Source organism: Arthrobacter sp. NPDC090010 (genome assembly GCF_044748305.1).
GTDB lineage: Bacteria > Actinomycetota > Actinomycetes > Actinomycetales > Micrococcaceae > Arthrobacter_E.
Genome location: NZ_JBIVFT010000011.1, coordinates 1 through 95,579 on the forward strand (window position 1 = coordinate 1; position 95,579 = coordinate 95,579).

A 95,579-nucleotide genomic window follows, 5' to 3' on the forward strand; every position below is an offset into this window, starting at 1 on the left:
CGGCAGGACCCGAATAAACCCACCCCCGCCCACAGGGCCCCCCCCCCCCCCCCCCCAAAAAACCCCCCCCCCCCCCCCCCCCCCCCCCCCCACCCCCCCCCCCCACCCCCCCCCCCCCCCCCCCCCCCCCCCCCCCACCCCCCCCCCCCCCCCCCCGCCCCCCCCCCCCCCCGGGGGGCCCCCCCCCCCCCCGCCCCGCCCCCCCCCCCCCCCCCCCCCCAATAGCTGACTCGGCTGGCGTCGCCGCCGTGGATAGCGGACTCAGGAGCTCTGACGAACAAGTTCCCCTCGGGCACGATCCACAGTTCGCCACGCCGGTTTTTCCACATGGGAGCTCCGGCCGTCCTCCGCGGCTCGTTCATGCCGCAACGTCGCGGTATGAACAGAACACCGGCAGCACTGCTCCCAGACGGACAGGGTCCATGGCTGACTTCGGAGCTCGACCTCCTCGGAATCGGCAAGGACGCACGACGGCGGCTGCTCGCGAACAATGACATCGTCCGCCCACGGATAGGCGTCTTCGCGCCGGCTGAGGAACAACGACGACTCACTCTCAGCGAGCGCGCAGACCGCCGTCTGGCGGCTCATCTCCGCCTGACGCAAAACAAGGAAGATCCCGCCTACATCTACAGCCACACCTCGGCAGCCAGACTCAGAGGTCTGTCCTTCTGGCGCGACAGCCCCCTCATCCATGTCTCATGCCGGAGCAAACCGTGCGCGCGGCGCCTGGGTTCGGACATTCGTACGCATTTCATTCCGGTGCCAGGCACGGACTGGGACATCGTCAACGGTGTCCCGGTCACGACGCTCGAACGCACCATTATCGACTGCGCCAGAATCATGCCGGTGGAAGACGCGCTCATCCTAGCGGATCAGGCGCTGGCCCTTGGGGCCGACCGTCGTCGAATGCACCGGATGCTGGAGAGGCTCACCGGTCACCGAGGCGTGGTGAACGCCCGGATGGTCGTCGATTTCGCCGACCAGAGAAGCCAGTCCGTGGCCGAGTCCCGCTCGCGGCTGCTGTTCCACCTGGAGAGCCTCACGGCCCCTGTACCTCAGATGGCAGTCATGACGCCGCTCGGCTGGCGATATCTGGATTTCGCCTGGCCAGACAGCATGCTGGCCGTCGAGTTCGATGGGGAGGTCAAGTACTTCGGCGAAAAGCCGACGGAACGCGCCCTGTACGAAGAGCGCCTCCGGGAACGTCATCTCATGGAGCTGGGGTGGCGATTCGTCCGGCTGAGCTGGGCGGACCTCGATGACCCGGGAGGAGTGCGCAGACGGATCAAAGCGGCGCTCCGAGCCCAGGATTCTGCAGCCGCGCTACGCAACTGACGGTCTCGCAGCGCCAAGACTCGACACCCGTTCCGGGCTCGCCGAGTCAGCTATTGGGGGCGTGAGTCCGCTGCCCGGGGTAGCTGACTCACGCCCCCAATAGCTGACTCGGCAGGCGTCGGCGCCGTGGATAGCGGACTCAGGGCCCGATTACCGGCGCCTCAGCCATCGATCATGCCGCCACGACTCATGCCGCGGCAGCAGGAACCAGGACCCAGAGGACCTCGACTTCCTCATCGGTGGGGTTCAGCCAGGTGTGCGGTTCGCGACCCGGGAAACTGAGGGTGTCCCCTTCGGAGAGCTCGTACCGTTCGTTGGAGAAGGTGAGCACGATCCTGCCTTTGACCACGTGCAGCACGTCGACGTCGCAGTCGACGGCATACAGCTCCGACTCGCCCTTGCCGCGCGGCTCGATGATGCCTTTGAGCACTTGCAGCCTGCGCTCAGAACGGCCCGTCAGCAGCGTCTCCACGATGCCCTCGCCGCCGAGCGAGATTCTCGGAGCCTCATCCTTGCGGGTCAGGGTCACCTCCGTATCGGCGAAGAGGTCACCGATGTCGACCGAAAGCACCTGGCACAGGGTCACAAGGGACGCCACCGACGGCGAGGTGAGGTCGCGTTCCACGCGGGAGAGGAAGCCCTTGGTCAAGCCCGTCACCTCCGCGACCTGCTCGATCGTCATCCGCTGAGCCTTGCGTGCCGCGCGGATCCTGGACCCGATGTTGATCGGCGCATTGCTCGGCTCGATGGGCAGGGCTTTCATGGCGGCCATTCCTTCTCTGACGGGGCTGCGAAGAACAAGGGAGGTGATCCGGCTCACGGGCAGCATCTGCCTAGGAGTTTAGTACCAGTCACCAGGCCCTGCCTGCCCCGCAACTTCGCGTCGTGAGCTCACCCGTTCACGCAGCGTCACACTGCAGCCCGGACGTCCGGGCGCGGGCCGCGCGACGTCGTCGTGATCTAGAGTAAAGGAAGCTTCACGAGAGGTGGCGCCAAGCTCCGACTGGCCACCCGCCAACCCCATGTTCACGGGTGGCTCGGATGCAGAAGCGGCCCCGTTCCACTGGCGGGGCAAGAGCATTGCCGAAAGGCTTCGATGTCCGTCACCGTCATCCCTTCCGTCGAGCCGCAGAGCGGCCGGGTCACGCTTCACCTCCAGGGCGTGCCGCAGCACTACTTCTGTCCTCAGCCGCACCAATTGCTGGACGCCCTGAGCCGCGCGGTGCGCAGACCTCTCTGGAACGACGGCGCGCTCACCGTACGCGTCGCCGCCACCGGACTGCGGGACGGACGAGCACTGCATTTCCTCTTGCAACCGCTCCCGGGTTTGCGGTCGACCGAAACAACAATCCTCGGTGAACCGGCCGAAAATCCGCGGAATTTCGCGCTAAAGTGAGGGCTGCGCAATGGGGCGCCACCATCATCCCGACCCCAGGAGCCCGTGTTCATGAGCACCCCCCAAGCCTCCGCTGCAGATATCAGACGCTGGCAGCAGTACCTGGCCGACGAACGAGCCGAGGCTTCCGTCTACCGGGAGCTCGCCGCTCGCCGTGACGGTGAGGAGAAGGCGATCCTGCTGTCCCTCGCCGAAGCCGAGGGCCGCCACGAGGCACATTGGCTCAGCCTGCTCGGCGACGACGCCGGCAAGCCCCGCCCGGCCTCGCTGAACAGCCGTTTCCTGGGTTTCCTGGCCCGCCATTTCGGCTCCGTGTTCGTCCTGGCGCTCGCCCAGCGGGCCGAGGGCCGTTCCCCGTACTCCACTGATCCGCACGCCACACCCGCCATGGCGGCAGACGAGCAGATCCACGAAGAGGTGGTCCGGGGCCTCGCCACCCGCGGCCGGGCACGCCTCTCCGGAACCTTCCGAGCCGCGGTTTTCGGGGCCAACGACGGCCTCGTCAGCAACCTTTCGCTCGTCATGGGCATGGCGGCCACCGGCGTGAGCAGCCAGGTGGTGCTCTTCAGCGGCGTCGCAGGCCTGCTGGCCGGAGCGCTGTCCATGGGCGCGGGCGAATATGTCTCGGTCCGTTCCCAGCGGGAACTCCTGGACGCCAGCCGCCCGACCCAGGTCACCTTGGCCGTCGCACCACGCCTGGATCTTGAACACAACGAATTGGTGCTCGTATATCTGGCCCGCGGCATGAGCCGGGAAGCCGCCGAGCACCGGGCCGCCGAACGTCTCGGGCAGTTCAGCTGCGACTGCGACCCCAGCCTGTCCCTCTGGCCGGAGCGCCCGGAACAGGACCAGGACGAACACGAGGAGATCGGCACGGCCTGGGGAGCCGCCTCCTCCAGTTTCTGCTTCTTCGCCTCGGGCGCACTGATCCCCATCCTGCCGTTCCTGTTCGGCATGAGCGGTGTCGGGGCCCTGGTCCTCGCCGTAGTCCTGGTGGGCATCGTGCTGCTGGGCACCGGTTCGGTGGTCGGGCTGCTGTCCGGAACCTCACCGATGAGCCGCGCGCTGCGTCAGCTCTTGATCGGCTTGGGGGCCGCCGGGGCCACCTACGTCCTGGGTCTGCTCTTCGGCGCCACCATCGGCTGAGCCGAGGCCACCGGCGATCGTCCCTGGGCACCTCCTGCGTAGAGTTGCCTGCGGGAGGAAATGATCAATGGACACCATCACCCGAGTCATCGCGGAGAACATCACCACGGTACTCGCCGCTGTCTTCGCACTCGCCGGGGCGTTCAGCATCTGGCGGGACCGGCGACGGCTTCGCAATGGCGTGTTCCTGCTGCTGGCTTTCGGCTTCGCATTGCTGAGCCTCGGCCGGAACGATGAGACGGCGTGGATCCTGCTGCTCAGTGTCCTCCTCGCGCTCCTGGCCGTGCCGGTGCTCGGAGTCTTCCTGGTGGTCAACGGCATCATGATGCTGCGGCGGGAAGGACGGAGCCTGGCCAATCTGCTCTCCCTCGCGGTCGGACTGCTGGTGCTCTTCGCTCCCATGCTTCTGGGAGCCTTGGGGCGTGTCACGAGCCGTCCGGACGCTCCCACCTGGCTCAGCATGATCCCATTCCTGATCTTCGTGCTGGTGGCCTATGTGGGCTTCGTCTTCTCCGCGTTCCTGGTCTACTCCTTCGTCTATGCCCGGACACGGAGCCGCCAGGTCCCCGACTACGTGATCATCCTCGGCTCCGGTCTGATCGGCGGAAAGGTCCCGCCGCTCCTGGCAGGACGCCTCGATAAAGCGATTCAGATCTATCAGCGCTCCCCAGCCGACTCGAAGCCGGTTCTCATCCCCAGCGGCGGGCAAGGACCGGACGAGTCCCGCAGCGAGGGCGAGGCCATGGCCGAGTATCTGCGGGATGCAGGCATTCCCAGCACCGAGGTGCTGACCGAACCTCGCGCGCGGACAACCATGGAGAATCTGGAGTTCTCCCGGGCGCTCATGACGGTTCCGGACCCCGCCATCACCGTTGCCACCAGCAGCTATCACGTGTTCCGAGCCGCCATGTACACCCGCCGGGCCGGGATGAAGGCCATCGTCCGCGGGTCCAGGACCGCCGCATACTTCGTCCCCAGCGCGTTCCTGCGCGAGTTCATCGCTGTGTTCCTGCAGTACAAGTGGATCAACCTCGGCGTCTGTCTCGCGATCGTGCTCGGCTTCCTGGCCCTGCTCTGGGAGTCGAACCAGGGTCTCTGAAGCGGGTGCACTCCGCGGCCCGTCCGCCCCGTCTCTTTCTCTGACGGCCCTTGCCGAAACAGGTTCCCTGCTCAATACTTGCCTTATTGCGCTGAGAATGTTTGCGCAAACATTCCTGGAGAACGGAGACAGCATGTTATTGAGCAAGCGTCTGCCCCTGGCCGCGGTCGCCGGGGTCGCAGCCCTGACGGTCGCCGCCGCGGCATTGTCGGCACCGCCGACAGAGGCATCCGCGGCCGATGGCTACACCGTCACCGTCGGTGGCACCGGCAGCTGGACGACCCCCGACGACACTCCGGCGGCCGGTTACATCGACAAGGACGGCAGCTACTACTTCCAGCAGGCCCACTCCCTCTACGGTTCCACTCAGGAACGCAAGTGGTCGTTCTTCACGGGCTCGACCATGGACACCGCTTCGCTCTCGACCACTCTCACCAACTCGGTCAACCCGTCGAATCCGAATGACTCGAACAAGGACACCACCTGGCGGTGCAACAACAGCCCCACGGGCCTCATCGCGAGCAGCGCACCGAGCACAGCCTCGTACTCCCAACGGAATTTCTGTGATCTGGCAGGTGTCTGGGTGGACCCGGACACCGGGTCCTGGTACGGGCTCGTCCACAATGAGTTCACTCCGCAGCCTTATGGTGACGGCGTCCACTTCGATGGCATCGATCTGGCGGTCTCCACCGATCAAGGGATGACCTGGCAGATCAAGAGCCGGATCATCACCTCGCCCTACGGGACCAGTCGAGGCAACACCACCGATTTCCCGCAGCAGAGCTACTACTACGGCGACGGAGACCCGCGCCTGGTGGTCGACGCCGCGTCCGGGTACTTCTACGTCTACTACGGCTCCCGGGTCGTGGACAAGAACGGCGGCTGGGCCGCATTCCAAGCGCACGTTGCGAGGGCACCGCTCTCCGGGAAGATGGCTGCCGGCAGCTGGCAGAAGTGGTACAACGGGCAATGGAACCAGCCCGGCGTCGGCGGGCAGGAAAGCAATATGGTCCCCGTGTCGACGTCGAACACCACCGGCTACACACCGGCCAGTGCCGAATACTCGCCGAACAACACCGGCAGTGTCGCCCAGCAGGTGGCCGCTGGGACCACTCCCCCGACCTCTCCGCTGTTCGTCATGGACGTCTCCTGGAACGCCTACCTCGGGCTCTGGATCGGCGAGCCGCAAGCCGTCGATCAGAGCGGCAATGCGCCCCAGCAGATCTACGCCACCTCCGACCTCACCACCCAGAAATGGACACTCCTCGGCGACACCGGCGCCTATCACACCGCGTCCTGGTACCGCTGGTTCCTGGACCCGGTCAGTAAGACCAGCTCGTCGATCGTCGGCAAGGACGTGCGGATGTACTGCTCGTTCGGCTGCTCCGGCGGCAAGTCCGGAGAATATGTGAACGTCTCCCTCGGAGGCCCGGCAGCCGCTCCGGTGGACACCAGCAAGGCCTACCAGCTCGGGGCCGGCGGCCGCCTCCTCGCGCAGGCCACCACCGGCACGGCTGTCACGTCCACCACCTCCGACAACGGCCGGGCCGCTTGGCGGTTCACGGCGACCGGCGACGGCGCCTACACCATCACCAACACCAGCACCGGCGCTCTGCTCGGTGTGAATTCGACCGCCAACAGCGGCCGGGCCTGGGGTGCGGCACTGACAGCCGGCAGTCCGGGCACTCCGACAGTGGGGCAGCAGTGGTGGGTCCTCCAGAACCGCTCCTCTGCGAACAATTCCACGGACGGCACCTACCGGATCGTCAACCGCTACAGCGGGCTGGTGATCGCACTGTCCTCTGCAACGGGGCGGCTGGCTGAGACCACTCCGGCACGGTCGTGGACCGACGCCAGCGGCAGCACGGTGGGCGGTTCGCGGACCGCTGACGAGCAACGACTCTCCCTGACGGTGGTCGGCTCGGCCGGGACGCTGGACGGCGCCCACTCCATCAGTTCCGGGGGCCGTTCCGTTGACGATCCCAACCACAGCACGACCGCCGGGACGCAGCTCGTCTTGTGGACCAGCAACACAGGAGCAAACCAGAGCTGGCTGTTCACCTCGCAGACGGACGGTTCGTACACCCTGAAGAACGGCGAGTCCGGGCTCTGCGCGGATGTCTCCGGCGGCTCAACGGCCGCCGGAGCCCAGGTCATCCAGTGGACCTGCATGGGAGGGACGAACCAGCGCTGGACGGTGACTCCGCAATCCGGCGGCAGCTACACGATCACGTCAGTGAAGAGCGGCTTGCTGCTCTCCGCCACAACGAACGCGGACGGGACCGGGCTCACCCAGCAGAGCCCGTCGTCGGGCATGGTGCAATCGTGGTCGATCCTGTGACCTTCCGCTCGTCCGGCGGCTGAAGAAGTCGGACGACGGCGGGGCGGACCCTTCTCCGGGTCCGCCCCGCCGTCGTCCAGGCAGGTCCGCGCGGCAGCGGCGGCACCGTCACCGGCCGGGCGGTGGGGCTGTGGATGCCCTGACCACCAGTTCCGGCAAGGCCGGCACGAAAGGCTCGGTCACAGCGCCATCGATCAGGGCGATGACCTGCTGTGCTGCAGCACGCCCCCGGTCCGCGAAAGGCTGCCTCACGGTGGTGAGGGCCGGCGACGCATACTCGGCCAGGGCGATGTCATCGACGCTGACCACGGAGATGTCCTGGGGCACGCGGCGCCCGGCCTCATGCAGGGCACGAATGACTCCGAACGCCATCTCGTCGCTCGAGACGAACACAGCGGTCACCCCCGGATCAGCAGCGAGTGCGCGCCCGGCCCGGTACCCGGACTCAGGGGTCCAATCCCCGTGCACGACCGGCGGCGGATTGATTCCCCGCTCACGCAGGGCTTCCTGCCACGCCGACAAACGCCATCCGGACTCCAGCCAGTCCTCGTCACCCGAGACATGCCAGACCGTCTCATGACCGAGTTGCAGAAGATGTTCCGTCGCCGAGCGGGCGATCTGGGCCTGTTCCTGTTCGGCGGTGGAACCCGGCCGCCCATCCCGCCCGAGCTGGCTCCTGCCTTCGATCTGCACGGTCGGAGTGCGTTTCATCAACGCGATCATCCCGGGATCCTGCACATCGACGGGGGCGACGATGATGACGCCTTCCGCCCCCTGACGTTCCAGACGCTCGAAGGCCGTGATGAAGGCGGAGGCCGAGGAGTGGTTGGACACGGCGGCCGTGGTCACCGTGTACCCATGTGCGGCGGCGACCATCTCGATCCCGACGCCGATGGCGCTGGAAGAATACTGAGTGGTGGACACGACGATCACTCCGAGCAGGCGGGTACGGCCCGTGGCGAGCGCCGCGGCCGCGCCATGCACCCGGTAGCCGAGCAGATCAACAGCCTCCCGTACCCGGCGTTCAGTGTCCGGGTGCACCTTCTGGCTGCCGGTCATCACACGCGAAACCGTCTGTGCCGAGACTTTCGCCAGCTTCGCCACGTCCCCTTGGGTGGGCACACGGTCGGGGCTGGTTCGAGGCATGACGTCATGCTAGTCGATCCAGCCTCGCCGGCTTTCTCCATCGCCGGCGTGACCGGTCCGCACCGCCGTCGTCGTCTTTAACGCTTCAGGAGCCGCACGAGCAGTAGGCTCGTGCGGCTCCCGAACGGCGTTCCTGAACCGTGGTTCCCGGACGACCGGCCTCAGTGGGCGGGGACGTCCGCTTCCTCGTCGGCGTTGGCGCCGGCCAGGCGTGCGTTCCAGGCCGCCATGACCTTGGCATCGGTGGCAGGGCTCAGCAGCGAAAGCACGACGTAGACGACCGCTGAGGAGATCAGACCGTAGTAGATGGGCTCATTGGCGTAGACGCCGTCCAGCGGAACCTTGGCGTTGATCTCCAGGATGATCATGGTGCCCAGGGTGACCACGGTGCCCACGGCCATGGATGCCGCCGCGCCCAGACCGGTGCCTCGCTTCCAGACCAGACCGCCCAGGATCGAGACCAGCAGGCCGCCGACGAGGATGTCGTAGGCGATGGTCAGCGCTGCGACCACGTCCTTGACCAGGATCGCGAGGATGATCGCCACGACGCCGAGGCCGAGGACCCACAGGCGGTTCTCCTTCACGTCCTCCTCGGGGTTGCGGTCGTGCTCGACGGCGACCTTCTTGCCGAACCAGCCGGCGACGAAGGGTACGACGTCGGTCCGGGCCACTGTCGCCGCGGCGATCAGCGCGCCGGAGGCGGTGGACATCATGGCCGCGACGGCAGCAGCAAGGACCAGGCCGCCGATGGCGACCGGAAGGATGTGCGTGGCGACCTCCGCGTATACGACATCCTTGCCGAGATTCGCGACGTCGATGTTCGGCAGCGCCACGTGGGCGGCCATGCCGATCACGGCGCCGGCCAGACCGTAGAGCACGCAGTAGACGCCGGCAGTGGCGCCGCCCCAGCGGGCGACCTTGGGGGTCTTGGCGGTGAACACACGCTGCCAGATGTCCTGGCCGATCAGCAGGCCGAGCGTGTAGACCACGAAGTAGGTGACGATCGTCTGAACACCGATGCCGTCCCACTGGAAGAACGAAGCGTCCACACGCTGCTTGATGCCGTCCCAGCCGCCCGCAGCGTTGAGGGCGAAGGGCAGCATGAGGAAGAAGACACCGATGGTCTTGATGAAGAACTGCACCTGGTCGGCCAGGGTGATGGACCACATGCCGCCGATGGTCGAGTAGATCAGGACGATCGCGCCGCCGATGGCGATGGCGATCCAGCGCTCCCAGCCGAAGAGCACCACGAAGATGGTGGCATAGGCGCTGGTGGAGGTGGCGCAGAGCATGAGGGTGTAGGCCAGCATGACGATGCCGGAGGTCTGCGTGGCACGAGTGCCGTAGCGCAGCGTCAGCATTTGGGAGACCGTGTAGATCTTCAGCTTCTGGATCATGCCCGCGAAGAGCAGGCTGAGGAGCAGAACGCCGACGCCGATCGCGACGACGAGCCACATGCCGGAGATGCCGAACTTGTAGCCCAGGCCGACGCCGCCCACCGTGGAGGCGCCGCCGAGGACCACTGCGGCCATGGTGCCGGTGTAGAGCATCGGGCCGAGGCGGCGGCCTGCGACGAGGAAATCGCTGTTGTCCTTCGTGCGGGACTTGCCCCAGAAACCGAAGGCCAGCATGGCCACGAGATAGAGGATCACGATCCCCGAATTGATGATGTTTCCGTCCATGGTGAACCTTACTCAAAGGGTGGTGCGCTGGGTCACGGATGCGCGTGACGACTGACACAAGGGTAGATTTCGCCTGGAGCATAAGTCAACTAATCAGCAACAACAGGTGCATATTAGAAAACTATGACTACGATGGTGTTGCGTACGTCACCGAAGCCACAAGGGGAGAACAATGCCGGCAGAGCAGAACATCGGCCGCAACGGCGGAGACCTGGTCGTGGAAACGCTCCAGGAGCTGGGCGCCCAGACCGTGTTCGGGATCCCCGGCCAGCATGCCTTGGGACTCTTCGATGCCATGGGACGCGGCAGGCTGCATTTCGTCTCGAGCCGCATCGAGAACAATTCGGCCTTCGCCGCCGACGGCTACTCCCGGGCCACCGGCGCGCCGGGCGTGCTCTTCCTGTCCACCGGCCCGGGCGCCCTCACGTCCCTGGCAGGGCTCCAGGAGGCATATGCGACAGGCGTGCCGATGGTGGTGGTCGCCAGCCAGATCCCGACAGCGGGCCTTGGGGCACGACGCCGCGGAATGCTTCACCAGCTCGATGAGCAGCGACTCGCTGCGGCCCAGGTCAGCAAGAGCCAGCGAACCGTCCAGCACGCTTCGGCGATCCCCTCCGCGCTTCAGGAGGCCTGGACGGAAGCTCTCACGGCGCCCCAGGGTCCGGTCTGGGTGGAGGTCCCGCAGGACATCCTCCTGGAGCCTGTGGCCATCCCGCCCGTCCGGGACGTCGCGGTCCGGATCCCGGCCCTACCCGCTCGATCCGAGCTGATCGATGAGGCCGCCCGCCTGCTCGGCAGCGCGTCCCGGCCGCTGATCATCGCCGGCGGCGGCGCGCGCCGAGGCCGCGCCGAGGCCGCGCTGCTGGAACTCGCCGAAGCACTGGACGCCCCCGTCATCTGCTCCCCCGGCGGCAAAGGCGCCTTCCCCTGGGAACACCCGCTCTCCTTGCAGTCCTGGATTGAAGACGTGCACATGACAGAGCTCGCGGAGGACGCAGACGTCCTGCTGGCCATCGGCACGTCCCTCGGCGAAGTCACCTCCAACTACTACACACTCGCCCCGCGGGGACACGTGATCCAGATCGACGCCGAAGCCCGGGTTCTCGAGTCCAACCACCCCGCGCTCGGCATCCATGCCGACGCGGGCCTGGCGCTCCCGGCCCTGCGGGACGCGGTTGCGGCTTCGCTCGCAGGGCGCGACGCCCTCCGGGACTGGCACGGCCGCACCCCGCAAGAGGTCGTGGCCGCGGCGTTGGCCATCGTAAAGACCCGGCTCGCCTCTCAGGATCTCGGACACGAGCTCGGCTATCTGAGCTCCATCCGCGCCGCCGTCCCGGACGGAATGCAGACCTTCTGGGACATGACCATCGCCGCGTACTGGGGCTGGAGCTGCTGGGACGCACGGCAGGGCGGATTCCACTCTGCGCAGGGCGCCGGAGGCATCGGCTGGGCCTACGGTGCGGCGATCGGTGGTGCCGTGGGCCTCGGCGAGCGGGTGCTCGCCGTCTCCGGCGACGGCTCAGCGATGTACTCCATCTCTGAGCTGGCCACCGCCCGGCAGCACGATGCACCGGTGACCTGGCTCATCACGGACGACGGCGGCTACGGCATTCTGCGCGAGTACATGGAGGGCGCTTTCGGCCAGGCGACGGCCACGGAGCTGACCCGTCCCGATTTCGTCGCGCTGGCCGAATCCTTCGGTGTCCCCGCCCGCCGCGTCGCCGCGGAGGACGTCGAGGAAGCGCTCCGCAACGCTCTGGCCTCGGACGGCCCGAACGTCGTCGTCGTGGACACCCACTTGCGCATGTTCGCACCGACTCATCTGGACCGTCCGACGACGCTCTGAACGCTCCAGCCCTCGCGAGACGGCACTTGATCACAGTGCCAGGAGCCCTGACCATGATCAACTGCCGTCTCGCGAGCGAGCCGGTCGTCTTATCCGGCGGAACCCAGGGTGAAGTCATACTTCAGGAGATACCACGGCCTCCCCAAGGCGCGCCCATCAGGAGTGGCTCCGGTCTGTTCAAGAAATTCCACAACAAGTTCCGGTTTCACTCCAAACACCGTGTCGGAGTCCAAATAGGCCCCTCCTGCTACGAACAGTTGTGTGACCAGGCGGTGAAAACCCGGAGCGCTGATCATGAAGTGCACATGAGGCGCCCGGTACGGATGCCTGTTCGTTGCACGGAGCAGGGCTCCGACTGGGCCATCCGTGGGAATCGGATACTCGCACGGTTTGATGGACCAGAACTTCACCGAACCGTCATGGGCACTCTCGAATCGAGCCCGCAGCACCGGCCCATCGAGGTCGGGAAGCTGCAGGTCATAGAAGCCCTCGTCGTTACTTTGCCACACGTCCACGACTGCACCGGCGATGGGGGCCCCGGAGCGGTCCAGAATTCGCACATCGACCCACAACGGATCGCCCTCCATGGGCCCGGCGATGTCGCTGCCCAGCGGAGTCTGTGGTGGCCCCTCAGTGTAAAAAGGGCCGAGCACCGCCGATGGCGTGCTCTGCGGCGTCCGCGAGTTCGTCAGAGCGTCCACCACACTCGAGATTCCCAACACGTCAGAGAGCAGTACCGTCTCCTGTCTCACATCCGAGCTCATCTGTCCGACCTTGGTCAGAAAATCGATCGCAACCGTCCATTCATCCTCAGAGATGCCCTCCTCGCGGACGAAAGCGTGCAGGTGACGAACCAGGCCCGTCAGCTGCGAGCGCAATCTGGAATCAGCGGCCTGTGCGAAACTCGCAGTCACCTCCTGAGTGAGCCTGTCCAGATCAGGCTCACTCAAAGGATCGGATGGCCGCTTTCCGTTGATTGCCGCTTCAAGCACCTGACGCACTCCTTCGGGGGTCACCGGACGAGGATTGGGGTACTCGGCCCGTATCGCAATCGCGACCGCACGTTCGATGTCTTCCGGCGCAAACCCCAGTCCGGCCAGCGAGTCCGGTGGGCCTGCCAAATGAGCAAGGTCCCAGAGTTTGGCCGGCACGTCCTGGGTCTTCAGTGCTTCGGCCAAAGCACCAATCACATGAGGGATCGACGTCGCGTTGAAGGCCACCACATACGGCAGCACTATCGCGTGAGTCGCAGCGTGCGGAAGACCAAAACTCCCGCCCAACACATGGCACAGTTTGTGGTGCAGACCCATCCCGACGAGTCCAAGACAGCTGCCGGCCAACCAGGCTCCCTCCAAGAGAGAGACCCGCGCGACCACGTCCCGAGGCGCTTCAAGGAGCACCGGGAGCGCCGACCCGATCAGTCCAATAGCTCGCAAGGCGGTATCGAACACTGCCGGAACAGCAGTTGGCGCGTACAAGGCCTCGACAGCGTGTGCCATGGCGTTGAGGGCACTGTTCACTGTCAAAGACAGAGGCATGTCAAGGGTCAGATCGACATCGTAGAGCACGACGTTCGGCAAGATCTCCGGCGCGGAGATGGTGGTTTTGACCCCATCTTCGGTCTCGCCGAGAACTGGCGTCGCTTCCGAGCCCGCATAGCTGGTAGGAATGACGACCGTCGGCAGCCCAGTCTCTCGTCCAAGAGCCTTCGCCAAGCCCGTAGCACTGCCGCCGCCCAGCGAGACGATGCAGTCGACGCCTGATTCGGTGGCAACGTTCAAGGCCTGTGCCGTGACGTGCTTCGGCGTGTGCATCTCGGCCCCCTCGAATCGCGCCACAAGCAACGACCCGAGATGCCGTTCGAGTTGGTCGAGGCCGGCCGATGTCCGGCCCCCACTGACGAGGATCGCCCTCGACACCCCGAGCAGACGCAGTTCCTCAGCGATCCGCGCAATACAGCCCGGTCCGAAGACCACCTTCGAATTCGCTGTCTCCCGGATGAAGCTCCATTCATCCGGGCTCACACCGATCGGGCCGATCACCGGGCTCGTCCAGCGGGGAGACGAAGCAACGCACGGGCGTTATCGCTGCCGATCTTGCGTCGATCACGTTCGCTGATAGATGCGGCATCGAACCAATCGGAGGCATGGTCCACATTCTCGAAGGGCCAGTCTGTCGAGAACAGAATTCGGTCGGCTCCGACTTCCAACATCGCGTCTACTAGCGTCTGCGTCCGGAAATTGCCCGACGTCGTGAGATAGAAGTTCTGTAAGAAGTATTCACCGATGGCCCGCTCCGCGGCGTACCCGGCTTTCTGCCCGATCCACGCGTTGTGATGATCGACCCGCCACATGCTGTATGGCAGTCCTTCACCTAGGTGTCCGAGGATGACTCTGGCAGTCGGGAATCTGTCGAAAATACCCGAACCCATCAGCCGCAAAGCATGAACCGCGGTCTCCTGTCCGAAAGCCCAGGCTGGCCCGAGAAGCCATTCATGTCCCTGATAGATCGCCGCGTCGCGTGTCAAAGGATTGCGAGGATGAAGGTAGAACGGCACTCCGAGGTGCTCCAACTGTGCCCAGAAGACGTCGTAGTCCGCCGTGTCGTAGTAGCTGATGGTGCCGTCGTGACGCTCGGAGAACCCATTGACCAGTGCTCCGACAAAGCCCAGATCGTTGACCGCTCTGGTCAGTTCCTCGGCTGCGAGCTCGGGGTCCTGCATCGGCAAGGCGGCAAACGACCGGAAACGTGTCGGGTTACCCGCCACGTACTCCGCGAAAGTGTTGTTGGCGCTCCGTGCGAGCTCCACAGCCTTCCCAGGATCTGGAACAGCCTGTACTGCCGGCGAGTTCAACGACAGCACCGTGATGTCAATACCGTGCTCGTCCATGAGCGCAAGCCTGCGACCATGCACATCCAGCAGTCTCGACCTCAGCTCCGACCAATGGGTAGGTGGTGCGTATTGGCGGGAATCCTCCAGAGTCGATTCCAGCGCGACATGCTCTTCGAGAGCAACTTTTCCGAACACGGCTGCATCACGCTCCGACTGTTTGTTGTTGTTCGGCAACAAGGCGTGCCGAGCGGTCCGGGTTGTAGAGGAGTCCAAGGTGTCCGGCGAAGATCATGTGCCAGAGAAAGATCGCCAACGGTAAACGCCACCCCTTGCCAAAGGAGAGAAATCCCAGATGAGCTTCCGGAACGTAGATCTGCGGCGTCACGAATCCGATACTGACGAAGGTGAGGACGGCACCGAAAACAAGCGCCTTGCCGAAATTTCCGAACCCCTCGCCTTTGAAGGGCAACACAGGGTGCAGGAGCAAGCCGAAGACGAAGGTGAAGGCGATGCCGTTCAGGTAGTGCATGAACTGCCCCACCGCGTACCTCTCAGCGCTGCCTTCAGCGCTCTCCGGGGCGCCCAACCGACCGTTGTGCTGCGGCCAAGACAGCTCCGGAAGCCCAATGATCGGCATGAAGTACGCGAGCATCGTGGCCATTTGAATCGCCACGAAACCGGTCACCAGCAATGCTCCAACGGGATGCCGGCCAGACCAGAGGAACCACCGGTCTGCCGGCCGCACCACATCGCCGTTTGCTCTCCCAAGGCCTTGCTGAATGCTGTTCTCAGCTGTCATGAAGCTCACTCCCGGTCTCCTGATGATCGTGCTTACGATTCCTCGTCAGTGCTCGTCCGACACCTGGTGCACCAGGTGCTTGATGTGCTGAAATTCCTCCAACGCGCGTTTTCCGTTCAGACGGCCTATGCCGCTGGATTTAAAACCACCTTCTTCGAACTGATCGTTGACCTGCCCCCAGGTGTTGGTCCACACCGTGCCTGCATCGATCCTCCGTGCGACACGCAATGGGCGGTCCACATCCCTCGTCCACACGCTGGCGGCGAGCCCATACTCGGTCGCGTTGGCTTTCGCGATGGCATCGGCCTCGTCCGTGAAAACCTCGAAAGTTCCCACCGGACCGAACACTTCCTGCTGCACGAGAGGAACCGCAACGTCCTCGATTTCGAGCAATGCCGGCCTGTAGTAGGCGCCCTTCGCGAATTCCGGCTCAGTCGGGCGCCCGCCTCGGACAATTGGAACAGCGTACGAGAGCGCGTCTTCGACGAAGGTCTCCACCCTGTCTGCGTTCGCGATATCGATCATCGGGCCCATATCGCTCTCGGGAGAGTCACCTGGTCCGATCCTCACTTTCGACAACGAGGCAGCGAGTCGTTCACGAAGCTCAGCGGCGATCGGCTGGTGTGCGAGGATCCGGCTCCCTGTCATGCAGAACTGTCCGGCAAAGGTGGTGATGGCCTTGGTCAGAACGGGGACAGCCGCGTCCAGATCGGCATCCTCGAACACGATCATCGGAGTCTTTCCGCCAAGCTCAAGTGAGACCGGCAACAGTGCTTCCGAGGCTTCCCGCATGATCGTCCGGCCAACACGGGTGCTTCCGGTGTAGCTGATGACGCCCACTCGAGGGTCCCGCAACAAGACGGGAGCTCCGGTGTTGCCGGATTCCGTGAAGACATTCAGTACACCGGCAGGCAGGCTATTTGATGCGGCGATCGTCTCGGCGATGAGACCGTTCAGCAGTCCGGTCTGCCCTGGCAGTTTCATCGCGACGGTGCAACCGGCCGCAAGCGCCGGGGCGTATGAGCGAATCGACAAAACCACCGGGGAGTTCCACGGGACGATCACCCCGGCGACTCCGATGGGCTGGCGGAGCGAGAACGAGTACGTGTCCGGACGGACCTCCGACGCTGCACCCATGTCACTCAGAGCAAGCCCGGCGTAGTACCGCAATTTCGGTATCGCCAGCGATACCTCGAAAGCGGCTTCGCCCAGAACCTTTCCATTCTCGACGGCGAGCGCCCTGATGATCTCGTCCTGACGGGCTTCCAGAGCATCAGCGATTTCGAACAGTGCGCGGGCTCGAAGCTCCCGATCATGTGCCCAGCGCGTCTCGCGGAAAGTCCGCTCCGCCGCGGTCACCGCCGCCCGGGCCTCGTGCTCGCCGCCATCGGCATACTGCCCCAATACCCGGCTGTCTGCTGGACTCAGCGAGTCACTGATGGTCTCACTGCCGACCCATTCACCATCGATGAAGTGCTGCGCTGGCTGCCTCATGACACGTCTCCTCATCCACAACGAATACCGCTTATCAATGTGAAGTGAGTTTATGCATAGTGAATTTGACTTGTCTACAGAACATCCGGTTCACGGAGGTACCCCTCATGAGCTGCTCGGCCATCACAGAGCCTCCGACGAAGTCTCTTGGTCGGGCTGGACCGGGATACTCGCGCCTTCGTGACTTCAGCAGCAATGCCGGCTTCGAGCGCACACGTTTACTCCACGACCGGCCGCGGTCAAAGTCCACAGCCACGGGAACGGGATCGTTCACCGCGTGAAAACACAACCCTCAAGCCGGTTTTGGGACGGCATAGGTCAGACTCCTGTGGAGAGCGAAGACGTCAGAAGGTCCCGGGCGTTCCAATGCTGCCAAGACTCTGACTGATCCGTTCGACCTCGCCACGCAGTTCATGTCCCACCTGGAGCAGATCGTCAGCGGAGATCTCTCCGGTCGGCATCGCCGTTGCAATCACAATCGGCAGTGCCATGACATCGGCGACCACGGCCGCCGCGATCGACGTGACCCCAGGAATCATCGCGTCGGTGGTGACTGCAAGACCCGTGGTCAGCACTTCGTCGATCACTCCCTGCATCTCTTCACGAGAAGCGATGCCCTCAGCCTTGAGCGCGCGCTCGACCATTGCGACTGGCAGGTGCGCCATGAATGCGCGTCCCACGGAGGACGAAGCGATCGGCAAGGTGGCTCCAACACGAACAGTGATCGGTAACGCGTAACTGCCATAGTGCCAGCGCACAATGGTCGGCCCGCGGTCGCCCCATACCGCGAGATTGACGGCGTGACCAGTCCTGTCTCTCAGCCCTGGAAGATATTCTGCGACAACCTCGACGTCGTCCATGCGACGCAGGGATTCGATGCCCAGCCGTCGCAGTCCTGGCCCCAGATCGTAGCGTCCGGTTCCAGGCGACTGAGCCACCAAGCCGGCCCGTCCGAGACTGACCAGATATCTGTGCACCTTGCTCGTAGCCATGTCGCTCGCCTTGGCAATCTGATTTAGCGTCATCGCGCCCCGCCCTGCCTCCAAAGCTTCCAGTACCGTCATCGCTATTTCGACGGACTGAATCCCTTGTCGCTCATCGCTCGGCACTCGCTCAATCATCTGCCGATGCTATCCGGGATCGTTGGTGGCGGCCATCCTCCACCCTCGCGGTGACCTAGTGATTCAGCTCAGGCTGGGTTGAGGGCCGGTATCAGCGGGACCGGCACCAGATCCCTCAGTTCTTCGAAGGTGCATCCGAAGGTCTCTCGCACCACCACACCACCGGCACCCAGGAGGAACACCGCCCGGTCTGTATAGACCCGTGTCACGCACTCCACTCCGGTGAGCGGATAGCTGCACCGTTCCACCAGCTTGGACGTACCCTCCCGCGTCAATAGGTTCATCATCACGAACACCTCCTTTGCACCCGTGGCCAGGTCCATGGCCCCGCCCACAGCAGGGATCGCATCCGCGGACCCGGTATGCCAGTTCGCCAGATCCCCGCCCGCGGACACCTGGAACGCACCCAGAACACAGATGTCCAGATGACCCCCGCGCATGATCGCGAACGAATCCGCATGATGGAAATAAGATGCCCCTGGCAGCTCCGTCACCGGGATCTTGCCCGCATTGATCAGATCACCATCGATCCAACCACCCCGGGCAGCCGGCCCCATCCCGAGCATCCCGTTCTCCGTATGAAGCGTGACATCCTGCTCCGCAGTGAGATGGTCCGACACCAGGGTCGGCTGACCGATCCCCAGATTCACAAAAGACCCCGGGGCGATGTCCCGGGCCACCAAGGCAGCGAGCGCATCACGGCCAAGCGGTTCGGGATCCGTCTTTGGAACGGACGACGCCGGTAGTGCAGTCATGCTCTCAGCCCACCTTCACGATGCTGTTGACGTAGATTCCCGGGGTGATCACGCTCTCCGGATCCAGTCCCCCGACTGCGACGATCCTTGGCACCTGCACGATCGTGTGTTTCGCTGCAGCAGCCATGATCGGCCCGAAGTTCCGTGCCGTCTTGCGATAGACCAGATTGCCCTTCCGGTCCGCCGCATGAGCCTTGATGAGCGCGAAATCAGCAGGCAGAGCGCTCTCGAAGACCTGCCACTTCCCGTCCAGAAAACGCGTCTCCTTACCTTCCGCCAGCATGGTGCCATAACCGGTAGGGGTGAAGAATCCTCCGATCCCGGCCCCCGCGGCCCGGATCCGCTCTGCCAGGTTCCCCTGGGGCACCAGTTCCAGCTCGATCCGCCCTGCACGGTATTTCTCATCGAAGTGCCAGGAATCGGACTGCCGAGGGAAAGAACAGATCATCTTCTGTACCCGCCCCTCCTTGATGAGCAACGCCAAACCCTGATCACCTTGTCCGGCATTGTTGTTGACCACGGTCAGCCCCCTCGCCCCGGACTCCAGCAGCGCATTGATCAACTCGAAAGGCTGACCAGCATTCCCGAAACCGCCGATCATCACAGTGGAGCCGTCCTGGACCCCGGCCACGGCCTCCGTGACCGTCTTTGGAAAACGCAGCATCTCAGCCCTTCACCCCAACGCTCTCCAACACGACAGCGAGTCCTTGCCCGGCCCCGATGCACACGAACACCTGCTTCACATGCCCTCCTCATCCATCCTGTCGTCGGTGGATTCGGCAGCACCAAACCCTCCACCGGTCCGAAACCGTCCTGCCCTGGCATGCCGACGGAGCCTGCACCCTTGCAATGTGAACCATGTTTGCATCAAATGTTCAAATATTGAACATCTACCTTCTCGCGGGCCACCCGCCCACACTTCCTGTCAGAAAATACGCATCTCAGCTGGCACACGCCTCGGCGGTGCCCCGGGGAAGCCCTTTAACGCCGTCGGCCCCGGTGTGAACGACAACTGTCTGTGACCACAGCGTGCCGCTTCCGGGGCTGACAACGGGATAGTAAAAGGGCGTCTGTCGATGGGCATCATCCTCCCGATCCGGGGAGTGTCCAGGTGTGGGCCGCGTCCGTCCCGTGGCCGAGGCTCAACAGCATCCGAGCGACGTCGTCGACGTTGGTGATCGACGCGAGCGCGCCCACCACGATTCCGGCGGCGGCCGCGCCGAGGACGCTCAGTGCAATCCTGGTTCCCATGCCGCCACCTCCGCTCGGATCCCTGCCATCAGGCCCCGGACCGGCTGCTCCGGCCCGTAGCATCCACTGTCCTCCCGCAAGATGGGACGAGCCTTTCCGCTGCCTGGGGTCAGACTGGGAATCCGCGCCGCGCGGTCCTCAGAAACTGGACGAACTCCCCGAACCGGAGAAGCTTCCCCCACTGGAGCCGTATCCGGTGCTGCTTCCGGACGAGGAGGACGAGCTCCGGGAGGAATCGACGGCTTGCCGCCCGGCATCGATCCCGTACCCGAAGTTCATGACCGAGATGATCGGGACCCGCGGGTACGCGATATCCACGATGCTGCCGTTGTAGCGCCGGACATCACGGTGCCCTTCGGATGCGGTCTGCATCTTCTCCCGCATCAGTTCCGCCTCACGCGTTGAGCGGGTGTTCTCCGCGATGACCGCATCGGCATGCTGCTGGAGCAGCTCTGCGGTCTTCTCCCGCTCCGCCTTGAGGGCGTCCAGCGCCGCATCCGGAGTGACGCTCCGGTCATCCAAACCGGCTTCGAGTCCGGAGATCCGTTCGAGAGCGGCAGCAGCGTAGGCGCGCAGGGCGGCCGCTGTTTCCAGCTTCGAACCGGCCCCGCCACGCTCGAGCATGTCCCCCATCTCCGAGAGTTCCTTGGCCAGTCCGCCGGACTGATTCCGCCAGGCCTCCCGCCAGCTCGAGTTCAGGTTCAACAGAGAATTGGAGTCCGCGATGGCGTCGTCGAGGCCGTCCAAGGTTTCCGCCAGCTCCTGGAATCGCGCCGCCTCCGAGACGTTCGTCGCCACGGAACGTTCCTTGGGGCTCAGGACCGAAAGCCGTTCACGGAGCCCCGTCGCCTCCCGCAGCTTCTCCTCCAGCGTGTGCCAGCGTTCCAGGACCCTGGCACCGTAGGCGGATGACTCGGGAATGGTCGAGGCGTTCAGCTCGGTCTCCTGAAGCTGGAGGGTGACCGAGGCGTAGGAGCGGTCCCCTGCTTCGAAGGCCTCTGCGAACTTGCGACGGTTGTTGGCGCGCACGCCGGCCCAGATGCCACCTCCCACCAGCGCGGCGCCTCCCGCGATCCCGCCGGTCCACAGCGTGGCGGGCGCCAGATACCAGGGCCGTCCGATCCGGGACGCGGCAGAACGGACCCCGGCGATCGTGCCGTCCGTCCACTGAGCTTGGCGGAAGAGTTCCTTCGTGTCGTTCTGAATGGCCGTCTGTTCGTCGAGAGGGATCTTCCGGTCCTCGCCGAAGTAGGTGCCCACATGGCGTCCCGTGGTGTCGAGCGCGAAGACGAACAGGCCGTCGGCCCACTTCTGGCCGTCGGCGGTGATCCATTCGGGGTGCTTGCTCCGCGCGAAGCGGAGCACTTCTTCGTTGATGCTGTCCGACTTGCTCCCGGCCCTGGTGAAGATCACCACCTTGGTGGGCTGATAGAACGAGATCTTCTCCACTGCCGATTGGAGCTGCGGCAGGTACAGGGCATGGGCGGTGTCCTCGACCACGATGTCCACGGGCGCGTCGGCCCTGGCCGGGGCCGCGGTGGCGAGCACGGGAATCACGACGGCGACGACGCCGAACAACAGAGCGGTCACCGCCCGGGCCGCGCGGAGCGTGAATGTCGCTGACCGTCTCATGATGTCCCCTTACAGATGCGGTGTCGTGACAGCGCCAGCCTAGCGCGCCGCTCGGACGATCCGGTCTGCCTCCGCCTGCTCAGTCGAGGAACTCGCTGACATGCACCCGCTCCCCTGCCGCGCTGAAGATGCCCAGGAACTCCGTGGCGCGGGCTCCTGCGGGGCCGAACCAGTGTGGGGTCGTGGTATCGAATTCGGCGGCTTCGCCCGGTGCCAGCCGGTACTCCTCACGGCCGAGCACCAGGCGCAGCTCCCCTGCGATCACATAGAGCCATTCGTGGCCCGGATGCACTCTGGTCATCGGCTCAGCAGGGGCGGCCGCTCCGTGGAGCACGTGTTTGTAGACGTACATGCCGTTCTCGCCGCGGCTGAGGGGCAACATGGTCCGGCCCGGTTCATGGATCGGCTTGATATGCACCCGAGGGTCGCCGACCGCAGGGGCACCCACCAGCTCATCCAGAGGAAGCCGGTAGTGCTTCGCCAAGGGGTACAGCAACTCCAACGAAGGTCTCCGGATCCCGGATTCCAGCCGGGACAGAGTGCTCAGCGAGATCCCGGTGTCCGCGGAAAGCGTCTCCAGCGTCAGCCCTCGCGCCTCGCGCAGCGCTCTGAGCCTCGGACCCACCGACCCCAGCAGGCGATGCAATTCCCCCGGGTCTTCTTTCTCGTGATCAGCCATGGACTCAACTTTGCCATAACGGCAAAGTTGTTTGCTCAATCATTGCAACTAAACGAGAATCTTTCTCACCAAAAGGTCTCAAGGAGGAAACATGGACGGAAAACCGTACGACGCGGTCATCGTCGGCGGAGGACCTGCCGGACTGGGAGCGGCAATCGCCCTGGCACGTTCGCTGCGCTCCGTGCTGGTGGTCGACGCCGGACAGCCACGCAATGCCCCCGCAGAAGGCGCACACAATGTGCTCGGCCACGAGGGCATCTCTCCCCTGAAGCTGCTGGAGGAAGGACGCCGGGAGGCTCTGGCGTACGGCGTGCGGTTCCTTTCCGGAGAGGCCACCACCGCGGCGCACGACGACGGCGCCTTCAGCATCGGCGTCGTGGTCCAGGACGGTGAGCCCGCCGTCGTCGTCCGTTCGCGCCGCCTGGTGCTCGCCACCGGACTCGTCGACGTCCTGCCCGACGTGGACGGACTGCACCGAGGATGGGGGCACAGCATGCTGCATTGCCCGTACTGCCATGGCTGGGAGGTCCGCGGGCAACGGATCGGGATTCTGGCCTCCGACGCCCGGGCCGTCCACCAGGCGCTCCTCTTCGGACAGCTCAGCGACGCTGTCACGGTGCTGCCAGGCTGGACGGACCAGGCATCTGGTGCTCCCGGGGTTTCCTGGGCACCAGGGGACGAGGCAGAGCTTCTGGAAGCTGCCGGCGTCGGGCTCGCCGGTTCGCCCGTGACGCGGTTCGAGTTCGCCGGACAGGAGCTGAGCGCCGCCGTGCTGCAGGACGGGACCCGCCTGGAACTGGACGCCCTCGCGGTCGCTCCGGTCTTCGCGGCCCGCACCGGCCTCTACGAACAACTGGGCGGCGAAGCGGTTGAGCATCCCATGGGTGTCATGATCCCCTCTGATCCGATGGGCAAGACGGAGGTGCCCGGCGTATGGGTGGCCGGCAATGCCCAGAACCTTGCCGCCATGGTCTCCGTCGCATCCGGTTCGGGGGTCCAGGCCGGGGCCGGGGTCAATGCAGAGCTGGCGATGCACGACGCGCGAGCCCGGATCGCCACCCCGAAGCCGGCACCGGCTGGACTCAGCTGAGCCCCACGGCCCGGCAGGTGGACCAGTGGAACGACGTGGTGCACAGCCAGAAACTGGACAGAGGGTTCGAGAGGGTTTTCATCACCGCGGGCGTGCCCGGCTATCCAGGACCCGATTCGCAGACCGGCTGGGGAAACGTGATCGACGCCGCCTCGGACGGGCTCATCGACGGGAACCGCTTCTTCGTCGGCGCCAAGACCTCGGGCCGCACGCCCGCCCAGGGCAACGATCTGACGACGTCGGTGTACTTCCAGTTCGTTCATGAATCCGGTGCTCCTGCCGCCATCACGCCGGTGCCCCGGGCCCTCGCGGTGCCGAACTACGTCAACGACGCGTCAGGTGTCTACCTCGGTGCCGTGCTGGGACGTTTCGCGCTGGACCGGCCAGGCTACTGGAAGCTGCTCATCTGGCCGCAGAGCAGCAACTCCTCGTCCGCCAGCACCGCCACTCCCGAAGGGGTTGCGTGGAACCCTGCCACGGAAGCCGGCCATCAACTCGGCTCGGTATTCTACCGCTTGCCCGCTTAAATGCCATCGACTGCCGGGAAATCGCTCGAATGACGCGTCAGACGAACGTTTTCCCAGCAGTCGATGACCGCAGTGACGGCTTAGAGGGCCGCGAAGACCTCGCGGAGGAGGGTCGCGGTCTCAGACGGGGTCTTGCCGACCTTCACGCCTGCGGCCTCGAGGGCCTCCTTCTTCGCCTGAGCGGTACCGGCGGAACCGGAGACGATGGCACCGGCGTGGCCCATGGTCTTACCCTCGGGAGCGGTGAAGCCCGCCACGTAGCCGACGACCGGCTTGGTGACGTTGGCCTTGATGAAGTCGGCTGCACGCTCTTCGGCGTCACCACCGATCTCACCGATCATGACGATCGCCTTGGTCTCCGGGTCGGCCTCGAACGCGGCCAGGGCGTCGATGTGGGTGGTGCCGATGACCGGGTCGCCGCCGATGCCGATGGCGGTGGAGAAGCCCAGATCGCGCAGTTCGAACATCATCTGGTAGGTCAGGGTGCCGGACTTGGAGACCAGACCGATCGGGCCCTTGCCGGTGATGTTGGCGGGGGTGATGCCCACCAGCGCTTCGCCCGGGGTGATGATGCCGGGGCAGTTCGGGCCGATGATGCGGCTGATCTGCTGACCGTTCACGTCCACCTTGGACTGGGCCAGGGCCCAGAACTCGGCGGAGTCCTGCACGGGCACGCCTTCGGTGATGACCACGATCAGGCCGATCTCGGCCTCGATGGCCTCGACCACGGCGTCCTTGGTGAATGCCGGCGGCACGAAGACGATGGAGACGTCCGCGCCGGTCTCCGCCATGGCTTCCTTGACGGTGCCGTAGACGGGGAGCTCGACGGCGGCACCGTCGGCCGCCTGGTGACGGACCGTGGTGCCGGCCTTGCGAGCGTTGACACCGCCGACGACGTTGGTGCCGGCCTTGAGCATCAGGGCGGTGTGCTTGGTGCCTTCGCCGCCGGTGATGCCCTGGACGATGACCTTGGAGTCCTTGTTCAGGTAGATAGACATGTTCTTTACCTCTGTTATCCGGGCTTAGCGGGCGTTGGCGAGCTCGGCGGCCTTGTCGGCGCCCTCGTCCATGGTGGCGGCGAGGGTCACCAGCGGGTGGTTGGCCTCGTTCAGGATGCGACGGCCTTCCTCCACGTTGTTGCCGTCCAGGCGGACCACGAGAGGCTTGTTGGCGGAGGAGCCCAGCTCTGCGAGCGCGCCCACGATGCCCTTGGCGACGGCGTCACAGGCGGTGATGCCGCCGAAGACGTTCACGAACACGCTCTTGACCTGCTCGTCACCCAGGATGACGTCGAGACCGGCGGCCATGACCTCTGCGGAGGCGCCGCCTCCGATGTCGAGGAAGTTCGCGGGCTTGACGCCACCGTGGTTCTCACCGGCGTAGGCGACGACGTCCAGAGTGGACATGACCAGGCCTGCACCGTTACCGATCACGCCCACTTCGCCGTCGAGCTTGACGTAGTTGAGGTCCGAGGCCTTCGCCTTGGCCTCGAGCGGGTCTGCGGCGTCCTTGTCCTCAAGATCCTCGTGAGCCGTGTGGCGGAACCCGGCGTTCTCATCGAGGGAGACCTTGCCGTCCAGAGCCAGGATGTCACCGGCGCCGGTGCGGACCAGCGGGTTGACCTCGACGAGAGTGGCGTCTTCGCCCTTGAACACGTCCCAGAGCTTGATCAGGACCGCCGCGACCTTGGCGCGGAGTTCCTCGGGGAAGCCCGCCTCGGCGACGATCTCATCGGCCTTGGCCTGGTCGATGCCCACGGCCGGGTCGACAGCGACCTTCGCCAGGGCGTCCGGGCGCTCTACGGCGAGCTGCTCGATCTCCATGCCGCCCTCGACCGAGCACATGGCGAGGTAGTTGCGGTTGGCGCGGTCCAGAAGGATGGAGAAGTAGAACTCCTCGGCGATGTCCGCGCCCTGCGCGATCATGACCTTCTTGACGGTGTGGCCCTTGATGTCCATGCCCAGGATGTCGCTGGCGTACTGGAACGCCTCATCCGCGGTCTTGGCCACCTTCACGCCGCCGGCCTTGCCGCGGCCGCCGACCTTGACCTGTGCCTTGACGACGGTGACCCCGCCGATCTTCTCGGCAGCTGCCTTGGCTTCTTCGGGGGTGGTCGCAACGATGCCGGCCAGCACGGGAACGCCGTGTGCCTCAAACATGTCGCGAGCCTGGTATTCAAACAGGTCCACGGTTCGGTGTCCTTCTACGTCGAGGTAGGTTTGCAGGCGCCTCCCCGACGGTTGTTGCCACCCATCCGTAGGAGGTGCTCCACAGGGAACTTTAGCCCTGCCCGAGGCTGCGCCGCTCCCAGACTACCGGTTTCGTGACTAAGCCCACATTTCTATGATTTGTAGAATTTCGGGAGCGTTTGCTATGCGCGTGCGGAGTTCCCGCGACGTCCCAGCTCAACCTCGCAATGGATTCCTCAGCTTTCGATCTTGGTGACCGGGGCGTAGCGGAGCAAGAGCCTCTTCTCCCCCACCGGGAAGCGCACTTTGGCCACGCTCTTGTCCCCGACTCCTTCGACCGCCAGGACGACTCCCTCGCCGAACGCGTTATGGCTGACACGGTCGCCGGGGGCCACGCTGATGACCTCCTTCTGCGGCTGAACTCTGCCGCGCACGACCGATGCCGGGACGTCCGCATCGAAACCCGCGCTGGAACCGCCCGGGCCGAAGTTCGCATTGCGAGAGGTTCCCGCACCCCAGAACGACCCTCCGTAGCGGCTGTTGCCGCCTCCACTGGAACCCCAGCCGGCGGCGGCCGGCCGGGCGGTACCCTCCCGCTCCCATTCGATGAGGTCCGTCGGGATCTCCTCCAGGAACTGGCTCGCCGGGTTGTACTGGCTCTGGCCCCAGAGGCTGCGCACCTCGGAGCGGGTCACATAGAGCCTCTGGCGGGCTCGTGTGAGCCCCACATAGGCCAGACGCCGCTCCTCCGCGAGTTCCTTGGGATCGGTGGCCGAACGCGCATGGGGGAAGATGCCATGCTCCATGCCGGTCAGGAAGACCACGGGAAACTCCAGGCCCTTGGCCGTGTGGAGGGTCATGAGCGTGACCACGCCCAGGCGCCGGGCCTCCGCCACGGCTTCATCCACATCACCCGGAGTATCCGGGATCTGGTCGGCGTCCGCCACGAGCGAGACCTGCTCCAGGAAGTCGCCCAGAGTCCCCTCCGGGTTCTCGTTCTGGAACTCTCGGATCACGGCGACGAGTTCAGCGAGGTTCTCGACCCGCGATTCATCCTGTGGGTCGTTGCTCAGGCGCAGGGCTTCCAGATAGCCGGTCTGCTCCAGCACGGCTTCCAAGGCCGGCACCGCACCGGAACCGCTCGCCACCTCACCCAGATCGTCCATCAGCTTCACGAAGCCCAGCACCGCGTTCACGGAGCGCGTGGCCATGGCGGGGGCTTCGTGTGCGCGGCGGGCGGCCGCCATGAAGGAAATGCGTTCGCGCTCGGCGAGCGAGGCCACAGCCGCCTCCGCCCGGTCCCCGATCCCACGCTTGGGTTCGTTGAGCACGCGGCGGAGGTTCACGTCGTCGTCGGGATTGACCAGCACCCGCAGATAGGCGAGCGCGTCCTTGATCTCCTTGCGCTCGTAGAAGCGCGTACCGCCCACCACCTTGTATGGCAGGCCCATCCGCACCAGGACGTCCTCAAGGGAGCGGGACTGGGCATTGGTCCGGTAGAAGACGGCGACATCACCGGGGCGCAGCCCTTCGGCGTCCTGGAGCCTGTCGATCTCGCGGGCGATGAATGCTGCCTCCTCATGCTCGTTCTCGCCGACGTATCCGATGATCTTGGGTCCATCGCCCGACGCGGTCCAGAGGCGCTTATCCTGGCGGTCCGGGTTGCGTGAGATCACCGCGTTGGCCGCGGAGAGGATGTTCTGCGTGGATCGGTAGTTCTGCTCCAGCTTGATGACCTCGGCATCCGGGTAGTCCTTCTCGAACTCCACGATGTTCCGGATGTCCGCCCCGCGGAAAGCGTAAATGGACTGATCGGAATCGCCCACCACGGTGAGTTCGCTGGGCGGGACCGTCCCGGGCTGTCCGGGCCGAACATCGTCGATGGTGCCGACGATCTCCTTCACCAGTGCGTACTGGGCGTGGTTGGTGTCCTGATACTCGTCGACCAGGACGTGCCGGAACCGGCGGCGGTAGGACTCCGCAAGCGCTGGGAAGGCCCGGAACATGAACACGACCTGAGCGATCAGATCATCGAAGTCCATGGCGTTGGCCTGCCGGAGACGCTGCGTGTAGCCGAGGTAGACCTCCGCGACGGCACGGTCCATGGGATTGTTCTCAGCGGCGGTGGACGAGAACTCCTCCGCGTCGATCAACTCGTTCTTAAGCGCCGAGATCTTGTGGGCGATCCCCTTGGGCGGGAACCGCTTGGGGTCCAGATCCAGATTCTTCGCCACCAGAGTGATCAGACGCAGCGAGTCAGCCGAGTCGTAGATGGAGAAGTTGGAGTTGAGACCCACGTTGGCCGCCTCCCGGCGGAGGATCCGCACACACGAGGAGTGGAACGTGGAGATCCACATGCTCTTGGCCCGGGGACCGATCAAGGCTTCGATGCGCTCCCGCATCTCCGCAGCGGCCTTGTTGGTGAAGGTGATGGCCAGGATCTCGCCATGGTGGGCCCGTCCAGTGGCCAGAAGATAGGCGATCCGGTGGGTCAACACGCGAGTCTTGCCGGAACCGGCACCCGCCACGATCAACAGTGGGCTGCCGGAATGCACGACGGCGGCATGCTGCTGGGGATTCAGCCCTTCGGTGAGGGCCTCAGCGGGAGCCGGGCGGAAGTTCCCTCCATCGGATTCCGCATGTCCGGACTTCCCTCGGGCACCGCCCACCCCCTCGCCTGAGGATCGGGCTCCCGGCGAGGGACGGCCCCGGAGATCATCGGCGGCAGGCGTGCTGGCATAGGGATCGAAGAGCATGTCCATGGTCCCAACAGTTTAAGCGTTGTCCCTGACAGCAAAATCTGTAAACAGCTCCGAACCAGAAGAAGTTCGTGACAGAACATGTCGAATGAAAGTTTCTTCAGGAAACATTTTGTGTGCTAAGTTGCCCGGCCCTAAGATAGGCATCGATGCTTCACCTCGCCCGGCTTCTCGGCTCGTGACGGTGGTTCGGACGCATCACATCAATGTTATGGCCCGCAAGGGCCAGGGGGAGAGCCGGGGGGCTTGATTGTGAATACATGCGTTGCATTGCCGAGTCCGCCGGTGGATCAGATGTCCACGTGCCATAGCCGTCACCAGCACGGCTGACGGGACCGCGGATCATGGCCGTTTCAATCACGGCTGCCAGCGAAGTTCATGTGCCTGGCAGCACTCTCTGGTTGCGCTCCCACGGAGTTCGGATGCGCCTGCTCGACCTGAGCTGCATCGTGCTCGCCGTCATGGGCGCTTATCTGCTCCGTTTCGGTTTTGAGGACAGCGTCGCTGTCAGCAGCCGCGTCGTCGATGTCTCCTACATGACCCTTTCGCTGTTCCTGATCGCCGCGTGGTGGGTGGTGCTGGAGTACAGCGGGACCCGGGACCGGAAGATCATCGGCACCGGCATCGAGGAATACCGCAGGGTCACGATCGCCTCGCTCTGGCTCTTCGGAGCGGTCGCCGTCGTGTCCTACGTCCTCAAAATGGATACCGCTCGCGGCTACGTCGCCGTCGCTCTTCCTCTCGGAGTCGCATTCCTCGTGACCGCCCGATGGGCTCAGCGGAAAGCGCTGCACCGGACGCGCCTCCGCGGCCAGAATCTCCACCGGGTTCTTCTGCTGGGTGCATCGCACAGCGTGGAGCACCTCAATGAGAAACTGGACCGCCACATCGTGTCCGGATACAAGCCTGTCGCCTCGTTCTTGACCGACATGGAGTTCACGGGCGGGACCCTACCCATCATGGGGACCACGCCCACCGTGGAGTCCGTCTTGGAGGCCATCGACCGTTCTCAGGTCGACACCGTGGCCATCACCAGCGGGGCTGAGCTGGATCCCGTTTTCCTCCGGCATCTCGGCTGGGCCCTCTCCGCCCGCGAAGTCGGCATGATCATGGCTCCCGCTCTGACCGACATCTCCGGACCGCGTATCCACATGCAGCCGGTCGCAGGGCTGCCCCTCATCCACGTCACCACCCCGAAACTTGACGGGCTGAAGGCTTTCGCCAAACGATCGCTCGACATCGTCGGCTCTTTGAGCATCCTTACGCTGCTCGCCGTGCCCATGCTGATCATCGCCGCCATCGTGAAACTCGACAGCCCCGGTCCCGCCCTGTTCTTCCAGGAGCGGATCGGGAAGGGCGGTCAGCCCTTCAAGATGATCAAGTTCCGTTCCATGCGCACCGATGCGGAAGCACTCTTCCACGAGCTCCAGGCCCAGACCGGGGACAGCATGATCTTCTTCAAGATGAAGAAGGACCCGCGGGTCACTCGTTTCGGTGCTTGGATCCGCAGGTATTCGATCGACGAGCTCCCGCAGTTGCTCAACGTTCTCAACGGCACGATGAGCTTGGTGGGCCCTCGTCCGCAGGTCGCCCGCGAGGTGGAGATGTACGACATGGCCTCCCACCGCAGGCTTCTCGTCAAGCCCGGCATGACGGGGTTGTGGCAGGTGAGCGGACGTAACGATCTGTCTTTGGAAGAATCCATCCGGCTGGATCTCTACTACGTGGAGAACTGGTCCCTCGCTCAGGACGTACTCATTCTCTTCCGTACGGCGAAGGCTGTGGTCGGCAAGGATGGGGCTTACTGATCTTCCCGCTGCCTTCCATGTCAAAACGTCGTCCAACCTCCGCCACGCTTCAAAGGCGGAGAAACGGCGAAAGCCCAATCTCCGCCGAATGGTCAGATCAGTCGAGACAAGCAGGGATTTCATCAGACGAAATGTGGCCGGTTATGCTGGCCACAGAGACTGGAAAACGTTTCAGGCCCACTGACACTTTTGTGCTTTCCATGTCATGAAATACCGCCTTGAAAGGACTCGATGACCGGCTGGGTAGCCGTCGCCTATGGCGCGCTCGATCTTCGCGATTGGCCCGAGAACCGGTCAGGAGCGGATCTCATGCTGTTGGCGACCGAACCGGCCGATCCTATCGGCCTCGTCGGGTCACCGGCTGCGTTATGGCTCCGCCTCGTCAACGGTCCTGTCCTCGAAACCGAACTGACTCCCGATGAACTGTCAATGGTCCGTGAGTTCGAGGAGTTCGGAATCGCATCGAACGACCAGAGCCATTCCGCCCGGATCAAGACCGTCCGACCGCCCCGGCTCTCCTCGCCACTTCATGAACTGGTGTACGCAATGGTCGGCAGTGTGGCTCGCGACGGCGGAATTCCATTGGTTTTCATCAAAGGACCGATCCTTCACGCTCAGGGACTCAGAGAACGCGAACATTCGGGGGACGTCGATGTCTGGATCGACCCTGAACGCGCCGAAGATCTCAGCTGTTCGCTGGAGCCGTGGGGTTGGAGCCCGGTTCCCGACGTATGGAACGGGGTCCCGATCGACCATTCCGTGACGCTCCAACCTGAAAGCTGGGGCTGCGAACTTGACGTTCATCATCACTTCCCAGGCGTTTCACTTTCCGAGGAGGACGCCTTCGCGGAGGTGAGGAACCATTCGACTCACATGGAATTCGCATCCGTCGACGTCATGGTGCCCACAGTGCCCGCCCACACGGTCATCGAAGCACTCAATCTGACCAGACCGGAGATCGGTGTTCCTCCGAATCAGGAGCGTCGGGAGCACGCAGCCAAGATTCTCGGAATCGGGGGCCACGAGGGCCTCAGCTTCGCTTTACGGCTGAAAGCCGATGCCTCGCTGGAAGGTCTCTTGCGTTCGGCCTTCCCGGACGATTTTCATGGAAGTGACGGAAAGCCGCCATTGAATTGGCGCTGGCGCGAGGAAAAGAATCGCGCCCGAGCCTATTTGCTGGCGCTCCGGTCTGTCCCGCGAAGGTCCAAGGCGAAAGTGCTCTTCCGGTTGATCTGGCCGAAATCCGATGTGGCTTTCGCGTCCAACAGCAGAGTGGGAGCGCAGACGAACAAATTGCTCACCGCTCGGTTGCAGCGGCTTACTCGAGCCTTCAAGAGCAATCGCTGAATGGGCGGTGTGAGACGGCTGGGAATGCGGCGGTGGAGTCACCCTATAGGAGGGGGAACGACTCCGTGCTATGACAGAATGATCCGGGATATGAAAGATAAAGTGGGGGGATAGATGCGCCTTTCGGTGATCGGTTGTGGGTACCTTGGTGCCGTCCATGCAGCCGCCATGGCGTCCATCGGACACGACGTCGTCGGAATCGACGTCGACGCGGAAAAAGTCGGCTCTCTTTCACGGGGCGAAGCCCCGTTCTTCGAGCCTCAGCTACAGGAGATCCTCCAGGCCGGCCTCGAGTCGGGACGGCTGTCGTTCAGTACTGACATGAGCAGTGTCCGCGGTGCCGCGGTGCATTTCATCGGGGTCGGCACCCCTCAGCAGGCCGGCGGCTATGCCGCCGACCTGCGCTATGTCGACGGAGCCGTGAGCGAACTGCTCCCCTATCTTCAGCCCGGCGACATCGTCGCAGGTAAATCAACCGTTCCGGTAGGAACTGCGGCACGCCTGGCCGAACTGGTCACACCCACCGGTGCGACCCTCGTGTGGAATCCGGAGTTCCTGCGGGAAGGCTGGGCCGTGCAGGACACCATCGACCCTGACCGTCTCGTCACCGGGGTACCGTCCGGGCCCGAGGGTGCCGTAGCCGCCGACGTTCTTCGGAAGGTCTACCACCCCGCCGTGGCAAAAGGCACTCCGTTCATCGTGACGGACTACGCCACAGCCGAGTTGGTGAAGGTGGCCGCCAACGCGTTTCTGGCGACGAAGATCTCCTTCATCAACGCGATGGCCGAAATCTCCGAGACCGTCGGCGCGGACGTCACCCAGCTTGCAGACGCCATCGGTCACGATCCACGGATCGGACGCCGTTTCCTCGGCGCCGGTATCGGCTTCGGCGGTGGCTGCCTTCCCAAGGACATCCGCGCGTTCGCGGCCCGCGCAGAAGAGCTGGGACGCCGGGAGTCCGTCAATTTCCTGCGCGAGGTCGACGCCATCAACCTGCGACGGCGTGAACGTGCCGTTCAGCTGGTGGTCGAAGGGCTCGGAGGCGCTGTCTACGGGAAGCGCATCGCGGTCCTCGGCGCCGCTTTCAAGCCGCACAGCGATGATGTGCGCGACTCACCCGCGCTTGATGTGGCGGTCCGACTCCACGGACTGGGTGCCGAGGTCGTCGTGACCGACCCCGAAGCTCTCCACAACGCCCGCGCTCTCCACCCTCAGCTCACGTACTTCGAGGACCGCGATGAAGCACTGCGCGGATCCGACGCCGTCGTCGTCGTGACGGAATGGGACCAGTACCGCAGAGAAATGAGCCCGGCAGAGGTGTCTGATCTCGCGTCAGGGCGCGTCATCGTGGACGGCAGGAACTGCCTCGACCCTTCAGCTTGGCGTTCTGCGGGTTGGACCTACCTCGGGATGGGGCGGCCCTGAACCATGAGCGGCCTGATTGTTCACGAATGGATCGAATCCTCGGGCGGGGCTGAGAAGGTTCTGGAGTCGATGGCATCGGCATTCCCCGATGCCGCCATCCAGTGCCTGTGGAATGACGCTCCGGGACGTTTCGGCACACGCGAGATCCGGGAGACCTGGCTTGCAGGGACGCCACTTCGCCGGAAGAAGGCCATGGCCCTGCCGTTCATGGTCCCCACCTGGCGCCTGCTGGAAAGCAAGGGACCGCACGACTGGACTCTGGTGAGTTCGCACCTCTTCGCCCATCACGTCCGGTTCCGGGACCAGCCCGACTCCGCCCCGAAATACGTGTATGCGCACACCCCGGCCCGCTACATCTGGACCCCGGAACTCGATCACCGCGGTTCCAGCCCCGCAGTGCGTGCGGTCGCACCCCTGCTCAAGAAGATCGACAGACGACGAGCCCAGGAGCCCACTGCGATCGCTGCGAACAGCAAATTCGTGCGGGAACGGATCGCTGCGACCTGGGAGCGCGAAGCCTCCGTCATCTATCCCCCGGTGGCCGTCGAACGCGTTCAGCAGGTGGCTGATTGGCGCTCAGAAGTCACGGACCCGGAAGAGGTGGTGGCCCTCGAACGCCTGCCTCAGGAGTTCGTTCTGGGGGTCTCCCGATTCATCCCGTACAAGCGTCTCGATCTGGTGCTGGCAACGGGTGCAGCGGCCGGGCTTCCGGTCGTCATCGCAGGCAAAGGCCCCGAGGAAGAACATCTCCGCATGCTCGCGTCCCAATCGTCCGTGCCCGTGCACTTCATCATCGCCCCCTCGGACGCCCTGCTCTTCTCCCTCTACCAGATGGCCAAGGCGCTGGTCTTTCCAGCCGTCGAGGATTTCGGAATCGTGCCGGTGGAAGCTCAAGCCGCCGGCACCCCCGTCGTCACGGGTCCCATCGGCGGACAGCTCGAAAGTCTGACTCAAGGTGTCACCGGTGTGGTCGCCGCATCCACCGACGTCGTCGATCTTGCCGCGGCACTCGACGATGCCCTGCGTCTGGCCCCGTTCGACGGGGTCCTGGCCACCTCGCGTTTCGCCACGACCCGCTTCGAGGATGAGCTGAGAGCGTTCGTCGCATGATCGTCGTGAATTGCCGATTCCTGACCCAGGAGGTCACCGGCGTCCAGCGCTTCGCAGAGGAAATCGTCGCCGAGCTGCTGTCTTTGCGCGATGACCTCGTGCTCGTCGCACCGCCCGGTCCTCTCCGGATGGCCTCGATCGCAGGCACCCCCGTCCGGCAATGGGGCAAGCATCAAGGGCACCTCTGGGAACAGTGGGACCTGCGTCGCGCGCTCTCGCAGACCCCTGGGAAACCTCTTCTCCTCTCGCTGACCAACACCGGACCGGTGCTTCGCCGTCGTCAGGTGGTCACTCATCATGACGTGACCTACGTGCGTGAGCCACACACGTACTCCTTGCAGTTCAGGACGGCCTACCGGCTGCTCTCGGCCCTGACTCTTCGGCCCGCCAAGGCCGTAGTGACGGTCAGCGAGTTCTCACGCCAGGAGATCGCCGCCGTCTACAGGCTCGACCCGGCCAAGATCTCCGTCGTTCCCAATGCAGCCTCGCAAGGCTTTCATCAGGAATCCGGGCTCGAAGCTGACCCGCCCTACTTTCTTGCAGTCTCCTCTCTCCTGCCACACAAGAACATCGATCTTCTGGTCAGGACGTTCCAGCGCTATGTGGAGTCGACAGGAAGCCCCACGCGACTGAAGCTGGTCGGCAGCACGCCGGAGAGCGTGGCCCGCACCAATGGGGGCGGAACGTCAAGCACCGCCATCGAGTATCTGGGACGGGTGGACGATCAGGAACTGAGGCGCCTTTACGCTTCGGCGCGTGCCTTCGTCTTCCCCTCCCTCTATGAAGGTTTCGGCATTCCCCCACTGGAAGCCCAGGCCTCGGGCCTCCCGGTCCTCGCCTCCGACGCCGCCGCACTCCGGGAGGTTTTGGGGTCCTCCGCGCGCTACTTTGCGCGACAATCCGAGGAGTCACTTCTGGCGGGACTTCGCGAGCTCGATACTGATGCCGTCCTTCGGCAGAAGTTCATCAGCCTCGGCCAGGAGAATGCTGCGAAATACTCGTGGTCCTATTCGGCAGAGGCCGTGAACGGCCTTCTGAGCACGCTGACGGAAGGAGCACGGCCATGAGCGATATGCTCTCCGGCACGGACCGCATCCATGGCCGGCCAGTGGCGGTCTCGAGTGCCTTCGATGAGAACGCGATCCGCGCCATCGCCGCTGGAGCCGATCGGCACGGACTTCTGACGCGCCGGGCCATTCGCAATCAAACGCCGCTGCTGTCCATGGCCCGCGTCGCGTCACGGGCGTTCCCCCAGGTGGCCCCTCTCCAGCAGTTCATCAAGAAGCAGAGCGCCCGGGTTGAGAGCGGCAGGCTTCCGCAGGACGTGCTGCTCTCCCCCACTGCGGAGTTCGCAAGAGTCCTGGGCGGCCGGAAAAGGTCGCCCCTCACTCATAGCCTGGGCAACGCCACATGGAAAGTCAGCTACGACAGGGCGGCACGTGACGTGGACTTCGGCGACGCAGAAGTCCTCTTCTCCATGCCTGGATCCTCTCTGGAGACCTTCAAACGAAACCCAGACCGAGCCCTCGTCCTGCACGAGATCGATGCCCATCCCAGGGTCCGGAACACAATGCTCGAGCACTTCTTCGGTGCGCGCCGAGCCCGCGCAGAGATGTATCCCGAATGGTTCGTCTCTCGCATCGAAGCTGAACTGCAACTCGCGGACAAGATACTCGTTCCCGGGCGAGTAGTGGCCGATCAGATGCTCGCCAACGGCATCCCGGCGGAAAAGATCCTCCAAGTTCCTTACGGAGTGGACCCAACAGTCTTCCGGGCGGGCAAGAAGCCGGCCGATGCGAGGGATTCCGAACGGCTGCAAGTGGTCTGCACTGCGCAGATCAGCCTTCGTAAGGGAATCCCTTTCCTCCTGGATGCGGTCCGGGGACTTCCGTTGGATCTGGTGTTGGTGGGCCAGATCTTCGATCGGGGAATTCTGCAGGATCTCCCGGACAATGTCCGGCTGGCCGGGGTGCTGACTGCGCCCGAACTGGCCGCGCTCTACGCACGCTCGGATCTATTTGTGCTCCCGTCGGTCGAAGACTGTTTTGCCTTGGTCGTCGCTGAGGCCGCTGCCGCAGGCCTGCCGGTAGTGACGACGCGCGAGAACGGCGCACACGAGGTTCTTTCAGGCCACCATACGGTGCTCGACGCCGGGGATACGGCGAACCTTCGAAGCGCCCTCGCCGGCGCGCCCAGGCTGAGCGAGGAACGGCGGCAGGACATCTCGGATGATGCCATCAGAGCCGGCTGGACCGATTGGTCCCACTATGCCGACAACGTACTTCGAGCGACAGGTTCATTGCCATGACCGACACCAACAAGCACATCTGGCGGGTGAGCGCAGTCATCCCCACGATCGGTCGACCTGAGCTGTATGACGCCGTCGCCTCGGCCCTGGCGCAGACCGAGTTTCTTCACGAGGTGGTCGTAGCCGCCGACACCGCCGACGAACTGGCGCTTCCCGAAGATCCCCGTGTCAAAGTGGTCCGAACTGGACCTCGCGCGGGAGGGAACGTCGCGAGGATGGCTGGAATCACTGCGGCCAGCGGCGATGTGATCGCCCTGCTCGACGACGACGATGTCTGGCATCCCGAAAAGCTCTCCCACCAGCTTTCATCGGCGCCCAGCTCTGAGAACCTCTGGCTTTCCACCACATCGGTACAGGAACCGAGCGGACGGGTCTGGCCCCGACGACTACGGCAGACAGGTGAACGGCTGCCACACTATCTCTTTCGCAAAGAGGCCGTGAAGGGAGGGCAGGGAGCGATGCACACCTCGACCCTGGTGTTCCCACGTGGCATGGTTCTGGCACACCCTTTCGACGTCACCCTCCGCTTCCATCAGGACACCGATTGGCTCTTGAGGCTCGATAAGGAGATCCCCGGCCTGGACATCTGCCAAGTGCCCCTGCCCCTCACAGAGCTTCGCGACGGCGGAGGATCGGTTTCTCGTGGCATCAAGCCCTCGGATTCGCTGGCCTGGGCCCGACGGTCTCTGGAACATCTGGACAAACGCACCCGGGGGGACTTCCTCCTTACGGTGACATACTTTCAGGCTTGGCGGCACCGCGATGTGAAGACTGCGCTGGCCGTGCTCGGCACGGCCTTCACCTGGGGGCGACCGGGGCTCAAAGCACTCCCCTCCGTGGCCGTCCTCCCCCTGAAAGTTCTGACAGGGCGCGGCATTGCTTGAGAGAGACTTAAACCCGGTCATGTCGACATCACCCTCGGGAGGAAGCTAATGCTGCAACACTTGGTAGAGTCCTACGCTCCCTTGGCCTTGGCAGTGGGCCTTATCGTGGTATGCCTTGTGGCGTTCTTGGCTTGTAAAGAGCGAGTTTTATGGATGCTGTTTGTTGCGATTTCAGCTGTTAGCCCACTCCCCTTTCCGATGCCGACGACTCCAGGTCAGTTCTTTTCCGTTGCATCATGGCTGCGGACCTTCTCGAAGGCTGGGCGATTGCTTACTCGCCCTATCCCACTACTGCTGACCATCCTCATGCTCGTCTACGCTCTTGCGTCCACGTGGTCTCCAAAGCCGAGCCAGAGCATCGCCGTTGTGATCACTGCCTTCGCCACAGTCGGGGCGATCATCATGGCACACACCAGCGAGGATTCGAGCCGGACTGACCTCCTCCGTGTCACCATGTGGATCATCGCTCCGATTGCCTTAGCGCAATCGTTGGCGACCATTCTTTTCCTCGTCAACCCCGTTGTTGAGGACAGCTATTTCCGGAGCAAGGTTTTTGAGTTCCTCCTCGGAGACGAGGCAAGGTATCTGTTCACCACTTTGCCGAACAACGTAACTGACCCCGAGAAATCTGGTGGACTCCTGTTCGTCAACGGCAACAAGGCATCGATGGTCATGGCTGTTTGGGGCCTCGTCTACTTCTCTTTGTGGCTTCGCAAACGTTCCTTCTTCATGGTCGCAACGACCGTCGTCTGCATGACCGGATCAGTGTTCACAGGTTCTAAAACTGCAATCATCCTGTGCGCAATCATCCCTGCATCGTTCCTTCTGATCCCGGCCGTGATCCGGTTGAGGAAGAATCCCGCCGGCATGGTGTTCAGTATCGCAGGCCTTGGCGTTCTAGCCGCTGCTCTCGGCGCGCTCGCTGGCACAGCCTCGGACCTGCTGAACCGCGCCGATGAGGCGGCTACTGCCCGCGTCGGCCTTTGGAGCGCCGCGGCAGGGTACTTTCAACAAAGTCCCTTGCTCGGGCTGGGCTTCCAAGGATGGTCACTCCATTGGGCCCAGGACGCCGCAAGCTACGGACTCCGTGACAACTACCAACCACATAACCTGCTCATCTGGAACTGGGCAAACGCTGGGCTTCTTGCGCCGATTCTTATACTTCTCGTGTTCATATTCTTCGGCCTCTACTATGTCAAGGCCATTGCCAGGGCTAACTCACGAAGGGAGGCCCTCGCGCTTTCCTTTGAGTTGGCAGCATTAGTATGGATGTTCGCACACGCAATGTTTGACAATACGGAGCTCTTCGGCACTTCCCACACATTGCCCGTGTTCGCACTGCTTGCCGCACGAGCATCTACAGTAGTTACTTCCCAGATACCAGGCTCGCTGGCCGACGGTCGCGTCGAGCAACTCGAGCCCCTGAAAGGATTTCAATGAAAAGTACTGATGGCGAAATCCTCGTCTTGGAATCCGTCGAATCTCCCAATGCCTTGGCAAATCCGTATGTCAAGATCATGGCACGCGAAATGGAGAGAGATCCGCGCATCTCGATCCAATGGTTCAGCTGGAAACGAGCTCTACTCGGCAACTACGATGTCATTCACATTCACTGGCCCGAAGCTCTTCTGCGTTCTCCTACCGCTCTCCGACGTGCACCTAAAGCCGTTTTATTCCTAGCTCTCCTGCTCCGAATCCGGTTTAGTAGCAAAAAGGTCGTGCGTACGGTACATAATCGCAATCCCCATGAAGCAGGGAATCGATTCGATACTCTCGCGTTGAAGGCTTTGGACCGACTGACAAATCATTGGGTGGGACTCTCTCCACTGCACCAACCCGGAAGCCCCTTCACCGTGGTACCGCATCCGCATTATCGTGGATCATACCCGGAACCTCTAGAAGAGAGAGATAGCAAGCACCCTACGATTTCCTTTTTCGGTTTAATCCGCCCATATAAGGGTCTCGAGGAACTCGTCGCCGCCTTTGACACAGTCGGGCCACCCTACCGCCTCGAAATTTCCGGAAAGCCTCTCGATGATTCGATTGCAAGCATGCTCAGACGATTCTCATCGGATCGAGATAATGTCAATCTTGACCTCTACGAGATTGACGATCAGGCTCTTTCTAATTTCATTAGCAAGGGGACCCTGATCGCGCTTCCCATTCGGAACGTACTAAACTCAGGAAGCGCCCTCCTTGCTTTGTCATTCAATCGTCCAGTTCTCATGCCACGCTCACCTGGATCAGCTCTTCTGCAGGATGAGTTCGGCCCGGACTGGATTCACCTTTACGACGGAGAACTCACGACAACGGCGCTCTTGGCAGCGTTGTCCGCCGCAGGTGATTTTCTTGATTCAGCGCCTTCCACGCCGATGGATGATCGTGCCCCGGCTCTCGTAGGCCAATCCATGGCAGATGTGATCCTCACTGTCACCCGAGAACCTGGAACAACGTGAACTTTCGCAAAGGAGCCCTCGTCACCCTCATTGGACAGTGGGGACGATATGCACTCAATCTTGCTTCCCTTGTTGTGCTCTCGCGCATGCTCGGCCCCTCGTCTGTAGGGCTGATCGCCATGGCTCTAGTAGTTACGTCTTTGGCTAATCTGCTCGCCGACTTCGGGCTTTCTCTCGCCGCTATACAGGCCAAGAGTCTCGACCATACACAGCGGGCCAACCTTTTTTGGCTCAACACAGCAATCGGTGTGCTCGCAGCAGCGGTTGTGGTCGGACTAGCACCAACAATCGCAGCGTTTTACAGGGACGATAGAATGGTCGCGATTCTCTTCTGGCTCGCAGGTCCTCTGATTCTCAATGGCATCAGTGTGCAGTCCAGGGTCCAGTTGACACGACGCTCGCGCTTCACCTTCCTGGCCTGGGTGGACTTCTTGAGCGCGTTGGCAGGCTTTTCCCTGGCCGTCTGCGTGGCCCTCCTGGGGTTTGATTACTGGAGTCTGGTGGCACAGCAAGTCGTGGTCGCCGCCACGACTGCGGTGCTATTGCTCACCAGGGGTGGGCGGCTGCCGCTCAAACCAGGGCGTGCATCCATGCGCACTTTCATCACGTTCGGTGCTAACAACTTCGGACTTCAGCTTTTGAATTTTGCGGCGAGCAATGCTGACACAGTCGCTCTTGGAAGATTCGCGACGCCGTCTGCAGTGGGTCTCTACAGCAGGGCGTTTCAAATAGTTCTCCTTCCGATCCAGCAAGTGCTCTCTCCGCTGACTCGCGTCATGCTCCCCCGTCTTGCCAAGGTTGTTGACGACAGCGAGTTCAACGCAATTCTCCAACGACTTCAACGCGTTGCCTCAGTGGTGAGCATCGGAGCGCTCAGTGTGCTGGTGGCAACGGCACCTGCATTGATTGCTTTGGTTCTAGGACCAAGCTGGGAAGCATCGGCCCCCTATGTCCGGGTTTTGTGTATCGCGTCGCTTTTTCAGACTCTTGCGTACTTTTATTACTGGGCCTGTCTGTCCCGCGCTAGGACGGGACTGCTGTTTCTCTCGGAACTCCCTGGGCGCCTCATCCTGCTCGCACTCATCTACCCTGCCGCTCAGACTGGAGTGCTTGCTGTTTGTGTGCTGGTCGCATTCCAGCAAGTCATAATCTGGTGCTGTGGAACGTTCTGGGCAGCCAGACGGATCGGCGTTCAACCCCTGAAACTGATCCAGGCAGGACTGCCCGCCCTGGCCGTGTACGTGATCGCCGCAGTGGTTACCTGGATTGCCGATTCGATCTACTGGACGACGGCGAACCCAGCGCCTCGATTCTGCTGGGGGCTTGCGCTCTGGATGGCCTGCGTTGGGTGTTCTCTTGCCATACCTGCTGTGAGACGCGCCTTTATCACTGCAGCGAAGGGCGTCTTGGGCCGGGTCTGAATTTCAATGTACTATTCGGAGTCCCTCTGGCGGCCACATCACGAACCACGCCGTGCCTATGATTTCCTCTTTACTGATCAACCGTCCACAATTCGTGTCGGCCCGAGGGCCGCGGCAGGCGCTCACCGAGTCGGATGAATTGGAACGATGGTCCCCGAGAACCAGGTACTGATCAGCACCCAAAGTCACGGCAGCGAAACAGCGAGGGGACCAGCTTTGCATCGTACAATGCTCGCGTCCGGCGCTCGGTATGAACGGCAGATCCTGGTAGATATACGGCTCGTCAATGGCCTTCCCGTTGACCATGACCCGCCCTTGGGCATCACAGCAGGACACCGTATCCCCCGGAACTCCGATGACTCGTTTCACCAGATACTCGGTGTTGCCAGGACCGATTCCGGTCAGATCGCCGAACCAGCCGACTGCTGTACGCAAAGGATTATGCTCCGCGGTGGGCCCCCAGGCTGCCGTCCTCCGGAAGACCACGACATCGCCACGCTGGGGTGTGGATGAAACGTAGGCGGTCCGGTTCACGAGGACCCGGTCACCCACATTCAAGGTCTGTTCCATCGAGCCGGATGGAATCTGGTAGACCTTCACCAGGAAGCCTTGAACGAGGGCCACCACCACGACTGCGAGGACCAGGTGTAGCCACGGGGACTTCAGGAGACGCCGACGACGGCTCCCCCGCACAGGGGCCTTGCTCGTTTGCTCCTGCGCAACGTGTTTCTCGTCCGGCTCCTCCACGGTGCCCATCAGACCTCCATCGGCACTCGGCGGAAGACGCCGGCGGCTGCCAAGGACTCCATGACTGCGGTCAGCGCCGCTTCAAGCTCCTGCTCCGGCGGAGCACCGAAGGCGCGTTCGACGTCTTCCAGGACCCCGGCGAAGTCCCTTCCACTGACGAGAGACCGCCACACGACGGGACCAACGCCATCCAGGACGTGCACCACACGATTCCCGTCCAGAACAGCGGTCAATCCATCCGCCTCGACGGCGTCGAGCACCTCCGCTGGACGGAAGACCTCTAGGACATAGGGGTGTCGGGCTCCTTGCACGGATTCCGCCGGGAGCACCGCTTCCCAGGGAGCCGGCTCGGTGACTGCAAGGAGCTGGGGGACGAGAGCAAGCACATCCGCGGCCTCACGGTAGGTGACCTGCCGGATCGTCCCACAGCTGTCGACCAGACGGGCAATGCTCTGCAGAGGGCGCTCAAGCTCTGCGAGGTAGCTTGCTTCCGGAACAATGCCCGCAAGTGCTTCGCACAGACCCAGATTCGTCACCGTGGCGGGCCCCTGGAGATCAGACCGGCGTTCGACCAGGCACAAACCGCCCAACCTCAGACGCCCGCTGGGAAGTTCCTTGAGTCCCAAAACGGAGGGAGCGATCTGTTCCTTGTACGTCTCACCGGACCTGATCACCGAGAGCGGCTTACGATACGGATGAACTTCACCGTCCATCTCGATACCGACGGTCTCGTCCGTAACGTAGCCGTACTCTTGCCCGAGAGTGTGCGACAGCGTGGTCTTGCCGCGTCCGGACGGCCCGATGAAAGCAACCACCTGGCCGGACTCATCAGCGATGCCCGCCGCATGGAGCATGAGCAATTCACCGCGCCGGCCCTCGATCGCGGCAAGTGTGGCGTGGGTGGACAGTTCTGCGATGGAAGCGGTCAGGCCTTCCTCATCGGGAAACATCCAAGGAACCTCCACGGCGGACGGTTCGGCGTCGCCCGAGGTGAGAGGCGGCTCCAAGGCATCAACCCAGGGGGCGGCAAGGGCATTCAAACGGGACTCGTCCAAGGAATGCTCTGAGAAGTCGAAACGGATCCGGACCAGGCCGCCCAAGGCGCTCAGCAGAATGTCACTGGTCTGCAATTTTCCCCCACCACTTGGATATTCATGAAACGGCTGACGGACGCGGTCTCCCGGCGACAAAGCTCAGGAATTACCATAGTTCACCCTCGCGAAATGCACGAAACGCGCCCGCCGTACGGCAGACGCGTTCTGTGATGTCGATTGCTACAGGAATGCCTCTTAGAGAATGCCTGCGCCGACCGGCACGGAGATGCTGCCGCTGCCGGTGATCGTGCGGGTTCCGAGGTCCACCGTGATGGTGATCGGGAACGAAGCCAGGAGGCTGATGGAAACACCGGTGCTCACTCCGGCCAAGCCGAATTCGATCGGAACGTTGACGGTGCCATTGCTGTTCACCGTCACCGGACGAACACCCGTCCAGGTGGTGGTGGGCATGCCGAACTGTCCGATGATCGGAGCGGACTGGTAGGTGACCGTTCGCTCAGCGGACGGGGTTGCGACACCGTCATACGAGTACACACCGAATCCACGGGCACGCCCCACAGGAATGTTGATGCCGCCCGGGCGGGCAACCGTCACGGTGATGGTGGCATTCTGAGAAACCGCACCGGCGCCGTTGGTGTACGTCACGTCATTCGGAACGGTGACCAGAGCCTGGGCGGTGATCAGCGAGACCGAGTCGAGCAGATGAAGGGAGAGGAGCGACGTGCTCGGGTTGGTGAGGGCAACACTGAGGTTGTTCACCGAGGCGACGGCCGCCGGCGCAGCAACTGCTGCAGCAATGACCGGCACGGACCATGCGGCGCCCTTGACGACGGCGCGACGACTGGTCGGGTTGGAGACGTTGAGTTCTTCGCTCATGCTTCCTCATTTCAAGTGGAGTGAAACCTGTGGGCGGAGTCCTGCGAGTGATGAAGACCCCCTGCGTGGTTTCGAGCCTAGACAGAGGGTTTCGGCGATCCTGCGACTTTCCTGAAAGTTGGCGCTTAACGGCACAAGATCTGCACGAAATGTCTCTTGTGGCGCATCGTGAAGGAAATCAATTCGCTCCGAGGCCCTCCTTTTGGAAGGCGAACATGCAGTTCAGAAGGAGGCCCGTCCGTCCCGCAGCTCTCTAGGCCCACAGCCGTACAGTTCGTCGAGGGCACGCCGCAAAGCCGCCGTCGTGCCGAACCCGGTCTGCTCGGCGATCTGCTGCACACTGAGCACGTCGTATCGCCCATCAGTCAGGAGGTTCTTCGCAAGCCGGCCGCGCTGCCTGCGGATTTCAGCGGCGATGGAGTTGCCGACCTCGGCGAATGCGGCCTGCACCCGGCGCAAGGATGACTGCACCGCCCGAGCCACGGTTTCGGGCTTCAGATCGCGGTCCGCGCAGCGCTGAGCGATCACCGCCATGGCCCGGTCCCTCAGCCCAGACGACGTCGATCCGGCCTCCAGTGAGGACCCGTAGTGATCCAGCAGGATGCTGCCCGCGAGCTCGAGCAAAATCTGCTCGGAGGCATAGTCTTCAATGGAGGAACGCTCCCGATCCACGGGATGATTCATGAACGCGCGGATGAAACTGCGCGTCGCATCATCCAGCCGGGTGAGCGCCGTGAACAAATGCGCCCGCCGCAGGGCGCGAGGGACGAAGGTCTCCGCCGTCGCTTTGCTCAGCCGGAGCCTGTCAATGGTTCCCGAACCACGGAAGTCGGTCCCGCCGGAGCCCCCAGGGAGCACCAGGAGGCCCTTCTCCATCAGGACAGGGCCGGACTTGCCCGGAACTTCAAGCATCGCGTGATCGATGAAATACAGGTCGAGCTGACCGACGGAGCTCGGTCCAATCAGCTCTGAAAAGTCTCCGCGAGCGTGCCACAACTCAATTTCGCCGAGCACACACGGCCCAAAAGAAATGTCCGACATTTCACCTGGATATCCGCCGGAAACCCTGTCCGGCAGTACTTCCTGCCCCACAGGCCCTCGCTCCGCCACGCTTCCCCACCTTAAAATCAGATTATTCTCGTTGTGCTTGAACCTCGGCAATGATCGCCATCCGCATCAGAGCAAGATGTGGATAATCCAATTGCCAAGGAGGATATCGGGTAACACTGTAGATCCACACGCTAGGATGTTCTGGATGCCGACTCTGCAGCGGCGAATCACTTGTCTTCACTGCACTACCTAGGGGATATCTACATGGAGTTGACCGATTACTGGAAAATCCTCCGAGCGCACTGGATTTCCGTCCTCGGCATCACCGTGCTGGGCGTGCTGGTGGCGTTCGGCTGGAGTCTCCTCCAGCCGAAGGTCTACAGCGCGGACGCCAGCGGCATCGTCTCGGTGGGCATCAATAAGGACATCGGCACCGCGATGGCTGGCGAGAGCTACTCCAAGTCGCGCGCCAAGTCGTACCTGGATGCTGCCAAGTCCCGTACGGTTGCGGAGTACGTCATCTCCGATCTCAAGTTGAAGGACACGACCCCGGAGCAGCTCCTCGCTCGGGTCTCCGCTCAGAATCCGCTTGACACGGCCACCCTGAAGTTCAGCGCCGAAGGCAGCACCCCGGAAAGCGCGCGAGATCTCGCCGAAGCCTGGGTCCGAGCAGTCGGCAAGCAGGTCAGCGAACTGGAGAACGTAGGCGGCAATAGCCAGGAGAAGTCGATCGTCGTCTTCCGCTCGCTCGACTCCGCTCAGCTCCCGACCTCACCGACCTCACCCAATACGAAACTGGCGCTCGTCATCGGCCTAGCGGCTGGCTTTGTGGTTGCTATTCTCTACGCCTTTCTCCGCAATGTGTTCGACCGCAGGATCCGCTCCGCGGTCAAGGTCGAGGCAGAAACCGGCCTGTCAGTAATCGGGACCGTTCCGTTCAACAAGAACTTCGACAACGCGCACCGCATCGTTTCTTCTCATGGCGGCAACGACCTGGAGAACACCCGGACGCAGGATCACGCCGTGGCCGAGGCCATCCGTGAGCTGCGCACCAATCTCCAGTTCATGGATGTGGACAACCCACCGCGCATCATCGTCGTGAGTTCCGCTCTGCCCGGCGAGGGCAAGACCACGGTGATCGCCAACTTGGCCCAGACGATCGCGGCCTCCGGCCAGCGCGTCGTCGTCGTCGACGGCGACCTCCGTCGGCCTACCGTGGCGAAGACCTTCGGTCTGCTGACCACCATCGGACTCACCGATGTCCTGATCGGTCGCGCAAAGCTGAACGAAGTGCTGCAGAGTTGGGGCGAGACGGACAATCTCTACGTGCTCGGTGCCGGCTCCGTGCCTCCGAACCCGAGCGAACTGCTCGGCTCGAATGTCATGCACAAGATGCTTGAGGATCTCGCCCAACACGCCATCGTCCTGATCGACGCACCACCGCTGCTTCCGGTCACTGACGCGGCGATCCTGACGGCGCGCACCGACGGAGCACTGGTGGTCGCCCGCGCTGGCAAGAGCACCTACGACGAACTCAAGCGCGCTCTCCACAACCTCGAGAAGGTCAAGGGCCGGCCGCTCGGCATCATCATCAACGGCGTGCCGCGGAAGTCCTCTGGTGGCGATGGCTACGGCTACCAGTACTACACCTACTACAACCGCCGCGACGCCGGGGACGAGTCACCGCGGTCGAGCCACGTCCCCGCCGCTGAGTCGACACCGGTCGACGAGACCGAGCCCGTAGAACTCGAACCTCAGCGTCATATGCGCCGCCGGGACCGCAGCAGGGCCTGATGGCGTCGCCCGTTCGGCAGCATCGAGCTGTTCCGTCGACTGTTCTGACCGTCTGCATCGGCAACATCTGCCGATCGCCGCTGGCGGAACAGCTGTTACGCGCGCAGTTGGAGCAGTCCGGCCTGAAGGACTTCGAATTCTTCAGTGCCGGGCTGCAGGCCGTCGTGGGCGCCCCGATGGAGCCTTGGCCGGCCGCCTTGTCCCGGGAATATGGGGGCGTTCCGGACGGAGCTGTGGGAAAGCAGATCATCGAGGAAATCGTCGGGGCTTCCGATCTGATTCTGACCATGACCCTGAAACAGCGCGAGGAGCTGCTCAAACGCTATCCCTCGGCGGCGCAGCGGACCTTCACCCTGGCGGAGTTCGCGAGGATCATCACGGCCCTGCCCGAAGCCGAGGCCGCATCGGTTCCCTGGGGAAGCACCGCGTCATCGTCCGGACCGGCGTCCGCAGTGAGCCCCCTGGTCTCCATGGCAACGCAGGCCCGGCATCTGGGGCGGCTCTCGTCCTCGGACGATGTGCCAGACCCGATCGGCAAGGAAGAATCCGTCCACCGGCAGGTCGGTGAACAGATCAGGGGCCTCACGAACGAGATTGCGAAGGCCTTCTCACTGCGCCTTGGAGACTCCGATGGTCGTTCCAACGGCGGAGAAGCGCGATGAGCAGCACGCCGACGATCGTGCCCGCGGTATTCGCGATCACGTCGGAGAGTGCAGTGACCCGGCCGGGCACCACCAATTGGATCAGCTCGATCGCTGTGGAGGTAACGGTCCCGCCTGCCATCAGCAGCCAGCCAGGAATCCGGGGCGGTGACAGCAGCCGGAGAAAAGCGCCGAACGGCACGAAGAGGACGATGTTGGACGAGAATTCGACAGCCATTTCGGCACCTCGCCGGGGAAACCCCCAAGTGCTGAGGAAATCCGCGATCACACCCACGAAACCCGTCACGTGCTGCGCCTCCTGCGCGGGCAGGAGCACCACCAGCGCAAGTGCCGCCAGATACGCCGCGAAGGCCCACTGGCTCAGTGCTTGCCATCCGCGTGGCATGACCATTATCTCCCCCTCTTTTCCGACCTCCTGAAGAGTACCCGAACCCCGCGTCATGACCATTGACGCGAGCAAGGAACCGAACCATGAACGACTCCATGAACAGCACCGAGCCCCCCGCTGGGGCACCCGCGAAGAAGGAGAGGTCTCGCCGTAAGCGCGTCGCCCTCTGGACCCTGGTCAGCTTCGCCACGCTCGTGGTGCTGGCAGGCCTGGCCGCGTTCATCTACGTCGGCGGCCTGATCAACAGCTTCGATTCGAAGACCAACAAGATCCCGTCTGCGTTCCCGGACGATGCGGGGCGCCCAGCGGCGACCAAGATCGGGGATCAGACCGCCACGAATATTCTTCTGGTGGGTTCGGACAGTCGCGGAGCCACCACGGGTCAGGCAGAGTCCGGGACACCGTCCGACCAGCGCGCAGACAGTCTCATGCTGTTCCATGTGCCCGCGGACCGGAAGAACGCGTATCTGATTTCCATCATGCGTGACACTTGGGTTCCGATTCCCGGCCACGGTGAAGCCAAGATCAACGCGGCCCTCGCCTACGGCGGGGTTCCGCTGCTGGTCCAGACCGTTGAATCCGTTCTGAAGCAGCGCATCGACCACGTGGCCTTCATCAACTTCGATGGCTTTGAAGGGCTCACGGATGCGGTTGGCGGCGTCGACATCGACGTCCCGGTCGCGTTCACCTCCACTGGTTACGGGAAGAAGGGCATGCACTACCCGAAGGGGGTCATGCACATGGACGGAGCGACGGCGCTGGCATTCGTCCGCGAGCGGTATCCCTTCGTCGACGGCGACTACCAGCGCGTCCGCGACCAGCGCATCTTCATCAAGGCACTCATGACCAAATTGATCAAACCGGAGGTCCTGGCGAATCCGGGGACTCTCAGCTCCGTGGTGAACCAGATCTCCCCGTACCTCACGGTCGATTCCTCCCTCACCGGTCAGAAAGTCGGTGAACTGGCCTTGAGCATGAAGGATATCCGGCCCAGCACCACCGTGATGTTCACACTTCCCACCCTTGGAACGGGCTGGTCGGCCGACGGACAATCGATCGTGAACCTGGACACGGCCAAGGCCAGCGCGCTGGCCGAGGCGATGCGGAAGGGCACTGTGCAGGACTTCGTCACGGCCAATAATTTGAAGAACGGCAACTGATCACCAGAGACCTTTGAGGCTGGCCACTGGCTGCTTAATCGTGACAATTAGGTGTAGCCTCCGCACATTATTGACACCAGGGGCTCTTCTCATGGTACAAATCACAGAAGGGATTGAATTTTGGGATTCGAGCCCCTTCACTCACCACATTCCAGGAGCCATCATGACCAACGAGACGAACAAGTCCGTCGAGCGCCGCCGGGTGCTCCGCGGCGCGGCATGGGCCACCCCTGTCGTCGCAGCAGCAGTCGCCGCACCAGCGGCGGTCGCTTCCGGCACGCCCACCTGTCCGACCTGCCTCAAGGCAGGCACCCTGCTCGGCGGAGTCACCACCAGCCAGGCCATCGTGGCCGGCAACACCGGCGCGCTGGCCTTCGCCGGCGTCTTCGGACTCGATTCCTCCAACTGTGATCTCTCACTGTTCCAGCCGCTCTACACCTCGGTGGTCACCTCCGCGACCCTGACGATGAGCGACGGCAGCACCCACACCGGCACCGGCCTCGGCACCGCCACCGGCACCTTCGGCCAGATCGGCGCCCTGCCCGGCACCTGGCTCTTCAGCGGGATCCACTTCCCGTCCGGCGCGTACATTCTCAACAGCAACCCGGTTCGCCCGACGAGTATCACCGCCACGGTGAACGTGATCCTGATTGGCCTGCCATCCCTGATCCAGATCACCTGCCCGGTCACGCTGACCTGGAACCTGAACCTCTTCGCAGTGGGAGCAGTCACGGCACCGATCCTCGGCGGCGCGGGAACGCTCAACTACACGGGCACCGCAACGCCCGTACCCTGATCGACAGTGCGGAACAACGGGCCCCTCGCCTCCCGAGGGGCCCGTTGTTCCGTATCCGGGTCCTGTTGTTTCCCGTACCGCGCTCGGCCCTCGCACGCTGTACTGTGAATGGGCGGGCCATTCAGTCGGCCTGCTCAGCATCATCTGGGGGAACACATGACACCTGACGCCTTGATCCTCGCACCGTTGACCCTGTGCGCGGTCCTCCTCCTCAGCGGGGTGGCCAAGCTGCAAGACAGGGAGGCGACGCTCAGCGTCGTGCATGCGCTCCGTCTGCCTCGTGTTCTGCAGCACCCGGCCGTCGGCTGGGCTCTTCCCCTGGGCGAGCTGGCTCTGGCGGTGCTTCTCTGGTCCCCGTGGACGCAGCTCACCCTCGTGGTGGCGGTTCTCACCGCGCTTCTCTTCCTCGGTTACTGGGTGGTGATCGCCCGGGCCCTGAGCTTCGATCCCCGGCCCGACTGCGGTTGCTTCGGGAAGATCGGGGATCACCGGGTCTCCGGCAAGACCCTGGTCCGGAACTCCCTGCTGGTGCTCGCAGCGGCACTGACGCTTCTGTGGTCTGGACTCGGCCGGACCCTCCCTCTGGCGCTCACTGCCCCGGCCACGCTGTGGTGGCTCCTGGGAACCGCGCTGACGGTCGCCGTGGCCCTGCTGATCGTCGGCCGCTCACCGGCGTCCGTTGCTTCCTCGCAGACCGTTGCTTCCTCGCAGACCGCTGCTTCCTCGCAGACCGCTGCACCGTCGCCTGCCGCCGCCACGTCGGACAGCGCGGAGCCGGCAGACGACGACGCCGACTACCTCCGCTCCCCCATCCCCGCCGTCGTCGTGCAGTCCGAGGACGGAACTCTTCAGACCCTCCGGGAACTCGCGAGGGAACGCCCCCAACTGATTCTGAGCTTCAACTGCTATTGCAGGCCGAGTCACGAAGTCGCAGCCCAGGCGGCAGCCTGGCAAGCCCTCGTCCCGCAGCTCGACGTCCGCATCATGACGCCCATCAAGCCCACACAGCTGCAGAAGGTCATCCCCGTGGACGAGCCGCTCTACGACCATGGTGCCCTGGCGTGGGACGCCCTGGGCTTCGAACGGTCCCCCGCGGCCGTCCTGCTGGGCGCCGACGGCCATCTGGCCGGCGGCCCGGTGTACGAGGTGCCGGAGATCCAGGACTTCGTCGAGGAGATCGCAGAGGTCCTCAGCGAGGCTGCCGAGCCGGCCTCCTGACACCGGCGTCGGGACCGGGTCTCGTCACAGACCGGCCGGCACCGTTCCGCTCAGGAGACGCGCGCCGTCTCCATCGCAGCACGCAGCTGCGCCACTGCCGTCGCGCTCCCGGCCAAGTGCCAGCGCAGTCCGTTGATGGTGAATACTTCTGCGACTCCCCCGGCCGCCAGCACGAGCGCAGCACCCGGGTACCAGTCCCAATCAGGGCAGGAATGCTGGAACCAGCAGTCCAGCTCCCCTTCAGCGACACGAGCCAGATCGCAGGAACCCGATCCCAGCATCCGCAATGAGGCCGCGCCCACCGCCGCAGCATGCCAAGGCATCGCGCAGAGTGGTTCCTGGAGCCACGTGGGATGGATGTACGTTGCCGCACTCGACTCCGCGAGCGGCTTGTCCTGCACTCTCGCCAGCGGAGAGCCGTTCAGCCGGCTCGGCACCTCGGCACCGCCCACCCAGCTCTTGCCCTCTTCGGGCTGATGGACCGCACCCAGGAGCGGACGACGTCCACTCTCGGAGTCCTGCACGAGCGCGATCGCGGAGCACCAGTAGCTGGAACCACGCAGGAAGTTGTAGGTTCCGTCCACCGGGTCGATGATCCAGCTGCGTCCGCTCGACGACGGACGGGCCGAGCCTTCCTCGCCGAGGATGCCGTCCTGGGGACGGCAGCGTGCGAGTTGTTCCACGATGTACCGCTCGGCAGCCCTGTCGGCTTGGGTCACGACGTCGGCGACGCCGGTCTTGCGTTCGGCGTTCAGACCGCCCTGCCGGATGTTCCGGGCGAGATTCCCGGCCTCCTGCACCAGAGCCTCGGCGAGGGCTGCGTCGTCGAGAGCGGGGTCCAGATCATGGGGCTGCTGCGGGGCGGTACTCATGGCTCCAGCGTATCCGCGATAATGGAAACCATGTCCAAGACGCCCGCCCAGCGGATCAAGAAGCACGGCTCCCGGGCAGTGGTGCCCGGCGGTACGCCTACGCCAGCCGACAACCGGGCCGCAATCGCTCCGCAGGAGCGCCCGCAGTCCAACGGGAAGATGATCGTGATCGCGGCCGTCGGCGCCAGCCTCTTCATGTTCTGGTATCTCCACCTGCTCGCCCTGAACCAGATGACCGAGCTGGCCGCCGGCCATGCCATGCCGGACTCGATGGTCCTCGGATTCGACCCGGGCGCCGTGGAGCAGCTGAGAGCGGCGATGGATACGGCTGCACGCGGCCAGCTCAACTGGATCCACAAGACGGCAGGCTTCATCTTCCCCTTGCTTTTCGGACTCGCCTGGGTGCTTCTGATCGGTCTGAACACCGCACGCTCCTGGATCCGCTGGGGGCTCTGGGCCCTGCCGCTCCTCTTCGTCGTGGTCCGCTTGAGCGGCAACGTCGCGATCGACGGCTTGTTCGGTACGGCTGCGCCCGACGCCGGTGCGGTCGCATGGGCGTCATTCCTCGTGGTCGCAGGCTGGGTCCTTTTCGTGTTGTGTCTGCTGGCCGCGGTCTACGTCCTCTGGCCCAGGAAGCGCCGCGCCACGGACTGAGGCCCTCCATTTGAGCTTGTATGCTTAATGGCGTTGTCTATCCGGCCCTCGTAGCTCAGGGGATAGAGCACGGCTCTCCTAAAGCCGGTGTCGTTGGTTCGAATCCAATCGAGGGCACATCACCGATGACGGACGTCATCGCCCGCGGCTCCCGCTCCTGCCGGAACGGGAGCCGTTCCCGTCTCGCGGTCACGAAGCTTGATACCGTCTTGGTTCATGGCATCCCCTCACCTTCTCCACGTTTCAGCCGTCTGCGTCTACAACGAGGACGGTGAATTGCTGACCGTCCGAAAGCGTGGAACGGAGAAGTTCATGCACCCCGGAGGCAAACCGGAACCCGGAGAGAGCGCCGCCGAGGCCGCCCGCCGGGAGCTCTTCGAAGAGGTCGGCATCAACATCGAACCGGAGCGGCTCACCGAATTGGGCGTCTGGGACGCGGTCGCCGCGAATGAGGAGGACACCGTCATCCGCGCGACCGTCTTCACGGCGGACGGCGTCTGGGATGCCACGCCGGCGGCTGAGATAGCCGATGTCCGCTGGATGAGCCTGGACGCGCCGTGGCCGTCCGATCTTGCTCCGCTGCTCACCGAGCACGTTCTCCCCGCATTGCTCGCTCAGCGCTAGTCGACTCTCACATATGACAGCCTGGCGGGCAGATATAGCTGTCCGCCAGCTTTGTGGCGTCTAAATTCTGAATGGTTATTGACTGAGTGTTACCTGAGTATCGACGATTGTGATGTCAGTTCCACAACTTGGTGAGGTTCTCCTCACCATTCACTCACTCCTAAGGAATCTGTCATGACCAACTCACATCACTCGCGCGCAGCGCACTGGGCCAGGGGACGGAAGGTCGGCGCTCTCACCGCCGTCGTCGCACTTTCCACCGCGGCCGCCGGGCTCACCCCTGCGGCCGCCGACCCGTCGGCCTCGGCCGGTGCCTCATCAGCACCGCTTTCGGTATCCGTCACCGGGAAACCCGCCGTCGTCGTCGGAGGCAGCTCGGCCTCCTATCCTTCGAACCCCGGGCCCAACTATGGCCGGATCCCCAATGACGTTCAGCTGGGCTCCAGCAGTGTCAACATCGGAGGGACCGCCGTTGCACTCTCCCAGCTGGTCAAGCTCGACTCGAACGGGCTCCTGACCAGCATCAGCCAGGCCACGTCTCCTCTGGACTCCCGAGGGGCTTCCGGCGTTCTGGGGCAGAACGGCGCTTTCCCCGCCACCGGGGATCCGTCGCAGGCACTCCACATCGATCTGCTCAAGGCGGGTGGGGCTGCTTCGCTGCCCGCAGGCCTGGTGGACACGGCGACGCTCGACCTCGGCGCCTTCGCCTCCGAGACGAGCTTCGTCAACGGCACGCTCCAGGATCCCGACGGAGTGGGCGGTCCCGGCCGTTACCGCGTCGGCCAGGCGGATCTGACCGTGGCATCGTCTTCGGTGAAGAACGCTGCATCCGCGCTGTACAACAGTCTGGGAGCGGTGGACCGCAAGATCGAGCAGATCGTCAACCAGAACGTGAAGCTCTCCTCACTCAACGGGCTCCTCGGTGTCGCCTTGCCGGTCCCCACGCTGACGGTTCAGAGCAACACCCGGGACAAGGTCTTCGCCAAGCTCCTGGCTCAGCCGCTGACCTCACACAACAAGCTCGTCACCATCGACCTGTCCACCGGCAAGGTCACCATCCATCTCGACCAGCTGACAGCCGGCGGCCTGAACGCGCAGAAGCCCAATACCGAGCTCATCAGCTCCAAGGACTACCCACTGATCGCCCAGACCGTGCATGATCTGATGCACGACGCCACCAATATCGCGGTGGGCGCCATCGAGAACTCCTTGGACGCCGTCAAGCTCAAGCTCAACTGGGTAGGCCCGATCCTGCTGAGCCCGAGCGGGCTCAACATCAACTGGACCTTCACACTCAAGCAGGCCGCCACCGGCACCATGCCCGCCCCGGTGAACAACAGCACGGGGCTTCTCGGCAGCCTGGTCGGCTCCGTGGTGACCACGCTGGCGAAGTCGTCGAACCTCCTCGGGACGGCGATCCGGCCCGTGTATCAATTGGTCATCGCGAATGCCGGGGACGGGGTGTTCGATCTTCTGATCAACCAGCTCAAGTTCGGCTTCACCTCCTCCGTGGTGAACATGCTGCAGCCGGTCTTCACCGCAGCCACCCAGGTGATCTCGGTGAAGGTCAACAGCCAGAGCCTCGGCACCTGCACGCCGGCGGGTGGCACCCCGGTGCCGTCCTCACACTCGCTCTCGGCGCTGAGCCTGTCCTTCCTGAAATCCCTGGACGGCGCACGTCTGGACCTCGGGACCTCCTCGGCGAAGGCGACCCCCGCGGGCTGCTGACCCGTACTGACAACGGTTGAGGGTGTGCCGCTTCCGCGGCGCACCCTCGCCATGTCCCGATGTTTTCCACCAGGCCTCACCGAGGAGAGACAGTGACCCGACGGAGCAGGACCCTCATCACCATCGCGATCGCCGCAGTGCTCTTCCTCGGCGGCTGGGCGGTGGGCGGGCTGGCCTCGCCCGGGACGTCCGCCGGGACGCCGCAAGCGGCGTCACCCTCCAGCTCAGGCCTGACAAGCAACGGGGACGCCGGCGCGGACTGCGGGGAGGGTGAGAAGGGTCTGACGCATGCTTTCCCGTCCGGGAGTTCCTGGCGCATGTGCTGGCACATCGATCCCCAGCAGGGCCTCACGCTCAGCCGTGTCGCGTACACCGCGCCCGGCAAGGCCGAAGTGAAGGTCATCGAGGAGATGTCCCTTTCGCAGCTTGAGGTGCCCTACGACAGCGGGGCACGGGTGACCAAGGACATCACCGAGCATGGCTTCGGCGGCCGCAGCATGAAGACCCTTGGTCCGGCCGAATGCGCCGGCCGGCGCCTCAGCGCGACGATCCCGGACTTCGGCAACGGTGCCGTCGGCGGCTCGGAGACCCGCGAAGTGCTGTGCTCGCAGGAGGTCGACGCCGGGCTGGCGCGCCGGAGCGATTACTACCAGGAGGCTCCGGTCGCCCAACGTGGCAGGGCTTTCGAGCTGAGCACCCTGTCGGTGGTGGGCTGGTATGAATATCTCTCGCTGTACAGCTTCGGCGAGGACGGGAGCATCAGTCCCCGTCTCGGCGCGACCGGTGATCTGTCCCCCGAAGACTACACACGCGATCCCAAACTCGGCTCACCCGTTGGTCCCGGCAACGGCGAGGGTGCCACGAGCCACAGCCACAACGCGGTCTGGCGGATCCACTGGGGCCTGAGCGGACCTCAGACGGTGCGGGAGTACAACGCGGACTTCACCGGCAAGCGAGGGGCCGCTTCGGCGATCGTCGAAGGATCCTTCACGCCACTCGGCACGGAGACTGAGCGCCTCCGGCAGGACCGGCGGTGGTGGCAGGTCCTGGGCGCACAGGCGAATCCCGACGGGCATCAGATGTCCTATCGCATCCAGCTGGATCAGAGCGACGGCTACACCCCGCACAGCCATGGAGACCATGCCGGCCAGGGCGGGCCTGGGGAGGGCGATGCGGGCTTCGGCTACGACGTGGCATTCACGCAGTACAAGGACTGTGAACGCTTCGCCACCCAGAATCTTTCGACGGGTTGCCCGAGCTCAGGGGTTCCGCAGTTCGTCAATTCCGAAAAGCTCAGCGATGTCGTCTCCTGGGTGGTCGTCTCCTACCATCACGTGCCCCGCGACGAGGATCAGAGCCCCATGGACATGCACTGGCAGGGGTTCTCCCTGCAACCACGCGATCTGTTCAGCCAGAACCCTTTGGCCCCCTCCGATCGCGCCACCCTCAACGGCCGCCCTGCCACCAGGTAGACCCGGTCACTCCGCCGCGTCCTCCAGCGCGTCCCGGGCCTGGGCGAACTGCGTGACATAGAGCTCCCGGTAACGGCCTCCCGCAGCGAGCAGTTCATCATGCGTTCCGCGTTCCACGATCCGGCCGCCCTCGACCACGAGAATCTGGTCAGCGGTGCGGATGGTTGAGAGACGGTGCGCGATGACGACGGCGGTGCGCCCCTTCAGCGCCGCTGTGAGGGCTTCCTGCACCCCGGCCTCGTTGCTGGAGTCCAGTGCAGCCGTCGCCTCGTCCAGAATGACCACGCGCGGCGCGGCCACCAGAAGCCGGGCGATGGTCAGACGCTGGCGCTCTCCGCCGGAGAGCCGGTAGCCGCGCTCCCCCACCACGGTCTCCAGGCCGTCTGGAAGGGCTCTCACCATGGTCTCGAGTCTCGCCTGGCGCAGCGCGGCCCACAGCTCCTTATCGGAGGCATCAGGACGTGGCAGGCGCAGATTGGACGCGATGGTCTCGTGGAACAGGTGTCCGTCTTGAGTGACCATCCCGACCGCATCTCGCAGTCCTTCGAAGCTCAGCTCCCGCACATCGACGCCGCCGGTGTCCTTGCCGCCTCCGAGACGCACGGCACCGGAATCGACGTCATAGAGACGGGCGAGCAGCTGAGCCACCGTCGACTTCCCGGCCCCTGAGGAGCCCACCAACGCCACGGTCTGTCCGGCCTCCGCGCGGAAATTCAGGCCGTGCAGCACTTCTTCCCCGCCCCGGGAGTCCAGCACGGCGACATCCTCCAGCGATGCCAGGGAGACCTGCTCGGCGGACGGATAGGAGAAGTACACGTCTTTGAACTCGACGGCCAGCGGTCCGGCGGGCAACGCCTTGGGTGCGGCAGGTTCCTTGATCAGGGGGTCCAGGTCCAGGACCTCGAAGACACGCTCAAAGCTCACCAGAGCACTCATGACCTCGACGCGCGCGTTGCTGAGCCCGGTCAGCGGCACATAGAGGCGTGTGAGCAGCAACGCCAGGACGACGACGTCGCCCGCGCCGAGCGTCCCATGCAGCGCGAGCCAGCCGCCCACGCCGTACACCAGGGCCAGAGCCAGCGAAGAGACCAGGGTGAGGCTCGTGACGAAGACGAACTGAAGCATGGCGGTCCGGACACCGATGTCACGAACCCGGTGCGCACGGCCTTCGAATTCACGAGATTCATCGGCAGGTCGCCCGAAGAGCTTGATCAGGGTCGCGCCGGGAGCCGAGAAGCGCTCGGTCATCTGTGTCCCCATGGAAGCGTTCTGCACCGCGGCCTCACGACGCAGCTCGGCGAGCCGGCCGCCCATGAGACGGGCCGGGACCAGGAAAAGCGGCAAAAGGACGAGTGCCAGGACCGTCACCAGCCACGACTTGTCCAGCATGACGATCAGGGTGAGGGTCAGCGAGACCAGATTGCTCACCACCGAGGACAGAGTCCCGGCGAAGGCCGCCTGAGCGCCCACCACGTCGTTGTTCAGGCGGCTCACCAGGGCTCCCGTGCGCGTCCGGGTGAAAAATGCCACCGGCATCTTCTGCACGTGGTCGAAGACCGCCGTCCTCAGATCCAGGATCACCCCCTCACCGATCGTGGCGGAGAACCAGCGGACGAGGACCCCGACCCCCGCTTCGCCGACGGCGACGAGCGCGATGAGCAGTGCGAGCCGCACCACCAGATCGACGTCCTTTCCTGCGACGATGGCATCGACCACCTGGCCCGCGAGGATCGGAGTCGCGACGGCCAGGAAGGCTGTCACGATGGAAAGAACGACGAAAGCGATAAGCCTCCCGCGGTGCGGAACGGCGAAGCCGAGAACCCGTCGAATCGTTTCACGGGAAAAGGGCTTCTTTCCTTCCTGGACCCGGGAAAGATTGTGCAAAGACATCATGGCTGCCCGGTCCATACTCATGGGATTTCCTCCTCAGCGGCGCTGCATCCGCGGGGACCAGAGGTGTCCGGCGTGCCCCCGGAACATGCCGGAAGCCGGCACATAGAAGGAGCCCGCCGCTCCGGATTTGGGGGGTATTCGGCGCGGCGGGCTCCGGGGAAAGACTCTAACAGAGCTTTTCCACAGGGTGCAAAGACCCTGGTCAGAGCGCCCTTGAACCTCGTCAGGAGCGTTGGACGGACCAATGACGGCGCGCGACATCGATCGCCGGCGGAGTCCGTCCTGAACCACCGGAGGGCCCTCGGCGCCGAGGTCACAGAACCGCGAAGATGGCAAGCGGGCACAAAGCCAAGCTTTACCAAATGGTGATCTGATCACGGATGTGTTTTCTACAGATCATGGGATAATAAATGGGTGTGATCGTGGCGTCTGGGGAGGCGCTCACACATTGGGGGGATGAGCGGCGGCGAACCGGGGGGTTCGCCACCGCTCAGCCTTTTTAACCCCCTCCGCCCCAGCCCTGATTCCCCCTGCCGCAGGCGCCGTCAGCAACGGTTGTGAAGGTGTTTGACGGCAGAGTGTCAGCACATGGGCTGCTTTGTTTCCCCTCGTGTCCCACCGTTTCCGGGGAACCGGTCACAATCGGCACGGCGGCGAGACTTCGATCACATGGGTGACGGGCTCCTGGTCACCTCCGCACGTGATCCCTAACATAGTGATGTTTCCCGCTCCCAATTTTGAGTCAATCGAAAGAGGAATCATGTCTGAGTCTGTGACTCCCGCTGCTCCCTCCCTCGGTGCCAAGCTCGCAGCTGAGCTCGTCGGCACTTTCTTCCTGGTCTTCGCCGTGATCGGCACGGCCCTCTTCGCCGCAGGCTTCGGCGGTGGTGAAGGCGGCCTCAACGTGGGCTTCCTCGGCGTCGCCCTCGCTCTCGGTTTCGTCGTCATCCTCGGCGCCTTCGCCTTCGGCCCGATTTCCGGCGGGCACTTCAACCCCGCGGTGACCCTCGGCCTGGCCGCTGCCGGACGCTTCGCCTGGAAAGACGTTGCCGGCTACCTTGTCGCCCAGGTCATCGGCGGCGTCGTCGGCGCGCTCGCGCTGGTCGGCATCCTCGCCGGGGCCAAGGACGGTGTCCTGGCCGAAGCCCAGAAGGGCGGCTTCGCGTCCACCGGCTGGGGCGAGCTCTCCCCCGGCGGCTTCAACATGGCCGCATTCTTCATCACGGAGATCATCGCCACCGCGCTGTTCGTCACGGTCATCCTGGCCGTGACCGGCAAGCGTGGCGCCGGTAACCTGGCCCCGATCGCGATCGGCCTGACGCTGACCGTGATCGCGCTGGTGGCCATCCCGGTCACCAACGGTTCCTTCAACCCGGCCCGATCCATCGCCACTGCCGTCTTCGGCGGCCCGACCGCGCTGGGTCAGCTGTGGGGCTCGATCGTCGCACCGATCGTCGGCGGCCTGATCGCCGGATTCGCTCACAAGGCAGTCTTCGAAGGCGACGCCAAGTAGCAATCATGTGCTTCAACGTCTGAGGGCGGCATCCAGTGGATGCCGCCCTCAGACGTTGAAGCCGAGATTCAGGGGTTCTTTCCTGGCGCGCGGAGGGAGTCCCAGTCCTGCGCGGCCCAATCCACGGGTTCGCTGCGGGTGCGAGTCCTCCCCGTTCGGGCGTCGCGTCCAGCGGAACCACCTCGCGCAGGCCTCTCTGACGGTCTCGTGACGCCCTCTCCACGCCGCTCGGCCTTCGTCCACGGGAGATCGAGCGCGAGGATCTCCTCGCCCATCGTCACGCCGTGCGGAGGCATCGCAAGCAGCAGAGTCGCCTCACCCCAGGCACTCAGTCGCCCCTCCTCCCCACACGGCGAAACCATGCCGAACACCGAGCGCCCCGGGACCAGGCTGGTGGGCCGCTGCTGCGCGTCTCTGCTCACGCCGCACGGCACGGCCTTGGCCTTCACGGGTGAACGATGGGCCAGAGCACCGATGAGTGGTCCTCCGAGAAGGCTCAGCGCGGTCAGCGCCTCGGCGGGAAGCCCTGGAAGCCCCAGTACGTACCGCCCGTCCGGCAGCTCCCCCAGCAAGGCGGTCCGGGCCGGAGAGCCCAGTAGCCCCTCCACCAGGTACCGGACCCCGAGCCGGCTCAGCGCCTCCCGCAGGTGGTCCGCTTCGCCCGCACCAGTTCCTCCCAGTGTGAGAACGACGTCGCACGGTGCCCCGGCGCCGTCGTCCTCCTCCGTCAGGGCACGGAGCCAGTCATCAGCGGAGCCGCCGATCCGCAGGCTTCGGACAGCGTCAGCGCCCATGGCCTTCAGAGTGCCTGGCAGCATCGCAGCCAATGCGTCGCGTTCGTCGGTGCCGTCCGGGGCAGCGGAGGACTTCACCCGTCCGCTCTGCACCACCTGGATCGCCGGCCGCGGATACACCGGGACGGTCTCAAGGCCCGCGGCGGCCAGCAGCGCGATCCGTGCCGGCGTCAAGACCAGGCCCTTCTCGAGAAGCACGTCCCCCGCCAGACACTCGGTTCCGGGCAGGACGACATGCTCTCCATTGCGCGGGGCTCCCGGGCGGGCCCCGCCCGAGCTTTGCACGACGGCGAGACCCTCCGCATCGAGCACGATCTGCGAGTCCTCGATCACCAGCACCGCCTTGGCACCCGCAGGAAGCGGACGGCCCTTACCGATGCGGCTGGCCTGATGGGCGCTCAAGCGGATCCCAGGATCACAGATCACCCAAGGACCGCTGCCGTTCACAGCCCAGCCGTCGACGGCGGAGCGGGCTTCACGGGGAACACTCACCAGGGCCCGCACGTCCTCGCCCACCGTGAGTCCCGCAGAGTCGCTCAGGGGGCAATGGGCCGCCGGGAGGGGTATGACACCCTCCTGCGCGGCGCTGACGGCCTCTTGCCAATCGCTCAGGGCAACCGCCACCGGTAGACCGACACCGGGCGCCGGGTTCACCTGCCGAGCCCCGGAACGGCCGTGTGTCTGATGGCCGCGCCTGACGTCATGGTGTCACCGTCCCGTTCCTCTTCCGGCTTCGAAGTCTGATCCCGGCCTTCCGGACCGTCCTTCCAGCCTAGTGTGCACCGCCGCAGAGCGCCCTGGCCCACAAGGTACGTGTCGCGTCAGGCGGCGCTCTCATCGGGCAGGTATTCGCTCCACTCGGGCGTCGGCTTCTCCAGCTCCCGGATCCGCCAGACGGTCCCCACCGGCGCCTGTGGCATGAAGCGGAGCTGCCAGCCCATCTCAGCCGGAGTGTGATCTCCCTTGGTGTTGTTGCACTTGAGGCAACAGGCCACCAGGTTCTCCCAGCTGTCTTTACCGCCGCGGGACCGCGGAAGGACATGATCGATGGTGTGCGCGGCCTTCCCGCAGTATCCGCAGCGATGCCCGTCCCGTCTGAGCACTCCCCGTCTGCTGACGGAGCTCACGGAATTCCCTCGCGGCCGGATGTATCTATTGAGCAGAATCACCGATGGCCGCGAGAACACTTCCTGGGGACCGACCACGGGATCACCGCCTTCGGCCACGATGCTGGCCTTCCCGGCCAGCACGAGAACCAGCGCGCGGCGGAAGGTCACCACCGCGAGCGGTTCATATCCAGCATTCAGAACGAGTGTGCGCATGCGCATACCTCTTCACGGCCGCACCCGTCAGGGGCACGAGGGCCGGCTGCCCCCGGCGTGTCCGGGCTATGGATCGACGTATCCAGCCTAAACACGCCCGGGCGCGTGCGCGACGTCAACGCCCATATTCCGGACGTGTCGGGGAAGAATTCACGCCCCGTTGGGGCGAGCGTTCACCATGTCCGTCACCGGAGCCGTCTTAAACGCACGAGAACCCCGTCCTGGGACGGGGTTCTCGTGAAGTCTTTTCAGACGTTTGCAGCTGTTCAGCCGCCGACGCGGATGAAGACCGGGCCGGAGCCGATGAAGGCGGTCGCCACGACGGTGTCGCCGCCCAGCCAGCCACCGTGCACGGCCTGACCGTTGCCGATGTAGACGGCGATGTGAGGAACGCCTGCGCCAGCATCGTTGTAGTAGATCAGATCGCCCGGCTGAGCCTCAGCGGCGGAGACGGTGCGACCCAGGGACATGTAGCCGGCGGGCCAGTCGTGGAAGTTGATCCCGACGGCGCGCAGGGCGTTGGAGGCCAGTGCGGTGCAGTCCTGGTGGACGCCCAGCTGAGCCAGGGCGGCAGCGGCGATCGCGGCCCCCTTACCGGTGGCGGAAGCAGCGTTGACCGGAGCCGGCGCCTGCTGCTCGGAGGGAACCGGTGCGGCGGTGGCCTGCGTGGTGGTCGTGGCGGCAGCGGTGTCCGCAGCCGGAGTGGTGTTGTCGGCCTGCTGTGCCACCTCGGTGGTGGACTGGGCCTGAACGACCGGGGCCTCTTCAACGGGGGCCGGCTCGGTCTTGACCGCGGTGCGGACGAAGCTCAGCTTCGCAGCGGCGGGAGCGGCGACGGCCTGGGGAGCAGCCTTGACCTCGAGGGTCGTGGCAGCGGAGGCATCACGCTGAACATTGGTCTCTGCAGCGTTGGCAGCGATACCGCTGGTCAGTACAAGACCGGATGCAGCGGCGATCACAGCGGCCTGACGACCCATGGAACCGGCGTTGGAGGAAACGGCCTTGGAGATTTCAAGAAGCGACGTGGTGGGTGCCTGCTTAGCGCGATGGCGCGCAGCGGTAGTGCCAAAAGACAAAGGAATACCTCTCCCGATGCCTGCGAGGTGAGCTGTCGGATTCGGATGGGAGCCATCCGGCCACTGATCCGCGAAACCGCGAACCGAGCGACTTAACCCCAAGGCCTTGTCTCCAAGACCAGAAAGTGGTTCCCCCGCCTCTGCCATACGAAGTGTTTTCGAACGGACCTTGGTGGGTGGCAGAGTTCGGCAATCCAACCAAGGGCTCCTCCCCTTGCGAGGAGGCGCGTTATACAAACTACATGACTCGAGCCTCAATGTCACATTAAGGTTACGGAGCAACCCTAAGCGGCCGAAGCCCGCTCTCGGTTACAGCCAGCCGACAGGATCGACGACCTGGCCGTTGACCATTACTTCAAAGTGCAAATGGCATCCGGTCGAGGCACCCGTGGTGCCGCTGAGAGCGACCTGGTCGCCACGCTGCACCGACTGGCCGTCCTGGACCGAGAAGGAACTGAGGTGGTTGTACGTGGTTTCCAGGCCATTGCCATGGTCCACGACAACACGATTGCCTCCGCCGGTGTTGTCCCAGCCGACGAAAACGACCTTGCCGGCCGCGGCGGCCATGACCTTGGTGCCGCACTGCGCCACCAGATCCTCACCACGGTGGAAATCGGATGGTCCGCCCAAGGGGTTCACCCGCCAGCCGAACGGCGAGGCCTGCACCACGGAAGCCAGGGGAGCCCCGAGGGAACCCTTCGCTGCGGACGGAGTGACCGTGCCCGACTGGGCCGTCATGAGCTCCTTGAGCCGCGCATCCGGGTCCTGAACGCTGCTGGAGGACGTCCGGTCAAAGGAGATCTTCGCCCCGGCCGACGCAGTGACAGGCGCGCGGGTGGGCGTCGCGGCGCTGATCGAAGCCTCGGGCTGCACCTCGACGGTCGCCTGAGCCAGAGGGCCGGACGTCGCGGGGAAAGCGACGGTCAGCGCCAGGCCGCCCGCGGCCAGGGCCAGCCCGCCCTTGTGGATGGCGCCGCTCTTGACCGCGAGATCGGCGATCTGCTGAACCGGGCCCTTGCGCTTGGCGCGCCGCGGAGTCGAGGCGGTCGAGCTTCGGACCGGACCGGGCGTGCTCGCCACGGGTCCACTGGCGCGACGACGGCCACGCAGCTTCTCAGTGCTCACGTCTACTGTTCCCTCTCATGGCGCCTTCGAAGTTAGCTGTCGGATTCGGGCAGAGAGTCAACATGCCCGGCCTGAGGAAGTGCATGGAACACCTGGGTCTGCATCATTCAGACTCCCGGAAGATCCCGTCCACTGCCCCGGCTTCACCCCAAGACCGTCCGTCAGGACTGTCGAAAGTGGTTCCCCCGCCTCTGCTGTCGTGATGTCATTTCCTGGCTTCGCCAGCAGAGCTCGGCGTACGAAACAGGTCACGCCTTGGTTTCGGCGCTGAGACAAAATCATACGCGAAAGCGGACAAGAGTAATAAATTCGTTATCTATCGTGTGGATAAACCGTGCTGTCAATCAAGGGAGACGAAGACGTGGGAGGCCAGCTCGGGAGGCAGTTCGAGTGCGCCCTCGATACCCGCCACCCGCACCGCGATGTAGTCCCCCGCGCGCTCAAGCGTCACCCGGGCACCGGGGCGGATCCCACCCTCATCCAGCTGCTGCAGGAGCTCCGGATCCACCTGGGCGGGTTCCGCAAGCCTGCGCACCGTCGCGACGGAATCCTCGGAGTACTCCGCCATCGCCTGGACCAGGGTCATGAGGCCCGCAGCGAACGACTCCCCCTGCCCCCCGCCCAGCTGTTCCAGGCCGGGAATCGGATTTCCGTAGGGCGAATCGGTGGGGTGTCCCAGCAGCTGATAGATCCGGCGCTCGACCCGCTCACTCATCACATGCTCCCACCGGCAGGCCTCGTCGTGAACGAACGCCCAGTCGAGGCCGATCACATCGGAGAGGAGCCTTTCGGCCAGACGGTGCTTGCGCATCACTTCGACGGCGCGCTGCCGGCCGTGATTCGTCAGCTCCAGATGCCTGTCCCCCGTCACGACCACGAGTCCGTCGCGCTCCATGCGCCCGATCGTCTGTGACACAGTGGGGCCCGAGTGATGGAGGCGTTCGGCGATGCGCGCACGCAACGGCACGATCTTCTCCTCCTCCAGCTCGAGGATGGTACGCAGGTACATCTCCGTGGTGTCGATCAGATCAGTCATCCCGTCCTACCTCACTCGCGTGTGCGCGCCATGGCGTATGCGTCCAGACAAGCTTAGAACGCGCCGCTCAGTCTATCCTATTTTGACTTCATCCAAATAACCTGCCAGTAGATGACGGGACGCCTCGTCACGGCTTGGGCGCGAAGCCGCCCCCTGCGGCAAAATGGGGTCAGGGCGAGGGCGCCACACCGGGAGACCCAGCCTCAGCCGAACACCAGAACTGGAGCAATCTGTGAGCGATCAGGCACGCATCACCATCCCCGAAAACCTCCTGCCCAAGGACGGCCGCTTCGGAGCCGGACCTTCCAAGGTCCGTGCCGAACAGCTGGCCGCCCTGCAGGAGGCCGGCGCCACCCTGCTGGGCACCTCCCATCGCCAGGCACCCGTGAAGAACCTGGTCGGCTCCATCCGGTCCGGGCTCAAGTCCTTCTTCAACGCCCCGGACGACTACGAGGTCATCCTCGGCGTCGGCGGCTCCACCGCATTCTGGGACATCGCGGCCTTCGGTCTCGTGGAGAAGAAGGCACAGCACCTCTCCTTCGGTGAGTTCGGGTCCAAGTTCGCGGCCGCCACCGACAAGGCACCGTTCCTCGACGCCAGTTCCATCGTCAAGGCGGAGCCGGGAACCCGTCCGGAGCCCATCGCCGAGGCCGGAGTCGATGTGTACGCCTGGCCGCAGAACGAGACGTCCACCGGCGTGGCCGCCCCGGTGCGCCGCGTCGAAGGCGCCGACGAAGGTGCCCTCGTCGTCGTCGACGCCACCTCGGCCGCCGGCGGCCTGAACGTCGATGTGAGCGAGGCCGACGTCTACTACTTCGCTCCTCAGAAGAACTTCGCGTCCGACGGCGGCCTGTGGCTCGCGCTCTTCTCCCCCGCGGCGCTGGAACGCGCGGAACGTATCGCAGCAAGCGGGCGCTGGGTGCCCGATTTCCTGAACCTCAAGACGGCGATCGACAACTCGCTCCTGAACCAGACCTACAACACGCCGTCGCTGTCCACACTGGTGACCCTCAACGCGCAGCTGGAGTGGCTGAATGCACAGGGCGGGCTGGAGTTCGCGGCGGCCCGCACCGCCGACTCGGCTTCCCGCGTCTACTCCTGGGCGGAAGCCAGCGACTACGCCACGCCCTACGTGACGCGTCCTGAGGACCGTTCCAATGTGATCGCCACCATCGACTTCGACGATTCGGTGGACGCGGCAGAGGTGGCCAAGATCCTGCGGGCCAACGGCATCGTGGACACGGAACCGTACCGCAAGCTGGGCCGCAATCAGTTGCGCATCGCGACATTCGTGGCCATCGACCCCGAGGACATCAGCACCCTCACCGCCGCCATCGACTACATCGTGGGCGAACTGCGCAAGTGAGCAGAACGCCAGTGGGCCCGGAATTCTCCGGGCCCACTGGCGTTTAAGCGTCGAGCTATAAAGCTTGTTCGAGTTAAATCAAGACTCGTCCAGTTCTGACGTCGCATCCTCGTCATCGCTGCTCGCCGATTCGTCCGCTTCAACGGCCTCCTTCGGCTCTTCACCCTCGGCGGACGCTTCCGCTTCCGGGACGGCGTCCCCCGACTCCTCGTCCTGCGACGCGGTGATGTCCTCCGGCCGGACACGGTCGGACCAGGGAACCCACGGCGGCGCCAGGACGGAATCCTCACTGGGCAACAGGCCGACCTCGCTGACCGTGACGGTCTTGGACCGGGAGTTCCTGGTCAGGACGGCAAACCACTGCCAGCCGGTGTATCCGGTCAGGCGGGACTCGAAGAGGTGCGTGACGACGCGGTCCTCTTCCCTCTTGGCCGAAAGGTGCCCGCCGATGGTGTCTGCGGAGGTGACGGCCTCCAGTTCCCTGCGGGCCACGTCCACCGCTTCAGCGAGGACCGCATCAGGCTTGCCGGTTTTCCATTGCGGAACTCCGGGACGGGGCGCCGGTGGCCGCTCCACTGTCCGACGTTCGACGGTCATGGCTCAGGCGTCCAGCTGATCTGCGACCTGACGCAGGGCTGCGGCGATGGCCGCGCCCTTCTTGCCGTCCGGGTACTTGCCGGACGACAAGGTGCCGGAAAGGTTGTCGAGCACTGTGGAGAGATCTTGCACCATCGGGGCCAGCTCCTTAGGGGATGTGCGCTTGGCTTTGGAGATCGAAGGGACCTTGTCCAGCAAGCGGATGCCCATCGCCTGAGCACCGCGGCGTCCCTCCGCAATGCCGAACTCGATCCGAGCCCCCTTGCGGAGTTCCGTCTGGCCGGCAGGCAGCGCCGAAGCCGGCAGGTAGTATTCCTTGCCGTCTTCGGACGCTGCAAAGCCGAAGCCTTTGTCCTTGTCGTACCACTTCACGCTGCCGGTAGGCACTTCTTTACCTCTGTCTGTTCTGCTTGCTCTCTGGTCAGTGTCCTCCGGACGCATGGTCCGGGACAAGCTGACTCGCGATCTGCTGATCCACACCATTTTACCCGCGTCCGAGGCAGAGCCCGCTATCGGACGTGCATGAAGTCTTTTCATTCGATACAGGAATCTTCCAGGAATCTTTCAGGAGCGGAGAGGAGGATGTCCCCATGAAGACCGAAACGCCTGAAGCAAAACTCCTGGTCGTCGATGACGAGCCCAACATCCGGGAACTGCTCTCCACATCGCTGCGCTTCGCAGGGTTCGAGGTGGTGGCCGCGGGGAACGGCCGAGAGGCCCTGGCCAAGGCCGAGACGGAGTCCCCGGACCTCATCGTCCTCGACGTCATGCTCCCCGATATGGACGGTTTCAACGTCACGCGGAAACTCCGCGCGGCCGGCCGGCACATCCCCGTGCTGTTCCTGACGGCCAAGGACGACACCGAGGACAAGGTCACCGGGCTCACCGTCGGAGGTGACGACTACGTCACCAAGCCTTTCAGCCTCGACGAGGTCGTGGCCCGGGTCCGTGCCGTGCTGCGCCGCACCCAGCCGCTCCTGGAGGACGAAGCGGTGATCCGGGTGGATGATCTGGAACTCGATGACGATGCGCATGAGGTCCGGCGCGGCGGAACCATCATCGACCTCTCCCCCACGGAGTTCAAGCTCCTGCGGTATCTGATGCTCAACCCCAACCGTGTCCTCTCCAAGGCTCAGATCCTGGATCATGTCTGGGAGTACGACTTCAACGGCGACGCTTCGATCGTGGAGTCCTACATCTCCTATCTGCGGAGGAAGATCGACATCGTGCCCGACGCCCCCACGCTCATTCAGACCAAGCGTGGCGTGGGCTACGTGCTCCGGACCGCCGAGAAGCGCTGAATTGTTCCGCCGCTGGAAGTCCGCCTCACTGCGGGCGCAGCTGATCGCCACCATCATGGGGCTGCTGCTGGTGGCCCTCGCCACCACGGGCGCCGGGGCCATGGCATTGCTGCACAGCTATCTGCAATCTCAGATCGACGACCGCCTCAGCGTCGCCGCGACGAGCATGCAGAAGTACGGCGGATACTCCCAGCTCACCGGCGGGCTGAACAACCTTCCCACCGATTACGCCGTCGTCGTGCTCCGCCCCGGCGCGCCCGTGTACCGGACCGGCGCGAATCAGTCCGGCTACCCCGCCATCGATCAGATGACTCCGGCACAGGCGAGTGCCCTGGGCCGACTGCCCTTCGATGCCCAGGGCACTGCCGGTCATGACTGGCGGGCCGTGGCCGTCCCCTTCACGGATCAGAGCGGACACGGCTACGTGGTGGTCGTCGGACTGCCGCTCGCCCCTGTCGACGAGATCATGGAACACGCCATCCTCGTGGTGGTGGGCGTCGGTCTACTCACCCTGATCCTGGCCTTCTTCCTGGCGACGTGGACGGTGACCAGATCGTTCCGCCCGCTCGCCCGGGTCGAACGGACCGCGGCCGCGATCGCTTCCGGGGATCTTTCACAGCGTGTGGAAGTCGAAACACCCCAAACCGAGGTCGGCCGCCTGGGCACGTCGCTCAACACCATGCTCGCCAACATCGAAACCGCCTTCGCAGCTCGAACCGCGTCGGAACAGCGGATGCGACGCTTCGCGGCAGACGCCTCCCACGAGCTCCGGACGCCCCTGGTCACCATCCGCGGCTTCTCCGAGCTGTACCGCCACGGCGCGCTGCGCAGCGAGGAGGAGATCGCCACGGCGATGGGGCGCATCGAGAGTGAGGCCAAGCGGATGGGTTCGATGGTGGAAGACCTGCTCATGCTAGCCAGGCTGGACGAGCAACGCCCCCAGCAGGAGAAGCCACTGGACCTCCTGCTGCTCGGAAACGACGCCGTGGTGGACACCCGGGCCGGAGCACCCGAGCGCAGCGTCAAGCTGTGCGGCCTGGACTCCGTCCAGCCCGGCCCCGCTCCCGTTTTGGGCGACGAGGCGAAGATCCGCCAAGTAGTCGGCAATCTCCTGGGCAACGCCTTGCGTTACACGCCGGACGGCTCACCGCTGGAGGTCGCCGTAGGCGTGGAGAAGGACGCCGACGGATCCTGGTCCGTGCTGGAGGTCCGGGATCACGGCCCGGGCATCACCGAGGAGGACCAGGCCCGGATCTTCGAGCGTTTCTACCGCGCGGACACCTCTCGTACCCGGGAAACGGGCGGAAGCGGACTCGGCCTGGCCATCGTGGCCGCCATCGTGGGAAGCCACAAGGGTTCGGTCAGGATCCTGACGACGCCGGGCGGCGGAGCCACCTTCCAGGTGCGGCTTCCGCACGCGGACGCCGAGCTCTAGACCTCCCATGCGGAGCGATAGCTCCTGTCGCGGAGCAGCGCCGCGAGTTCTGCATGCACGGCCATCGTCTTCTCCAGACGGCTCATCCGGTCAGCCCGGAGCAGTTCCGGTCCTTCCCAGTCCCGCTCGGAGATGTAAGCACTGTAGGGGTTCAGAACGCATTTGAAGTCGTAGATCATCGATTGGCCGAGCGCGCCCGTGGCCATGTAGCTGTGAGGAAGTCCGGCGGCACAGACGAAGGTGACGACCTTGTCGAACCACGCCGCGGACTGCCCGCCGGCCCCGGTTGCGCCGGTCGCCTCGATGAGGGACTTCACGGCCGACGACGGCGCCCAGTTGTAGACCGGGAAAGCCAGAACAACGGCGTCGGACGTCAGGACGAGCTCGTGCAGCTCGCGGAACGCATCGCTCTCGAACACGCTGGCATTGTCGAAGGGCGGGAGTTCACGTTCCGCGAGATCGACCAGAGTGGAGTCATGGCCCGCCGCCCTCAGCAGTTCCGAGCTCATCCTGGCAAGCTCCCGGCTCCGGCTGCCCGGATCGAGACTGCACGAGATGACCGGCAGCTTCAAAATGTTCACCTCGCCGATACTACCGAGCGTTGATCCACCGTCAGAGCCGATGGTTCCGGGCCGGTTTGCCACCCGCGCGGCTGTACGCGCTTACGCGCCCTGTGGACAGCCCTCTGGCCGTCTTGTCCCCATGGACCTGCCGGACCGGGAACTCGCCACCGCCCGTCCCTAGTCTCAGAAGACCACGCCGGAAACGGCCCAAGGAAGGGAAGAAACATGAGCGTCATCTCCGTTGACACCGAACTCCTGATCGCGCAGTCCGGAAGCGTCAGAGCGTCCATGGAACGCATCTCCTCGGATGTGAAGGCCATGCGTCAGGGCCTTTCGGCGCTGCAGAGCACCTGGCGGGGCAGCGCCGCGAACAACTTCCAGACCCTGATGGCGGAATGGTCCGCCACTCAAAGCCGGGTCGAGGCCTCGCTGGCAGCCATCAACACGGCCCTGACCCAGGCGGCTTCCCACTACCGCGACGTTGAGCAGCTCAACACCCAGAGGTTCACCCACTGAACGCCCTCGTCGCCCGCAGCACAGCCGGCGTCACCGGAGGACGGTCTCAGCTATTCGGGAGTCCCCTGGTGAAAACGCAGCCTCCAGCCGCTCGGTGTCCGGAGCCAGAGTGAGCTGCGGAGAGTACTCCGGCCTGCGGAACGCCTCGTGCGGTACTGCAGAAGAATCGTGTCCTCCCCCAGCCGCGCTGCGGAGATCGGACGGTACTCGATATCAGCGGCATCCTCCTCGGAGAGCGCGAGCAGCATCTCGTCCCGCGTCCAGCTTCGGCCGGAGCTGCCGATCTCTTCGAAGTCGGGATGCAGGATGCGCGCCACTTCGCCCAGATCGGACCGCACCTCGGGTTCCAGGAGTCTCTGTTCCAAGGTGGTCACCACGGCGACCGGGTCGGAGGCCTCTACCGAGGGCTCCTCATCTTCCAGGCTGGAGAAGAGGTCCGGTTCCTCGAATACGCCCGGCGATGATCTCAGGGCGGAGGCCGGTGCCCCTGCGGCGGAGGTCTCGACGACAGGCTGCGTCGCCACAGAGGACTGCGGCGCGGAGGAGTGCGGACCGCTCACCTCAGGCCCCCGTGCAGGCGGGACGTCCGGGCTGAAACCGGGTCCGCTGGGGACGTCCGTGCCATGCTGGTAAGCGGTCGCCACAGCTCGGGCACGTACGTCTGCGGCTTCGTTGAGTTCGTGCCCCGCATGCCCCTTGATCCACTCGAAGGTGTAGCTGCGCCCCTTCAAGGCGGCGTCCAGGTCCTTGAGGAGATCGACGTTCAGCACGGGCTTGCCGTCGGCCTTCTTCCAGCCCTTGCGCTTCCAGCCCGGCATCCATTTGGTGAGACAGTTGATGACGTACTGACTGTCACACAGGATCTTCAGCGGCTCCTGGGGCAGATGAGCAGTACTGCGCAGGAGATCCAGGACGGCCATGAGTTCACCCTGATTATTGGTGCCATGCGGCCAGCCGCCCGCGTGCCAGGTGTCCTCATCGATGTACCAGGCCCACCCGGCGGGGCCGGGATTACCCAGGGCGGAGCCGTCTGCTGCTGCGGTGATCGTCACCCGACAATCCTGCCATAGGCACGGGAACCGCTTAAAAGCCCGATGGCGGGCCACACCTTCTCGGTGCGGCCCGCCATCGGGGTGTCACTGTGGGACGCTTCGGATCAGAAGCCGCCCATGCCCGCCATCTCGTCGGCACCCGGAGCCGGAGCGTTCTTCTCCGGCTTGTCGGCGACAACGGCTTCGGTGGTGAGGAACAGACCGGCGATGGAGGCGGCGTTCTGCAGAGCGGAACGGGTCACCTTGACCGGATCGTTGACACCGGCAGCCAGCAGATCCACGTACTCGCCGGTCGCGGCGTTCAGACCGTGGCCAGCGGGCAGGCCGCGCACCTTGTCGGCGACGACGCCCGGCTCGAGGCCGGCATTGAAGGCGATCTGCTTCAGCGGAGCATCGATGGCGACCTTGACGATGTTGGCGCCAGTGGCCTCATCGCCTTCGAGCTGCAGGTTGGCGAACGCCTTGGCGCCGGCCTGGATCAGAGCAACGCCGCCACCGGCGACGATGCCTTCCTCGACGGCGGCCTTCGCGTTACGGACGGCGTCCTCGATGCGGTGCTTGCGCTCCTTGAGCTCCACCTCGGTCGCGGCGCCGGCCTTGATGACGGCGACGCCGCCGGCAAGCTTGGCCAGACGCTCCTGGAGCTTCTCACGATCGTAGTCGGAGTCGGAGTTCTCGATCTCGGAACGGATCTGAGCCACACGCCCGGCGATGGCCTCGGCGTCGCCGGCACCTTCGACGATGGTGGTCTCGTCCTTGGTCACGACGACCTTGCGAGCCTGGCCGAGGTCGGTCAGGGTGGCGCCGTCGAGCTTCAGGCCGATCTCCTCGGAGATGACGTTGCCGCCGGTCAGGATGGCGATGTCCGCCAGCTGAGCCTTGCGGCGGTCACCGAAGCCCGGAGCCTTGACGGCCACGGACTTGAAGGTGCCCTTGAGCTTGTTGACGATCAGGGTGGCCAGGGCCTCGCCCTCCACGTCCTCGGCGATGATCAGCAGCGGCTTGTTGGCCTGCATGACCTTCTCCAGAACGGCGACCAGGTCCTTCACGGAGCTGATCTTGGAGTTCACGATGAGGATGTAGGGATCCTCCAGCACGGTCTCCTGGCGCTCTGCGTCGGTGACGAAGTACGCGGAGATGTAGCCCTTGTCGAAGCGCATGCCCTCGGTGAGCTCGAGCTCCAGGCCGAAGGTGTTGGACTCCTCGACGGTGATGACGCCTTCCTTGCCCACCTTGTCGAGGGCCTCGGCGATCAGTTCACCGATCTGAGCATCACCGGCGGAGATGGACGCGGTCGCCGCGATCTCTTCCTTGGTTTCGATCTCCTTGGCGGAACCCAGAAGTTCGTTGGTGACGGCCTCGACGGCCTTCTCGATGCCACGCTTCAGGGAGAGCGGGTCGGCACCGGCGGCCACATTGCGCAGGCCTTCCTTCACGAGAGCCTGGGCCAGCACGGTGGCGGTGGTGGTACCGTCGCCTGCGACGTCGTCGGTCTTCTTGGCGACCTCCTTGACGAGCTCCGCGCCGATCTTCTCGTACGGGTCGTCCAGTTCGATCTCCTTGGCGATGGAGACACCATCGTTGGTGATCGTGGGAGCGCCCCACTTCTTCTCGAGCACCACGTTGCGGCCGCGCGGGCCGAGGGTGACCTTGACGGCGTCGGCGAGGGTGTTCAGACCCCGCTCCAGACCGCGGCGAGCCTCTTCATCAAATGCAATGATCTTGGCCATGACGGCAAAGGTCCTTTCGGGACGGTCGTTGAGGGATGAAGGGCCCTGGCTGCCCAATGCCCGCGACGGACGACACGGAGTCCCACCGCGCTTGCGCTGGAACGCCGGGCCTCATTGAGACCGGGGTTACCTTCCCTCCGGCAGACCGCCTGCCATCCGCAAGCGGATTATTAGCAGTCGGCACTCCGGAGTGCTAACTCAATAATTAGCACTCTCCGCATGCGAGTGCAAGATGTTCAGGCTCCCGGCGAACACCGGAACGACCGGTTTCCGGCACAAGCCGCGCGTCCACCGGACCTAGCCGGCAGCGCCCGGCCCCACCACTACGACGATGGGCTCGGTCAGATCGGCCGCCTGCTCCACCCGGGTGATCCCGGCGGCCGCGGCCACAGCGGAAGCCGTCGCCTTGGATTCGGCATTGTTGTAGAACACCACTGAACTCGGCTGGGCGACGCCCTGCCAGTTCGCCACGGCCCCGAGCTTCCATCCGCCCGCAGTGACTTTCTGGCCGTACGTGGCGGCGAGCCCCGGCGTGGTGGTGCCGTTGTAGACGGAGACCACGAGAGCCATATTGACCGCAGGCGTGGTCGCCGTGGCCGTAGGGCTGGGACTGGCCACCGGAGGCTTCGAGGCCGATGGCGTCGATTTGGGGCTGGGTTTGGCCGACGCCGAAGTGCTCGGACTGTTGGAGGTCTCCGGCTGGGAAACCGCACGCGCACCCATGGACGGCAGGGCGAAGTAGGCGATCACTCCCAGCAGCAGCGCCGCCGCACCGGCGGCGAGGATCGGACGCAGCCGCGTCCCAGAGCCTGCCTGCACCACACGATGGACTCCGCGGCGTTCCGTCCCCTCAGGGACGTCGTCGAACTCGTCACGGGGATATTTGGTCATCGAGGCGCGTCCTCACTGCGTGGCGGGCATCTGGAGCTACAGGTCTACGCGCCGTTTCCGAGTCGGCGGGCGGTACGTGCCCGATGGCGCGACGTACGTAGTCTACGCAATCTCTTCACCAGCATGGGGTCATACGCCAAGGCGGCCTGGGTGTCGATCACCTGGTTGAGTTGCTGGTAGTAGTGCGTCGCGGACAGCTCGAAGAGCTCCTTGATGGCCTGTTCCTTGGCTCCCGAGTACTTCCACCAGGACCGTTCGAACTCCAGGATCCGCTGATCCCGCTCGTTCAGAGCAGGGGTCTCCCGGCTCTGTTCCGCACCCCGTTCCAAGGGAACGCTCTGCGGCGATGCTGCTGCCTCCGGCATCTTCTTCTCCCTCAGCTGACGTCCCCTCCATCATAAAACCTGAATCACAATGGTGTCATTTGGCACAATCGGAAGCATGGACCAGAGCACCACGGGCCAAGCGCCCACCACTCCCCGCCCAGCCCCCGACGCACAGCGGGGCGTCGGCCGGCACTCCGCCACCAGTTTCCGGGACCTTGCGGAGAAGGGCTGGGCGGGCCTCGTCGAGAGCGGTGCACTCCATCCGAGCTGGGCCGCAGCTCTTGCCCAGGAGAGCCCTGCACTGGGCAGCGTCGTACGGTGGCTGGCCGGCCAGGAAGCCGACGGGGCGCATATCCTGCCACCCGCCCCAGCAGTCTTCACCGCCTTCCGCAGACCGCTGGACGAGGTCAAGGTCCTGATCGTCGGCCAGGATCCTTATCCGACACCGGGCCACGCCATGGGACTGTCCTTCTCCGTGGCGCCCGATTGCCGACCGGTCCCCCGCAGCCTGCAGAACATCTTCAAGGAGATGCACACCGATCTGGGGCTGGAGACCCCCGCCCATGGCGATCTGAGCCGGTGGGCCGATCAGGGCGTGCTACTGCTCAACAGGGTGCTCAGTGTGGGAGCCGGTGATGCCGGATCCCACCGCGGACACGGCTGGGAGGAGTTCACGACGGCGGCCATCCGCGCCATCGTGGCGCGTCGGACGCCGGAGGGGAACCGTCCTCCGCTCGTGGCCGTGCTGTGGGGCCGCGATGCCGCGGGCGTCACCCCCCTCCTGGAGGGCTGCCCGGCCGTCCGCAGCCCACACCCCAGTCCGCTTTCCGCATCCCGCGGATTCTTCGGCTCACGTCCGTTCAGTCAGGTCAACGAGCTCCTCGCTCAGCAGGGTTCCGGACCGGTGGACTGGCGGCTCTGAGCACTGTGTCATTGCTGGCACAGTCGCTCATCCTGAGAAACGGATAGGTCTCACAAAACCGGGTGCCGACGAACCCGTGTGATTGGCGTCTGTGCCATGATGAGGTCATGCCAAGCTCATTGATCGAGGTCCGTCGGCACTACACCCCGGAACAACAGCTTGCCCTCATCGATGCGGTCCATCATGCCCTGGTTGCCGCATTCAAAATTCCTGTGGAAGACCGCTTCATCAGGCTACTCACTTACGAACCTCATGCGATGGTCAACGGATTGGCACCAGGGTCTCCCGACGGATACACCCGCGTAACCATTGACTGTTTCTCAGGCAGATCCATTGATGCAAAACGAGCTCTCTACCAGGAGATCGTGGAACGCCTTGAAGCCTTGGACATCCCTAAAGAATGCGTCTCAATTCTCTTACGTGAAAGTCCCCCTGAAAACTGGGGTGCCGGTGGCAGAGCGGCAAGCGATTACGATCTCGGGTTCAAGATCGACGTCTAGTCGCGTCGAGGTGCCCGGCTCCGTTACTCCTCGGTGCCGATCGTGACTCACGTCGGAGCGATCCAACTTAGGTTAGGCTTACTTGGTGACTGAGACTCCTGTGACCCGCAAGCCCAAGCCCCAGTGCACCCTTGAGGTGCTGCGCACCGAACGGCTGAGCGAGCACCTTGTCAGGGTGATCGCGGGCGGGGAAGGATTCAGCACCTTCGTCATGAACGACTTCACCGACCGCTACGTGAAGATCGCGTTCCCGCGAGCCGGGGTGAGCTACCCGGAACCGTTCGACCTGGCCTGGATCCGTGAGAATCTTCCTGCCGAACACTGGCCGGTCACCAGGACCTACACGCTGCGCCACGTAGATCTTGAAGCCCGCGAACTGGCGATCGACTTCGTGGTCCACGGCGACGAAGGCCTGGCCGGCCCCTGGGCCGCGCAGGCGTCTCCCGGAGACCGGATCGTCTTCAGCGGCCCCGGCGGCGCCTACTCACCCCGAGAGGATGCCGAATGGCACCTGCTGCTCGGTGACGACTCCGCCCTCCCTGCGATCGCGGCAGCCCTTGAAGCGCTCCCCGCCGGCGCGCGCGGACTGGCGTTCGTGGAGGTCGACGGCGAGGACGATGTGCTGCCGCTGACCGCACCGGCCGGCGTCGAGCTCTCCTGGCAGTTCCGTCGCGGTATCGCGCCCGGCGAGAGCACCGCACTGCTCGACGCCGTGAAGTCCGCCCGCTTCCCAGACGGGCAGGTCCACGCCTTCGTCCATGGGGAACGCGGGATGGTCAAGGCTCTCCGCGACGAGCTGTTCAAGAACCGCGGCCTGGACCGCAAGGACGTGTCCATCTCCGGCTACTGGGCATACGGCCGCGTCGAGGACCAGTTCCAGGCGGAGAAGAAGACCGAAGTCGGCAAGATCTGATCCGCGCCCCCGAGCCGGGGCTCCGACCCGGAGACGCATGATCAGCGGCGGCGCGTGCGTCGTCGCTCATTGCTGGCGAGGTTGGACGTCAACGGCCGTGCAAGACTGTCGCCCAGCACGATGCCCGCAGCGATCCCCAGGACGATGGCGACGGCCGTGAGCATGCCGCCCGCACCGTTGAGGAAGTCCTGCCCATTGATGGTCAGCGTGTACATCGACCGGAAGATCCTCAGGCCCGGCAGCAGGATGAGCGCGGCCGGAACGGCCACCACAAGCTGTGGCGCTCCCATGCGCAACGCGATCACGCGTGCGAGGAAGCCGATCACGACGGCGGAGACCGCAGGTGCCATGCGCTCCCCCACCCCGACGTTCACAGCGCCCAGCAGCACGAAGTACCCCACGATCCCCACCACCATGGTGGGGATCACGAGCTTCACGGGTGATTGCTCGGTCACCGTGATGGCCACGAGGGAGACCGCGACGAGCACCACCTGGAACCAGAAATCGTAGGCCGGCGGGAAGGTCAGCGTGACGTCGATGTCGGGGAGCCCCGCCAGACTCGCCACGACGAAAGCCACACCGATGCCGGCGACGATGGCGCCGAAGGTGAGCATGGTCGAGAGGAGACGCCCGGCAGCCGTGACCGGGAAGCCGTTGATGGCGTCCTGGACCGAGGAGACGAGCCGCCCGGTGGGCAGCAAGAGCAGAATGCCGCCCGCCACCACGATGGACGGCGGGATGTTGACCCCTATCCGCAGGAGCAGCAGCGCCGCGATCGTGACCAGGAACGATGACATGGCGGTCGCGTAGAAGTCCGGGACCCTCCAGATGGCGAGCTGCCGGGAGACGAGGTCCACCACGAGGGATGAGACGAAGGCGATGGTGGAGGCCATGAGGCCACCGCCCAGCACACCCACGAACGCCGCGGCGAAGACTCCGAAGGCGAGAGTGACCATCCACCGTGCGAACGGCTTGGGACGCTTGAGGATCTCGTCCAGCCGCCGATTGGCCTCCTTACGGCTCACGCCGCCCTTGGCGATCTCGGTGACCAGCTGATGCACCTCGGCGAGACCCGCGTAGTTGCTGGTCCAGGACCGCACCACCCGCAGGAGAGTGATGGGGTTCTGGTCCTTGGGCGCGTAGTTGATCGCCACCGACTGGTTGGTGATGTCCACCTCGACGTTCTTCAGGCCCAGGGCTGCCGTGACGGCGATGATGCTGGTCTCCACCTCAAGGGCGCCTGCACCGTAACGGAACATGGTTTCCGCCAGTCGCAGGGCGAAGTCGATGGTCTTGCGGGCGGACTCGTCCACACCGCCGACCCGGATGGTGGGATTCGCGTAGGGGCTGCCGGCCAGCCTGTCGACGATGCTCAGCGGTGCGGTGGGCGGTTGCTCTCCGCGGACCAGGTTCCGCAGCATGCGCTTGGCGGAGGTGGTGGCCCGCAGATCAGCCGGGCTGAGCGGCTCCGTCTTGGGCAGACCGTCGGTCTTCGGCAGGCCATCAGTGCGGGGCAGGTCACCTGTCTTCGGCAGACTGCCCGTGGCCGGCCGGTGCGGGCCGGCCGTCTCGACCCGGGGCAGAGCCCGGGCGGCATCCGGCGGCGTGCCCTGGGAATCCGGGCCGCCGTCGTGCTGCGGCTCGCTGGCGTTCATGAAGTCCCTCGCGTTTCAGCGCCGCCTGATGCGGCCTAGTAGAACTGCTGACCGGTGCGCCGGGTGTGTATCCGACGGGCCACCCGCTCACCGAGCCTGGACCATACTTTGTACTTCACGGGGCTGAGAACCTGGTCGTAACAGCCCACGAAGTCGATGACAGTCTTGGAGAAGCTGGTCTTGAAAAGTCCCAGCCCGTAGAGCGGATGTTCAGGGTCTTTCACCTGGTCGGCGGGAGGGGTCCCGCAGAGGTCGTACTCCACGCAGCCCAGTTCCTTCATGGCATTCATCGCCTGCCACTGGACCAGATGCGAGTCCCCGTACTGGTTCCGCTTCTGCAGGGATCCGCCGTCCTTGTACGTGCCCTTGCGCCCGTAGTTGATGACGAAGGCTCCCACGGAAGGCACACCGTTCTCGTAGACGAAGTACAGGTGCCCCTGTCCTCGCTCCATGAAACCGCCCCAGAAACGCTCGAAGTAATCGAATCCGCGGGGTCGCACGGTGGCCTTCGCCTGCAGCGTGCCGTTCATGAGGGCGTACATGGCCTGGAAGCTCTCCGTGGTGGCCGGCATGTCCTTGACCTCCACTCCCTCCCGCTGGGCACGCCGCACGGAGTTCCGCCCCCGGGAGGTCAGGCTCTTGAGGATGCCCTCCGGCTCGGGAGAGATGTCGAGGACGACGGTGTGGTCGTTGGGCTGCAGATCCGGCGTCTTGATGGCGCCGAGCCCGCGGATCACGGCACGGGAGGTGTCCGTGGCGGGGATGTCCGGCTCGATCTTGATGGCGAACACGCCGAGCTTCTCCCGCGCCACGAACTCACTGTTCGCCGCGAAGATGCCGGGAAGGTCCTCCACCCCACTGACGTCGGGGCCCTTGATCATGTACCAATAGGCGCCCAGGACGGGGAAGCGTTTCTCCAAGACCAGGTTGTAGCTGCTGAAGTCCGCGCCTTCGTAGACCACGTGGAGGACATCCCAGCCGTAGTGCTTCTTGACCTCCGCGTATGCCTCGGACTGCAGCAGATTGCCGCCGTTCGGGTTCGCGGTGACCAGCTCATCCCAACGCGAGATCTCCTCGGCGGTGGCGAAGCGGGCGGTGAAGTTTCGCAAGGTCACGGCTTCCAATCCTGGGCTGTTGAACGACTATCGCCAGTCTATCCGGCGACCCCCGGGCCTCGGTCCGGGCGGAGATCGACGAAGCCCCCGCCGCCGCTGATTTCCAGAGCCTGCGGGGGCATCGGACACGATGGGTGATCTTCCTCCCAGGCGTGTCACGCCATCAGAATCAATCGCCTTTCAGCACTCCACCACGTTGACGGCCAGACCCCCGAGTGCGGTCTCCTTGTACTTGGTGGACATGTCCTTGCCGGTCTCCCGCATGGTGATGATGACCTCATCCAGGGACACCCGGTGCGTGCCATCGCCCCAGAGGGCCATCTTGGTGGCGTTGATCGCCTTGGCAGCCGCGATGGCATTGCGCTCGATGCACGGCACCTGCACCAGGCCTCCGATGGGATCGCAGGTCAGGCCGAGGTTGTGTTCCATGGCGATCTCAGCGGCGTTCTCCACCTGAGCCGGAGTGCCGCCCATGACCTCAGCAAGCCCGGCAGCCGCCATCGAGGAGGCCGAGCCCACCTCGCCCTGGCAGCCTACCTCTGCGCCGGAGATCGAGGCCTGCTCCTTGTACAGGACGCCGACGGCGCCGGCGGCGAGCAGGAACTTCACCACCACATCGTCCTTGTCCTGCTGCGTGGCCTGTTCCATGCCCGGCGCGTAATGGAGGGCGTAGTAGAGCACGGCGGGGATGATCCCGGCGGCTCCGTTGGTGGGGGCCGTCACCACGCGGCCGCCGGAGGCGTTCTCCTCGTTGACGGCCAGCGCCACGAGGTTGACCCACTCCTGCCAGTACTTGGGGTCGCGGTCCTTGTCCTCCTTGAGGAGCCTGTCGTGCCAATCGGGCGCACGACGGCGCACGCCGAGGCCACCGGGCAGCAGGCCTTCGCGGTGGATGCTCTTTTCCACGCAGGCTTCCATGACGGCCCAGATCTTCAGCAGGCCCTCGCGGATCTCCTCTTCACTGCGGCTGGCCTTCTCATTGATGAGCATGATGTCGGAGATGCCCAGCCCCTTGCTGTGGCAGCGGCCCAGCATCTCGGCGGCGGTGCGGAACGGAAGCGGAAGCTCCTGCTTGGATTCCTCAAGGTCCTGCTTGGCCTGTTGCTCCTCGCCCTCACGGACGATGAAGCCGCCGCCCACGGAGAAGAAGGTGGCCGCGTGGAGAACCTCATCGTCGGCATCCTTGACGGCGAACTTCATGCCGTTCGTATGCCGTGGCAGGACCGTCAGCGGGTGCTGCACCATGTCCGCCACGGCGAACTGCAGGGCGACCTCACCGGCGAACGTCACCGTCCCGCTGGATTCGATCGCGGCGAGCCGCTCCTCGACCTCCTCCGGGAGGATCTGGTCCGGGTAGTACCCTTCCAGGCCGAGCAGCACGGCGGTGAAGGTGCCGTGCCCGCGCCCGGTGGCGGCGAGGGAGCCGTAGAGGTCGACGGCGACGCCGGCCACGCGGGGCAGCAGGCCGGCGTCGCGCACCTCCTGGGCGAAGACCGCTGCCGCCAGCATCGGCCCCACGGTATGGGAACTGGACGGCCCCACACCGATCTTGAAGAGCTCAAAAACACCAACGGCCACGGTTCTTACCGCCTAACGATCACGCTTGTAGAAGGGCAGGGAGACCACTTCGAAGGGTTCCGCCTTGCCGCGCAGGTCGATGTCCAGCGCGGTGCCCGGTTCAGTGTAAGCCACGTCCACATAGGCCAGCGCCACCGGATATCCGAGGGTGGGGCTGGGCTGTCCGGAGGTGACCTCGCCCACCACGACGCCGTCCTTCAGCACCGGGTAGTGCCCGCGTCCGGCGCGGCGCCCCAGGCCCTTCAGGCCGACCAGGCGGCGTCCCGACGTGGTGCCGTCGCCCTTCTCCTTGGCGGCTTCCAGGGAGGCGCGTCCGACGAAGTCGCCTTCCTTGGACTTGAGAGCCACCACGGGGCCGAGGCCTGCGGCGAACGGGGTCCCCTCGCGGGAGAGCTCGTTGCCGTAGAGCGGCATGCCGGCCTCGAGGCGGAGCGAGTCACGGGAGGCCAGGCCGGCGGGAACCAGCTCGTGGCCCTCGCCCGCGGCCAACAGCGCCTGCCACAGCGGGGCGGCGGACTCGTTGGCAACGAAGATTTCGAAACCGTCCTCGCCGGTGTATCCGGTACGGGCCAGCAGCAGCTTCTCACCATTGATGGTGACCTCGACGGCCGCGTAGTACTTCAGCTCCGTGACGAGCGCATGCTCCTCCTCGGGGACGAGCTTGAGAAGGATGCTCTCGGCGTTGGGGCCCTGCACGGCGATGAGGGAGATCTCGGTGGAGGCGTCGGTGACGGTCACCTCGAAGCCCTCGGAGCGGGTCGCCAGCTCTCCGGCCACCACGACGGCGTTGCCGGCGTTGGGGACCACGAGGAACTTCTCCTCACCGCGGCGGTACACGATCAGGTCGTCGATGATGCCGCCGTCTTCGGCACAGATCAGGGAGTACTTGGCCTTGCCCTCGGCAATGGCCGAGAGCTTGCCCACCAGGGCATGGTCCAGGAAGGCTCCGGCACCGGGGCCTTCGACCCAGACCTCGCCCATGTGGGAGAGATCGAAGAGCCCCGCGGACTTGCGGACAGCGTGGTGCTCGGCGAGCTCGGAGCCGTACTTCAGCGGCATCTGCCAGCCGCCGAAGTCGGTGAAGGAGGCGCCAAGCTTCTCGTGTTCGGCGTACAGGGCGGTGTGTTTCTCAGTCATGTCTGTCCTTGTCAGTCCTGTAGGCCGGGTCAGTTCTCGAAGGCTTCGATGGGCGGGCAGGAGCAGACCAGGTTGCGGTCGCCCGAGGCACCGTCGATGCGTCCGACGGGCGGGAAGTACTTGTCCTGACTCACGGTGTGGCCCGGGTGGTCGGCTCCGGTGTGCAGGACGGCCGGGAAAGCCGCCTGCTCGCGGCTGTAGGCGCGATCCCAGGCGGAGGACACGACGGCGGCGGCCGTGTGCGGCGCGTTGCGCAGCGGGCTGTCGGCCACGGCGAAGTCACCGTTGCGAACCTGCTCGATCTCGCGACGGACCACGATCATGGCGTCGATGAAGCGGTCCAGCTCGCCGAGATCCTCGGACTCGGTGGGCTCCACCATGAGGGTGCCGGCCACCGGGAAGGCCAGGGTGGGAGCGTGGAAGCCGAAGTCGATGAGTCGCTTGGCCACGTCCTCGGCGGTGACGCCGGTCTCGGCGGTCAGCTGGCGCAGATCCAGGATGCACTCGTGGGCCACCAGGCCGCCCTCGCCCGTGTAGAGGACCGGGAAGTGCTCGTCCAGGCGCTTGGCCACGTAGTTGGCGGCCAGCAGTGCGGACTTGGTGGCCTCGGTCAGGCCTTCACCGCCCATGAGGCGGACGTAGGCCCAGGAGATGGGCAGCACGCCGGCGGAGCCGAAGCGGCTCGCGGAGATCGGAGCGCCGCCGGCGCCGTTGGACGGGTCCGCCGCATTGCCCGGCATGAACGGCGCCAGGTGAGCGCGGGCCGCGACGGGGCCGACGCCGGGGCCGCCACCGCCGTGCGGGATGCAGAAGGTCTTGTGCAGGTTCAGGTGGGAGACATCGCCGCCGAACTTGCCGGGCTGCGCCAGACCGACCAGGGCGTTGAGGTTGGCACCGTCGATGTAGACCTGTCCACCGGCCTCGTGCACGGCATCGCAGATGAAACGGACGTCCGCGTCGTACACGCCGTGCGTGGACGGGTAGGTGATCATGATCGCGGCGAGCGCGTCACGGTGGGTCTCGATCTTGGCCTTGAGGTCCTCGTGGTCCACGGTGCCGTCGGAGGCGGTGGCCACCACGACGACCTTCATGCCGGCCAGGACCGCGGAGGCTGCGTTGGTACCGTGCGCGGAGGCTGGGATGAGGCAGATGTCGCGCTGCACGTCACCACGGGAGTGATGGTAGCCGCGGATGGCCAGCAGACCGGCGAGTTCGCCCTGGGAACCGGCGTTCGGCTGGATGGAGACCTGGTCGTAACCGGTGATCTCCGCAAGGTCGGACTCGAGGCCGTCGATCAGTTCGCGCCAGCCCTCGGTCTGGGAGTCCGGGGCGAACGGGTGGATGGACGCGAACTCCGGCCAGGAGATGGCTTCCATTTCCGCCGTGGCGTTGAGCTTCATGGTGCAGGAGCCCAGCGGGATCATGGTGCGGTCCAGGGCCAGGTCACGGTCCGAGAGGCGGCGGATGTAGCGCAGCATCTGGGTCTCGGAGCGGTGGGTGTTGAACACCGGGTGGGTCATGAAGTCGCTGCCACGTCGCAAAGCCTCCGGCAGGGCCGCGGGCTGGACGGCACCGTCCACGGAGGCGGCGTCGGCGCCGAAGAAACCGGCGACGGCCTCGACCACGGCGGCGGTGGTGGTCTCATCGAAGGAGACACCGAGGGTGTCGGCGTCGATGGCCCGGAGGTTGTAGCCTGCGGCCTCGGCGGCCTTGAGGACCTCCGCGGCGCGGCCCGGCACGGAGACGGTGACGGTGTCGAAGAACTCGCCCGCGACGGTCTGCAGGCCGCTTGCACGCACGGCCGCGTCGAAGCGCGCTGCGTGCGCATGGACCTGGGCGGCGATGGCCTTCAGACCGTCCGGACCGTGGAAGACACCGTACATGGAGGCCACGATGGCCAGCAGCGCCTGGGCGGTGCAGATGTTGGAGGTGGCCTTCTCACGGCGGATGTGCTGCTCGCGGGTCTGAAGAGCCAGACGGTAGGCGGGCGTTCCGGCGTCGTCCTTCGACACGCCGACCAGACGGCCCGGGAGAGAACGCTCGAGGCCCTGGCGGACGGCCATGTAGGCGGCGTGCGGGCCGCCGAAGAACAGCGGCACACCCAGGCGCTGGGCGCTGCCGACGGCGATGTCGGCGCCTTGCTCGCCCGGAGGGACGATGAGGGTGAGGGACAGCAGATCGGCTGCCACGGTGACCATGGCACCGCGTTCCTTGGCGGCGGCGATGACCGGGGCGTGGTCGAAGACGCGGCCGGAGACGCCGGGCTGCTGGAGGACGATGCCGTTGATGGCGCCTTCCGGGAGACCGGCGGCGAGGTCGGCGACCTCGACCTCGAAGCCGAGGGCCTCGGCACGGCCCTTCACCAGGGCAATGGTCTGCGGAAGGAGGTCGGCGTCCAGGACGGTCTTGCCGCCGGCGGCCTCCTTGGACTTGTTGGCACGGCGCATGAGCAGTACGGCCTCGGCGACGGCGGTGGACTCATCCAGGAGCGAGGCGTTGGCGATGGGCAGGGCGACCAGGTCCTGGACCATGGTCTGGAAGTTCAGCAGGGCTTCGAGGCGGCCCTGGGAGATCTCCGGCTGGTACGGGGTGTACGCGGTGTACCAGGCCGGGGCCTCGAGGATGTTGCGACGGATCACCGCGGGGGTGACGGTGTCGTAGTAGCCCTGGCCGATGAGCTGGACCGCGGTGCGGTTCTTGGAGGCCAGACGGCGCAGTTCGGCCAGGACCTCGACCTCGGAGAGGGCGGGGCGCAGAGCGAGCGGGGTGGGCTGCTTGATGTCGTCCGGGACGGCGGTCTGGACGAGGGCGTCCACGGAACTGTAGCCGACGGCCTGCAGCATGGTGGCGATGTCGGACTCACGGCGGGCGCCGATATGGCGGTCCACGAAGGTGGCGGACGTGGCCTGGCCTGCGCTGGTCGCGTCGAGGACTGCGGAGGGATTCGTCACGAAGGAACTCCATTGCTCACCCGGCGAGGGATACGCCGGAACTGATCTGGGCTCCTCCCCGCTCTGTGTGGGACCTGAGAGTTTTCGCATCGGCCAGAAGCCGGTGCCTGCACCGTCGGTGAGCCGGCGAAAACCGGCTGCTTTCCAGAGTTGCCTCGCTGCGGCGGTACTGGGGCCTGAGAGATTCCTGGGGAGGTTTTGCTCCTACGGCGCCTGCATGTACCCACTTGCAGGACTCTCCCGCCGCGGATCGAAAGCATATTCAGTTGGATGCGACAGCGGTGATCGCAGTCACAGGCTCAATTGTCCCCCCACGGAGGCTCAGAGGGCAAACGCAGGGCCTGCAGGACTCAGAGCCTGCCCCGCACCGACTCGAGGACGCGCAGGAGACTTTCCACTTCGGCGTCGGTCTTGGTGGGATCCATGGCGCGGCCTCCCCCGTTCTCCAGCACCGCGTTGAAATAGAGGCCGTCGGACATGTACCTGACGGCACGGGCGAGATCCTCTCCGAGTTCGGCGGTGAGCACCTCCAGCCACTGCCGCTGAATGCCCACGAAACGGCGCTGAGTCTCCTCGTGCGCCACTTCCGCCAGCCGCGAGGCCGCGACGAAGGACCTGTCGAGTGGACCGCCGTCCCAGATCGACGCCTTGATGAAGTAGACGCCCGCGCCCTCGGGGGCCGTCTTCATCGCTTCGACTTCCTCCTGCGCCAGTTCGTCGAAGCGGTCCAGAAGCGCTGAGATGAGGGCTTCCTTGTTCGCGTAGTGATACAGCAGCCCACCCTTGGAGACTCCGGCGCGCGCCGCCACGGCGTCCAGGGTCGCGCCCCTCTCACCCACTTCGATCAGCAGGGATTCAAAAGCGTCCAGGACGGCATGACGGGCGACTGGCTTTCGTGGCATGGGTTCCATTCTGCATGGTGCGTCGAAGAGAGGGACTGGATTCAGGTTGAAACTATACAGTCCAGACGGTACAGTTATGGACATGACGACCAAAACCTTGACTCCTCAGACGAGCCTCGGGACGGCGCCATGGCGTAAGTGGGCCGCCCTGGCGCTTCTCATGGTGCCCGTACTGCTCGTAGCGGTGGACAACACCGCCCTCACTTTCGCCCTTCCCGCCATTGCGAGCGCACTGCACGCGAGCGGCGTGGAGCTCCTCTGGATCATCGACGCCTACCCGCTGGTCCTGGCCGCCCTCCTGGTGGCCATGGGCAACCTCGGCGACCGCGTCGGGCGGCGCAAGCTTCTCATGATCGGCAGCGTCGGCTTCGGCCTGGCCTCCATCGCAGCGGCTTTCGCCCCGACCGCCGGCGCACTGATCGCCGGCCGCGCGGCCCTGGGCCTGTTCGGCGCCACCTTGATGCCGAGCACGCTTTCCCTGATCCGCAACATCTTCACGGACGCCAATCAGCGCCGTCTGGCCATCGCCATCTGGGCAGCTTTCTTCTCCGGCGGAGCCGCCATCGGCCCGATCGTCGGCGGCTGGCTGGTGGACCACTTCTGGTGGGGCGCGGTACTCATGCTTCCGGCATTCCTCCTGATCCCGCTGCTCGTCCTCGGCGTCAAGATGATCCCCGAGTCCAAAGACACCTCGCCGCATCCGGTCGACGCCCCCAGCATCGCGCTGTCCATTCTCGCGATGGGCCCGATCGCCGTCGCCATCAAGGAACTGACGGTGCACGGCCTGCAGCCGCTCCCGCTCGCCCTCGCCTTCTTCGGCCTGGGCATGGGTGTGATCTTCGTGCGGCGCCAGCTCCGGCTGCCCTACCCGATGCTGGACATGTCGTTGTTCTCCAACCCTGTCTTCAGCACGTCGATCGCGGCCAACGTACTGTCCTTCGTCTCAATGACGGGCTTCATCTTCTTCTTCTCCCAGCATCTTCAGCTGGTGGAAGGGATGAGCCCCCTGACCGCGGGACTCACGCTGCTGCCCGCCTCCGTCGCGACGATCATCGCGGGACTCAGCTCCGTGCCACTGGTCCGGGCCCTCCGGCCCGGCATGGTGGTGATGGGCGGCCTCTCGCTGAGCGCCACCGCGTACATCCTGGTGGCACTGTTCGGACAGGCCGTCGGCATGCCGGTATACCTGCTCGCGGTCTATCTGCTCTCCGTGGGCATCGGCGCCGCCGAGACGATCTCGAACGATCTGATCATGGGCTCGGTCCCCGCCGAGAAGGCGGGTGCGGCCTCCGCGATCTCGGAGACCGGCTACGAGTTCGGCGCCCTGCTGGGCACCGCCGTCCTGGGCTCGATCCTGACGGCCAGCTACCAGCAGCACCTGCAGCTGCCGGCCGGCCTCAGCGATGCCGACGGCTCCGTGGCCCGCGAGACACTGGCGGGCGCCGTCGATGTCGCGCACCGGGTGGGCGGCGAGCTGGGCACACAGCTGATGACGACGGCGCAGCACGCCTTCGACTCGGGCGTCACCATCACCGCGGCCATCGGCGCGCTCCTGATGGTGAGCGTGACAGTAGCCGCCGGCATCGGGCTGCGTTCGGTGCCGAAGGCGTCGAAGGAGAGCCAGCGGGAGCATTCGGCCCACTGAGCGCGTCGTGCGCCTCAGGAGCCCTGAACATCAAGGCCTGCCGGCCTGGGGAGTCCGGCATGGAGCCGCTCCGGCGGCTCACGGGGAGCGCGCCGCATGGGCCTGACCAGGTCATCCCAGGTCAGGCCCGTGCGGCGCACATCATATCCGGCACGGTTTGCCAAATGTGAAGCGCACCACTCATACTAAATGAATAATATTCATTTTTGTGGCTCTCCTCACAGACAAGCCCTCACACATTGGAGTCTGACGTGGCTGAAGAAACCAGCGGCACCGCCAACGCCCCCCTGTGGGTCATGCCCTCCGAAACCGCGGAGCAGTCCAGGCTGTGGATGGCCTTCCCGCACGAGGGCTACACACTGGGTGAGACGGAAGAGGACGCCCACGCGGCACGCACCACCTGGGCCGCCGTGGCCAACGCCGCGGTGCGGTTCGAGCCCGTCACCATGGTCGTGGATCCCGCCGACACCGAGATCGCCGCACGCTACCTGGACCCCCGCGTCGAGGTGGTGTCCGCCGAGCTCAACGACGCCTGGATGCGCGACATCGGCCCCAGCTTCGTCCTGGATTCCGAAGGCCGCCTCGGCGCCGTCGACTGGGTCTTCAACGGCTGGGGCGGCCAGGACTGGGCCGCATGGGACAAAGACTCCAAGATCGGCTCCTTCGTGGCGTCCCAGACCCCGGCGCAGCTCGTGCCCTCCGCCCTGGTCAACGAAGGCGGCGGAATCCATGTCGACGGCGAAGGAACCGTCCTGGTGACCGAGACCGTGCAGCTGGATCCGGGCCGGAATCCGGGCGCCACCAAGGCGCAGGTGGAGGCCGAACTGGCTCGCACCATCGGTGCCAGCAAGGTCATCTGGCTGCCCCGCGGCCTGACCCGCGATTCCGAGGAGTTCGGCACCCGCGGCCACGTCGACATCGTCGCAGTCATGCCGTCCCCCGGCACCGTGCTGGTCCACCATCAGGAGAACCCGGAGCACCCCGATTACCAGGTGTCCCAGGAGATCCTCGCGCTCTTCAAAGACAGCACCGACGCGGCGGGCCGCCCGTTCACGGTCATCCCGGTGCCCGCACCCGTCACGCTGGAGGACGAAGAGGGCTTCGTCGATTACAGCTACATCAACCACGTCGCCATCAACGGAGCCGTGATCGCCTGCTCCTTCAACGACGAAAACGATGCTCGTGCCGTTGAAGCGCTCTCCGCCGCCTACCCCGGCCGCGAGATCGTCACGGTGGACGCCCGCGAGCTCTTCGCCCGCGGTGGCGGTATCCACTGCATCACACAGCAACAGCCCGTCGCCCGCTGACCTCGGGGCCCGCCACCTGGCGGGCCCCTTCCGGCGTCCGGGGACGATACCGGGCAATGTAGTACCGCCTGGCCGCGACGACGCGGCCGGCCTCGCACAGAAAGCCACTCGCTTGGAACACCAGCAGCAACGCAGCACGCATCAGGAGATCGAAGGCAAAGGCCTGAAAACCGGACAGCTCGGTCTCCTCGCCATCGTGGTGATCGGCCTGTCGACCATCGCCCCCGCCTACACCCTGACCGGGGCTCTCGGTCCCACCGTCCAGGTGGTCGGTGCCCAGTTGCCCATCATCTTCGTGATCGGCTTCATCCCGATGGTCCTGGTGGCCCTGGCCTACCGGGAGCTGAACACCGATTCACCCGACTCGGGAACCACCTTCACCTGGAGCACCAAGGCCTTCGGCCCCTGGATCGGATTCATGGGCGGCTGGGGCCTCCTCGCGGCGAACATCATCGTGCTCTCCAATCTGGCCGGCGTAGCGGTGGACTTCTTCTACCTCTTCCTGGCACAGATCACCGGTATCGAGAGCCTCGCCGACCTGGCCGCGAATCAGTGGATCAATGTCGGCACCTGCCTGGTCTTCGTGGTCGCCGCCGTCTGGATCAGCTACCGCGGCCTGGAGACCGCGAAGAACGTTCAGTACATCCTGGTCGGATTCCAGCTCCTCGTGCTCGGACTCTTCGCCGTCATGGCCATCGTGAACTGGGAGAACTCAGGGCAGGGCATGGCTTTCTCCTGGGAATGGTTCGACCTCAGCAAGGTGGACAGCTTCAGTGCCATCTCGGCCGGGATCTCCTTGTCGATCTTCGTCTACTGGGGCTGGGACGTCTGCCTCACGCTGAACGAGGAGGCCAAGGACGGCCGCAAGACCGCCGGCAAGGCCGGGACCATCACGGCGATCTCGGTGCTGGCCATCTATCTCGTCGTCTCCATCGCGTGCATCATGTTCGCAGGCATCAGCGAGCAGGGCGTCGGCCTGAAGAACCCGGACAACGCGGGCAACATCTTCACTGCCCTGGCGAGCCCGATCATGGGTCCCCTGGCCATCCTGATGTCGCTGGCCGTGCTCTCCAGCTCGGCGGCGTCCCTGCAGTCCACGTTCATGTCCCCGGCCCGTGGGCTGCTGGCCATGGGCCACTACGGCGCGTTGCCCAAGGCGATGGCCAAGGTGGATTCCGTCCACTTCACCCCCGCCAACGCGACGGTGGCTGCGGGCATCATCTCCTGGGGCTTCTACGCCGTCATGCACATCCTGAGCCAGAACGTGCTCAATGACACCATCCTGGCGCTCGGACTGATGATCTGCTTCTACTACGGGCTGACGGCTTTCGCTTGTGTCTGGTACTTCCGGAAGACCCTGTTCACAAGCCTCCGGAACTTCCTGCTGCGGGGTCTGGCACCCGTGGTCGGCGGCATCATGCTGTTCGTCGTCATGATCCAGACAGCGGTGGACTCCTGGGACCCCGCGTTCGGCTCCGGCACGGCCGTGTTCGGCGTCGGCCTCGTATTCGTGGTCGGAGTGGGCATTCTGCTGCTCGGCGTCGTGGTGATGCTCCTCATGGCGCGGAAGCAGCCCGAGTTCTTCCGCGGACAGACCCTCAAGATGGATACCCCGGCGCTCGTCGACTGAGCAGGCCGCCACAGCCGAAGGGCGGGGTTCCGCATTGCGCAAGCAATGCGGAACCCCGCCCTTCGGCACATCCTGGACCGGGTCAGGCGGACATGTTCTCCGCACCGATGAGCCAGGCCTGCTGCTCCAGCCCCTCCAGCACCGTGTGCAGGAGGTCCGCCGAGGTGGGGTCCTCCTCGTCCACCTGGTCGTGGACCTTGCGCGTGGTGCCGACGGTGGCGTTGATGGCCGCGACGATGCGGTCGATGGCGTCATGCGTGGAGATCAGGCCCTCGGGGAACGCCGCGAGACTGGTGTCCTTCTCGACGGTGACGCTGCGTCCGTCCGGGACGGCCTCCAGGGCGCGCATGCGCTCGGCGACGTCGTCACTGAGGTTGCGGGCCAGGTCGATCAGGACGTCCAGCTGGAGGTGCAGATCGCGGAAGTTCGGTCCCACGATGTTCCAGTGGGCCTGCTTGCCCTGCAGGTGCAATTCGATCAGGTCGGTCAACACGGCCTGGAGATTGGCCGCGAGCGTGGGTGATGCCTTCATGCTTGCTCCTCTGAGTCGGTTCGTACCGGTCCCTTCCGACGCTATCCCACTTTCGGGACCGCCGGACAGAGGGGTCACGCGCCGATGAAGTCCTCCAGCCGGACCACTGTCAGCCCCGATGCGCGTTGCGCCGCATGGAAGGCGGCCAGGTCCGCTGCGAACTCCTTGCGGAAATGCATGAGACAGATATCACCCGGTCGCAGGGCGTTGCCCACCTGAAAATCCATGTGCCCGGCGTTGGCCTTGCATTCCCAGTGGATGATGGCCTTCAGCCCGGCCGCGGCAACGGCCCGGCGCATGGCGTTGGAGTAGAAGCCTCCCGGCGGCCGGAACAGCGTGGGGGCGACGCCGTATTCGGCCGTGATGTAGTCCCGCATGCCGACGATCTCGCCGAGCTGGTACTCGTAGGACGCATTCACCATGCTCGTGTTGTGACTGATCGTGTGGTCCTGGATGTGGTCGCCACGCTTCTGGAAGGCCTTGAAGAAGCCGGGGTTCTCCCCCATGGCGCTCTTGGTCAGGAACAGGGTCGCGGGATAGCCGTACTGGTCCAGGAGCTGCAGTTCCCTGGGGCTCTTGGCCAATCCGTCGTCGATGGTCAGGAACACCACCGGCTGTTTGGTCGTGACCCGGGTGATGACCGGGACCATGCCGTCCTGAATCGGCGGGATCTTGAAATCACTCACGAACGTCGGCTGCGGCTTCGGTGCCGCGGGGCGCGAGGCGACGACGGACGACGGCGGGCCACCCGACGGCGGCCCCGCAGGTCCCGGGTGAGCGGCCGGCGTCGTGTCCTCCGCGACGAGGCCACACGAAGCCAGCAAAGGCGTGGCCACGACCCCCAGAGCGGCCAGTGCCGCGCGTCGGGTGATCGGTTGTTCGTTCGTCATCAACAGCCCCCTGTGATTCTCACCATGATCGTAGATCCGCGGCGTGCCCCGCCCAGGCACACCGCGCCGTCGTTCGTCTTGCATTTCCCACGCGGCACCGGATATCGTGTGAGCCGCATCACCGCAAGGTGACGCATGCCGATGATCCGCGGCGGGAGAGCCCTGCCGGTCACCCCGGTCAGGCGCCGTAGGAGCAAACCCTCCCCGGGAATCTCTCAGGCACCCGTACCGCCGCGGCCAGGCGCCTCTGGAAAGCAGTCCGGACATCCGGACTCACCGACGGTGCAAGCGGACTCACAGCCCGCGGAATCTCTCAGGTCCCATACAGAGCGGGGAGGAACCCTGTCATCGTGGCGCCCGCCGGGCGCCTGAGCCAAGGAGTTCCCCTGCCCGCCGGACCCGCTTCACTCCCCCGCCAGGCCTGGCGACGCGCCTCCGTGCGCCGCCCCGGCATCCGCGGTGCGGCCCGGCCGGCCTCCTGGCACGCACGGTGCATGAGCCGCAAAGGAAATGAGGTAGTGAGATGAGCAAAGTGGCCGCGGAGCTGAGGTATTCAGCCGAGCACGAATGGGTGGCTCTCGAGGATGGTGGCACGGCCGGGGTCGGGATCTCCGCCGTGGCGGCTGAGGCCCTCGGCGACATCGTCTATGTGGATCTCCCGGAAACCGGAAGCACCCTGACCGCGGGCGAGACTTGCGGTGAAGTCGAATCCACCAAGTCGGTCTCGGATCTGTATGCTCCCGTCAGCGGTGAGGTCATCGAGGTCAATGCAGCCCTCGCGGACGATCCCGCCTTGATCAACAGCGATCCCTACGGTGCAGGCTGGCTGTTCAAGGTCGCTGTGACCTCGGAAGGGCCACTGTTGTCCGCCGCCGAGTACGCAGCAGCGAACGGAGGCGAACTGTGAACTCCACGACCGCCGAATACGAGCAGATCGTCTCCGCTTCCCTGAACTCCACGCTGTCCGAGCTGGACCCCGAGATCGCGACCAAGATCGACGACGAGCTGCACCGTCAGCGCGACGGACTGGAGATGATCGCCTCCGAGAATCACACCGCGGTGGCCGTCATGCAGGCTCAGGGCTCGGTCCTGACGAACAAGTACGCCGAGGGATACCCCGGGAAGCGGTACTACGGCGGCTGTGAACACGTCGACGTCATCGAGCAGCTCGCCATCGACCGTCTCAAGACACTTTTCGGCGCTGAGTACGCGAACGTCCAGCCGCACTCCGGCGCCCAGGCGAACGCCGCGGTGATGCACGCGCTGATCAAGCCAGGCGACACCATCATGGGTCTGAATCTCGCTCACGGCGGGCATCTGACGCACGGCATGCGGATCAACTTCTCCGGCAAGCTGTACAACGTGGTGCCCTACGGCGTCCGCGAGGACACCCACACCGTGGACATGGCCGAGGTCGAGCGGCTCGCTCAGGAACACCGCCCCGCGCTGATCGTGGCCGGCTGGTCGGCGTACGCCCGGCAGCTCGACTTCGCCGAGTTCCGCCGGATCGCCGACTCCGTGGGCGCCTACCTCATGGTGGACATGGCGCACTTCGCCGGGCTCGTGGCAGCGGGCCTGCACCCCTCGCCGGTGCCGCATGCTCACGTGACCACCTCCACCACGCACAAGACCCTCGCCGGCCCTCGTGGCGGCGTCATCCTCTCCAACGACGCGGACATCGCGAAGAAGATCAACTCCGCCGTCTTCCCTGGTCAACAGGGTGGGCCTCTGGAGCACGTCATCGCCGGAAAGGCCGTGGCCTTCGGGATCGCGGCGTCTGCCGAGTTCCGGGAGCGTCAGGAACGGGTGCTCTCCGGGGCCCGGATCCTCGCCGAGCGGCTCACGCAGCCCGATGTCACAGCCAAGGGCATCGCGGTCGTCTCCGGAGGCACCGATGTCCATCTGGTACTGGTGGACCTGCGGAATTGCGAACTGGACGGGCAGCAGGCCGAGGACCGTCTGGCCGCCATCGACATCACCGTCAACCGCAACGCCGTGCCGTTCGACCCGCGGCCTCCGATGGTCACCTCCGGCCTCCGGATCGGCACCCCGGCACTCGCAACCCGCGGATTCGGCGAAGCCGCCTTCCGCGAGGTCGCGGACATCATCGCCGAAGCCCTGATCGCCGACGGCGACGCCGATCTCTCGGGACTGCGCGAGCGAGTGGCGGCTCTCGCCGCGGCTCACCCGCTGTACCCGGGTGTCAGCTCGCTGGCCTAGCCTCGTCGCTGCCGTGCAGGAGGACTTCCTCCTGCACGGCGGCACCACCCTCTGTGCCCCCTGGACGCCGCCGCGGCGTTGAAGAAGGAGTAGTTCTGTGACTCTTGCCCCTGAAGGCCGTAAGCTCCTGCGCATCGAGCAACGCAACGCCGCGACCCCCGTGGAACGCAA

At 64.8% G+C, this 95,579-nt stretch carries 83 protein-coding genes, 1 tRNA gene and 5 riboswitches; of the genes, 41 read left to right on the forward strand and 43 right to left on the reverse strand.

Annotated features, from left to right (window positions below):
- The first annotated feature begins 378 nt into the window (after positions 1-378).
- Positions 379-1,335, forward strand: a complete 957-nt coding sequence (locus ACIPXZ_RS14975) for a hypothetical protein (RefSeq protein ID WP_400595712.1) — start codon at positions 379-381, stop codon at positions 1,333-1,335.
- A gap of 187 nt (positions 1,336-1,522) precedes the next feature.
- Here the strand turns inward: ACIPXZ_RS14975 and ACIPXZ_RS14980 are convergent, their stop codons facing one another.
- Positions 1,523-2,098 (reverse strand): helix-turn-helix domain-containing protein, encoded by a 576-nt coding sequence (locus ACIPXZ_RS14980; RefSeq protein WP_400595714.1) that lies wholly within the window; start codon positions 2,096-2,098, stop codon positions 1,523-1,525.
- Positions 2,099-2,310: 212 nt separating this feature from the next.
- Positions 2,311-2,419: riboswitch (SAM riboswitch) on the forward strand.
- A gap of 12 nt (positions 2,420-2,431) precedes the next feature.
- On the opposite strand from ACIPXZ_RS14980, the gene ACIPXZ_RS14985 reads away from it, so the two are divergent.
- From ACIPXZ_RS14985 to ACIPXZ_RS15000, 4 genes are all read left to right on the forward strand, one after another.
- Positions 2,432-2,731: a hypothetical protein gene (locus tag ACIPXZ_RS14985; protein ID WP_400595716.1), complete on the forward strand. Its 300-nt coding sequence runs from the start codon at positions 2,432-2,434 to the stop codon at positions 2,729-2,731.
- Between the two features lie 51 nt (positions 2,732-2,782).
- Entirely contained in the window at positions 2,783-3,877 is a 1,095-nt protein-coding gene (locus tag ACIPXZ_RS14990) for a VIT1/CCC1 transporter family protein (protein ID WP_400595718.1), read from the forward strand.
- 67 nt (positions 3,878-3,944) lie between these two features.
- Positions 3,945-4,976 carry a YdcF family protein gene (locus ACIPXZ_RS14995; protein ID WP_400595720.1) on the forward strand — a complete coding sequence of 344 codons (1,032 nt, stop codon included), beginning with the start codon at positions 3,945-3,947 and terminating at the stop codon, positions 4,974-4,976.
- Positions 4,977-5,109: 133 nt separating this feature from the next.
- The gene (locus ACIPXZ_RS15000) at positions 5,110-7,317 is read left to right on the forward strand and encodes an RICIN domain-containing protein (protein WP_400595722.1); all 2,208 of its coding nucleotides are present in this window, start codon (positions 5,110-5,112) and stop codon (positions 7,315-7,317) included.
- Between the two features lie 108 nt (positions 7,318-7,425).
- Here the strand turns inward: ACIPXZ_RS15000 and ACIPXZ_RS15005 are convergent, their stop codons facing one another.
- Both ACIPXZ_RS15005 and ACIPXZ_RS15010 read right to left on the reverse strand, forming a co-directional pair.
- Positions 7,426-8,463, reverse strand: coding sequence for a LacI family DNA-binding transcriptional regulator (locus tag ACIPXZ_RS15005; RefSeq protein WP_400595724.1), 1,038 nt, complete (start codon positions 8,461-8,463; stop codon positions 7,426-7,428).
- 161 nt (positions 8,464-8,624) lie between these two features.
- Positions 8,625-10,145: a sodium:solute symporter gene (locus ACIPXZ_RS15010; RefSeq protein WP_400595726.1), complete on the reverse strand. Its 1,521-nt coding sequence runs from the start codon at positions 10,143-10,145 to the stop codon at positions 8,625-8,627.
- A gap of 172 nt (positions 10,146-10,317) precedes the next feature.
- Here ACIPXZ_RS15010 and ACIPXZ_RS15015 point away from each other — a divergent pair, with 172 nt between their 5' ends.
- Positions 10,318-11,991, forward strand: coding sequence for a thiamine pyrophosphate-binding protein (locus ACIPXZ_RS15015; RefSeq protein ID WP_400595728.1), 1,674 nt, complete (start codon positions 10,318-10,320; stop codon positions 11,989-11,991).
- 89 nt (positions 11,992-12,080) lie between these two features.
- On the opposite strand, the gene ACIPXZ_RS15020 is transcribed toward ACIPXZ_RS15015, so the two are convergent.
- The 10 genes from ACIPXZ_RS15020 to ACIPXZ_RS15065 all read right to left on the reverse strand — a co-directional run bounded on the left by ACIPXZ_RS15020 (position 12,081) and on the right by ACIPXZ_RS15065 (position 22,555).
- Positions 12,081-14,033 (reverse strand): maleylacetate reductase and hydroxyquinol 1,2-dioxygenase domain-containing protein, encoded by a 1,953-nt coding sequence (locus ACIPXZ_RS15020; RefSeq protein WP_400595730.1) that lies wholly within the window; start codon positions 14,031-14,033, stop codon positions 12,081-12,083.
- Entirely contained in the window at positions 14,030-15,019 is a 990-nt protein-coding gene (locus ACIPXZ_RS15025) for an amidohydrolase family protein (RefSeq protein WP_400595870.1), read from the reverse strand. Before ACIPXZ_RS15025 ends, ACIPXZ_RS15020 begins: the two co-directional genes overlap by 4 nt.
- A gap of 7 nt (positions 15,020-15,026) precedes the next feature.
- Positions 15,027-15,632, reverse strand: coding sequence for a hypothetical protein (locus tag ACIPXZ_RS15030; protein ID WP_400595732.1), 606 nt, complete (start codon positions 15,630-15,632; stop codon positions 15,027-15,029).
- Between the two features lie 36 nt (positions 15,633-15,668).
- Positions 15,669-17,117: an aldehyde dehydrogenase family protein gene (locus ACIPXZ_RS15035; protein ID WP_400595734.1), complete on the reverse strand. Its 1,449-nt coding sequence runs from the start codon at positions 17,115-17,117 to the stop codon at positions 15,669-15,671.
- Positions 17,118-17,461: 344 nt separating this feature from the next.
- Positions 17,462-18,238, reverse strand: coding sequence for an IclR family transcriptional regulator (locus ACIPXZ_RS15040; RefSeq protein ID WP_400595736.1), 777 nt, complete (start codon positions 18,236-18,238; stop codon positions 17,462-17,464).
- A 68-nt stretch (positions 18,239-18,306) separates the two neighbouring features.
- Positions 18,307-18,993: a 3-oxoacid CoA-transferase subunit B gene (locus ACIPXZ_RS15045; RefSeq protein WP_400595738.1), complete on the reverse strand. Its 687-nt coding sequence runs from the start codon at positions 18,991-18,993 to the stop codon at positions 18,307-18,309.
- Positions 18,994-18,997: 4 nt separating this feature from the next.
- Positions 18,998-19,657: a 3-oxoacid CoA-transferase subunit A gene (locus ACIPXZ_RS15050; RefSeq protein WP_400595740.1), complete on the reverse strand. Its 660-nt coding sequence runs from the start codon at positions 19,655-19,657 to the stop codon at positions 18,998-19,000.
- 419 nt (positions 19,658-20,076) lie between these two features.
- The gene (locus ACIPXZ_RS15055) at positions 20,077-20,244 is read right to left on the reverse strand and encodes a hypothetical protein (RefSeq protein WP_400595742.1); all 168 of its coding nucleotides are present in this window, start codon (positions 20,242-20,244) and stop codon (positions 20,077-20,079) included.
- A gap of 138 nt (positions 20,245-20,382) precedes the next feature.
- Positions 20,383-21,876: a DUF5129 domain-containing protein gene (locus ACIPXZ_RS15060; RefSeq protein WP_400595744.1), complete on the reverse strand. Its 1,494-nt coding sequence runs from the start codon at positions 21,874-21,876 to the stop codon at positions 20,383-20,385.
- 79 nt (positions 21,877-21,955) lie between these two features.
- Positions 21,956-22,555 (reverse strand): helix-turn-helix domain-containing protein, encoded by a 600-nt coding sequence (locus tag ACIPXZ_RS15065; protein WP_400595746.1) that lies wholly within the window; start codon positions 22,553-22,555, stop codon positions 21,956-21,958.
- 91 nt (positions 22,556-22,646) lie between these two features.
- Here ACIPXZ_RS15065 and ACIPXZ_RS15070 point away from each other — a divergent pair, with 91 nt between their 5' ends.
- Positions 22,647-23,645 (forward strand): FAD-dependent oxidoreductase, encoded by a 999-nt coding sequence (locus ACIPXZ_RS15070; protein ID WP_400595748.1) that lies wholly within the window; start codon positions 22,647-22,649, stop codon positions 23,643-23,645.
- A 17-nt stretch (positions 23,646-23,662) separates the two neighbouring features.
- Positions 23,663-24,172, forward strand: coding sequence for a hypothetical protein (locus ACIPXZ_RS15075; protein ID WP_400595750.1), 510 nt, complete (start codon positions 23,663-23,665; stop codon positions 24,170-24,172).
- Between the two features lie 80 nt (positions 24,173-24,252).
- On the opposite strand, the gene sucD is transcribed toward ACIPXZ_RS15075, so the two are convergent.
- The 3 genes from sucD to pcrA all read right to left on the reverse strand — a co-directional run bounded on the left by sucD (position 24,253) and on the right by pcrA (position 29,117).
- Complete coding sequence (gene sucD / locus ACIPXZ_RS15080; RefSeq protein ID WP_400595752.1) at positions 24,253-25,170, reverse strand: succinate--CoA ligase subunit alpha; 918 nt, start codon at positions 25,168-25,170, stop codon at positions 24,253-24,255.
- Between the two features lie 24 nt (positions 25,171-25,194).
- Positions 25,195-26,361, reverse strand: a complete 1,167-nt coding sequence (gene sucC, locus ACIPXZ_RS15085; protein WP_400595754.1) for an ADP-forming succinate--CoA ligase subunit beta — start codon at positions 26,359-26,361, stop codon at positions 25,195-25,197.
- Positions 26,362-26,597: 236 nt separating this feature from the next.
- A complete protein-coding gene (gene pcrA, locus ACIPXZ_RS15090) occupies positions 26,598-29,117 on the reverse strand; it encodes a DNA helicase PcrA (protein ID WP_400595872.1) in 2,520 nt (839 codons plus the stop codon).
- A 425-nt stretch (positions 29,118-29,542) separates the two neighbouring features.
- On the opposite strand from pcrA, the gene ACIPXZ_RS15095 reads away from it, so the two are divergent.
- The 10 genes from ACIPXZ_RS15095 (at position 29,543) to ACIPXZ_RS15140 (ending at position 41,879) form a co-directional block, all read left to right on the forward strand.
- Entirely contained in the window at positions 29,543-30,928 is a 1,386-nt protein-coding gene (locus ACIPXZ_RS15095; protein WP_400595756.1) for a sugar transferase, read from the forward strand.
- A gap of 231 nt (positions 30,929-31,159) precedes the next feature.
- On the forward strand, positions 31,160-32,275 hold the full coding sequence (locus ACIPXZ_RS15100; protein WP_400595758.1) for a hypothetical protein: 1,116 nt from the start codon (positions 31,160-31,162) through the stop codon (positions 32,273-32,275).
- Positions 32,276-32,389: 114 nt separating this feature from the next.
- Positions 32,390-33,700, forward strand: coding sequence for a UDP-glucose dehydrogenase family protein (locus tag ACIPXZ_RS15105; RefSeq protein WP_400595760.1), 1,311 nt, complete (start codon positions 32,390-32,392; stop codon positions 33,698-33,700).
- A gap of 3 nt (positions 33,701-33,703) precedes the next feature.
- Entirely contained in the window at positions 33,704-34,810 is a 1,107-nt protein-coding gene (locus tag ACIPXZ_RS15110) for a glycosyltransferase (protein WP_400595762.1), read from the forward strand.
- Positions 34,807-35,877, forward strand: coding sequence for a glycosyltransferase family 4 protein (locus ACIPXZ_RS15115; RefSeq protein WP_400595764.1), 1,071 nt, complete (start codon positions 34,807-34,809; stop codon positions 35,875-35,877). Before ACIPXZ_RS15110 ends, ACIPXZ_RS15115 begins: the two co-directional genes overlap by 4 nt.
- Positions 35,874-37,118 (forward strand): glycosyltransferase family 4 protein, encoded by a 1,245-nt coding sequence (locus ACIPXZ_RS15120; protein ID WP_400595766.1) that lies wholly within the window; start codon positions 35,874-35,876, stop codon positions 37,116-37,118. The genes ACIPXZ_RS15115 and ACIPXZ_RS15120 overlap by 4 nt, the downstream gene beginning before the upstream one ends.
- On the forward strand, positions 37,115-38,002 hold the full coding sequence (locus ACIPXZ_RS15125; RefSeq protein WP_400595768.1) for a glycosyltransferase family 2 protein: 888 nt from the start codon (positions 37,115-37,117) through the stop codon (positions 38,000-38,002). The genes ACIPXZ_RS15120 and ACIPXZ_RS15125 overlap by 4 nt, the downstream gene beginning before the upstream one ends.
- 306 nt (positions 38,003-38,308) lie before the next feature.
- Positions 38,309-39,442 (forward strand): O-antigen ligase family protein, encoded by a 1,134-nt coding sequence (locus ACIPXZ_RS15130; RefSeq protein ID WP_400595770.1) that lies wholly within the window; start codon positions 38,309-38,311, stop codon positions 39,440-39,442.
- The gene (locus tag ACIPXZ_RS15135; RefSeq protein ID WP_400595772.1) at positions 39,439-40,458 is read left to right on the forward strand and encodes a hypothetical protein; all 1,020 of its coding nucleotides are present in this window, start codon (positions 39,439-39,441) and stop codon (positions 40,456-40,458) included. Before ACIPXZ_RS15130 ends, ACIPXZ_RS15135 begins: the two co-directional genes overlap by 4 nt.
- Positions 40,455-41,879: a lipopolysaccharide biosynthesis protein gene (locus ACIPXZ_RS15140; RefSeq protein WP_400595774.1), complete on the forward strand. Its 1,425-nt coding sequence runs from the start codon at positions 40,455-40,457 to the stop codon at positions 41,877-41,879. Before ACIPXZ_RS15135 ends, ACIPXZ_RS15140 begins: the two co-directional genes overlap by 4 nt.
- Positions 41,880-41,882: 3 nt before the next feature.
- On the opposite strand, the gene lepB is transcribed toward ACIPXZ_RS15140, so the two are convergent.
- The 4 genes from lepB to ACIPXZ_RS15160 all read right to left on the reverse strand — a co-directional run bounded on the left by lepB (position 41,883) and on the right by ACIPXZ_RS15160 (position 45,469).
- Positions 41,883-42,635, reverse strand: a complete 753-nt coding sequence (gene lepB, locus ACIPXZ_RS15145) for a signal peptidase I (protein ID WP_400595776.1) — start codon at positions 42,633-42,635, stop codon at positions 41,883-41,885.
- Positions 42,635-43,756 (reverse strand): hypothetical protein, encoded by a 1,122-nt coding sequence (locus tag ACIPXZ_RS15150; protein WP_400595778.1) that lies wholly within the window; start codon positions 43,754-43,756, stop codon positions 42,635-42,637. Before ACIPXZ_RS15150 ends, lepB begins: the two co-directional genes overlap by 1 nt.
- A 159-nt stretch (positions 43,757-43,915) precedes the next feature.
- Entirely contained in the window at positions 43,916-44,557 is a 642-nt protein-coding gene (locus tag ACIPXZ_RS15155; RefSeq protein WP_400595780.1) for a hypothetical protein, read from the reverse strand.
- 222 nt (positions 44,558-44,779) lie between these two features.
- Positions 44,780-45,469, reverse strand: a complete 690-nt coding sequence (locus tag ACIPXZ_RS15160; RefSeq protein WP_400595782.1) for a helix-turn-helix domain-containing protein — start codon at positions 45,467-45,469, stop codon at positions 44,780-44,782.
- A gap of 402 nt (positions 45,470-45,871) precedes the next feature.
- Between ACIPXZ_RS15160 and ACIPXZ_RS15165 the strand changes: the two genes are divergently transcribed.
- Together ACIPXZ_RS15165 and ACIPXZ_RS15170 are read left to right on the forward strand one after the other, a co-directional pair.
- Complete coding sequence (locus ACIPXZ_RS15165; RefSeq protein WP_400595784.1) at positions 45,872-47,401, forward strand: polysaccharide biosynthesis tyrosine autokinase; 1,530 nt, start codon at positions 45,872-45,874, stop codon at positions 47,399-47,401.
- Complete coding sequence (locus tag ACIPXZ_RS15170; protein ID WP_400595786.1) at positions 47,401-48,063, forward strand: low molecular weight phosphatase family protein; 663 nt, start codon at positions 47,401-47,403, stop codon at positions 48,061-48,063. Before ACIPXZ_RS15165 ends, ACIPXZ_RS15170 begins: the two co-directional genes overlap by 1 nt.
- Here ACIPXZ_RS15170 and ACIPXZ_RS15175 read toward each other — a convergent pair.
- Positions 47,984-48,448: a VanZ family protein gene (locus ACIPXZ_RS15175; RefSeq protein WP_400595788.1), complete on the reverse strand. Its 465-nt coding sequence runs from the start codon at positions 48,446-48,448 to the stop codon at positions 47,984-47,986. The two genes, ACIPXZ_RS15170 and ACIPXZ_RS15175, sit on opposite strands and share 80 nt — an antisense overlap.
- Before the next feature lie 86 nt (positions 48,449-48,534).
- On the opposite strand from ACIPXZ_RS15175, the gene ACIPXZ_RS15180 reads away from it, so the two are divergent.
- The 3 genes from ACIPXZ_RS15180 to ACIPXZ_RS15190 all read left to right on the forward strand — a co-directional run bounded on the left by ACIPXZ_RS15180 (position 48,535) and on the right by ACIPXZ_RS15190 (position 51,625).
- A complete protein-coding gene (locus ACIPXZ_RS15180; RefSeq protein WP_400595790.1) occupies positions 48,535-49,611 on the forward strand; it encodes an LCP family protein in 1,077 nt (358 codons plus the stop codon).
- Between the two features lie 163 nt (positions 49,612-49,774).
- Complete coding sequence (locus tag ACIPXZ_RS15185; RefSeq protein WP_400595792.1) at positions 49,775-50,407, forward strand: hypothetical protein; 633 nt, start codon at positions 49,775-49,777, stop codon at positions 50,405-50,407.
- A gap of 156 nt (positions 50,408-50,563) precedes the next feature.
- Entirely contained in the window at positions 50,564-51,625 is a 1,062-nt protein-coding gene (locus ACIPXZ_RS15190; protein ID WP_400595794.1) for a MauE/DoxX family redox-associated membrane protein, read from the forward strand.
- 50 nt (positions 51,626-51,675) lie between these two features.
- On the opposite strand, the gene ACIPXZ_RS15195 is transcribed toward ACIPXZ_RS15190, so the two are convergent.
- Positions 51,676-52,497: an inositol monophosphatase family protein gene (locus ACIPXZ_RS15195; protein WP_400595796.1), complete on the reverse strand. Its 822-nt coding sequence runs from the start codon at positions 52,495-52,497 to the stop codon at positions 51,676-51,678.
- Positions 52,498-52,527: 30 nt separating this feature from the next.
- Between ACIPXZ_RS15195 and ACIPXZ_RS15200 the strand changes: the two genes are divergently transcribed.
- The 5 genes from ACIPXZ_RS15200 to ACIPXZ_RS15220 all read left to right on the forward strand — a co-directional run bounded on the left by ACIPXZ_RS15200 (position 52,528) and on the right by ACIPXZ_RS15220 (position 56,975).
- Positions 52,528-53,151, forward strand: a complete 624-nt coding sequence (locus ACIPXZ_RS15200; protein WP_400595798.1) for a hypothetical protein — start codon at positions 52,528-52,530, stop codon at positions 53,149-53,151.
- Positions 53,152-53,195: 44 nt separating this feature from the next.
- Positions 53,196-53,268 (forward strand) — tRNA-Arg (locus ACIPXZ_RS15205).
- A 99-nt stretch (positions 53,269-53,367) separates the two neighbouring features.
- Entirely contained in the window at positions 53,368-53,775 is a 408-nt protein-coding gene (locus ACIPXZ_RS15210; RefSeq protein ID WP_400595800.1) for an NUDIX domain-containing protein, read from the forward strand.
- 174 nt (positions 53,776-53,949) lie between these two features.
- A complete protein-coding gene (locus tag ACIPXZ_RS15215; RefSeq protein WP_400595802.1) occupies positions 53,950-55,503 on the forward strand; it encodes a choice-of-anchor G family protein in 1,554 nt (517 codons plus the stop codon).
- A 92-nt stretch (positions 55,504-55,595) separates the two neighbouring features.
- Positions 55,596-56,975, forward strand: a complete 1,380-nt coding sequence (locus ACIPXZ_RS15220; RefSeq protein ID WP_400595804.1) for a copper amine oxidase — start codon at positions 55,596-55,598, stop codon at positions 56,973-56,975.
- A 6-nt stretch (positions 56,976-56,981) separates the two neighbouring features.
- On the opposite strand, the gene ACIPXZ_RS15225 is transcribed toward ACIPXZ_RS15220, so the two are convergent.
- On the reverse strand, positions 56,982-58,889 hold the full coding sequence (locus tag ACIPXZ_RS15225; RefSeq protein ID WP_400595806.1) for an ABC transporter ATP-binding protein: 1,908 nt from the start codon (positions 58,887-58,889) through the stop codon (positions 56,982-56,984).
- 739 nt (positions 58,890-59,628) lie between these two features.
- Here ACIPXZ_RS15225 and ACIPXZ_RS15230 point away from each other — a divergent pair.
- On the forward strand, positions 59,629-60,381 hold the full coding sequence (locus ACIPXZ_RS15230) for an aquaporin (protein WP_400595808.1): 753 nt from the start codon (positions 59,629-59,631) through the stop codon (positions 60,379-60,381).
- 68 nt (positions 60,382-60,449) lie between these two features.
- On the opposite strand, the gene ACIPXZ_RS15235 is transcribed toward ACIPXZ_RS15230, so the two are convergent.
- The 5 genes from ACIPXZ_RS15235 to ACIPXZ_RS15255 form a co-directional block, all read right to left on the reverse strand.
- Positions 60,450-61,799, reverse strand: a complete 1,350-nt coding sequence (locus ACIPXZ_RS15235) for a molybdopterin-binding protein (protein ID WP_400595810.1) — start codon at positions 61,797-61,799, stop codon at positions 60,450-60,452.
- A gap of 197 nt (positions 61,800-61,996) precedes the next feature.
- Positions 61,997-62,497, reverse strand: coding sequence for an HNH endonuclease (locus ACIPXZ_RS15240; protein WP_400595812.1), 501 nt, complete (start codon positions 62,495-62,497; stop codon positions 61,997-61,999).
- A 266-nt stretch (positions 62,498-62,763) separates the two neighbouring features.
- Positions 62,764-63,573, reverse strand: coding sequence for an NlpC/P60 family protein (locus ACIPXZ_RS15245; protein ID WP_400595814.1), 810 nt, complete (start codon positions 63,571-63,573; stop codon positions 62,764-62,766).
- Positions 63,574-63,576: 3 nt separating this feature from the next.
- A riboswitch (cyclic di-AMP (ydaO/yuaA leader) is annotated at positions 63,577-63,775 on the reverse strand.
- Positions 63,776-63,882: 107 nt separating this feature from the next.
- On the reverse strand, positions 63,883-64,698 hold the full coding sequence (locus ACIPXZ_RS15250) for a M23 family metallopeptidase (RefSeq protein ID WP_400595816.1): 816 nt from the start codon (positions 64,696-64,698) through the stop codon (positions 63,883-63,885).
- 7 nt (positions 64,699-64,705) lie between these two features.
- Positions 64,706-64,945: riboswitch (cyclic di-AMP (ydaO/yuaA leader) on the reverse strand.
- A gap of 93 nt (positions 64,946-65,038) precedes the next feature.
- Complete coding sequence (locus ACIPXZ_RS15255) at positions 65,039-65,734, reverse strand: metal-dependent transcriptional regulator (protein WP_400595818.1); 696 nt, start codon at positions 65,732-65,734, stop codon at positions 65,039-65,041.
- A 232-nt stretch (positions 65,735-65,966) separates the two neighbouring features.
- On the opposite strand from ACIPXZ_RS15255, the gene serC reads away from it, so the two are divergent.
- Positions 65,967-67,100 (forward strand): phosphoserine transaminase, encoded by a 1,134-nt coding sequence (gene serC, locus ACIPXZ_RS15260; RefSeq protein ID WP_400595820.1) that lies wholly within the window; start codon positions 65,967-65,969, stop codon positions 67,098-67,100.
- A 78-nt stretch (positions 67,101-67,178) separates the two neighbouring features.
- Here serC and ACIPXZ_RS15265 read toward each other — a convergent pair whose 3' ends face one another.
- The gene (locus ACIPXZ_RS15265; RefSeq protein ID WP_400595822.1) at positions 67,179-67,697 is read right to left on the reverse strand and encodes a DUF3027 domain-containing protein; all 519 of its coding nucleotides are present in this window, start codon (positions 67,695-67,697) and stop codon (positions 67,179-67,181) included.
- Positions 67,698-67,700: 3 nt separating this feature from the next.
- Positions 67,701-68,084: a cold-shock protein gene (locus ACIPXZ_RS15270; protein WP_400595824.1), complete on the reverse strand. Its 384-nt coding sequence runs from the start codon at positions 68,082-68,084 to the stop codon at positions 67,701-67,703.
- 203 nt (positions 68,085-68,287) lie between these two features.
- Between ACIPXZ_RS15270 and ACIPXZ_RS15275 the strand changes: the two genes are divergently transcribed.
- Entirely contained in the window at positions 68,288-68,998 is a 711-nt protein-coding gene (locus ACIPXZ_RS15275) for a response regulator transcription factor (protein WP_400595826.1), read from the forward strand.
- Position 68,999: 1 nt separating this feature from the next.
- Entirely contained in the window at positions 69,000-70,433 is a 1,434-nt protein-coding gene (locus tag ACIPXZ_RS15280; protein ID WP_400595828.1) for an ATP-binding protein, read from the forward strand.
- Here ACIPXZ_RS15280 and ACIPXZ_RS15285 read toward each other — a convergent pair.
- The gene (locus ACIPXZ_RS15285) at positions 70,430-71,014 is read right to left on the reverse strand and encodes an NADPH-dependent FMN reductase (RefSeq protein ID WP_400595830.1); all 585 of its coding nucleotides are present in this window, start codon (positions 71,012-71,014) and stop codon (positions 70,430-70,432) included. The genes ACIPXZ_RS15280 and ACIPXZ_RS15285 overlap by 4 nt on opposite strands.
- 207 nt (positions 71,015-71,221) lie before the next feature.
- Here ACIPXZ_RS15285 and ACIPXZ_RS15290 point away from each other — a divergent pair, with 207 nt between their 5' ends.
- A complete protein-coding gene (locus tag ACIPXZ_RS15290; protein WP_400595832.1) occupies positions 71,222-71,512 on the forward strand; it encodes a WXG100 family type VII secretion target in 291 nt (96 codons plus the stop codon).
- Positions 71,513-71,562: 50 nt separating this feature from the next.
- Here the strand turns inward: ACIPXZ_RS15290 and ACIPXZ_RS15295 are convergent, their stop codons facing one another.
- The 4 genes from ACIPXZ_RS15295 to ACIPXZ_RS15310 form a co-directional block, all read right to left on the reverse strand.
- Positions 71,563-72,564 (reverse strand): RNase H family protein, encoded by a 1,002-nt coding sequence (locus ACIPXZ_RS15295; RefSeq protein WP_400595834.1) that lies wholly within the window; start codon positions 72,562-72,564, stop codon positions 71,563-71,565.
- A 104-nt stretch (positions 72,565-72,668) separates the two neighbouring features.
- Positions 72,669-74,294, reverse strand: a complete 1,626-nt coding sequence (gene groL, locus ACIPXZ_RS15300) for a chaperonin GroEL (protein ID WP_400595836.1) — start codon at positions 74,292-74,294, stop codon at positions 72,669-72,671.
- 297 nt (positions 74,295-74,591) lie between these two features.
- The gene (locus ACIPXZ_RS15305; RefSeq protein ID WP_400595838.1) at positions 74,592-75,185 is read right to left on the reverse strand and encodes a LytR C-terminal domain-containing protein; all 594 of its coding nucleotides are present in this window, start codon (positions 75,183-75,185) and stop codon (positions 74,592-74,594) included.
- 44 nt (positions 75,186-75,229) lie between these two features.
- Entirely contained in the window at positions 75,230-75,550 is a 321-nt protein-coding gene (locus ACIPXZ_RS15310; RefSeq protein ID WP_400595840.1) for a DUF3263 domain-containing protein, read from the reverse strand.
- Between the two features lie 76 nt (positions 75,551-75,626).
- Between ACIPXZ_RS15310 and ACIPXZ_RS15315 the strand changes: the two genes are divergently transcribed.
- From ACIPXZ_RS15315 to ACIPXZ_RS15325, 3 genes are all read left to right on the forward strand, one after another.
- Positions 75,627-76,433, forward strand: a complete 807-nt coding sequence (locus ACIPXZ_RS15315) for a uracil-DNA glycosylase (RefSeq protein WP_400595842.1) — start codon at positions 75,627-75,629, stop codon at positions 76,431-76,433.
- 107 nt (positions 76,434-76,540) lie between these two features.
- On the forward strand, positions 76,541-76,933 hold the full coding sequence (locus ACIPXZ_RS15320; RefSeq protein WP_400595844.1) for a tautomerase family protein: 393 nt from the start codon (positions 76,541-76,543) through the stop codon (positions 76,931-76,933).
- A gap of 85 nt (positions 76,934-77,018) precedes the next feature.
- The gene (locus ACIPXZ_RS15325) at positions 77,019-77,846 is read left to right on the forward strand and encodes a siderophore-interacting protein (protein ID WP_400595846.1); all 828 of its coding nucleotides are present in this window, start codon (positions 77,019-77,021) and stop codon (positions 77,844-77,846) included.
- Positions 77,847-77,887: 41 nt separating this feature from the next.
- Here the strand turns inward: ACIPXZ_RS15325 and ACIPXZ_RS15330 are convergent, their stop codons facing one another.
- The 6 genes from ACIPXZ_RS15330 to ACIPXZ_RS15355 all read right to left on the reverse strand — a co-directional run bounded on the left by ACIPXZ_RS15330 (position 77,888) and on the right by ACIPXZ_RS15355 (position 87,184).
- Complete coding sequence (locus ACIPXZ_RS15330; RefSeq protein WP_400595848.1) at positions 77,888-79,501, reverse strand: threonine/serine exporter ThrE family protein; 1,614 nt, start codon at positions 79,499-79,501, stop codon at positions 77,888-77,890.
- A gap of 35 nt (positions 79,502-79,536) precedes the next feature.
- A complete protein-coding gene (locus ACIPXZ_RS15335) occupies positions 79,537-80,610 on the reverse strand; it encodes a lipid II:glycine glycyltransferase FemX (protein WP_400595874.1) in 1,074 nt (357 codons plus the stop codon).
- Positions 80,611-80,796: 186 nt separating this feature from the next.
- Positions 80,797-82,194 (reverse strand): L-serine ammonia-lyase, encoded by a 1,398-nt coding sequence (locus ACIPXZ_RS15340; protein WP_400595850.1) that lies wholly within the window; start codon positions 82,192-82,194, stop codon positions 80,797-80,799.
- A 12-nt stretch (positions 82,195-82,206) separates the two neighbouring features.
- The gene (gene gcvT / locus ACIPXZ_RS15345; protein WP_400595852.1) at positions 82,207-83,331 is read right to left on the reverse strand and encodes a glycine cleavage system aminomethyltransferase GcvT; all 1,125 of its coding nucleotides are present in this window, start codon (positions 83,329-83,331) and stop codon (positions 82,207-82,209) included.
- 29 nt (positions 83,332-83,360) lie between these two features.
- Positions 83,361-86,372, reverse strand: a complete 3,012-nt coding sequence (gcvP, locus tag ACIPXZ_RS15350; RefSeq protein ID WP_400595854.1) for an aminomethyl-transferring glycine dehydrogenase — start codon at positions 86,370-86,372, stop codon at positions 83,361-83,363.
- 64 nt (positions 86,373-86,436) lie between these two features.
- A riboswitch (glycine riboswitch) is annotated at positions 86,437-86,535 on the reverse strand.
- A 97-nt stretch (positions 86,536-86,632) separates the two neighbouring features.
- On the reverse strand, positions 86,633-87,184 hold the full coding sequence (locus ACIPXZ_RS15355; RefSeq protein ID WP_400595856.1) for a TetR/AcrR family transcriptional regulator: 552 nt from the start codon (positions 87,182-87,184) through the stop codon (positions 86,633-86,635).
- 82 nt (positions 87,185-87,266) lie between these two features.
- Between ACIPXZ_RS15355 and ACIPXZ_RS15360 the strand changes: the two genes are divergently transcribed.
- From ACIPXZ_RS15360 to ACIPXZ_RS15370, 3 genes are all read left to right on the forward strand, one after another.
- Entirely contained in the window at positions 87,267-88,829 is a 1,563-nt protein-coding gene (locus ACIPXZ_RS15360; RefSeq protein ID WP_400595858.1) for an MFS transporter, read from the forward strand.
- Positions 88,830-89,125: 296 nt separating this feature from the next.
- Entirely contained in the window at positions 89,126-90,136 is a 1,011-nt protein-coding gene (locus tag ACIPXZ_RS15365) for an agmatine/peptidylarginine deiminase (RefSeq protein ID WP_400595876.1), read from the forward strand.
- 112 nt (positions 90,137-90,248) lie between these two features.
- Positions 90,249-91,766: an APC family permease gene (locus ACIPXZ_RS15370; RefSeq protein ID WP_400595860.1), complete on the forward strand. Its 1,518-nt coding sequence runs from the start codon at positions 90,249-90,251 to the stop codon at positions 91,764-91,766.
- Positions 91,767-91,848: 82 nt separating this feature from the next.
- Here the strand turns inward: ACIPXZ_RS15370 and ACIPXZ_RS15375 are convergent, their stop codons facing one another.
- Both ACIPXZ_RS15375 and ACIPXZ_RS15380 read right to left on the reverse strand, forming a co-directional pair.
- Positions 91,849-92,298 carry a Dps family protein gene (locus ACIPXZ_RS15375; protein WP_400595862.1) on the reverse strand — a complete coding sequence of 150 codons (450 nt, stop codon included), beginning with the start codon at positions 92,296-92,298 and terminating at the stop codon, positions 91,849-91,851.
- Between the two features lie 74 nt (positions 92,299-92,372).
- A complete protein-coding gene (locus ACIPXZ_RS15380; protein ID WP_400595864.1) occupies positions 92,373-93,188 on the reverse strand; it encodes a polysaccharide deacetylase family protein in 816 nt (271 codons plus the stop codon).
- A 142-nt stretch (positions 93,189-93,330) separates the two neighbouring features.
- A riboswitch (glycine riboswitch) is annotated at positions 93,331-93,429 on the forward strand.
- Positions 93,430-93,711: 282 nt separating this feature from the next.
- Between ACIPXZ_RS15380 and gcvH the strand changes: the two genes are divergently transcribed.
- Complete coding sequence (gene gcvH, locus ACIPXZ_RS15385) at positions 93,712-94,095, forward strand: glycine cleavage system protein GcvH (protein WP_400595866.1); 384 nt, start codon at positions 93,712-93,714, stop codon at positions 94,093-94,095.
- On the forward strand, positions 94,092-95,408 hold the full coding sequence (gene glyA, locus ACIPXZ_RS15390) for a serine hydroxymethyltransferase (protein WP_400595868.1): 1,317 nt from the start codon (positions 94,092-94,094) through the stop codon (positions 95,406-95,408). Before gcvH ends, glyA begins: the two co-directional genes overlap by 4 nt.
- The last annotated feature ends 171 nt before the right edge of the window (positions 95,409-95,579 follow it).

Coding starts and splice junctions, on each gene's coding strand:
- ACIPXZ_RS15315 (WP_400595842.1), top strand. CDS start 75,627: ATGGACCAGAGCACCACGGGCCAAGCGCCCACCACTCCCCGCCCAGCC.
- ACIPXZ_RS15360 (WP_400595858.1), top strand. CDS start 87,267: ATGACGACCAAAACCTTGACTCCTCAGACGAGCCTCGGGACGGCGCCA.
- ACIPXZ_RS15040 (WP_400595736.1), bottom strand. CDS start 18,238: ATGATTGAGCGAGTGCCGAGCGATGAGCGACAAGGGATTCAGTCCGTC.
- ACIPXZ_RS15050 (WP_400595740.1), bottom strand. CDS start 19,657: ATGCTGCGTTTTCCAAAGACGGTCACGGAGGCCGTGGCCGGGGTCCAG.
- ACIPXZ_RS15160 (WP_400595782.1), bottom strand. CDS start 45,469: ATGCTTGAAGTTCCGGGCAAGTCCGGCCCTGTCCTGATGGAGAAGGGC.
- ACIPXZ_RS15230 (WP_400595808.1), top strand. CDS start 59,629: ATGTCTGAGTCTGTGACTCCCGCTGCTCCCTCCCTCGGTGCCAAGCTC.
- ACIPXZ_RS15015 (WP_400595728.1), top strand. CDS start 10,318: ATGCCGGCAGAGCAGAACATCGGCCGCAACGGCGGAGACCTGGTCGTG.
- ACIPXZ_RS15180 (WP_400595790.1), top strand. CDS start 48,535: ATGAACGACTCCATGAACAGCACCGAGCCCCCCGCTGGGGCACCCGCG.
- ACIPXZ_RS15060 (WP_400595744.1), bottom strand. CDS start 21,876: ATGAGACGGTCAGCGACATTCACGCTCCGCGCGGCCCGGGCGGTGACC.
- ACIPXZ_RS15210 (WP_400595800.1), top strand. CDS start 53,368: ATGGCATCCCCTCACCTTCTCCACGTTTCAGCCGTCTGCGTCTACAAC.
- ACIPXZ_RS15265 (WP_400595822.1), bottom strand. CDS start 67,697: ATGACCGTCGAACGTCGGACAGTGGAGCGGCCACCGGCGCCCCGTCCC.
- ACIPXZ_RS15195 (WP_400595796.1), bottom strand. CDS start 52,497: ATGAGTACCGCCCCGCAGCAGCCCCATGATCTGGACCCCGCTCTCGAC.
- ACIPXZ_RS15190 (WP_400595794.1), top strand. CDS start 50,564: ATGACACCTGACGCCTTGATCCTCGCACCGTTGACCCTGTGCGCGGTC.
- ACIPXZ_RS15110 (WP_400595762.1), top strand. CDS start 33,704: ATGAGCGGCCTGATTGTTCACGAATGGATCGAATCCTCGGGCGGGGCT.
- ACIPXZ_RS15000 (WP_400595722.1), top strand. CDS start 5,110: ATGTTATTGAGCAAGCGTCTGCCCCTGGCCGCGGTCGCCGGGGTCGCA.
- ACIPXZ_RS15175 (WP_400595788.1), bottom strand. CDS start 48,448: ATGCCACGCGGATGGCAAGCACTGAGCCAGTGGGCCTTCGCGGCGTAT.
- ACIPXZ_RS15320 (WP_400595844.1), top strand. CDS start 76,541: ATGCCAAGCTCATTGATCGAGGTCCGTCGGCACTACACCCCGGAACAA.
- ACIPXZ_RS15165 (WP_400595784.1), top strand. CDS start 45,872: ATGGAGTTGACCGATTACTGGAAAATCCTCCGAGCGCACTGGATTTCC.
- ACIPXZ_RS15310 (WP_400595840.1), bottom strand. CDS start 75,550: ATGCCGGAGGCAGCAGCATCGCCGCAGAGCGTTCCCTTGGAACGGGGT.
- ACIPXZ_RS14980 (WP_400595714.1), bottom strand. CDS start 2,098: ATGAAAGCCCTGCCCATCGAGCCGAGCAATGCGCCGATCAACATCGGG.
- gcvT (WP_400595852.1), bottom strand. CDS start 83,331: ATGACTGAGAAACACACCGCCCTGTACGCCGAACACGAGAAGCTTGGC.
- ACIPXZ_RS15055 (WP_400595742.1), bottom strand. CDS start 20,244: ATGGGAACCAGGATTGCACTGAGCGTCCTCGGCGCGGCCGCCGCCGGA.
- ACIPXZ_RS15045 (WP_400595738.1), bottom strand. CDS start 18,993: ATGACTGCACTACCGGCGTCGTCCGTTCCAAAGACGGATCCCGAACCG.
- ACIPXZ_RS15155 (WP_400595780.1), bottom strand. CDS start 44,557: ATGAGCGAAGAACTCAACGTCTCCAACCCGACCAGTCGTCGCGCCGTC.
- ACIPXZ_RS15200 (WP_400595798.1), top strand. CDS start 52,528: ATGTCCAAGACGCCCGCCCAGCGGATCAAGAAGCACGGCTCCCGGGCA.
- ACIPXZ_RS15125 (WP_400595768.1), top strand. CDS start 37,115: ATGACCGACACCAACAAGCACATCTGGCGGGTGAGCGCAGTCATCCCC.
- gcvH (WP_400595866.1), top strand. CDS start 93,712: ATGAGCAAAGTGGCCGCGGAGCTGAGGTATTCAGCCGAGCACGAATGG.
- ACIPXZ_RS15225 (WP_400595806.1), bottom strand. CDS start 58,889: ATGAGTATGGACCGGGCAGCCATGATGTCTTTGCACAATCTTTCCCGG.
- gcvP (WP_400595854.1), bottom strand. CDS start 86,372: ATGCGAAAACTCTCAGGTCCCACACAGAGCGGGGAGGAGCCCAGATCA.
- ACIPXZ_RS15290 (WP_400595832.1), top strand. CDS start 71,222: ATGAGCGTCATCTCCGTTGACACCGAACTCCTGATCGCGCAGTCCGGA.
- ACIPXZ_RS15135 (WP_400595772.1), top strand. CDS start 39,439: ATGAAAAGTACTGATGGCGAAATCCTCGTCTTGGAATCCGTCGAATCT.
- ACIPXZ_RS15170 (WP_400595786.1), top strand. CDS start 47,401: ATGGCGTCGCCCGTTCGGCAGCATCGAGCTGTTCCGTCGACTGTTCTG.
- ACIPXZ_RS14985 (WP_400595716.1), top strand. CDS start 2,432: ATGTCCGTCACCGTCATCCCTTCCGTCGAGCCGCAGAGCGGCCGGGTC.
- ACIPXZ_RS15130 (WP_400595770.1), top strand. CDS start 38,309: ATGCTCGTCTACGCTCTTGCGTCCACGTGGTCTCCAAAGCCGAGCCAG.
- ACIPXZ_RS15115 (WP_400595764.1), top strand. CDS start 34,807: ATGATCGTCGTGAATTGCCGATTCCTGACCCAGGAGGTCACCGGCGTC.
- ACIPXZ_RS14990 (WP_400595718.1), top strand. CDS start 2,783: ATGAGCACCCCCCAAGCCTCCGCTGCAGATATCAGACGCTGGCAGCAG.
- lepB (WP_400595776.1), bottom strand. CDS start 42,635: ATGGGCACCGTGGAGGAGCCGGACGAGAAACACGTTGCGCAGGAGCAA.
- ACIPXZ_RS15100 (WP_400595758.1), top strand. CDS start 31,160: ATGACCGGCTGGGTAGCCGTCGCCTATGGCGCGCTCGATCTTCGCGAT.
- pcrA (WP_400595872.1), bottom strand. CDS start 29,117: ATGCTCTTCGATCCCTATGCCAGCACGCCTGCCGCCGATGATCTCCGG.
- ACIPXZ_RS14975 (WP_400595712.1), top strand. CDS start 379: ATGAACAGAACACCGGCAGCACTGCTCCCAGACGGACAGGGTCCATGG.
- ACIPXZ_RS15275 (WP_400595826.1), top strand. CDS start 68,288: ATGAAGACCGAAACGCCTGAAGCAAAACTCCTGGTCGTCGATGACGAG.
- ACIPXZ_RS15375 (WP_400595862.1), bottom strand. CDS start 92,298: ATGAAGGCATCACCCACGCTCGCGGCCAATCTCCAGGCCGTGTTGACC.
- ACIPXZ_RS15305 (WP_400595838.1), bottom strand. CDS start 75,185: ATGACCAAATATCCCCGTGACGAGTTCGACGACGTCCCTGAGGGGACG.
- ACIPXZ_RS15120 (WP_400595766.1), top strand. CDS start 35,874: ATGAGCGATATGCTCTCCGGCACGGACCGCATCCATGGCCGGCCAGTG.
- groL (WP_400595836.1), bottom strand. CDS start 74,294: ATGGCCAAGATCATTGCATTTGATGAAGAGGCTCGCCGCGGTCTGGAG.
- ACIPXZ_RS15010 (WP_400595726.1), bottom strand. CDS start 10,145: ATGGACGGAAACATCATCAATTCGGGGATCGTGATCCTCTATCTCGTG.
- ACIPXZ_RS15005 (WP_400595724.1), bottom strand. CDS start 8,463: ATGCCTCGAACCAGCCCCGACCGTGTGCCCACCCAAGGGGACGTGGCG.
- ACIPXZ_RS15035 (WP_400595734.1), bottom strand. CDS start 17,117: ATGAGGCAGCCAGCGCAGCACTTCATCGATGGTGAATGGGTCGGCAGT.
- ACIPXZ_RS15355 (WP_400595856.1), bottom strand. CDS start 87,184: ATGCCACGAAAGCCAGTCGCCCGTCATGCCGTCCTGGACGCTTTTGAA.
- ACIPXZ_RS15215 (WP_400595802.1), top strand. CDS start 53,950: ATGACCAACTCACATCACTCGCGCGCAGCGCACTGGGCCAGGGGACGG.
- ACIPXZ_RS15070 (WP_400595748.1), top strand. CDS start 22,647: ATGGACGGAAAACCGTACGACGCGGTCATCGTCGGCGGAGGACCTGCC.
- ACIPXZ_RS15095 (WP_400595756.1), top strand. CDS start 29,543: ATGCGCCTGCTCGACCTGAGCTGCATCGTGCTCGCCGTCATGGGCGCT.
- ACIPXZ_RS15255 (WP_400595818.1), bottom strand. CDS start 65,734: ATGACTGATCTGATCGACACCACGGAGATGTACCTGCGTACCATCCTC.
- ACIPXZ_RS15185 (WP_400595792.1), top strand. CDS start 49,775: ATGACCAACGAGACGAACAAGTCCGTCGAGCGCCGCCGGGTGCTCCGC.
- ACIPXZ_RS15065 (WP_400595746.1), bottom strand. CDS start 22,555: ATGGCTGATCACGAGAAAGAAGACCCGGGGGAATTGCATCGCCTGCTG.
- ACIPXZ_RS15330 (WP_400595848.1), bottom strand. CDS start 79,501: ATGAACGCCAGCGAGCCGCAGCACGACGGCGGCCCGGATTCCCAGGGC.
- ACIPXZ_RS15105 (WP_400595760.1), top strand. CDS start 32,390: ATGCGCCTTTCGGTGATCGGTTGTGGGTACCTTGGTGCCGTCCATGCA.
- ACIPXZ_RS15240 (WP_400595812.1), bottom strand. CDS start 62,497: ATGCGCACACTCGTTCTGAATGCTGGATATGAACCGCTCGCGGTGGTG.
- ACIPXZ_RS15365 (WP_400595876.1), top strand. CDS start 89,126: ATGCCCTCCGAAACCGCGGAGCAGTCCAGGCTGTGGATGGCCTTCCCG.
- ACIPXZ_RS14995 (WP_400595720.1), top strand. CDS start 3,945: ATGGACACCATCACCCGAGTCATCGCGGAGAACATCACCACGGTACTC.
- sucD (WP_400595752.1), bottom strand. CDS start 25,170: ATGTCTATCTACCTGAACAAGGACTCCAAGGTCATCGTCCAGGGCATC.
- ACIPXZ_RS15380 (WP_400595864.1), bottom strand. CDS start 93,188: ATGACGAACGAACAACCGATCACCCGACGCGCGGCACTGGCCGCTCTG.